The following is a 114286-nucleotide window of genomic DNA, read 5'->3' as shown; positions in this document are numbered from 1 at the left end:
GTCCGACGCGCCCGCCCAGAGCCTCCCCGGCCGTAAGGAACGGAAGATCGTAGCTGAACCTGCCCACCACCGGCAGCAGGGGATCAAGCCGGGAGACCAGGCAGCCGCAGGCCTCCAGCGCCTCGGCCGCACGCAGGACCTGGGCGGGAAACGGCTGCTGCGACGTGATCTGCAGCAGCAGCCCCGAGGCGTTCCGGTCCCGGGCGATCCTGGCCCCGCAGGCCCCGGCCTGCTCGCAGAGGACGTCCGGCGAGACGCCCCGCGGGCAGAGGGCGAACAGTTCCCAGAACGCGCCGTTCACGCTGACGGGATGCCCGTCCATCTCCAGGATGCAAAACATGCCGCCGCCCGTGGACACGGTCAGGAACTCGCGCTCCAGCCCCCCGGCCCCCGCGACCACAATACGCGCGGTGTTGGGGTGCGGGTGGGCGTTGTCCTCCACGTGGAAGGCGTATTCCAGCCCGCGCCTGCGGGCCTCGTCCAGGGCGCGGTCCAGCATCCCGTTCTCCGGCCCGAAGCCCATGAGCCCGCCGACGAAACCCTTGTCCGAGCCCTGGCCGCGATAGGTTCCGGGGTAGGACCCGTCCTTCTTGAAGTAGATGTCCGCCCGGGCGACGCCGCCTCCCAGCAGGCCGTGAACGGCCTTGCCGATGCGCGCCGGGCCCGCCGTGTGGGAGCTCGACGGCCCGGTCATGACCGGGCCGAGAACGTCGTTGAAGATGCTGGCCGGTTCCGTGTTCGCTGTATCAGCCATGTTCGGACCTCGCGGCGGGGCCCCGTCCCGGATCGGGAAGGGGCCCCGGTGATGATTGTTTCAGCAGCCCTGGCCCATGCGCTCGCCGTAGGCCCGGGCCAGCCCGCCCATGGAGGTCTCGCGGTACAGGCTCGGCAGGTCGTGCCCGGTGCGCATCATGACCGCCACGACCTCGTCGAAGGGGATGCGGTGGGTGCCGTCGGAGAGGATGGCCATCTGCGCGCGAGACAGCGCGCGGGTGGCGGCGCAGGCGTTGCGTTCGATGCAGGGGATCTGCACCAGCCCGTCCACCGGGTCGCAGGTCAGGCCGAGGTGGTGTTCGAGGCCCATCTCGGCGGCGTATTCGATCTGGCGCACGGACCCGCCCATGGCCTGGGTGGCGGCGGCCGAGGCCATGGCGCAGGCGGAGCCCACCTCGCCCTGGCAGCCCACCTCCGCGCCGGAAATGGAGCCATTGTGCTTGATGACGTTGCCGAACAGCCCGGCCGTGGCCAGGGCGTGCAGGATCTCGGCCTCGGTCACGCCCTGGGCCTCGCGCAGGTAGTAGAGCACGGCCGGTACCACGCCGCAGGAGCCGCAGGTGGGCGCCGTGACCACCACGCCGCCGCCCGCGTTCTCCTCGGACACGGCCAGGGCGTAGGCCGTGACGCGGCCGGTCTGCTGCATGTCCGCGCCGCTGAGCCTAGTCTTCTTGAAATAGCTCCAGGCCTGGCGCTTGAGGCCGATGCTGCCCTCAAGCACCCCCTGGGCTTCCAGGCCGCGCCGCACCGACGCCTCCATGGCCGCCCAGACCTCGCGCAGGTAGTCCCAGATCCCCGGGCCCTCGCAGCGCTCCACATATTCCCAGTAGGTCACGCCCCGCCGCTCGCACATCTCCATGATCCCGGCCATGTCCGGCAGGTCGTAGACCTGGAGCGGGGCCGCGGCCTCATGGCCCTCGCAGCGGATGGCCCCGCCGCCCACGGAATAGACCCGCGCCGCGTCCACGGTCCGCCCGGCGGCGTCCAGGGCCTCGAAGGCCATGCCGTTGGGATGGCCGGGCAGCTCCTCGCCGGACTTCCAGAGGATGGTGGTCCGCTCCGCGCCCAGGACCGAGGCGATGGCCCGGTCCGTGAAGTGCCCCTTGCCCGTGGCGGCCAGCGACCCGTACAGGGTCACGCGGAAGGCCGCGCAATCCGCGTTGCGGGCCAGGAAGTCCTCGGCCGCCCGCTTGGGCCCCATGGTGTGGGACGAGGACGGCCCCAGGCCGATGCGGTACAGTTCCCTGATGCTTTCCATCTTGCACCCCGCCTATTTCATGAGCAGGTTGACGAGCCCGAGGGATATCTCGGGCACATAGGTGGTCAGGAACAACGTGGGCAGCCACGCGAAGAGGATCAGGTACATGGTGGGCTTGAGCATCTCGTTGACCTGCGCGCCGGAGATGCGGCCGGACAGGTAGAGCAGCGGGGCCGTGGGCGGGGTGACGTTGCCCATGCCCAGGTTGACGCCCATGATGGCGGCGAAATGGATGGGGTCCACGTTCAGCTGGGTCACCAGGGGCAGCAGGATGGGGGTGCCCAGCAGGATGCCGGACACGTCGTCCATGAGCATGCCCATGATGACCAGGAAGATGTTGATCATCAGCATGATGACCATCTTGTTGTCGGAGATGGTGGTCAGCACGCCCATGATCTGCTCGGGCAGGTTCTCCATGATGTACAGACGCGACAGGATCATCACCGCGAACATCATGGCCATGATCACGCCGGTGGTGGTGGCGGACTCGATGAGCGTCTCCATGAGATTGCGCATCTTCAGGCCCCGGTAGACGAACATGGCCACGGGGATGGCGTAGAGCACGGCCACGGCGGCGGCCTCGGTGGGGGTCATGATGCCGCCGTAGATGCCGCCGAGGATGATCACCGGCATCATCAGCGCCGGGGAGGCCTTGGCGGACTTGACCGTGAACAGCTTGGCCGTGGTGGCCAGGTCCTCGGCGGGGCGCACCTCGATGTCCTTGTTGTTGCGCAGGAGCACGAGGTTCACCGCGCTGAGCAGCACGGTGACGATGACGCCGGGCACGAAGGCCGCCAGGAAACAGGCCAGCACCGACTGGTTGCCCATCCAGGCGTAGAGGATCATGAGCATGGACGGCGGGATGAGGATGCCCAGCACCCCCGCGTTGGCCAGGAGCGCGGCCACGTGCCCCACGGGATACCCGGCCTTCTTGAGCTTGGGCATCATGATGGAGCCGATGCAGGACACGGTGGCGGAGGACGAGCCGGACACGGCCCCGAAAATGGCGCAGGTGACCACGGTGACGATGCCCAGGCCGCCGCGCACGCGGCCCGCGATGGTGTCCACCACGTCCACCAGCCGGTCGCCGATGCCGCCCTTGTCCATGACCCCGCCGGCCATGATGAACAGCGGAATGGTCAGCAGCACGATGGAGTTCATCTTGGCGAAGCCGTAGGGCAGCAGGAAGCCGGGGTCGTAGTTGCCGGAAAAGATGAGAAAGGAGGCCGAGCTGAAGAACGCGAAGGGGATGGGCACCCCGATGAACAGCGTCAGCACGAGAAGGATGATGGCGATGGTGATGGTCATGGTGAATGTCCTCTGATTCGCCGGCCTATTCGCCCGCGCGGGAAAGCTTGAGATGGGCGGCCAGGTCCTGGCCCAGGTAGACCACGTGATACAGCGACATGAGCACGAACCCGAGGCCGATGGCCGTGTGCGGGATGAGCATGGGCAGCCGGAACACCGGGGACTTGGGCATCATCATGAAGCCCCAGGCCACGAACTGGCAGGCCCAGCAGGTGACCAGCAGGCAGATGGCCACGGTGGCCACGTCCTTGACCAGGCCGACGACGCGCCCCCACTTGGGGTTGGTGATGTAGCAGCTCAGGATGTCGGCCGAGATCTGGCTCTTCTCCCGGCTGCCCTGGGCGGCGCCCATGAAATAGAGCCAGAAGGCCAGCATCTGGATGAGCTCCTCGGACCCGTAGAAATCTGACCCGAACACGTAGCGCAGGACCACCGTGAAGCAGATCATGGACACGATCAGCACGCTGGTGACGGCCATGACAGTCTTCTGGAACCTTCCGAGCAAGGCCCACACCGGACCCCGCGAACCAAGGACGACAGGTCGCATGACAAGACCCCCTGTTGGAGAATTCGACGAACGGGGAAAGCGGCGGCGCAAGGAGCAAGGCCCGGGCGACCGGCCCCTTGCGCCGCCTGCGAGTGAAGCGGTTAGTAGGAGGCCTTGATTCCGCTGAGCAGTTCCGGAGTCAGGTTCTTCTCCAGGCGGGGCCAGGCGTGGTCGCGCACGTACTTGGCGCAGTCCTCGAGCTGCTGGGTGGTCAGCATGGTGACCTTGATGCCCGCTTCCTCAAGCTTCTTGCGGTACATCTGGTCCTCGCTCTCGGCCATCAGGAAGGACTGCTGGCCCTCGTCCACGAAGGCGGCTTCGACCGCCTTGCGGTCGGCCTCGGGGATGGACATGAACTTCTTCTTGTTCATGACGTACTGGGTGGACTCGAAGTTCACGTTGTACTGGTAGTAGTATTTGATCACGTCGCGGAACCCGAGGTAGTTCAGGTTCGGCGGCCCGCCGATCCAGCCCTTGACCACGCCGGTCTGCAGGGCGGAATAGGTGTCGGCGTAAGGCAGGGAGGAGGTGCGGAAGCCCAGCTCCTCGGCTCCGAACTTGAACACGTCCAGGCCGGGCACGCGGATCATGACGCCCTTCTCGGTGCCGGGCTTGGCCACGCTCTCCAGGGGCACGACGGAACCGGCGCCGATGAAGCCCTCGCCGAAGTAGGAGAAGAACTTCACGCCCAGCTTGTCGTGCATCTTGTCCATTTCCTTGGGCAGAAAGGCGTCGGAGGCGAAGACCTCGCGGATCTGGTCGTAGTCGCGGGCGATGTAGGGCAAAAAGCCCGCGCCCAGGCGGGAATCGAACTGGTCGGGCACGGTGATGTGCGCGGCGTCGATGGAGCCCCGGATGACCTCCTCGTAGATCTGGGAGGCGTCGCCCAGCTGGTTGGCCGGGTAGATCTTGATGGTCACGCGGCCCTGAGTCTCCTTCTCGATGCGGGCCTTGACGCGCTCGGCGGCCTTGTGGGCCATGTGCTCGATGGGATGCTGGGTGGCCAGCTTGATGACGATGGCCTCGGTCTTGGCCTTGGAGCCGCTGTCCTCGTTACATGCGCTCAGCGCGAACAACGCGCACACAGTCAGGATGCAGACGAAAATTTTCTTCATGGTCGTGTCACTCTCTCGGGATGATTACGCAAATTGATCCCCGGAAGTTCGGGGCGCCATCGCCGCACAGGCGTTACCCTGTTGCGCCCCCATAACCAAGTTCGATGCCAACGAATAAAAATTTAATTATTTCAAAGCTCTGACGTGAAATCTGGCCGTGTTCGCGCCCCCCGGACGAGGCGCGAAACCGGGCCCCATGTTCACAAAAGCGGGACGCCCGGTCCCGCAAACCGGGACGGCGTCCCGGAATCGCGCACGGAACGCGGAACGGGGACCGGGGAACGGGAGGGGACGGCCTATCTGACGTTGCGGTCCTTCATCAGGACGTACAGGCGGGTGCGGGAAAGGCCGGACAGACGGCAGGCTTCCTTGATGCTGCCCCGGGCCTGCTCCATGAGCCTGCGCAGATAGCGGGTCTCCATGTGCTCCAGACACTCGGCGCGGAACTCCTTGTACCCGGGCACGCCGCCGGCCAGCAGGCCGTCGCAGAAATCCCCGCGCGCGGCCGGGGCCTCCCCGCCGGACGCCGCGCCGCCCACGCTGCGCCGCACGGCCTTGGCGCGGATGTCCACGGGCAGGTGCTCGGGATACAGGACCTCCTCGTCCATGGCGCGCATGATGATGCGCTCCAGGGTCTGCACCAGCTCCCGGATGTTGCCCGGCCAGTCGTAGTTGGTCAGGGCGCTGGAAAAGGCCTCGGACATCCGCTTGGGCGGCCTGCCGTACTTGCCGCACAGCCGGTCCAGATGGAAGCGGCTGAGCACGGGGATGTCCTCCAGGCGCTCGCGCAGGGGCGGCATGTGGATGGCGCAGGACTTGATGCGGTAGTAGAGGTCGCTGCGGAACAGACCCTGGGCGCACATCTCGCGCAGGTCCCGATTGGTGGCGGCGATCAGCCTGAAATCACTGGCAAGCTCCCTGGTGCTGCCCACGGGGCGGAACTGCTTCTCCTGCAACACGCGCAGGAAGGTGGCCTGGATGGACACGGACAGCTCGCCCACCTCGTCCAGGAACAGCGTGCCCCCGTCCGCCTGACCCACCAGGCCGGTGCGCGTGGCCCCGGCCCCGGTGAAGGCCCCCTTGACGTGGCCGAACAGCTCGCCCTCGGCCAGGCTCTCGGACAGGGAGGCGCAGTCCAGGACCACGAAGCTCTGGTCCGCCCGGGCGCTGTTCTCGTGGATCGTGCGGGCGACGACCTCCTTGCCCGTGCCGGTCTCGCCGGTGATGAGCACGCCCGCGTCGCCCGACGCGGCCACGGACACGTGCTCCAGCACGGCCTGGACGGCCTGGCTCTCGCCCACCAGCCTGTCGCGCTTGATGGCCACCAGCGCGGGCTGGCGGCCCTTCTCGCGGAACCGCAGCGCCCGGTCCATGGAGAACATGATCTGCTTGAGGGTGCTGGTCTTCTCGATGTAGTCCCAGGCGCCGTTCTGGATGGCCAGTTCGGCGCCGTCGGGATCGCCCAGGCCGGTGATGATGATCACGTCCGGGCGCGAGGCGGCCCGGCGGATTTCGGGCAGGGCGTCGATGCCGCTGCCGTCGGGCAGGCAGACGTCCAGGAAGACCAGGTCGATGTCGGACGCACCCAGCCGGGCCAGGCCCTGGGCCAGGGTCCCGGCGGTGGCCACCGCATGGCCAGCGTCCTCGGCAAGCTGCGAAATGATGGTGCTGATATCCGGGTCGTCGTCCAGGATGAGTATGCTCGCCATGCTCCGCTCCCGTTGCGTTCCACATCCCCCGTAGATGCGCCGCCCTTATGGCTTCTTTTGCGCTAATTGTCGAGTCTTGGGGCTTGGGTTACGGATTATTTAATATAAGCCCCGCAAAGTTCATCATTTGGAATCATAGTTGCAAATATCGGCCCCGCACCCTATAGAGGCGTTCCATGCACCGCCAGGAGGCCACAGCATGCGATTCATCCTCGGCAGGAAGGCCGGACGGCCGCTCATCATTCTCGGACTCGCCGCGCTCCTCGCGGCGCTGGCCTGGGCCTATTGCGCGCGCGGCCCCCAGGGCCAGCTGCCCCTGACCCGGGAGGAGCGCCTCTGGCTGGCCGTGCACCCGGTCATCCGCCTTGGCGCCACCCCGTCCACCCGGCCCCTGGAATTCTTCGGGGAAAAGGCCCGCTACATGGGCATGGTGGCCGACTACATGGCCCTCCTGGAACAGCGCCTGGACGTGCACTTCAAGGTCGTGGAGACCACCAACCTGAACAAGCTGCTCAAGATGGCCGAAGACCGGGAGGTGGACGCCATCGCCTCGTTCCGGGCCAATCCGGCGGCCATGGACAACATGCTGTTCACCAAGCCCTACCTGGAGATACCCACCGTCATCCTGGTGAACAAGAGCATGAAGAAATACCTGCGCCTGGAGGAGATGTCCGACATGGACCTGGCCCTGCCCAAGGACTATGCGGTCATCGACTACGTGCGCAAGTACTACCCGAAGATACACATCCAGCCCGTGTACAACTACCTGGCCGCCCTGCTGCACGTGTCCTTCGACGAGATCGACGCGACGATCATCTCCCTGCCCCAGGCCAGCTACTTCATCGAGGAAAAGGGAATCACCAACCTCCGCGTCTCCGGGCACACGGACTACAAGATCTACAGCCGGATCGCCACGCGCTCGGACTGGCCCACGCTGAACAGCATCCTGCAAAAGGGGATCGACTCGATAACGCATCAGGAACACAGGCAGATTTACAGACGCTGGGTCACCCTGGACCAGCATTACATCTCGTTTCTGCTGCACAACAAGCAGTTCTGGGGATATCTGGGCGGCGTCATACTCGTCGTGTCCCTGTTCATCGTCTCCATCATCTACTGGAACCGCACCCTGCACCGCCGCGTCAACGAGCGCACCCGGGAGCTCAAGCAGGAGCTGGAACACCGCATGCGCCTGCTCACGGCCATCGAGCAGGCCCACGACGGCATCTTCATCCTCGATACCCGGGGCCTGGTGGAATACATCAACCCCGCCTTCGCCAGGATGTCCGGCTACACCCTGGAGGAGCTCAAGGGCGGGCACATCGAGATCGTGCGCAGCGACGAGCAGGGCCCGGAATTCTTCCGGAACATCTGGAAGGTGCTGGGCCGGGGCGAACTCTGGAAGGGCCAGACCACCTATCGCCGCAAGGACGGCGGCCTGTACGAGGTGGACCAGAGCATCTCCCCGATCCACAATTCGGCGGGAGAGCTCACCGGATACGTTGAGGTGGCCCGCGACATCACCGAGCGGCTGCAGATGGAAAGGCAGCTGCGCCAGAGCCAGAAGCTGGAGGAGCTGGGCACGCTGGCCGGGGGCATCGCCCACGACTTCAACAACATCCTGGCCGCCATCCAGGGCTACGCCGAACTGTCCCTGCCCGCCGTGGAGCCGGGAACCCGCGCCCACGCCAACCTCACGCACATCCACAACGTGGCCGCCCGGGCCAAGGAGATGGTCTACCAGATCCTGGTCTTCTCCCGGAGGCGGGAGCCGAAGAAGAGCCTCATCCGCCTGGCGCCGCTGCTGCGGGAGGTGGTGGATTTCCTGCGCACGTCCCTGCCCTCGACCATCGATATCCGCCTGGACATGGACGCGGCCGACGCCTCGGTCATGGGCGACCCCGGCCAGGTGCACCAGGTCGTCACCAACCTGGGCACCAACGCGGCCTACGCCATGCAGGACAACGGCGGCCTGCTGAGCATCTCCCTGAGCCGCGTCCCGGCCAGGGACTGCGATGTGCCCCCCAGCGCCGAGGGGCCGCTGTCCGGCGACGTCCTGCGGCTGCGCGTGGCCGACACCGGCCAAGGCATTCCCGACGACGTGATCGGCCGCATCTACGACCCCTTCTTCACCACCAAGCCCCAGGGCAAGGGCACGGGCATGGGGCTGTCCATGGTGCACGGGATCGTGGGCAGCATGGGCGGGCAGATCACCGTGGACAGCAAGCCCGGCCAGGGCACCACCTTCGACATATACCTGCCGGAAGCGGAGGGCGCGGCCGACGAGGCCGACGAGGAACAGGGGGAGATCGTCACGGGCCGGGGCCGCATCCTGTTCGTGGACGACGAGGAGGACGTGGTCAACGTGGGCGAGCAGATGCTCACGGACCTGGGCTACACCGTCACGGGCGTGCCCGACGCCCTGGCCGCCCTGGACGTCTTCCGCCGCTCGCCCCGGGATTTCGACCTGATCATCACGGACCAGACCATGCCCCACCTCACGGGCCACAGGCTGGCCAAGGCGGCGCACGCCGTGCGGCCCGACCTGCCCATCATCCTGTGCAGCGGATTCTCCTCCGCCCTGCGGGACATCCGCACGGGCGACCACGGCATCCGCGCCATCCTGACGAAGCCCTTCAGCATGGCGGAGCTTTCCGTGAGCGTCGCCGAAGCCCTGCGCCCGCGCGCCGGGGATACGGCCTAGGAATCCGCCGGGCCGGCGGGAAAGCCCAGGGCCGCCAGGACCTCGTCCAGGCGCGCGGCGTACTGCTCCACGTGCAGGGCGAGATGGGCGTAGTAGTCCTCCACCAGGAAATCCAGAGTCTTGCGGCCCTCGGGCGTGAGCCAGGCGTTGCCGCCCGCCTCTGCGGGGGTGCGCTCGGCCAGGTGCAGCAGGAGCGCGTTGTAGCCCGTCCACAGGGCCGCTAGGTCGGCGAAGGCGCAGGAGTCGTATTCCTGGGCCGCCACCCACGGCTCGGCCGCGTACCCGGGAAAGCCCTCCAGGTCCCCCAGGCGCAGGCGCGCGAAACGCTGGTGGTTGTTGCCGGCGGAGTCGATGAGATGGCCCACGATCTCGGCCAGGGTCCAAGCGTCCGGGCCGAGGCGCACGTGGGCCGCCTCGCGCGGCGTGCGGTCCATCAGGCCCTGGAAACGCCGGATCACGGCCACGGCCTCGGCTTTGTCGAACATGTCCCGCTCCTTGCGTGTGAATGCGTTCGAATGAACGTCCAAGGAGGCAAGCATAGGCGGGGGGAAGGCCGACCGCAAGCCGCCGACCGACCCAAGGCCCTGCTCCCCCGGGATCAGAACGCGCAGCCCAGCGTGACCCCGAGGCTGTAGGCCCTGGAATGATAGGCCCCCAGATGCGTGATGTCGCTGGAGACGGAGTTTCCCAGGGTGGGATCCCGCGTGCTGGCCAGGATCCGGGGCACGTAGGACAGGTAGCGCATCCCGCCCCGCAGCCCCACGGTCCAGCGCCCCCAACCGCGCGACACGTCGGCGGCGAGCTCCAGGCCCGTGGCGCTGGCCGTGCCGTTGATGGACCGGCTGTCGAACCGGGTGCTGTTCGCCACGTCCATCGTCCCGACATAGCCCGAGCGCACGTTGTACCTGGCCACGGAGCCCGTGAGCCCGAAGCGGCAGCCGCTCCAATCAGCCTGGAGCCTGGCGCCGGCCAGAAGGCCCGTGTACACCGCGTCCAGGTCCTCCTGGAGGTTTATGATGGTCAGCGACCGCCAGTCCACGTCGTACTCCTGGCTGATGCGCATGATCTCGCCGCCCACGAAGGGGCTCAGGGTGACGCCGGAGCCCAGGTCCAGCGCGTACCCGGCCACCAGCCGCCCGGCGCTCTCGCCGAAGCGGACCTGGGTGCTCGCGGAGACCGTGACAGTCGAGGCGAAATAGGTGGGCAGGTTGCCCGAGGGAAAACTGATGCCCACGGCATCGGCGCCGTAGGCCGCATAGTTGAAGTACCGCTGGGAATGGCCCTGGTCCTCGAAGGTCCTGCCCGTGAGTTCGAAGTACAGCGGCGTGGCCGCCTTCCAGCCCAGGGTCAGGCTGCCGAGCATGCCCACGGCGTTGTCGTCGTAGGCGGACAGGCGATTTATGGCCGTGTACGAAGGGGCCATGTTGCGGGTGGCGATGGGCTGGTAGCTCGGCATGTCCAGAATGTAGACGGACGCGCCGCCGTCCACATAGAGTCCTGGCTTGGCGTCTTCCCGGGCGGAGACAATGGAGGCGGAGACGAGGAAAATAACGAAACAGGCAATGAACATACGACAACAGCACCGCATATGCCCTCCGGCCGCAATTGCGATCCTTTCATCGTCCCGGCGGCATGCCGGGACGGTATTCAGAAAGCTATTTACCACAAATCTATATCCCGCCACAATACCCTCTCGCCACTGCGAGAGAACAAAAAACGCCCGGCCGAGGTCCTCGGCCGGGCGTTTGTCCGGAACGATTTGGGCATCGCCGACTGAGGCCGGCATGTCGTGGTTCAGGCTTCGTCCTCGTCGGCCGCGGGCGAGTCGTATTCCTCCGGGGTGCAGGAATAGGTCAGGGGCTCGAAGGACTTGGTCTGGGACAAATAGCTGAGCAGCTGGCCCGTCTCCATGTCGAAGTACCAGCCGTGGAGGTCGAGGTCGCCGTCCTTCACCCGGCTGGCGATCCAGGGGAAGGTCATGAGGTTCTCCAGGGAGGCGATGATCCCGGCCATCTCGCAGGCCGTGCAGGAATGCTTGTCCGCCCAGCCGAAATGCGCCAGGACCTCGTCGCGCACCCCGCCCATCACCGAGAGCCACTTGTCGATGAAGTCCGTGTCCTCGGTGCTGCGGTGCATGAGGGCGTCGATGCCCCCGCAGCCGCTGTGGCCGAGGACGATGATGTTGGAGACCTTCAGGGACTTCACCGCGTATTCGATGGCCGAGGACACGCCGTGGAAGCCCGAGTCGGTCTCAAAGGGCGGCACGATGTTGGCCACGTTGCGGATGACGAAGATTTCCCCGGGCCCGCACTGCATGATCAGGGACGGGTCCGTGCGCGAGTCGCTGCAGGCCACGACCATGGTCCTGGGATGCTGCCCCTGGCGCAGGACGTTGAAGGGCGAGTCGTCGCAGCAAAAATAGGTGTCGCGAAAATTCGCGAACCCGGAAATGAACTTGCGGATATCATGCATTGGTTGCCTCCGTTGCGCCGCAGGGGGACCGGAGGCCTGTGCCCGAGGTTCTTGGAAGCGGCGGATGAGGTTGCCCCTGCCGGGGGTGGGCCCGCAGCGCCGGGACGCCGGGCCTGCGGCGCGCTCCCGCACGGGGAATAACGCCGCACAAGGGAATCCTTCTAATGCGCTCTGATTTGGTTGTCCAGTAAATCACAAATCACCACCCCCCGCCGAAGCCCGGAATTCCGCGGGCAACGGGGGGGGCGTCGGAGGCGCAGCATGGAGCACCGCGGCCGAACGATGCAAACATCACAAAACTGTCACACACATTTTTCCTGTCCCAGGCGAGGCCCCGCGATGTCCCGCGTCCAAGCCGCCGCACGCAAAAGCCCCGGGCGCTGACGCGTCCGGGGCTTGAAAACAGGGGATTCGCAGCTGATGCGCCGTTCCCTCGTCGGCGTGGTCATGAAGCGGGACCGGGGCCTAGAGGGCGAAGGGGGTCAGGCTTTCGAAGCCGTATTCCGTGACCACGAGGGTCTGCTCGAACTGGGCGGAAAGGGAGCCGTCCTCGGTGACGGCGGTCCAGTCGTCATCCAGGACCCGCCCCTTGTGGCCGCCGAGGTTGATCATGGGCTCCACCGTGAAGGTCATGCCCGGCACCAGGGGGACGTTGCCCAGGCGGGACCGGTAATGCGGGACGTTGGGGGCCTCGTGGAACCCCAGGCCCACGCCGTGGCCCATGTAGTTGCGCACCACCGAGCAGCCCTGGCCCTCGGCGTAATCCTGGATGGCTCCGGCCACGTCGTTGATGATGTTCCCTGGGCGCACCTGCTCCAGGCCCAGGCGCAGGCATTCCCGGGCCACATCCACGATCTTCCTGGCGTCGGGCGACGGCTGGCCCACGAAGAAGGTCTGGTTGCAGTCCGCGTAGTACCCGTCGAGGATGGTGGTGATGTCCACGTTGACGATGTCCCCGTCCTTGAGTTCCTCGGGCCCGGGGATGCCGTGGCAGATGACCTCGTTGGGGGACACGCACACGCTCTTGGGGAAGCCGTTGTAGTGCAGGGGAGCGGGACGCGCCCCGCGGCCCACGGTGAAATCGTGGACCACCCGGTCGATCTCCTCGGTGCGCACGCCCGGGCGGATGAGCCCCTTGACCTCCTCGAAGGTCTCCATGACCAGCGCGCCGCAGCGGCGCATGCCGGCCACCTGTTCCGGGGTCTTGAGCCGGACCTTGTAGCGCTTGAGCATGGTTTCCGGCAGGTTGAACTCCTGGGCCCCGGCCGTTCCCATGCAGCATTTCTTGAACTTCTTGCCGCTGCCGCAGGGGCAGGGGTCGTTGCGTCCGATCTTGGTCTTCATGAAGCCTCTCCCTATGATTCGCGGCCGTCCGCCGCAGGGAGGCGATGCTGGCAAAAAGACGGGGGAATGGCAACAGGCTGGGCCCCGAAACATGGCCCTTCCGGCCCAGGTCAGCATCCCGGGCTGTCAAGCCGCCCGGGCGGCCCCATGGACATGGCGCCTCACGCTTCCGGCGCAGCGCCGGATTCCGCGCCCCCCGTCTCCCCATCGGCGGGGGTATCCTCTTCCGGGGCCGCCACCTGGACGTCGGACTGGTCCTCCCCTTCGCCGGTGTCCACATGCACCTGCATCGTGTCGAGGAGGAAGGCGCCCGCCCAGCTGGTGAGCACGCGGTCGTCGCCCGCCCCCGTGCTGATGTTCACCTGGGCGTCTTCGGAGAGGGTCGTTCCCAGCCAACTGCTCACGAAGGTGTCGTCGCCGTCGCCCGTATCGATGTTCATCCGGGAGTTACCGCTTAGGCCGACCCCGAAAACGGAGAGGGACACGTAGTCGTCGCCGTCCCCGGTGCTCAGGTTCAGGCGCGAGTTCCCGCTGGAGGCTCCACCGGCCCACCACGCGGAAACCGAATCACGCCCGCCGCCCGTGGCGATCTCCAGGCGCGCGTTGCCCCTGTTGGCCACGCCCATGAAGGAGGTCTCCACCATGTCCGCTCCCGCGCCCGTGGACACGGCGATGCTGGAGTTGCCACTGTTGCCCGCCCCCAGATACGTCGACATGATCCTGTCGTCGCCGGCGCCGGTATCGATCTCCAGCCGTGAATTCCCCTTGTTGCGCACTCCCATGACGGAGGCCTGCAACGTGTCGTTTCCCGCGCCCATGGACACGATGACGCTGGCGTTGTCTCCCATGCCCATTCCCAACCTGTGCGCCTTGATCCTGTCGTCCCCGTCGCCGGTATCGATAATCAGGCTCGCATTTGCGCCCATGCCGCTCCCGAGGCTCCAGGCCTCGATGACGTCGTCGCCGCCGCCGGTATTGATGACGCCGTGGTCGAGATGCCCGACCACAACCCGGTCGTCCCCCGCGCCGGTATCGATGTTCACGGACCCGCCCCCGGAGAGGAGGACGACCGTATCGTCGCCGTCTCCGCTGTCGATCACGCAATTGGGATTCCTGGAAATGATGATGTCGTCGCCCGAGACGTCGCTGTCCGGGGTGAAGGAGCCCATGCGCAGCTCGCCGTCTTCATCCTCGCTCAGGATGGCGTCGCCGGTGATGCGGTAGCGCCGGACTTCCTCCTCCCCGGGTTCCGTCACCGAAAGGACGTACCACGTATCCATGGTCCCGTCGTCCTCGGTGAACGAGGCCGAGCTGATGTTGATCCGCCGCCCCGATTTGGTGACGATGTCGGCCACGGTGTACCCGGACTCGAACTCCATGTCGTCCTCGATGAGCACGGGCTCCGTCTCGGGGGGCAAGGTCGCCAGGAACTCGTCCACGGCATCGGGGGGCCCGATCTCCGCCCCGGCGTCCACCGCATCCCGCAGGACCGTCCCGAAATCTCCCGCCTCCCGGTTCCGCTCCGCATTTCCACCGGTCCGCGCCACACGCTCCTGGGCCTCGCGGCTCATTTCGACAGCAACACTCATGGGGCCTCCCTGGGGGAAAATCTTTCCGCATATCATGCGCCAACCCGCTGAAAGCAAAAAGCATTCCCTCAACAAGGAGAATGCGCCCACAACGGACACTCCCCATCGGGAGGCCGTCGAAGCACCACGCGGCCGGGGAGTCCGAAGCCCGTGCCGCCGGTTCCCCGGCCCTTCCGCACTGCCTTGCGGCGGGGAAACTCCATATCCCCGGAAAATTCGGAGTGGGAAGCACGCGACGCGTCTGCGCACGGAAGAGCGGAAAGAAAGACGCGGGCGGCCCGAGCCGATCCCGCCCGCCGTCAATCGCCGCTTCGGAGGGAACAAACGAAAAAACCCCGGACGCGCGAGCGTCCGGGGTTGTGATGAGAAAGCCCTCTTGGGCTGTGGTTGGCGTGGCGGAGCCGAAGGGACTCGAACCCTCGGCCTCCGGCGTGACAGGCCGGCGTTATAACCAACTTAACTACGGCTCCGCATATATACACGTGGCGGGATCGAACATGCGCGCCTGTGATCAGCGCCAGAGGTTCGGCGGGGCTGAGGCCGCTTCGGCCTCGGGCTCCCCCTGGAAGCCCACACCCCAGTCGGGTCACAGAGGACCCCAAACTTCCCGCACTCCAGTTTGGGGCGATAAAAGGGCCTGGAAAACCAGGCCCCTGTGATTTCAAGTGGCGGAGCCGACGAGACTCGAACTCGCGGCCTCCGGCGTGACAGGCCGGCGTTATAACCAGCTTAACTACGGCTCCGCACTTATCCCGGTTAGTCTGTGGTGGGCGGAACAGGGCTCGAACCTGCGACCCTCGGCTTGTAAGGCCGATGCTCTCCCAGCTGAGCTATCCGCCCGCCTCCCACAGTCGGGAGAACAGCTTTTATCTGTCCGGCCCCGACTTGTCAACGATTTTCGGCCTTATGGAGCAAATACTCGGCATCCTGGAAAACGCCCCGTATTCACTGCACAAAAAGCCCCCCCGAACCCCTCGAAAAAAGGCTTCGGGGAGGCGTCTGCGCGGTCCTACTTCACGTGGCACTGCCCGCAGGCCAGAGGGCCCTTGCCCTCGGTCTCGTGGCAGCCCTTGCACTGCTTGTGGTAGGCGGTCATCAGCCCGGGCTGCGAACCCTGGGCCTTCAGGGTGTGGCACTCGGCGCAGGCAGTGCCCGCGGAGTCCTCGCCTTCCGCCAGTTTGCCGTCGGTGTACACGTGGTGGCATGCGGCGCAATCTTCCAGCCCGGCCTTCTCGTTGTGCTCGTCGTGCTTGAACACGGCGGCGGCACGGGAATGCGCGGCGAAGGCGTCGCTCTTGATTTCCGTCATTTCGTCCTGGGACTGGGCTGCGGCCATGAAGAGCATGGTCAGGAGCCCGGCCAGGACGAGGGTGATGATGGTCTTCGCTTTCATGTCCCTTCTCCCTTTCAGGTTCCTATTCTTCCGTCGCCCCGGGCTTTTCCATAAGCTCGTAGATGAGATCGCCCAGGAACTTCAACTCCATCTCCAGCCCGTAGTGGTGGATGATGTCCTCCAGCCCGCCGTGACAGTTGTGGCAGGGGCTGATGATGGTGTTGATGCCCTTGTCCTTCATGCGCGCCAGCTGCTCGGCCTTGATCTTGTTGGAGAGCACGCGCTTGGTCTTCCACGGCGGCCCGCAGTTGATGACGCCGCCGCCCGCGTTGCAGCAGAAGTTGTGGACCTTGTTGGGGTCCATCTCCACCACGCCCTGGGTCAGGATGTTGGCCACATAGCGCCCGCACTCGTGCAGGCCGCGGCCGCGCACCGTGTTGCAGGGATCGTGGAAGGTGACCTTCTCCGGGAACTTCTCCTTGATCTTCAGCTTGCCCTCGCGGAACAGCTGGGCGAAGAACTCGATGGAGTGGACCATGGGCAGGGGCGGCATGGCCCAGCCCAGCCAACGGTTGCCCACGTCGTAGACGCTGCGGAAGGCGTGCCCGCACTCGCCCATGACGATGTACTTGCAGCGCAGCTTCTGCGCGGTCTCGTAGTGGTACTTCTTGACGCGGCCCATTGTCTCGAAGTCACCGGTGAACATGGCCATGTCCGAGTTGTCCCAGCCGGGCTCCGAGGGCATGGTCCAGTTCAAGCCGGCCTGGTCGAAGATCACGGCGGCCTGGTAGATGAGTTGGGTGCGGAACTTGGGCTCGGGCGCGATGACCGAGTACATGAAGTCCGCCCCTTCCTTGTCGATGGGGATGCGGATGGTCGGAATCTCGTCCCGGGCCTCGTCCTCCTGCCACTGCAGGGTGTCCGGCCACTCGTCGTCCTTGACCCACATCTGGTTCATGGTCGCGGCGTGGCTGTTCACGGTGTCCTGGATGTACTGCGGGGTGATGCCCAGCTTGTGGCAGATGCGCCGCACCTGGGACATCATGTAGCCGATGTCGATGCCGAACGGGCAGTACTGCTGGCAGCGGCGGCAGAGGTTGCACTCGGTCTGGGCGACGACCACGGCCTCGCGGCACTCCTCGGGGGTCAGCTTGCCGTCCTTGTCGAGCATGTTCCAGACGGTGCGCTTGACCTTGCCCACGGGCGAGAACTTGGGGTCCTTGTCGTTGGACAGGTAGTGGTGGCAGGCCTCGGAACACAGCCCGCAATGCACGCAGGTCTGCACGTAGGCCTTCAGCCGCGCGCCGCTCTCGGTCTTGAGGACCGAATTGATGGATTGCTGGATTTTCTCGGGCGTGAGCCGCTCCACCCCGTTGGCGATGCCCACGTCCTCGATCTTGTCGTAGTCGTATTTTCCGTCCGCCTTGTCCTGCACGGACTTGGCCGCGACCTTCTCCAGGAAGGTCTGCGCGGCCTCGGCGGCTTCGATGCGTTCAGCGTTTTCTGCCATTGTCGTCTCCTTGCGGAAGCGTTCGTGTAAAGTTCCCGGCCTACCAGTCCTCGACCATGCGCACGGCTCCGAACTCGGAGGCGGTGTAGCCGCGCGTGTACCAGAAGGTCAGCATGTGCGAGAGCTTGGTGAAGGGAATGGCGACCAGCATGATCTCACCCGTGAGCATGTGCAGGGTCGTCATGAGCAGATTGTCGCCCCAGCCGTGGAAGGCCATGATCCCGGTGAGGAACGGGGCCGCCACGATGGCCAGGATCACGAAATCCGAACCCGCGGTCACGAACTTGACCTGGGGCAGGGTGAACCGGCGCCAGGCGAAGTAGAGGCACCCCGCGAGGACGATCCAGGCCGCGCTGTCGGCCACCTGGTCGGACAGGGTCGGCCAGGACCAGCCCAGGACGCCCTCCTCGATGAGCACCACGTGGCCCAGGGTGAACAGGGGCACCAGCACGATGCCCAGGTGGAACAGGAAGGTCACCACGCTCATCACGGGCTGCTTCTGCGAGTTCACGCTCATGAACGGGATGAGCCAGTGCAGGTAGGAATTGAAGGCGTGCTTCCAGCTCCAGTACTTGAACACGAAGCCGTCCGTGCGCTTGGTTTCGGCCAGAAGGCTCCAGACCTTCCAGACGCTGCCGCCCACGAACAGCGCAAGGGCCACCCAAACCAGGGGGCCGCTGACGATATTGTAGAATGCGTGCATGGCTTCCCCCTGTTATTTGAATTCGCTGACAGGCACCACGCGGCGGTAGTACTTGCCACCCTCGACCATCTTCACCAGCACGAACCGGGAGTCCGGGCTGAAGACCGGGTCGAAGCAGGCGTCCGCATCGCTGCCGTATTCCTTGCCGTCCACGACCACGGTGTAGCGGCCGTTCTTCTCAACCTTGGCGGCCACGTGCTCGCCGTCGGCGCTGACCACCGGGGCCCAGGCCATGTCGTAGCGGCCCGGCCAGGCGCGGTTGTTGGCGAACACGAACCACTTGCCGTCGCTCTTGCCCAGGGCGGCCACGGTGGAGCCGTCCGGGGACAGGGCCAGGTCCGTGACCATTTCATTGAATTTGACGCCCCAGACCGCGTTGTCCACGGCCAGGGTCCACTCGCCCAGGCTCGTGGCCACGATGGCGGCCAGGGTGGAGCCGTCGGCCGAGAAGGCCGGATGCCAGCACTGGGCGAAGGTGCCCCAGAAGGGCTTGCCCGCCGCGGCCAGGCTCCACTTGCCGCCCCTGCGCACCGGGGCCACCACCTCGCCGCTGGCGGGGTTGAAGACCGGGGTCCACACGGACTGGAAAATGGCGTCCCAGGGCTTGCCGTCCACGGCCACGGTGTAGTCGTACTTGTTGACGCGCACGGCCGCGGCCACGCTGGCGGCGTTGGCCGAGAAGTTCAGACTGTAGACGTTGGTGAACTTGGCGTCCCAGGCCTCGCCGTCCACGGCCACGGAGTAGATGCCGGCCTCGTACTTGTCGATCTCGGCCTGGCCCAGCTCCTCCACCTGCACGCAGCCGGCGGAACGGGAGCCGCAGGGGCTCAGCTTGAAGCCCGTGCCGTTATCGAACAGGGTCTCCCAGAGCGTGCCGTCCACGGCAACCCCGTACTGCCCGTCCTGCTGCACGGCGCTGGCGATGTGCTTGCCGTCGGCGCTGAACATGGTGTGCCAGATGTAGCCGAAGCTCTCTTCCCAAGGCTCGCCGTCCACCACGAACTTCCATTCGCCCATGTCGGAGGCGCAGCCCGTGAACCGCCCGTCGGGGCCGAACTTCACGTTCCACAGCCGTTCGTAGGTCTCGTCCCAGGCCTCGCCGTTGATACAGCCCGTGAACTCGCCCTGCACGTTGACTACGGCGCCGATCTTCTCACCATCCGGGCTCGCGTGCAGATCCTCCACCCACTCGTACTTGTCACTGCACGCCCCGAGATCGGCGACGAGTTTCTCGCCCGGATCCCAGCACCACAAACCGACATCACCCATGGCCCCTCCTTCGACGACTAAGCGCCAAAATATTACGAGGTTTTACCGCCGCCACCCAAGACATGGAACGACCGGAATTCCGGATAACACACCGCCCCGGGAAACGAAAAACTCGTTCCCCGAATCTCAGGAAGGCGACTCCTTAGCGTTACCTATCCTGCTATGACAGAAGGATTTCCGAACTTCCATAGCAGCATGGATTCTTTACAGTCAACAAACATAATTACATACTTTGAAAGTATGATTTTCACATGAAAGAGGGCCATTTCCCCGCCCGCAGGGGGCAAAACCGCAATGACAATGTGAAACGGCGAACAAAATTGTGCGGCGAAGGGCCGCCCGGCAAGGCCCGGGAAGGCATCGGACGCCCGGAAGGCGGCCCCGAAAACCGGTCCCTCCGGGAGGGGAATACGCCCCGCCGCCCTTGCGCCGGGAACGGGGCGAACGGACATTTTCCCGCCCGGAGCGGGGCCTCAGGACGCGTAGCGCTCCACCAGCCGGGCGGCCAGGGGGCTGGCGCAGCGCATCTCCGGGTCCGGGTCCCTGTGCACGATGAGCCCCGGAGCCGTGCGCTGGGCAAAGGTCAGCCGCCCGCTGTCCAGGGGGAAGAGCCCCATCTCCACCCGGGCGTATTGGGGGATGTCCTCCGCCGCCAGGACGGGGGGCAACCGCCGCAGGGCGTCCATGGACACGTCGATGCGCGCGGCGTTGCCGTAGGCGGTCTCGCCGTAGGAAGTCTCGAAGGCCGCGCCCAGGCAGAACTTGAGCACCGTGGGAAAGCTGTCCTCGTAGGCCACGCGCATCACGGGCTCGCAGGCGAAATACCCGCCGGAGTCCTTGGCCCGGAGCACCTCGGCCGTGCCCTCCATCATGGAGGCCACGCAGCTGTCCACCCCGTCCACGGGCAGGGAGCAGCACTCGCCCGAAAACTCCAGCACGTTGTAGCACAGCTCCCGGTCCACCCGCGCCACCCGGGCCTGGCAGGTGATGTCGAAAAAGGTGATCCCGAAGCGCTTGCGGTATTCGCGCATCAGCTGGAAGAGCAGGTTGTACTCCCGGGTCTTGCTCTCGTACCCGAAGCCCCTGAGCATCTCCCCCATGCGCGCGTACCACTTGACCTCCTTCTGGTGCTTGCGCTTGGTCACGGGAATCTTGGTCAGGTCCCCCTCCAGGTTGTTCCGGGGCTCCACCCGCAGGGTTCCCCCGCAGCCCTTGCAGGGAACCTCGGCCCCCTGCGGCGGGATGGCCCCGGCCTTGACCTTGAATTTCTTGCGGCACTCCACGCACTGGATGTACATCCGTCCCCCCTTGAAAAACGGTTTTGCATTTCCCTGAAAAACACTACATAGTTTTGGCCTCAAGGCAACCGCCGCACAGCCCGGACCACCATGCACGCCCCCAAGCACAGCCCCACGAATCCGCAAGACGGCCCGCGCATCCTGTTTTTCAGCGGGGGCACGGCCCTCTCGGCCCTGTCCCGCAGGATCATCGGCCATACCCACAACACCGCGCACGTGATCACGCCCTTCGACTCCGGGGGCAGCTCCGCGATCCTGCGCCGGGCCTTTTCCATGGCCGCGCCCGGGGACCTGCGCAACCGGCTGATGGCCCTGGCGGACCGCAGCCAGACGGGCAACCCCGAAGTCTTCGCCCTGTTCGAGCACCGCCTGCCCAAACGCGCCGACCCCCGGGGCCTGGACGCGGAGCTGGCGGAAATGGCCTCGGGCGCGCACCCGCTGGTCAAGGCTGTGCCGAACCCGGCGCGCAAGGTCATCCGCGCGCACCTGGAAGCCTTCCTGCAGCAGATGCCCCCCAGCTTCGACCTGCGCGGCGCCAGCATCGGCAACCTGATCCTCACGGCGGCCTACCTGCTCTCCGGGCGCAGCTATTCCCGGGCCCTGGACTCCTTCAGCTCCCTGGCCCGGGTGCTGGGGCATGTGGCCCCGGTGTGCGAGGACGACCTGCACCTGGCCGCGGAGCTGGCCGACGGCGGCGTGGTCTGCGCCCAGCACAGGCTGACCGCCAAGGAAGGCCCGGCCCCGTCCTCGCCCATACAAAGGATATGGACCTGCCGGGGGCTGGACGACCCCACGCCCGCGCCCTGCGCCGCCAGCGCCCGGACCCTGGAGCTCGTTGCCGGGGCCGAGTTGATCTGCTTTCCCATGGGCAGCTTCTTCACCAGCATCATGGCCAACCTGCTGCCCTCGGGCGTGGGCCGGGCCGTGGCGGCCAACCCCTGCCCCAAGGTCTTCATCCCCAACCTGGGGCACGATCCCGAATGCCCGCACCTGGGCGTGGCCGGACGGCTGGAGATGATTCTCGGGGCGCTCGGCGCGGACCTGGAAGACGGCGCGCCCGCCCCGGTGGTGGACATGGTCCTGGCGGACGCGGAAGGCGGAAGCTACGGCGGGGGGCTCGACGCCGAAGAGCTGCGGGCCCTGGGCACGCGCCTCGTGTCCCGGCCCCTGGTGTCCGCGCGCAGCGCCCCGCTCCTGGACGCGGGCCTGCTCACGGGCGAACTCCTCGCCCTCTGCACAGGCTAGCCCTTCAGCCCCCTGGCCAGGGGCAGCCAGAACCGGAACACCGTGCCCCCGGGCCCGGTATCGAAGTCCAGCTCGCCGTCCAGATAGTCCCGGCCCAGCAGCCGCGCCGCGTACAGCCCCAGGCCCCGGCCCCGGCCCTTGGTGGAAAAGGAGCGCTTGCAGACCTGACGGCGCACGGCCTCGGGCATCTCCCCCTCGTTGTGCACCGAAAATTCCACCCCCCCGTCGCGCCGGGCGCAGGACACGGTGGCCGCGCCGCCCGGAGGCGCGGCTTCCAGGGCGTTGGCGATGAGCGCCCGCAACACCCGCCCGAGCAGCGTGGGGTCGGTGACCAGGGGCGCGTCCTCGCTGTCCGGGGCCAGCACCAGCCGCCTGTCCCGGGCCTCGGGCCGGTCCCGGAATTCGTCGCGCAGTCCCTGGAGGATCTCCAGGGACCCCACGTCCCGGTCGCGCACGGCCAGACGCCCGCGCTCGGCCGCGGCCAGGTCCTTGTGCTCCTGGACCAGGTCCAGGAGCCGGGCCGCGGACTTGTGCAGCAGGCCGCCCGCCTCCACGGGATCGGCCACCTCGCCCCGCTCCATGAGCTCGGAATACATGAACAGGCCCGAGGCGCTGTTCAGCACGTCGTGGAAAAAGACCCGCTCCAGGCTGTGGCGGCGCTTCTCGTGGCTGATGTCCAGAACCGTGACCTGCACGAAGTCATCGCCCCCCACGCACAGGGGCGCGGTGAAGACCTGCAGGTCCAGGGCCGTGTCCCCCACGTCCCCGGCGCGCACCATGCGGCATTCCTCGGCCCCCGGCACCCCGCGCAGGCTCTGCAGGATGGCCAGGGCCGCGCCGCAAAAGCGGCAGAACCTGGTGGTGCCGCAGCCGGAATCGCTCTCATGGGCGTGGACGCAGCCCAGGGCCTCCCCGGGCCTGCGGCCCAGGACCTCCTCGCTCCCGGAGCGCGCCTGGCGGCAGAAGGCCTCGTTGCAGAACACGATCTGGCGCTTGGTGTTCAGGATCATGAAGCCCACGGGCAGGCTCTCGATCAGGGCCGGCGGCGCCAGCTCCCCGACCAGCTCCATGTCCCGGGCCAGCTCCCGTTCCGTGGCCCGCTCGGCGGGCAAGAAATCCGTGGTCTGTTCCCGCTGCATGCTTCCCCCCCGCGCGCGGGACGGGCCCGCGCCGCTCTGTTGGGCGCGAACATAGCACACAACCGCCCCGGACGCGACACGGGGAACGCAAACGGGCCGGGAACGGCATCGCCCCCGGCCCGCAAGGAAATCCGCCGCCCCAAGGCGGCCCCGCGCCTATTTCGCCGCGCGTTCCCGGACGAGGGCCAGGGCCTTTTCCAGGAAGGACATGGGCATGGCCCCTTCCACGGGCGCGCCGTTCATCAGGTACACGGGCACCCCGTGGAAGCCGAAATCCTGGAACTCCTTCAAGTCCCCGCGCACGCGGTCCCGCACGGCCTCGCTGTCCGCTTCGGCCAGCAGCCGCCCCCGATCCACGCCGTCCACGGCTTCGGCGATGTCCTGGAGCTTCCGCCCGGGATCCGGGGCGTCCAGCACGGACTCCTGCTCCCCGAAGGCCTTGTCGTAGAAGGTCCAGGCCTTGTCCGCGCCCTGCAGGGCCAGGGCCTCGAAGAGCCGGGCCCCGAGCTCACCGGCCTCGGAGGTGGGCGCGTGCTTGACCACGTAGCGCACCTCGTTCGGGTGGTCGGCGACGAGCTGCCGCATGTCCCCGGAGCCCCGGGCGCAGAACCCGCACAGGAAGTGGGTGTAGGCCACCACGGTCACGGGCGCGTCGGCCCGGCCGCGCACCACGCGGCCGTCGTCCACCACCGGATTCAGGGGGGCGTCCAGGGCCGCGCGGAAATCCTCCTCGGCCTGGCGCGCCCTGCGCGTCCTGACACCCTGCTCGGCCACGCGCAACAGGGCCTCGGGATCCTGCTCCAGGGCCTGGAGCACGATCTCGGGGTTCCGCTCCACGGCCCGGCGCACGCGCTCCTCCCAGGTCTGGTCCGATATCCTCAGGGCGCAGCCCCCCAGCAGCGTTGCGGCCATGACCACGGCAGCGGCGGCGGCCTTCAGCCCGATGTGCATCGATCTCTCCTTGGTTCCGCGCCGGACGAATCCGGGCATTGGGCCCCTGGATACTCCAGGGCCCGCGCAGGGGCAACCCGCCTCAGATGACGCCGTGCAGGGGGCCGCCGGGCTCGCCCAGGGCGTCCACCCTGCGCTCCGCCTCGGGATCGTCCGTGAGCGACGGGGCGTGGTAGGTCTTCAGGCGCGCGTCGATCACCAGGGGGCCGGCGCAGCCCCAGTGCTTGCAGTGGGTGAAGGCCCCGGCCCCGTAGATGTCCGTGGCCGGGTCCGAACGGGTGAAGGCCACCCAGAGGAAATTGTTCCAGTCCCGGGCCGTGAATTCCGTGTCGTCCACGCAGACCACCAGGGGCAGGTTGTCCAGGCCCCCGGCCTTCTCCAGGGCGTTGGCCAGGCGCGTCATGAGGGGGTCGTGCTCGTCGCGGCCGCGCTTGTGGGCCGGGCCGCGCACCAGGAGCATCCCCGGGGCGAACAGGCGCGGGTCCCCGAACCCCGGGGGCAGGGGCAGGTCCCCGGGGAACCCCGTGCCCAGGGAGCGCCTCCTAGGCCCGCACGAGGCCCAGACCACCTTGGAGCCCTGGTTCAGGCTGATGCCCGAATAGTCGAGGGTGTCCATGGTGGTGCGGGTGATGAAATGCAGGTCCCGCGTAAAGTCCGCGCGCTCCAGCATGTGGGCCAGGAACGCGGGCACGTCGTGGGCCGTGAGCCGGGAGTCGTCCTCGCGCGCGGCCATGAGCACGTACTTGGACAGGGCCGTCTGGGTGCTGCCCAGGAGCGCCATGCCCCCGGTGATCAGTTCCTGGGGGGTGCGCTCCTCGGCGTAGGGCACGTAGCGCTCGCTGCCCACGGCCAGGAGCAGCGGATGCACCCCGGCCGCGTCCACGGCGTGGACCTCGTGGATGCCCGCGAACACCGTGGGCACCAGCTCGGCCGTGAGCTCGTGCACGAAGTCCCCGAACATGGTGTCCTCCTGGGGCGGACGGCCCACGGTGGTGAAGGGCCAGACCGCGTCGGCGCGGTGCAGGACCCTGTCCACCTTGAGCACGGGGAAATCGTGGACCAGGCTGTAGTAGCCCAAATGGTCGCCGAAAGGCCCCTCGGGCTTGCCCGCGCCCGGGAGAATATGGCCGCAGATGCAGAAATCCGCCTGGGCCAGGATGGGCAGCGCGCCGGACGCACGCACCATCTCCATACGGCGGCCGCCCAGGGCCCCGGCGAAGAACAGCTCGGGCATGCCCTCGGGCAGGGGCATCATGGCCGCCAGGGTCATGGCCGGGGGCCCGCCCACGAAGACGTTCACGGCCAGGCTCTCGCCCCGGGCGATGGCCTCGGCGTGGTGCACGCCCAGGCCCCTGTGGATCTGGTAGTGCAGGCCGACCTCGCCGTCGGGCTCGTATTCCCCGCCCGTGAGCTGCACCCGGTACATGCCCAGGTTGGAGGCCCCGTACCCGGGCTTCGCCGGGCTCTCGGAATAGACCTGGGGCAGGGTCGCGTAGGCCCCGCCGTCCATGGGCCAGGAGCGCAGGTGCGGCAGGTCCGCGATGCGGCACTCGGATTCCATCACCGGGCCGTGGCCCACGGTCCGGGGCAGGGCGTGCAACAGGGCCAGGGGCGCGCGCGCGTGCCGCCAGGGGCGCTTGAGCCCGGCCAGGGGATCGACCTTGAGGGAAAAAATGCTCTTCAGCGCGGGCAGGGTGTCGCGGAACAGCCAGCGCACCCGGTCCAGGGTTCCGAAGACGTTGGCCGCCATGGGGAAGCGGGTGCCGCGCACGTTCTCGAACAGCAGGGCCGGGCCTCCCGCCTGGAACACCCGGCGCTGCACCGCGCCGATCTCCAGGTCCGGGTCCATCTCCCTGCGGATGCGCACCAGCTCGCCCCGCTCTTCCAGGGCGCGCAGGCATTCGCCCATGTTCCGGTAGCCCATGACAGCCGCCTTTGCTAGAATGTCCAAAGACAAAAATCTGCCCCATCGCGGGGCGCATGGCAAGGGGGCGCGCCCCCCGGACACCCAACGCGGGAGTATCCCGAATGCTGAAACCCTTTCTCGCGGCCTGCCTGGCCGGATATCTGGTCTTCGCCGGGGCCGCCCTCATGGCCGCCTCGGGCGACGCGGCCAACGGCGAGCGCCTGGCCCACGGCTGCAAATGCCACAAAAACGAACTCAACGGACGGGCCGAGGCCGAACTTGTCAAAAGCCTGCAGGCCTACAAGTCCGGCGCGCGAACCCACGCCTTCATGACCAAGAAGGCCCGCAGCCTCTCGGACCAGGACATCCAGGACCTGGCCGCGTGGTTCGCCTCCCGATAGGCGCGAAACTCCGACGCCGGGCCGCAGCCGGACGCACGCTCCGGCCGGGCCCGGCGTTGCCATTTTGATCATATCTTTTACAAATTTTGCAGGTTTCTTGGCTATTTTTTAACGTTTTTGTATAATACAACCACCTGCCCATCAAATGATCCCGCCGACAGCCTATCTATTTCCCCTGCTATATAAGCATATTACATAAAAATTACCGTCAAAGCACCCCGCGCCGCCGCGCAGGCACCGGGTTTGCAAAAGCCCGGGCATGACCCGAAGCCTGAGCGCCCTGAAACTGCAAGCGCTTTCGGAAATAAGCGCCACCATCCACAAGGCCCTGGACCTGGAGCAAGCCCTGGAGGAGATGCTGCGCGTCCTGTCGCGGACCCTGCACATGGAGCGCGGCACCATCACCCTCCAGGACCCGGCCAACGGGAGCCTGGCCATCATGGCCGCCCACGGCCTGAGCCCCGAGGAACGCAGCCGCGGGGTCTACCACATGGACGAGGGCGTCACGGGCCGGATCTTCCGCACCATGCGCCCCCTGCACGTGCCCGATGTGGACGCCGACCCCCTGTTCCTGGACCGCACGGGAGCGCGCGGGACCAAGGCCGGGGAACGCATCTCCTACACCGGCGTGCCCATCGTCATGAACAACGAGCCCATCGGCGTGCTCTCCGTGGACCGCCTGTTCAGCGACGACGTCTCCGTGGAGGAGGACATCGAATTCCTCACGGTGCTGGCCACCCTGGTGGCCCAGTTCATCCGCCTGAACGAGGCCGTGCGCCAGCGCGAGGAGCGCCTCAAAAACGAAAACGCCGCCCTGCTCTACCAGGTTTCCAAGGAGGGCAAGGGCCCCTACATCGTGGGCAAGAGCCCGCCCATGGCCGAGGTGGAGCGCCAGGCCGCCAAGGTCGCCCCCACGCCCGCCACGGTTCTGCTCTTGGGCGAATCCGGCACGGGCAAGACCCTCATCGCGCGCATCATCCACGAGCTTTCGGACCGCCGCAGCGGCCCCTTCGTGAAGGTCAACTGCACCAGCCTCCAGGAATCCCAGCTGGAGAAGGAGATCTTCGGCCACGAGAACGGGTCCGAGGCCTCGGCCAGGCCCAGCCGCTTCGAGGAGGCGGCCGGGGGGACCATCTTCCTGGACGAGGTGGGCGAACTGCCCCCGGCCCTGCAGGCCAAGCTGTTGCGCGTGCTCCAGGACCGCAAGTTCGAGCGCCCGGGCAGCAACCGCACCATCAGTTCCGACGTGCGCATCATCGCGGCCACCAACCACGACCTGCGCGAGCTGGCGGATCAGGGCCGGTTCCGCCTGGACCTCTACTACCGGCTGAACGTCTTCCCCATCGCCCTGCCCCCCCTGCGCAACCGCAAGGAGGACGTGCAGGGCCTGCTCAACCATTTCCTGCACAACGCGTCCCGGGCCTACGGCCGGGACCTCTACTGCACGCCCCAGGCCCTGGACCTCCTGCACCAGCACGACTGGCCGGGCAACGTGCGCGAACTGGAGAACATGGTGGAGCGCCTGGCCATCATGTCCGAGGACGGCCGCATCGGCCAACGCCTCATCAAACTGGCCCTGGCCGCCGAGGCCGCCGTGTCCCGCAACCGCCGGGACGAGTCCCGCGCCGAGGAGGAGGCCGCCGGCCAGCACTCCCAGGGCAAGCCCACCCTCAGGGAAATGGAGCGCAACGAGATCCTCCTGGCCCTGTCCGAAAGCAACTGGATCAAGCGCCGCGCGGGCGAGGCCCTGGGCCTCACCGAGCGCCAGATCGGCTATCGGGTGCGCAAGTACGGCCTGGAGGAGCGGGTGCTCTCCGAACGCAGGCGCCTGCGCGAACGCCGCTGAAACCGGCGGTTCCACAACGCACGATCGCTACGTCGCTTCGTGAAAACCAAAACCTCGCGTATTGGAATACGCGTCGGTCTTGCTTTTCCCTTGCGCCTTGCGCTCGCACATTTGGGAACAGTCGGCCGGTCTTTTAAGCCTTCCGTGCAACAAGTATTTTATTCAAGAAATTCTGCGGCGGAACAGCCATCCGGCCACGGCCAGGGTGGTCAGGCCGATGACGGCCAGGGGCCACAACTGGTCCAGGAGCAGGCCCACGGACGCGCCCTCCAGGAAGACCCCGCGCACCAGGGTCAGGGCGTAGCGCAGGGGGTTGATGCGGGTCAGCCACTGCACGGGCTCGGCCATGTTGGCGATGGGCGTGGCGAAGCCCGAGAGGATCACCGAAGGCATGGCGAAGGTGAAGGTGCCCAGCAGCCCCTGCTGCAGGGTCACGGACAGGGACGAGATGAACAGCCCCACCCCCACGCAGGACAGCAGGAACAGGACCAGCCCCAGATAGAGGGTCGCCAGCTGGCCCCGGAACGGCACCTCGAACCAGAACACGCCGATGGCCAGGATCACGGCGGACTCCACCAGGCCGATGAGCATGCCCGGCGCGGCCTTGCCCACCAGGATGTCGAAGGGCCGGTAAGGGCTGACCAGCAACTGGTCGAAGGTGCCCTGCTCCCGCTCCCGGGCCACGGACAGGCTGGTCACCAGGAGCGTCACGAACAGGGTGACCATGACCACGATGCCCGGCACGAAGAACCAGCGCGAGAGCAGGTTGGGATTGTACAGGGCGCGGGTCGCCAGGGTGGCCCCGGGCGCGGGGCTGCCCCGCGCGGCCAGGACCCTGCGGTTGAAGTCCGAGGCCACCGAGGCCACGTAGTTCAGGGCCAGAGAGGAGCGGTTGGAGTTGCGCCCGTCCAGGATGACCTGGACCTCGGCCCCGGAGCCGTCGCCCAGGCGGCGCGAGAAGTCCGGCCCCAGATGCACCACCAGCGTCACCTGGCGCGAGTCGATGAGCTCGGTCATGCGCCGCGCGTCGCTCATTTCCTCCACCAGCTTGAAGCTCCTGGAACCCGAGAGCCCGGCCAGGAATTCGCGGGACTCGGCGCTGTTGTCCTCGTCGAACACGGCGTAGGGCACGTCCACCAGATCGAAGGTGGCGGCGTAGCCGAAGAGGATGGTCTGCAACAGCGGCGGGATGATGACCACCGTGCGGCTGCGCGGGTCCTTGAGCAGGGCCAGGAACTCCTTGCGCGCCAGGGCCAGTATGCGGAGGATGGTTTCCATGGCCCCTACTCCAGGCTCTTTCTGGTGCGCAGCCGCGCCACGCCCAGGAAAAACGCGGCCAGGGCGAACAGGGCCAGGGCGTTGGGCGCGATGACGCCCGCCGCGTCCCCGGCCAGGAAGATGGAGATGACCATGGCCGCGAAGTACTTGGCCGCCACGATCATGGACACGGCCTGGATGAAGCCCGGCGCGCTGTGCAGGTCGAAGATGAAGTCCGAGAGGAAGAACGCGGGCAAGAACGTGGCCAGGATGGCGATCTGCCCGGCCACGAACTGGTTCTTGGCCACCACGGAGATGAACAGGCCCATGCCCAGGGCCGTGATCAGGAACAGGGCCGTGACCCCGGCCAGGCAGAACAGGGAACCGCGCAGGGGCACCCCGAACAGGAACACGGCCATGAGCACCGTGAGGCAGAACCCGCCCATGCCCAGCACGAAATAGGGCGCCACCTTGCCCAGCAGGAGCTCCCAGATGCGCACGGGCGTGGCCAACAGCGCCTCCATGGTGCCGCGCTCCCATTCCCGGGCCATGACCAGGGCCGTCAAGAGGGAGCCGATGAGTGTCATGATCAGCACCATCAGCCCGGGCACCAGATAATTGCGGCTCTTGGACGCGGCGTTGAACCAGATGCGCGGGGCCACGGAGACCGGCGGGGGCGAGCCGCCCTCGCGCAGGCGCAGGGCCGCGCCCCAGTTGTCCAGGGCCGAGGCCACGTACCCGGCCACCTGGCGGGCGCGGTTGGCGTCCACCCCGTTGACCAGGACCTGGATCTCGCCCTCCCCGGCCTCGAACTTGCGCGCGAAGTCCGCGCGCAGGCGCACCACCCCGTCCACCACGCCCGAGCGCAGCAGGGTCTCGGCCTCGGCCATGGAGGCCACGCCCACGGGCCGCAGGTAGCGGGTGCCCGCCAGGCGGCCCGCGAAATCCGTGGCCCGCGCCGAGGGCCGCTCCACCACCAGGGCCAGGGACACGTCCTCGGCGTCCAGGCTCACGCCGTAGCCGAACAGGAACAGCAGCACCACGGGCATGACCAGGCCGATGAGGATGCTGCTGGGGTCGCGCACCATCTGCAGGGATTCCTTGCGCACCAGCCCGCGCAGGCGCAGGAGCGACGCCCCGAGGCCGGAAATCCGCCCGGGCTCAGGCATGGGCGGCCTCCCCGGCCTCGCGCTCCTCGCGACGCCGTTTGACCAGGGCGATGAAGGCCTCCTCCATGGTCTCGCCCCCGCCCGGGGCCATGGCCCGGATGGCCGCGGGCGTGTCCAGGGCCAGGATCTCCCCGGCCACCACGATGGCCATGCGGTCGCAGAACTCGGCCTCCTCCATGAAATGGGTGGTCACCACCACGGTCACGCCCCGGTCGGCCAGCCCGGTGATGCGCTTCCAGAAGGCGCGCCGCGCCAGGGGGTCCACCCCCGAGGTGGCCTCGTCCAGGAAGAGGATCTCCGGCTCGTGCATCAGGGCGCAGGCCATGGCCAGGCGCTGCTGGTAGCCGAAGGGCAGCGTGCCGCTGGCGGCCTGGGCCACGTCGGCCAGGCTCAGGCTGGACAGGGCCCAGTGGATGCGCTCGGCGCGGCGCGAACCGAACAGGCCGTAGGCCGAGGCGAAGAACTCCAGGTTCTCGCGCACGGTGAGCTGGCCGTACTGGGAAAACTTCTGGGCCACGTAGCCGATGCGACGCCGCGCCTTGGCCGCGGCCTTGCGCAGGTTCACCCCGGCCACCTTGAGGGTCCCGGACGTGGCGGGCAACAGGCCGCAGAGCATGCGGAAGGTGGTGGACTTGCCCGCGCCGTTGGGGCCGAGCAGCCCGAAAATCTCGCCCCGGCGCACGCAGAAGTCCACGTCCCGCACGGCCCAGAAGTCCCCGAAGCGCCGCGACAGGCCCCGGACCTCGATGACGGCCTCGCCCCCGGCGCAGGCCCCGCCGCCGCCGCCTTCGCCGCGATCCGCCGCCCCGTTCGGGCGCACGCCGCGCTCCAGGTCGCCCAGGTCCGCCTGGCCGCCCACGGCCCCGTGCAGCAGGGTCATGAACCCGTCCTCGAAATCCGGCTCCCTGGGCTCCACGCGGCCCAGCCCGTCCCCGTCCCAGGATTCCACGCCCTCGGCCAAGACCACGCGCACCCGGCCCGCCTGCAGGGTGGCGTCCAGCACCGCGTCGCTGTCCAGGGCCTTGGCCTGGGCCCTGCGCGGCAGGCCCGGCGGGACCACGAAGCGGGTCCGGCCCCCGGCCAGGGCCGTGATGCCCCGGGGCTCGTCCTCGGCCAGCACGCGGCCCTCGAACATCACGGCCACCCGGTCGCAATGCTCGGCCTCGGACAGGTAGGCCGTGCTGACCAGCACGGTCACGCCCCGCTCGCGCACCATGCGGAAGACGATCTTCCAGAGCTCCTGACGCGAGAGGGGGTCCACGCCCACGGTGGGCTCGTCCAGAAGCAGCAGCTCGGGCGTGCGCACCAGGGCGCAGGCCAGGCCGAGCTTCTGCTTCATGCCGCCGGACAGCCGCCCGGCCAGGCGCGAGGTGAACGGCGCCAGCCCGGTCATGCGCATCAGCGCGGGATAGGTTTGCTCGCGCTCGGCCCGGGTCAGGCCCTGGAGGTCCGCGTAGAGCTCCAGGTTCTCCATGACGCTCAGGTCGCCGTACAGGCCGAATCGCTGGGGCATGTAGCCCATGCGCGAGAGCATGGCCGCGTCCCCGGCGGCCGGGTCCGCGCCCAGCACGCGCATCTCGCCCGCATCCGGGCGCATGAGCCCGGCGGCCATGCGGATGAAAGTGGTCTTGCCCGCGCCGTCGGGCCCGAGCAGGCCGTAGACCATGCCCTGCTCCACGGCCAGGGATATCCCGTCCAGGGCGCGGACCTCGCGGGCCTTGGTGCGGAAGGTCTTGACCAGGCCCGAGGCCTCCAGGGCTCGGCTCACTGCGCGGCCCCCGGGTTGGCGGGAGCCGCCGCGGCGGGGCTGACCGTGGCCGGGCTGCCCAGGCGCAGGAGCCCCCCGGGGTCCTTGACCTGCACGCGCACCTCGTAGACCAGATAGGTGCGCAGCTCCGGGGTCTCCACGTTGCGCGGGGTGAACTCGGCCATGGGCGAGATGTAGCCCACCCAGCCCTGGAAGGCCCTGTCCGGGAAGGAGTCCACGCGCACCTCCATGGCCATGCCCGGCTTCACGCGGCCAAGGTCCGTCTCCGAGACATAGGCCCGCACCCACTTGGGATCCGTGAGCGCCAGGGTGCACACCGGGCGCGAGGCCGAGGCCATGTCCCCGGGCTCCAGCATGCGGCTCTGCACCACCCCCGCGGCCGGGGCGCGCAATTCGGCCTGGGCCAGGCGCTGGCGCAGGTAGTCCAGGTCCGCCTCCCGGGCGGCCACGGCGGCCCGGGCCTTGTCCACGTCCTCCTGGCGCGCGCCCTCGCGCAAGAGGTCCAGGTTCTCGCGGGCCAGGTTGAACCGCGCCTGGGCCACGTCGCGGGCGGCCAGGGCGTCGTCCACCTGCTCCTGGGCCACGAAGCCCCCGGCGAGCAGTTCCTTGCGCCGCTTGAGAATGCGCTGGGCGTTTTTCAGCTCCGCGCGGGCGGACTCCACCTGGGCCGCGGCCTGGGCTATCTCCTGGGGGCGGTTGCCCGTCGTGAGCCTGCGCAGGGCCGCCCGGTCCGCCTCCAGGGCGGCCTCGGCCTGGGCGATCTGCCGGTCCAGCAGGGAGGTGTCCTGGCGGGCCACGACCCGCCCGGCTTCCACCACGTCGCCCTCCTCCACGTCCACGGAGGCCAGGCGCTCGGTTTCCCTGAAGGCCAGGTCCACCTGGCGCAGGTCCACGTTGCCGTAGAGCGCCAGGGGCGACGGCCCCTCCCCGTTCCCCGCGAGGCCCCAGTACAGCCCAGCGGCCACGGCCGCGGCCACGGCCGCGATAAGTATCTTCTTCAGCATGCGATGCCGCCTTTTTCGGTTTAGCCCTTGAATACCACTGCAAGAATGCCATGTTAACCAGAAAACCCGCGTTTTTGCACCCCTCGGCGAGGCCTGCGCCGCGCCGGACGCCAGGAAACGCACGCCACTTTCAAAGTTTCTCCATTTGTTTCAAACACAGAACTGGCAAAATGCCGCCCCCCGCACGGACGCGAGGCCCCGCACCCCCCGCTCTTTACATCTGGTGACGACTCGTGGATTATACTGGTTATGCTCTGCGGGCGAAGACCCCACGGGGCCCGAGTGGACAATGGGGGATACCAGAGGATGAAGGCTTCGCTCGTCGCCTGCCATGAATGCGACCTGCTGCACAGGGTGCGCGCCCTGCCCGACGGAGGCGTGGCGCGCTGCACTCGTTGCGGGGCCGTGCTCTATCGCCGCCGCGACGGCAGCCTGGAGCAGGTCCTGGCCCTGACCCTGGCCGGGCTGGTGCTCTTCGCCGTGGCCAACTGGTTTCCCTTCCTCTCCATGCGCCTGGAGGCCAACCTCCAGGAGACCACCCTGCTCACGGGCATCCGCCAACTGGCGGCCCAGGGCATGGGCTGGCTGGCGGCCCTGGTGCTGGCCACGGGCGTGGCCGCGCCCCTGTTGCGGCTCGTGCTGCTGTTGTACGTGACCCTGCCCCTCTACCTGGGCAAGGTCCCGCCCCTGGGGGCCCGGGCCTTCCGTCTGGCCCTGATGCTCCAGCCCTGGGCCATGATGGAGGTCTTCCTCCTGGGCATCCTGGTGGCCATGGTCAAGCTCTCGTCCATGGCCGACATCCTCATCGGACCGGCCCTGTACGCCTTCGCCTTCCTGATCCTGGTGCTGGCGGGCATCACCTCCTCCCTGGACCAGAAGGACGTCTGGGACCGCATGGGGACGCCATGAACGCCGCCCAGGGACTCACGGCCGCCCGGGCCGGGCTCGTGGCCTGCCACAGCTGCGGCCTCCTGGTGCGCGACGCCCGCGGCGAGGACGTGGAGCAGAGCTGCCCGCGCTGCGGCGCGGCCCTGCACTCGCGCAAGCCCGACAGCCTGGCGCGCACCTGGGCCTTTCTGATCACCGCGGCCATCCTCTACGTGCCCGCCATGGCCATGCCCATCATGACCACGGCCACCATCCAGGGCATGCGCAAGGACACCATCCTCTCGGGCGTGGTCTACCTTCTGACCTCGGGCATGTGGCCCCTGGCGGCCATCGTGTTCTTCGCCAGCGTGGTGGTGCCCATCCTGAAGATTCTGACCATCGGCTATCTCCTCGTTTCCTTGAGGAAAGACGACAACCACCGGCGCGAACGCACCAAACTCTACCGCCTGACCGAGGCCGTGGGCCGCTGGTCCATGGTGGACGTATACGTGGTGACCATTCTCGTGGCCCTGGTGCAGCTCCGGGCCCTGGCCCTGATCTCCGCCGAGCCCGGGGCCGTATATTTCGGGGCCGTGGTGGTTCTGACCATGTTTGCGGCCATGAGCTTCGATCCCAGGCTGATCTGGGACGATGAAGTGGAGGACATCATCGCATGAACGAGACCCCGCCGCCCCCGGAGACCCGGGACGACGATTTCCGGGAATCCGTGGCCGAGCCCGTGCTGCGCCGCAAGCGGCTTTTTTCCATCGTCTGGCTGATCCCCCTGGTGGCGGCCCTGGCCGCGTCCTGGATGGCCTACGACGCCCTGCAGTCCGAGGGCCCGACCATCACCATCCGCTTCGACACGGCCGAGGGCCTGGTGCCGGGCAAGACCAAGATCAAGTTCAAGGACGTGGAAGTGGGCCAGGTGGAGAACATCGAATTCACCCAGGACCTCCTGCACGTGGTGGTCACGGCCAGGATGATCAAGGGCGTGGAGCGCTATCTGCGCTCCGAGACCCTGTTCTGGGTGGTGCGGGCGCGGGTCACGGCCAGCGAGGTCTCGGGCCTGAACACCCTGTTCTCCGGGGTCTACATCGGCATGCAGCCCTCCAAGAAGGGCAAGCTGCTGAGCGAGTTCCAGGGCCTGGCCGAGCCGCCCGTAGTCACGGACGAGCGCCAGGGCCGCCACTACATCCTGCGCACCGACGACCTGGGCTCCCTGGACGTGGGCGCGCCTGTGTATTTCCACCGCGTGAAGGTGGGCAAGGTGGTGGACTACGAGCTTCTGGACAACGACGACGTGGAGATCAAGATCTTCGTGCGCGCCCCGCACCACAAGCGCGTGCACGTGGGCACCAAGTTCTGGAACGCCTCGGGCCTGGACATGTCCCTGGACGCGCGCGGCGTCCGGGTTGAGGCCCAGTCCCTGGTGTCCATGATCCTGGGCGGCATCGCCTTCGACACGCCCGGGGCCGCGCAGTCCGTGGAGATGGCCCCGCCGGACACGGTCTTCCCCCTGTACGCCGACAGGGAGACCAGCTTCGACACCTCCTACGACTACAGGGAACGCTACCTCCTGCATTTCAAGGGCTCGGTGCGCGGGCTCAGCGTGGACGCGCCCGTGGAGTTCCGGGGCATGACCATCGGCAAGGTCCTGGACGTGCGCCTGCAGCTGGACGCCAAGCACAAGCGCATGCGCATCCCCGTGCTGGTGGAGATCGAGCCCGAGCGCTTCGAGGTCCTCGGCCTGGACAAGGACAAGGCCGGCGAGGGCCGCGAAAAGGTCGTGCCGCTCCTGGCGGACATGGGCCTGCGCGCGCAGCTCAGGACCGGCAACCTGCTCACGGGCCAGGCCTACGTGGACCTGGACCTGCACCCGGGCCTGCCCGGGGGCGGGCTCACGGACAAGGGCGGCCGGTTCAAGGAGCTGCCCACCATGCCCTCGCCCCTGGAAGGCATCTTCGACAAGGCCGCCAGCGTGATGACCAAGCTGGACGACCTGCCCATCCGGCGCATGGGCTCCGAGTTGCGCGACACCATGGCCGACATGCGCGGGGCCACCCAGGCCATCCGGCGCATCATGGACAGCGTGGACGAACATCACGTCCTGCCCAAGGCCGGGGCCATGATGGACCAGGCCCGCGACGCCCTGGCCGAGGTGGAGAGCGCCATGAACCCGAATTCCCCGGCGCGCGCGGACCTGGACAAGCTGCTGCGCGAGCTGACCGATGCGGCCCGCTCCCTGCGCATGCTGGTGGAATATCTCGAACGGCAGCCCGACGCGCTGCTCTTTGGAAAGGAAAAGCCATGACCCGCCCCCTTCCGACCACCGCCCTGCTGTGCGCGGCCCTGGCCGCGCTGCTGTGCCTGGCCTCGTGCCGGGGCGCGGCTCCGCAGATGAACTTCTACACCCTGCCCCCGGCCGAGGCCCTGCCCGCCGGGGCCCGGGCCGACGGGCCGTCCGTGGGCGTGGGGCCCCTGGTCATCCCCCGGACCATCGACCGCCCGCACATCGTGACCCGCGAGACGGACAACCGCCTGCGCCTGGCGGAATTCCAGCGCTGGGCCGGGCCCCTGGGGGACGAGGTCCTGGCCGCCCTGACCCGCACCCTGGCCGCGCGCCTGGGCAGCGAGGAGGTCCTGGCCTACCCCTGGAGCGAGTTCAAGGAGCCGGACTTCCGCGTGCCCGTGGAGATCCAGCGCCTGGACGGACGCCTCGGCGGCAAGGTGGTCCTGGAGGCCACCTGGGGCGTGGCCGCGCCCGGGGAACGCCAGGCCCGGGCAGTGCACGCCTTCCGCACGGCCGTGCCCACGGCGGACGCGGGCTACCCCGCCCTGGTGGACGCCCACGCCAAGGCCCTGGAAGAGCTGGGCGGGGTCATCGCGACGGAAATCCAAGGGATGCGCGGCAAATAGCCGCGTTCCATGACGCCATCAAAAAGGCCTGCGGCAAACGCCGCGGGCCTTTTTCATTCCAGAAATCGTGCACCGGACTTAGCGGAAGTCCACGCGCTGCACGCCGTCACCCGTATTGACCTCGGCCTCCACCCTGGGGGTGGTGCTGACGACCTTGCCGCGCCGGACCACGAACAGCCGCGCCGGGTGCAGGCGCAGGGCCTCGCGCTTGGACGCGGCCTGGAGCACCACGAGGTCCGCGTTGCATCCGGGCCTGAGGCCGTAGCCTTCGAGGTTCAGGGTCCGGGCCCCGCGCGTGGTCACGGCGTCGAAGAGCGTGTTCTGCTGGTCCACGCCGATCATGTGCAGGGCGTGGGCCGCCATGTGCGCCACCTCCAGCATGTCGTGGGTGCCCATGGGGTACCAGGGGTCCATGACGTCGTCGTGGCCCAGGGAGACGTTGATGCCCATGTCCAGCAGCTCGGGCACGCGCATCAGCCCGCGCCGCTTGGGATAGGTATCGTGGCGGCCCTGGATGCTCAGGTTCACCAGGGGGTTGCACACACAGTTCATCCGCGACTCGGCCATCAGGGGCATGAGCTTGGACACGTAGTAGTTGTCCATGGAATGCATGCTGGTCAGGTGCGAGGCCGCCACCCGGCCCTGCATACCCAGGCGTTGGGTCTGGTAGGTCAGTTCCTCGATGTGACGCGAATGCGGGTCGTCGGACTCGTCGCAGTGCATGTCCACCAACAGCCCGCGCTCTGCCGCGATCTCGCAGAGCAGGCGCACGGACTCGCGGCCGTCGGCCATGGTGCGCTCGAAATGCGGGATGCCGCCCACCACGTCCACGCCCTTGTCCAGGGCCCTCTCCAGCAACTCCACCCCGCCCGGCGTGCGCAGCACCCCGTCCTGGGGGAAGGCCACCAGCTGGATGTCCACGGTGTCGCGCATCTCCTCGCGCAGCTCCAGAAGCACGTCCACGGCCATGAGCGTGGGGTCCGTGGTGTCCACGTGGGTGCGGATGGCCAGGTTGCCCTTGGCCACGGACCAGGACAGGAGCTTCTTGGCGCGCTCCTTCACGGCCTCGGGGGTCAGGCTGGGCTTGAGTTCGCCCCAGATCTTGATGCCCTCCAGGAGCGTGCCCGACTGGTTCAGGCGCGGCAGGCCCATGGACAGGGTGGCGTCCATGTGGAAATGCGACTCCACGAAGGGCGGCGTGACCAGGCAGCCCGCCGCGTCGATGGTCCGGGCGGCGTCGCCCGCGATGGCCGGGGCCGTCTCCACGATCCTGCCGTCCCGGCAGGCGATGTCCACGGGGTCCCTGTGGCCGTCCACCACGGCGTTCTTCACGAGCAGATCGAGCATTGTATTCCCCCGGTTAGCGTTCGCCCTTGCGGAAGGGAATGAGCAGGGCCTTGGGGTACGCGGCCCTGCGGCACATGACGATGAGGGCGATAATGGAAAAAACGTAGGGCATCATCAAGTAGAATTGATAGGGGATGGCCATGCCCGACTGCTGCTGCACGCGCATCTGCACCGCGTCGAAGGCCGCGAAGAGCACGCAGCCGAGAAGCGCCTTGCCCGGCTTCCAGGAGGCGAAGACCACCAGGGCGATGCACACCCAGCCCCGGCCGTTGACCATGCCGATGTAGAAGGCGTCGAAGGCCGACATGGTCAAAAACGCCCCGCCCACGGCCATGAGCGCGGAACCCGCCACCACGGCCCCGGTGCGGATGGAGAACACGGACAGCCCCTGGGCCTCGGCGGCCATGGGGTTCTCGCCCACCATGCGCACGGCCAGCCCCAGGGGCGTGCGGAACAGCGCGTAGGCCACCACGATGACGGCGACGAGGGCCACGTAGGTCAGGGCCGACTGGTTGAAGAGCACGTCCCCGACCAGCGGGATGTCCGAAAGGTACGGCACGGCGAAGGTCTTGAAGGGGATGATCTTGGGCGGGGTGGTGGCCTTGGGCAGCAGCATGCGGAAGACGAAGGACGACAGCGCCGAGGCCAGCATGGTGATGCCCAGGCCCGTGACGTGCTGGGACAGGCCCAGATGCACGGTGAACAGGGCGTGCAGGAGCCCGAACAGCGCGCCCACGAAGGCCGCGAACAGCACCCCGGTCCAGAGGTCGCCGCCGAAGTAGACCCAGGTCCAGCCCGCCATGCTCCCGGCGGCCATGATGCCCTCGATGCCCAGGTTGAGCACCCCGGCCCGCTCGCAGAGCAGCTCGCCCAGGGTGCCGAAGATCAGCGGCGTGGCCATGCGGATGGTGGCCAGCCAGAAGCCCGTCTCCAAAAGGAAATGCAGGACGTCCACGGCTACCTCCACCTGATCCGGTAATGGGACAGGAGCATGGACACCAGCACGGCCAAGAGGCACACCGCCGTGGTCACGTCGGCGATGTAGTTGGAGATGTTGATGGCCCGGCTCATGGAGTCCGCGCCGATGTAGATGATGGCCACGAACACCGAGGCCGCGATGACCCCCAGGGGGTGCAGGGCCGCGAGCATGGCCACGACGATGCCCGAGTAGCCGAAGCCCGGGGACAGGTCGAGGGTCAGGTATTCCTTGACCCCGCACAGCTCCGAGACCCCGGCCATGGCCGCCAGCCCGCCGGAGATGAGCGCCGTGCGCACGGTCACCGCGTCCACGGGCATGCCCGCGAATCGGCTGGCCCGGGGGCTCGCGCCCACGGCGCGGATCTCGAAGCCCCAGGTGGTGGAGCGCATGAACCACCACGCGGCCACGGCGCAGGCCAGGGCCAGGACGAAGCCCAGGTGCAGCCGGGTCTTGGGCAGAAGCTGCGGCAGGAGCGCCGAGTCCACCACGGGCGCGGCCTGGGGCCAGCCCATGGCCATGGGGTCCTTCCAGGGCCCGAAGACCAGCCAGTTGACGAAGAGCAGCACGATGAAGTTGAGCAGCAGCGTGGTCACCACCTCGTCCACGTGCAGCTTGGTCTTGAGCAGCGTGGGGCCGAGGAGGAACAGCCCCCCGGCCACGGCCCCGGCCAGGAAGAGATAGGGGATCATCAGGTAGGTGGGCAACTCCAGCGGGCCCGTGCCCAGCCACGTGGCCGCCACCGCGCCGATGTACAGCTGCCCTTCCCCGCCGATGTTCCAGAGCTTGGCGCGGAAGGCCACGGCCGCGGCTAGGCCGGTGAAGATCAGCGGCGTGGCCCGGGTGAGGGTCTCGGTGAGGGCGAAGGTGCTGCCCAGGGAGCCCTTGATCATCAGGGCCCAGCCCTCAAGGGGCGAGGCCCCGGCCCAGACGAGCAGCGCCGAGCAGGTGAGCATGGCCGCGAAGACCGCGAGGACCGGGGCCAGGGCCCTCATGGCCAGGGAGACGTGTTCGCGGGCTTCGAGCCTCATGCCGCGCCTCCCATGCGGGCCTCGTCCGCGCTGGCGCGCGGGGCGGCGTGCCCGGACATGAGCAGGCCGATGTGCGCGCGGTCCACGTCCTTGGCGGCCACGGGGGCGGACAGGGAGCCCTGGTACATGACCTGGATGCGGTCGGCCACCTGAAACAGCTCGTCCAGGTCCTCGGAGATGAGGATCACGCCCGCGCCGTGCTCGGCCGCGTTCAGCAGGCGCTGGTGCACATCCGCCGCCGCGCCCACGTCCAGGCCCCAGGTGGGCTGGTTGACCACCAGGATCGACGGAGCGCCCGAGAGCACGCGGGCCAGGATGAGCTTCTGCATGTTGCCGCCGGACAGCTTGCGCACGGGCGTCTCGATGCCCGGGCAGCGCACGTCGAAGGCCTCCACCAGCTGCCTGGCGCGCGAGGCCAGGGCCTTGAAATTCAGTATCCCGCGCTTGGAGAAGCCGGGGAGCTTGTAGGTTTCGGTGGCCAGGTTCTCCATGACGGTCATGTCCGCCACCAGGCCGGTGCCGGTCCTGTCGTCGGGCACGCGGCCCACGCCGCGCGCCACCATGGCCGCCGGGGTGGGCCGCTGCAGCGGCTTGCCGCCGACGATCAGGCTCCCGGCCTCGGGAACCACGAGCCCGGAGAGCAGGTCCGCGAAGGCGGCCTGGCCGTTGCCCGAGACCCCGGCGATGCCCAGGATCTCGTGGGCCCTGAGGCTCAGGGAAAGATTGTCCAGCACCCCGCAGCCGCCCGCGACGCAGATGGACTCCAGGCGCAGGATCTCCTTGCCCGCCTGGGGCTCCTGGCGTTCGGCGCGCGGGATGTCGCAGCCCACCATGGCCCGGGCCAGCTCCTCGGCGCTGGTCTCGGCCGTGGCCGCCTCGAAGACCACCCGCCCCTGGCGCAGGACCACGCAGCGGTCCGACGCGGCCATGACCTCGCGCATCTTGTGGGTGATGAAGATCACGGACAGGCCCTCTCGCACCAGCTGGCGCAGGGTGGCGAAGAGGTGGTCGGCCTCCTGGGGCGTGAGCACCGAGGTGGGCTCGTCCAGGATCAGGATGCGCGCGTCGCGGTACAGGACCTTCAAAATCTCCACCCGCTGGCGCTGGCCCACGGACAGGTCCCGGACCATGGCCGAGGGATCGACCTCCAGGCCGAACTTCCGCATCAGCGCGTCCAGCCGCTCGCGGGCCGCGCGCTTGTCGTGCCTCAGCGCCGCGAGGGACTCGGTGCCCAGGATGACGTTCTCCAGCACGCTCATGTTCCCGGCCAGGGTGAAGTGCTGGTGGACCATGCCCACCCCGGCGTCCAGGGCCGCGCGCGGCGAGCCCGGGGGCAGCGTCCGGCCGCGCACTTCCACGCCGCCGGAGTCGGCCACGTAATGGCCGAAGAGGATGGACATCAGCGTGGTCTTGCCCGCGCCGTTCTCGCCGAGGAGCGCCAGCATCTCGCCCTCGTGCAGGGCCAGGGTCACGCTGTCGTTGGCCACAACGGAACCGAAGGACTTGGTGATTCCGTCGAGCTTGAGGATGGTGTCTGCCATGGTCTTCCGGAAAAGGGCCGCCCCCCCTGGAGGAGCGGCCCTGGCGTCTGCTTTAGAAGGTGGATTTGGGCTCGTTGTCGTCGATGGCGACGGTCAGGGAGCCGCCCTTGATGGCCGCGGCGGCCTCGGCCACCTTGGCCTTGGCGTCGGCCGGGATCTTGCCCTCGAACTCGTAGAACGGGGACAGGGACGCGCCGCCCTTGGCCATCATGGTCCACTCGCGGTAGTCCTCGGCCTTGAATTTCCCGGCCTTGACCAGGGAAATTGCGTGGTTCACGGCGGACTCCATGTGCCACAGGGCCGAGGCCACGACCACGTCCTTGCCGTTCTCTTCCTTGTTCATGTCGTTGACGTTGCCGAAGGCGATCAGGCCCTTCTCGCGGGCCGCGTCCACCACGCCCGCGCGCTCGGCGTAGAGCACGTCCACGCCGGCCTCCACCTGGGCGAAGGCGAATTCCTTGGCCTTCGGAGGATCATACCAGGAGCCGATGAAGGAGACCTTGAACTCCACCTTGGGGTTCACGGACTTGGCCCCGGCCATGAAGGCGTTGAACAGGCGGTTGCACTCGCCGATGGGATAGCCGCCGACCATGCCGATCTTGTTGGTCTTGGTCATCTTGCCCGCGATGATGCCCATCAGGTAGCAGGGCTCGTGGATGTAGTTGTCGAACACCGAGAGGTTGTCGCCCCGGGGCCCGAAGGTGTCGCCCATGAGATAGGCGACCTTGGGGTAGTCCTTGGCAACCTTGGTCACGTCGCGGGAGATGCCGAAGGCCTCGCCCACCACCAGGTCCACGCCCTTCTCGGAGTACTCGCGCAGCACGCGGACATAGTCGGTGTTGGAAACCTTCTCGGAGTACACGTACTCGATCTCGCCGGCGTCGGCGGCCTTCTGCAGGGCCTTGTGCAGGCAGGCGTCCCACTTCTGCTGGATGGGCTGGGTGTAGATGCCCGCCACCTTGATCTTGCCCGCGAAGGCGGGGGCGACGCACAGAACGGCCGCGAGGCACAGGGCCACGGCAATGGTCAAACGGTTTTTCATGCGATGCTCTCCTGGAGTAAAATGTATGGTCATGGTTCCGGCCGAACGCGCGGCGCGGGACAATCCACCCATTGTGCAACGGAAGTGCCAGTGCTGTTGCCTGGGAATATCATCTATAAAAACGCACAATTAGAACGAGAACAGGCTGGCAGCGAGGGCAGGCGCAGCGCATCTCCGCCGAGGGTTGTACATTTTTGCCACCACTTGGACAACATGCGGGGCCGCTATTTACATTTTTGTGCCATCCACAGACGAAGAGGTTGGTCCCGGGACGCGACGCGCGTGCGGACGCCCCGAGCGCGCCCAGGGCCCGGACGGCGCTCCACCCCGGGCCCGCAACGCCATACCAGGCATCGAACAACACATACGCGCACTGTACAGCGGGCTTCGTAAACGGCAACAAACCGTATTCATTCGGCATTGTCGGAGCAACGATTACAACACCGCCCCTCCTCCCCATGCATCAAGACACAAAATACGCCAAAACCGTTGCCGGAATATCCCAATTGGAATAGCAATTACGCTTGACCCTTATCCTCGCAACCCCACGTATGGAAGGAGGCGGCATGAAGAGCACCAGCAAAGCCAAGACGAAAACCATCGACAGCGCCCTGGCGACTCAGGTTCTCGACCAGTTGCCCACCACCGTCTTTGCCGTGGACAACGACATGGATGTCGTCTTCATGAACAGGGCCGGGCTGAACATCCTGGGCAAATCGCTGCAGGACGTCCTGGGCCAGCACTGCAAGGACGTCTTCAACTCCCAGCATTGCGGCAAAAGGGAATGCCGGATGCTGACGGCCATGAAGACCGGCGCGCCCTCGACCGCCAGGAACGAACTCTCCCTGAACGGGAAGACCATCCCCATCGAATACACCGCCGCGCCCCTCACGGACACCAAGGGCAAGGTCGTGGGCGGCGTGGAATACGTCATCGACATCACCCAGCGGGTGCAGGACGAACGCCGCCTGCGCGAGCAGAGCCGCACCATCCAGGAGATCTCGACCCCGGCCATCAGCCTCTGGGACGGCATCGTGGTGCTGCCGGTGCTCGGCGTGGTGGACTCCATGCGCGCCCAGCAGATGATGAACGCCATGCTGAACAAAATCCGCGAAACCTCGGCCAAGACCATCATCCTGGACATCCAGGGTGTGGCGGCCGTGGACACCGCCGTGGCCAGCCACCTCATAAAGATCACCAAGGCCACCAAACTCATGGGCTGCCGCTGCATCATTTCCGGCATCTCCCCGGCCGTGGCCGAATCCCTGGTGCAGCTGGGCATCGAGCTCGGCGACGTGGCCACCAACTCCAGCCTGCGCGACGCCCTGGGCGACGCCTTCGCCAACATGGAGTTGGAGGTCAAGAAACGGAAGAAATAGCCGGCGACGAAGGCCAGCCCACGATTCGCCAGCCCCAGCGCGCCCCCGGGAGGTGTCCCCATGCCTGACGTGACGAACAGCATCATGACGGGAATCCACATGGTGGACGGGGTGCTTGTGGTCCAGGCGCCCAACACCTTCGACGACGATTCGCTCACGGCGTTGCGCGCGTGCGTCCTGGAAAAGGCCCATGCCCTGGGGGCGCGGGGGGTCGTCCTGGACGTGTCCTCCCTGCGGGTGCTCGATTCCGTGAGCTTCGGCCTGCTGGCGGACACCGCCCGCACGCTGACCTTCCTGGGGGCCAGGACGATATTTTCCGGCTTCCAGCCCGGGGTGGTCGTCGCGCTCATCGAATTCAACGTGGACAGCCAGGACATCCACGTGGTGCCCGACGTGGCCGACGGGCTGGCCCTGCTGCGCCCCGAGCCGGAACCAGAAGACGAGGCCGACGAGCCCCCGGAGGACCTGGAGGAGCATCCCGACGAGCTGGCGGCCGAGGACGACGAGGACGAGCCCATGGAACAGGACGAGGAAGAGGAGGACGACGTGGAAGCCATCGACCCAGACACCGACGAAGCCGATGCCGCAGACGATGACGACGAGCAATGACAACGCCCCGCCGGAGGAGTTCGTCGCCCTGGTCGACCTCGCGGACGTGGGCACGGCCATAGCGGCGGCCCGGCGCACGGCCGAGCTGGCGGGGTTCGACGAGACGAACCAGTATCTCGTGGCCACGGCCGTGTCCGAGCTGGCCACCAACATCGTGCGCTACGCGGGAACGGGCGAGGTCCTGCTCCGCGTCGTGCAGGACGCGGACGCCAGGGGAATCGAGGTCGTGGCCCAGGACTCCGGGCCCGGAATCCCGGACATCGAGCTGGCCATGCGGGACAACTACAGCAGCGGCGGCAGCCTGGGCCTCGGCCTGCCGGGGGTGAAGCGGATAATGGACGAGTTCCGCGTGGACTCCTCCCCCGGCGCGGGAACCCGATGCACAGCGCGAAAATGGATAAAATAAGATGCCGAAAGTGGACCGCCACCTGATCAAGCGCGCCATGACCGGTCTGGACAACGAATGCGGCGACACGGGGCTGATCGCCGTGAACGGCGACACGTGCCTGGCCGCGCTGGTCGACGTCCTCGGGCACGGGCCCGAGGCGCACGAGGTGGCGCTGTTGGCCGAGGACTTCCTGGCCGGACACGCGGACCTGCCCCTGCCCGAGCTGATGCGCGGCCTGCACGCGCATCTCCAGGGCTCGCGCGGCTGCGTGGCCGCCCTCTGCCGCCTGGATACGGCCAGCGCGCGGATGCACTTCATCGGCATCGGCAACATCGTCTGCCGCATCTTCGGGACCGAGAACCGCCGCCTGCTCTCCCGGGACGGGATCGTGGGCTACATGGCCTCGCCCCCCAGGGAAACGGCGGTCCAGCTGTTCTTCAACGACGTCGTCCTCCTGCACACGGACGGCATCAGCGGGCATTTCCACCCCCACGAATGCCCGGGCCTGCTCACGGGTTCGGCGCGGGAAATCGCGGGGCGGGTCATGGAATCCTTCGGCAAGCAGGACGACGACGCGTCCTGCCTGGTCATGAGGTATGAGGCGTGACGATACTCGGGAGGCTGTCGGTCTACGATTGCGACTCGTTCTACGAGGTGCGTAAGAAGCTCCTCCACGCGGTGGCCCTGCTGGGGTTCGACAGCCTGCACGGCACGACCCTCGTGGCCGCGTTCTCGGAGCTCTGCCGGGTGGTCCGCGGCGAGGGGGAGGCCATACGCACGTATCTGGCCATCAAGACGCGCGACGCCCACCCGGCCCTGTGCATGGCCATCCGCTACCGGCACGTCGTTTCCCCCCCCCGGGCCGCCGCGCGGTTCTTCGACTCGTTCGCCGTCAAGAACACCCCCCTGGGCACGACGGTCATGGCCCGTCGGCGGCTGCCCAGCGTCGACTCCTATCCCAGGGGCGAGAGGCTCGACGCGCTGAATTCCATACTCGCCCGCCCGTCCCAGAACCAGCTCATCCAGAACATCCAAAACAAAAACGCCGAGCTGGCGGAAAGCGAGGCGCGCATAAAGACCGTGCTGGAGGGGGCGCCCGACCCGCTGATCATCGTCGACCACCACGGCAGGATCACCTACCTCAACGCGCAGGCGGAAAAGACCTTCGGGTATTCGCGCCGGGAGCTCCTGGGCATGCGGACCCGGCGGCTCGTGCCCGAGGAGATCAGGAACATCCACCCCGGCCACGTGCGCTCCTTTTTCCAGCGGCCCGTGGACGAGATGTTCGCCCAGCTGTCCGACGCGGAGGCCGTGGTCAAGGGCGGGGGGCGCATCTCCGTGGACATCAAGCTGAGCCCCATCCAGACCCCCGGCGGACTCCAGGTCATCGCCTCGGTGCGGGACGTGACCGCGCAGAAAAAGGCCCAGGAGGTCATCAAGAAGCTGTCCAAGGTCGTGGACCAGAGCCCCGTCATCGTCGTCATCACCAACCGGGAAGGGATCATCGAATACGTCAATCCCGCCTTCAGCAGCGTGACGGGCTACCTCCCCGAGGACGTGCTGGGGCACAACCCGAGGATGCTCCAGTCCGGCAAGACGCCCCCGGAGGTGTATGAAAACCTGTGGGCCACCATCCTCGACGGCCGCCCGTGGAAGGGCGTCTTCCACAACCGCAAGAAGAACGGGGAGGAATACTGGGAAAGCGCGTCCATCGCCCCCATCATCGACAAGGAAGGCGGGATCACCCACTTCGTGGCGGTGAAGGAGGACGTGACCGAGCGCATGCGCATGGAGGAAACCGTGCGCGAGAGCGAGGTCAAGTACCGGGAGCTGGTGGAGAACGCCAGCAGCATCATCCTCAAGATGGACTGCGAGGGGAACGTCACCTTCTTCAACGAATACGCGCAGGAGTTCTTCGGGTACGAGGAGGAGGAAATCCTGGGCCACAACATCGTGGGCACCATCGTCCCCCGGCTCGAAACCACCGGCCGCGACCTGGGCAGGCTCATCGCCAAGCTGACCCGAGACCCGGACCAGTTCCGGCAGATCGAAAACGAGAACATGTGCAAGGACGGCACCAGGGTCTGGGTCAGCTGGACGAACAGGGCCCTGGTGGACGAGGACACGGGCGATGTCCTGGGCCTGCTCTGCGTGGGCCTGGACATCACCGCCCAGATGCACGCCCAGCAGGAGCGGGACAAGGCTTCCAGGGCGCTGGACGAGAGGAACAAGGAGCTGGCGGAGTTGTCCAACAAGCTCTCCAAATACCTCTCCCCGCAGGTCTACGCGTCCATCTTCTCCGGGGACTGGGACGTGGAATTGAAGACCACGCGCAAGAAGCTGACCGTCTTCTTCAGCGACATCAAGGACTTCACCACGACAACGGACGACATGCAGCCCGAGGACCTGACGGAGCTGCTGAACAGCTATTTCACGGAAATGGCCCGCATCGCCCTGGAGCACGGGGCGACCATCGACAAGTTCATCGGCGACGCCATGCTCATGTTCTTCGGCGACCCCGAGACCAAGGGCGTGGAGGAGGACGCCAAGTGCTGCGTGCGCATGGCCATCGCCATGCAGAAACGCATGGTCGAGTTGTCCAACCAGTGGCGCAGCCTGGGCTACGAAAAGCCCTTCCGCATGCGCGTGGGCATCAACACGGGCTACTGCAACGTGGGCAACTTCGGCTCGGCGGACCGCATGGACTACACCATCATCGGCGGCGCGGTGAACCTCGCCGCGCGCCTGGAAGCCCTGGCCGACCCCGGCGGCATCCTCATGTCCTACGAGACCTACGCCCTGGTCAACGACATCGTGGAAGCCGAGGAACGCCCGCCCATCACGGCCAAGGGCATCCGCCGCAAGGTCCGCCCCTACGCCGTGGTCGCCGAATACGGCGACATCGACGAGGCCAGCCGCTTCATCTGCAGCCAGAGCGAGGGCCTGCGCATCCAGATGGACATGGACAAACTGGACAGCGCCCACCGCGCACAGGCCATCGACGCCTTGCAAAAGGCCATCGTCCGGTTATCTTCGTCACGGTAAGGCGCAAAGCGCCCTGGCTGGACAGGGTTGGGGTAAGGCTGGAGCAGGATCAAAAACCGACCGAGGGTAGCTATAGGGTAGCCACACAACAAAGGGCTTACGCCGAATATCGACGTAAGCCCTTGAAATTTCTGGTGCGCAATGCAGGATTCGAACCTGCGGCCTTTGGCTCCGGAGGCCAACGCTCTATCCAACTGAGCTAATTGCGCACAAAGGAGTGAATCTCTATGCCCTGGCGCGGGATATTGTCAAGGACAATCCCCGGCGCGGGCGGGGCGTTCCGCTCCCATATCGCGCCTTGCCAGGGCTCGATTCCCGATGATACCAATTCCCCCATGTCCGACGCAAGACGCATCATCCTCGCCGTGACCGGGGCCAGCGGCATGCCCTACGCCGCCACCCTGTGCGACGCCCTGGCCCGGACCCCGGGCGTGGAGCTGCACCTCATCGTGTCGCAGGCCGCGCGGCGGGTGCTGGCCCTGGAGGGCGGCGCCGAGGCCCTGGACGCGGCCCCGGCCCACGCTCGCCACGACGAGAACGACATCGGCGCGGGCCCGGCCAGCGGGTCCTTCGTGCACCACGGCATGGTGGTCTGCCCCTGCTCCATGGCCTCCCTGGCGGCCATCGCCTCGGGCCTGGGCACGAACCTCATCCACCGCGCCGCGGACGTGACCCTCAAGGAGCGGCGGCCCCTGGTGCTGGTGCCCCGGGAGACGCCGCTCTCGCGCATCCACCTGGAGAACATGCTGCGCGCCCACGACGCGGGCGCGACCATCGTCCCGGCCTGCCCGGGATTCTACAACGGCCCGCAGGCCGTGCAGGACATGGTGGACCACCTCTGCGCCCGCATCCTGGATCAGCTCGATATCCCCCACTCCCTGTCCAGGCGATGGGAGGGGTAGCAGATCACCCCGCCCCTTTCCGCCACCCAACGCGCCGCAAATCGTCACCAAAAACCCGTTTTCCCGCCCCCGGGAAACATGCTATCCAAGGCCTGAACGCACAGCGCTTTTCTTCGCCAGGCCCCGCGCCCGGTGAAGGGTCACTATACAAATTGGTTGTTAAGAACATTTTGGCAGGCCGTTCAAAAAGAGTGAGATGCAAGGCGCAAGGAAAATTCAAGACCGAAGCGTACTCCCCGCGCTTCCGCTACGCGAGGGTTTGAATTTTTCGCAGCAACGAAGCAGATCGCTGTTTTTCAACGGCCTGACAGGAGGACGACCATGCCCGACACGCTGACTTGGTACGGCCATTCCAATTTCCGCATCGACGCGGGCGGGGCCACCCTGCTCATCGACCCCTTTTTCGACGGCAGCCCCACCGCGCCCATGAGCGCCTCGGAAATCACGGCCTGCGACGCCGTGCTCGTGACCCACGACCACGCGGACCACGTGGGCGCGGCCGTGGACATCTGCCGACGCACGGGCGCGACCCTGGTGTCCATCGTGGGCACGGCGGGCAAGCTCCAGGAGGCGGGCGTCCCGGCGGAACAGGTCCTGGGCGGCGTGGGTATGAATATCGGCGGCACCGTGCAGGTGGCGGGCGTGGCCGTGACCATGACCCAGGCCTTCCACTCCTCGGACAGCGGCGCGCCCGTGGGCTACATCCTGAGCCTGCCCGGCGGCCGCACCATCTACCACGCCGGGGACACGGGCATCTTCGCGTCCATGGAACTCTTCGGCCAGCTCCATGACATCGACTACGCGCTCCTGCCCATCGGCGGCCATTTCACCATGGACACGCGCCAGGCCGCCGTGGCCTGCGCGCTGCTGGACTGCGCCAACGTCGTGCCCATGCACTGGGGCACCTTCCCGGTGCTGGAGCAGAACACCGAAGCCTTCGCCGAGGCCCTAGCGGAGTTCTCGCCGGAAACGGGCCTCTGCTGCCTGGAGATCGGCAAACCCTTCGCGCTGTAGAACGGATCGGGCGAGGAAGCGGCAGGCCGACGCGGCCCGCTAGGAGCGGGGCCCCAGGGACCCCAGGGCCTCGTAGAGCTTGCGCGCCTTCTTGGCCCCCACCCCGGGCAGGGCGCGCAGGTCTTCCTCCGAGGCCGCGCGCATGGCGTCCAGGGAGCCGAAGGCGTCCCACAGCAGCCGCGCCGTGGACGGCCCCACCCCCCCGAGGCTTTCCAGTTCCCCGGAAACGAGCGCCCGCTTGCGCGTGGCGCGCTGGCGGCCGATGACGTAGCGGTGGGCCTCGTCGCGCACGCGCTGCAAAAAGAGCATCTCCGGGCTGCCCGGGCGGATGTTCAGGGGATTGCTGCGGCCCGGCAGGAAGATGCGGTCCTCCAGGGCCCCGGCGCGGCGGTCCGGCCCGCGCCCCGGCTCGCCCTGGGCCTTGGCGATGCCAGCCAGGGGGCACGTCCCCTCCGCGTCGGCCCGGGCCCAGCCCTCGGCCACGGCCCCCACCTGGCCGCGCCCGCCGTCGATGAGCAGCAGATCCGGCCAGGGCTCGTCCGACGCGGCCCGGCGCGCGGCAAAGGCCGCCAGGGCCGCGTAGTCGTCCCCCGATCCCTCCAGCTCCGGGAAGGCGTAGGTGCGGTAAGCGTCCTTGAGCGGCGCGCCGTCCTCGAAGACCACCAGCCCCGCGCGCATGCCCCCGCCCCCCAGATGCGAGACGTCCACGCATTCCACGCGCCTGGGCGCGGCGGGCAGGCGCAGGGCCCGGGCCAGGCGCGCGGGGACGTCGTCCTCGGCGCCCTCGGGTTTGGCCTGGGCCGCGTTGACCCGGGCCATCTCGATGAGCCGCTTCTGCTCGGCCCCGTGGGGCGTGACCAGGCGCACTGGCCCGCCCCGGCGCTCGGCCAGGGCCTCGGCCAGGCTCTCGGAATCCTCCAGGGCCCAGGGCAGGAGCACCCGCTCGGGAATGAAGCGCGTCTTCCAATAGTATTGGGCCAGGAACCCGGCTACGGCCTCGGGCGCGTCCTGGATGCCCAGGCCCGGCCAGTGGAAGGTGCGCCCGTCCAGGAGCCGCCCCTGGCGCACGAACAGCAGGCCCAGGCCCAGCCCGTCCCCGGTCTCGGCCACGGCCAGGGTGTCCAGGTCCACGGCGCGGCCCAGGACCACGGCCTGGCGCTCCACGGTGCCCTCCACCGCGCGCATCTGGTCGCGCAGGGCCGCGGCGCGCTCGAATTCCAGGGCCTCGGACGCGGCCCCCATCTCCTCCGCGAGATGCGCCAGCACCTCGCCCACGTGCCCGGTCATGAACAGCTCCACCCGCCGCACCAGGGCCGCGTACTCCCCGGCCCCGGCCTTGCCCACGCACGGGGCCAGGCACTGCCCCAGATGGTGGTACAGGCAGGGCCGCACGCGGTTGCCGAAGGTCTTGTCCCCGCACTTGCGCAGGGGAAATGCCTTGCCCAGCACCTTCCAGGTGCGGCGCGCGGCCGTGGCCGAGGTGAAGGGCCCGTAATAGGCGCTGCCGTCGCGCACCACGCGGCGGGTCATGATCAGGCGCGGGAACTCGTGGGCCTTGGTCAGGCGGAACAGCACGTAGGACTTGTCGTCGCGCAGCACGATGTTGTAGCGCGGCCGGTGCTTCTTGATCAGGCTGGCCTCCAGGAGCAGGGCCTCCTTTTCCGTGGCTGTGGACAGGGTCTCCACGCGCTCCACCTTGGCTACCATGGCCCGGGTCTTGGGGCTCTGGCGCTCGGGTCCGCGGAAATAGGACGCCAGCCTGCGGGCCAGGTTCTTGGCCTTGCCCACATAGATGATGCGGCCCCGCGCGTCGTGCATCAGATACACGCCCGGGCCGCTTGAAAAATCCTTGGAATGGAATTCGTACATGCCGCCAACCTCGGCGGCGCGGAAGACCGCGACGCCTGCGCCTTTGAACCCTTTCCCGGGCCCCCTTGTCAAAGGGATTCTGCCGCCGCGCGGGCAGGACGCCGCAACGCGCGCCGCGCATCCGGCGCACGGCGTCCCCTCGGGAAAACGCCGGGCGCGGGGTCAAACGCCGTTTGTGTTGCAAAACTGCAATCTGCCCGGGTCAAAATTTCTGAAAACTGATATATAATTATTTTTCACGACAAGATGCAAAAAAACCTCTTGTGCGGTTCAAAAAATTATACTACCAAAAATTTCGAGATCGTCATGTGGCGATCTTGGCGTCAGGATTCTGAATCTGATCTCGAATTCTTAAAGCAAGGATGGATGACACAATGAAACGCCTTCTCATCTTGGCCGTGGCTGTCTGCGTCGTGTTCGGCGCCAGCCTGGCTAACGCCAAAGAGATGAAGTTCAAGGGCCAGTTCGACCAGCACCTCGAGTGGGCCAACAACGCCAACTTCTTCGGCCAGGGCGACGACGCCAACGACGGCGACCGCACCTCCGAGGACGACTTCAACGCCCGCCAGCGCGTGCGCATGTACTTCGAGTACGTGGACTCCGAGAACCTGCGCGGCGTCGTGGGCTTTGAGATTGACACCCGCTGGGGTGATGCCGCCGGCGGCGGCTCCCTGGGCACCGACGGCAAGGTCGTGGAAGTGAAGCACGCCTACGTGGACTACAAGGTCGGCGGCGTGAGCATCCGCTCCGGTCTGCAGTCCCTGGGCTTCCCCTCTGCCGCCATGGGCTCCCCCATCTGGAACAACGACGTGGCTGGCATCATCGCCAACTACAAGTTCAACGACATGGTTTCCGTGGTCGCCGGCTGGACCCGCCTCTGGGACACGAATGCCTCTGACGCCGGTTCCGCCGCCTCCAACGACGAGATCGACGCCTTCACCGTGATGGCCCCCATCACCGCCGAAGGCTGGTCCCTGACCCCGTACGTGGTCTACGCCACCGCCGGTAAGGACACCTACGATGCCGTTGCCGTCAACAAGAACAAGCCCATCAACTCCCTGCTCTCCGCCGACACCGCCCGTTGGGCCGACGACCTGGACATCTGGTGGGCTGGTGGTGCCTTCAAACTGGACATGTTCGACCCCTTCACCCTGGGTGTTGACCTGATCTACGGCTCCGTGGACGGTGACACCAATGAAGTCAACGACCGCGCCGGTTGGTTCTTCGCCACCGAGCTGGACTACAAGATGGACGTGGTCACCCCCGGCCTGCTGTTCTTCTACGGCACCGGTGACGACGACGATCCCAAAGACGGCTCCGAGGCCATGCCCACCCTGGCCGGCGGCGCCAACTCCGGCTTCGCCGCCACCAAGATCGGTTTCCACGGCGGCCACTGGGGCTCCACCTACGGTCAGCTGGTTTCCAACTACGGCAACTTCGGCATGTGGGGCATCGGCCTGACCCTGAAGAACTTCTCCCTGTGCGAGAACCTGAAGCAGACCTTCACCGTCCTGTACGGTAAGGGCACCAACGACGCCGACGGCATCAAGGGTCGCGTCGTGCCCGCCGGCTTCCTGTACGGCTTCTCCGACAAGGATTCCTTCTGGGATGTGGAACTCTACACCGACTACGCTCTGTACGAGAACCTGACCCTGTGGTCCGAGATGGCCTACATCAACGTGGACGCCGACGAGGACACCTGGAAGACCACCCTGGCCCGTGCCGACGAGACCTCGGCCTTCTCCAAGATCGCCGTGGGTATCCGCTACAACTTCTAAGTCCGACTCACCTGACGCCACTTCGGCCGGGGCCTTCGGGTCCCGGCCTTTTTTTGCGCCCCGCATATGGCATTCGGACTACGCACCTCTTTCCCTGCGCAGAAAACCGCCCCCTTCCAGCGCCCACCTCGAAAAAAAATTTCGCCCAGCCCCGTCCCCGCGCCCTTCGCCTGCCCGCCACAAACAAACCAAAACATACCAAACTGTTGAATACGCCGAACCGGACCATCAAAAGGCAAAATTTTTACCCGTCGGTTAAAAAATTTTGATTTCCAGTCAAAAATATGCCGCTTCCCCCTTGAAGTCCCGTCAATAAAGGGCTAAACGTCAGCGTAACTCGGTTCACCGAGTCGGCGTCAGGCAAGGGAACAGGTTCAGCAACCCTAAAGCAAGGATGGATGACATCATGAAACGCCTTTTCATCTTGGCCCTGGCTGTCTGTGTCGTTCTCGGCGCCAGCCTGGCCAACGCCAAAGAGATGAAGTTCTCCGGGCAGTTCGACCAGCACCTTGAATGGACCGACAACGCCAACTTCTTCGAGCAGGGCGACAACGCCAACGACGGCGACCGCGCCTCCGAGGACGACTTCAACGCCAGGCAGCGCGTACGCATGTACTTCGAGTACGTGGACAGCGAGACCCTGCGCGGCGTGGTCGGCTTCGAGATCGACACCCGCTGGGGTGAGGCCAACGGCGGCCAGCTCGGCACCGACGGCGTGGACGTGGAAGTCAAGCACGCCTATGTCGACTTCAATGTGGGTGAAGTGGCCGTCCGCTCCGGCCTGCAGGGCCTGGGCTTCCCGTCCGCGGCCATGGGCACCCCCATCTGGAACAACGACGTGGCCGGCATCGTGGCCAGCTACAAGATCAACGACATGTTCACCCTGGTGGGCGGATGGGCCCGGCTGCTCGACCTGAACGCGGCCGACGCCGGTTCCGCCAGCAGCAACGACGAAATCGACGCCTTCACCCTGATCATGCCCATCACCGGCGACGGCTGGTCCTTCACCCCGTACGTGATCTACGCGGCCGCGGGCAAGGACGCCGGAGCGCCGGTCAGCGCGGTCGAGTCCCTGCGCTCCCCCAACGCCATCGGCACCAGCGACAACCTGGACATCTGGTGGGCCGGCGGCGCCTTCAAGCTGGAGATGTTCGATCCCTTCGTGTTCGGCATGGATCTCATCTACGGCTCCGTGGACGGCGACAACGCCACCCAGAACGACCGCTCCGGCTGGTTCTTCGCCGCCGAGCTGGACTACAAGATGGACATGGTCACCCCCGGCCTGATGTTCTTCTACGGCACGGGTAACGACGACGACATCACCGATGGCTCCGAGGCCATGCCCACCCTGGCGGGCGGCGCCAACTCGGGCTTCGCCGCCACCAAGATCGGTTTCCACGGCGGCCACTGGGGCTCCACCTACGGCAACCTGATCAGCGACAACGGCAACTTCGGCATGTGGGGCATCGGCCTCACCCTGAAGGACTTCTCCTTCGCCGAGAACCTGAAGCAGACCCTGACCATCCTCTACGGCAAGGGCACCAACGATGCCGACGGCATCAAGAACACCGCGTGGACGGATCTTTCGTCCGGAGCCGCCTCCATCTACGGCTTCTCCGACAAGGATTCCTTCTGGGATGTGGAACTCTACACGGACTACGCCCTGTACGAGAACCTGACTCTGTGGTCCGAGATGGCCTACATCTCCGTGGACCTCGACGAGGACACCTGGCGCACCACCGTGGCCGCCGCCAACGAGGCCGAGGCCTTCTCCAAGATCGCCGTGGGCCTGCGCTACGTGTTCTAGACCGCTTCCAAAACCTGACGCCACCCCGGCCGGGGCCCTCGGGCCCCGGCCTTCTTTTCGACACGAATACACGGCCCACACCGGCACCGCCAGCGCGCACACCAACACCAACGGCAGGCACCGGAGCGGCCAATTATCTCAGAGTGAGACTTCTTTTGTGACACCGATCCATGGCTTGATATGCACTGAAATTGATACCCTTTTTCAAGACAGGGTAACAGCCCAGGCACGGCGCGTGTGTATAATTTTTTTTACCAAAGTCAAAATGCTGCCATATTCCGCTTGAAAGCCCGGGGGAAACACGCTAGCGTTCGCCCTGGATCGGGCCTTCCCGGTCCGGCGTTGGACGGTGAGTCGTGACAGAACCGTAAACAAAGGATGGATGACACCATGAAACGTTTTCTTGTTCTGGCCCTGGTCCTCAGCTTCGTGCTGGGCGCGACCATGGCCAACGCCAAGGAGATGAACTTCAAGGCCAATTTCGAGCAGTCCTTGGAGTGGCTGGACAACTCCAACTTCTTCGAGCAGGGCGATGACGCCAACGACGGCGACCGCAACTCCGAGGACGACTTCAACGCCAACCAGCGCGTGCGCATGTACTTCGAATACGTGGACAGCGAGACCCTGCGCGGCGTGGTCGGCTTCGAGATCGACACCCGCTGGGGCGAGGCCAACGGCGGCCAGCTCGGCACCGACGGCGTGGACGTGGAAGTCAAGCACGCCTATGTCGACTTCAATGTGGGCAACGTGGCCTTCCGCACCGGCCTGCAGCCCCTGGCCTTCCCCTCCGCCGTGGCCGGCAGCCCCATCTGGGATGACGACGTGGCCGGAATCGTGGCTTCCTACAAGTTCAACGACATGGTCTCCCTGACCGTGGGCTGGGCCCGGCTGCTCGACCTGAACGCGGCCGACGCCGGCAGCGCCAGCACCAACGACGAGATCGACGCCTTCACCGCGATCATGCCCATCACCGGCGACGGCTGGTCCCTGACCCCGTACGTGGTCTATGCGGCCATCGGCTCCGGCGGTTACAACGCCGCCGACCCGGTCAAGTCCCTGTACTCCGAGAACGCCACCGCCTGGGGCGACAACCTGGACGCCTGGTGGGGCGGCGGCGCCTTCACCCTGACCATGTTCGATCCCTTCGTGTTCTCGGCCGACCTGATCTACGGCTCCGTGGACGGCGACACCTCCGACCGGAACGACCGCGCCGGCTGGTTCTTCGCCGCCGAACTGGACTACAAGATGGACATGGTCACCCCCGGCCTGGTGTTCGTGTACGGCACCGGTAACGACGACGACACCACCGACGGTTCCGAGGCCATGCCCAACCTGTCCGGCGGCGGCGGCAACTTCTCCGGCTTCGGCCTGACCACCATGGGCTTCGACGGCAGCCACTGGACCACCACCTCCGGCGCCCTGCTGCCCGGCAACAACGGCAACTACGGCCTGTGGGCCCTGGGCCTGACCTTCAAGGACTTCTCCCTGCTGGAGAACCTGAGCCAGACCTTCACCGTGGTCTACGGCCAGGGCACCAACGATGCCGACGGCATCAAGGGCAAGACCATGGTCGACTCCACCGGCGCCGCTTCCATCTACGGTCTGTCCGACGAGGACTCCTTCTGGGAAGTGGAGCTGCTCTCCGAATACGCCCTGTACGAGAACCTCTCCCTGTGGTCCGAGCTGAACTACGTGAGCGTGGACCTGGACGAGGACACCTGGAAGAACACCGTGGCCTACGCGGACGAAGCCACGGCGTGCGCTCGCTTCTCCGTGGGGCTCAGCTACAACTTCTAGAGTTGGGCCTCACCGCCTGACGCCAAACGCCAGCCGGGGCCTTCGGGCCCCGGCATTTTTTTTGTTCCAGCCCGGCCGGCCCACCGGGCCCGGCTCGCCATTCGCCGCATCCCCGCCCGGCCCGGCTTGCGGCGATTCCCAACCCGCATCGCCATCCAAGGCCCTCCAGGCCACTCGACATTCGGCACGACCTCGCCTATGTTCGTTGGCCCGGGAATCGCCCGGCGTCCGCGCCACGCGGACGAAACAGCTTCAAGGAGAATACCCATGCCCTGCCCCGTGATGCCCTATGCGAGCCCCGAGGACTGGCCCGCCCTGGCCCTGCGCCTCGAAGCCCGCAAGGCACCTGGCGCGGACATGGACGCCAAAGTCCGGGAAATCCTGGACGACGTGCGCGCGCGCGGGGACGAGGCCCTGGCGGACTACGGCCGCCGCTTCGACTGCGAAGCCCTGGCCCCCGAAAATCTGCTCGTCACCGAGGAGGAGATCCAGGCCGCGGCCGACGAAATCCCGGCCGCGGACCGCGCCATCCTGGCCGAGGCGGCGGAGAACATCCGCGCCTTCCACGAGGGCCAGAAGGAAAATTCCTGGTGGACCACCCGGGCCGACGGCACCGTCCTCGGCCAGATGGTCACTCCCGTCGACCGCGTGGGCCTGTACGTGCCCGGCGGCCGGGGCGGCCAGACGCCGCTGATATCCAGCCTGCTCATGAACGCCATCCCCGCCCAGGTGGCCGGGGTCCGCGACATCCAGATCGTCTCCCCGCCCCGGGCCGACGGCAGCCTCAACCCGCACCTGTTGGCCACGGCCAGGCTGCTGGGCGTCCGCCGCATCGTGCGCGCGGGCAGCGCCTGGGCAGTCGCGGCCCTAGCCTACGGCACCCGGAGCGTGGACCCGGTGGACGTCATCGCCGGGCCGGGCAACATCTTCGTGACCACGGCCAAGCGCCTGCTCATGGGCCAGGTGGGCATCGACATGATCGCCGGACCCAGCGAGATCGCGGTGGTCGCCGACCAGAGCGCCGATCCGGCCTGGCTGGCCGCGGACATGCTCTCCCAGGCCGAGCACGACCCCCTGGCCTCGTCCATCCTGGCCGTGACCCACGAGCCCCTGGCCCGGGCCGTGGCCACCGAGCTCGAGGCCCAGCTCGCGGACCTGCCCCGCGCGGACGCCGCCCGCGCCTCGCTCGGGAATTTCGGGGCCATTCTGGTCTGCCCGGACCTGGACGCGGCCCTAGACTGCGTGAACCGCCTGGCCCCGGAGCACCTGGAGCTGGCCGTGGCCGATCCCTGGCCCCTTCTGGGCAGGATCCGTAACGCCGGCGCCATCTTCATGGGGCACACTGCGCCCGAACCCGTGGGCGACTATTTCGCCGGGCCCAACCACGTTCTGCCCACCATGGGCACGGCACGGTTCTCCTCGGCCTTGTCAGTACAGACATTTCTCAAAAAATCCAGCGTGGTGGCGACATCCGCTGGTTTCGTGGCCGCCAACGCGGACAAGATCGCGCGCCTGGCCCGCCTGGAGGGGCTCGAGGCCCACGCCCGCAGCGTGGAAATGCGTAAAACAAACAACTGAGGCAGAGGACGGCCCCCTGCAATTATCAGCCGGGCAATACTTTCAAACGCAACCGTTTTCCAGTATGAGACAAGCGAACACAGCCAAGGAGGCGCTTCAGTGCAGGTAGTCACCAAGACCGACATCAAGGAATATCCCCTGGTGTCCCGCGGCAAGGTCCGCGACATCTATGAAATCTCTCCCGAGAGCCTGCTCATCGTCACCACGGACCGCATGAGCGCCTTCGACGTGGTCATGAACGAGCCCATCCCGCACAAGGGAGTGGTCCTGAACCTGATCACCCTGTTCTGGATGCGCAAATTTGCGGGCATCGTGGAGAACCACCTCCTGGAGAGCGACGTGGCCCGCTTCCCCGAGCCCCTGGCCAAATACGCCGACCAGTTGGAGGGCCGGGCCGTCATCGTCAAAAAGGCCGCCCCCCTGCCCATCGAATGCATAGTGCGCGGCTACATCACCGGCTCGGGCTGGAAGGACTACCAGAAGACCGGCACCCTGTGCGGCTACGACCTGCCCGGGGACCTGGTGGAGTCCGCCCAGCTGCCCAGGACCCTGTTCACTCCCTCCACCAAGGCGGAGCTGGGCGAGCACGATGAGAACATCACCGTGGAACAGGCCATGGAACAGGGCGGCCGCGAACTGGTGGAACAGGCCAGCGAGATTTCCCTGGCCGTCTACAACGCGGGCCGGGAATACGCCGCAGGGCGCGGCATCATCATCGCCGACACCAAGTTCGAGTTCGGCGTGGTGGACGGCAAGCTGATCCTCATCGACGAGGTCCTGACCCCGGATTCCTCGCGCTTCTGGCCCCAGGAAGGCTACCAGCCCGGCCGCACCCAGCCCAGCTATGACAAGCAGTTCCTGCGCAACTGGCTGTCCACCCTGGACTGGGACAAGACGCCGCCGCCGCCCGCCCTGCCCCAGGAAATCGTCGACCAGACGCGCGCCAAGTATATCGAAGCCTACGAGTCCCTGACCGGAGAGGCTTTCCCGGCGTCCTAGGAACATCATAAAACCCGCCCCGCGCACGCGGGGCGGGACACCTTATCGGCCGGAGCGACACAGGCCGGCCCATTCATCCCGCCCGCCGCGCATTGCGTACGCAATAGCTGCAACCCGGCGGCGCCAAACGAGGAGCACCATGAAGCTGCCCGAATTCAAGTTCCCGGACATCAAGATGCCCGAACTGAAGATGCCGGAACTGAAAAAACCCGAATTCAAAATGCCCGAGCTGCACATCGGCGACCTGGTGGCCAAGGTGCCCGTGATCCAGGGCGGCATGGGCGTGGGCATCTCCCTGTCCGGCCTGGCCTCGGCCGTGGCCAACGAGGGCGGCATCGGCGTCATCGCCGCAGCCATGATCGGCTTCAAGGACAACCTGGCCGCCAAAAGCGCCGAGGTGCACATCAACGCCCTGGCCCGGGAGATCCGCGCGGCGCGGGAGAAGTCCGACGGCATCCTGGGCGTGAACATCATGGTCGCCCTGACCAACTTCGCGGACATGGTGCGCACCTCCATCCGCGAAAAGGCGGACATCATCTTCTCGGGGGCGGGCCTGCCCCTGGACCTGCCCGGCTACCTCACCGAGGGCGCCAAGACCAAGCTGGCCCCCATCGTCAGCTCGGGCCGGGCCGCCAGCATCATCACCCGCAAATGGCTGGCGAAATACGACTATCTGCCCGACGCCTTCGTGGTGGAGGGCCCCAAGGCGGGCGGCCACCTGGGCTTCAAGCCCGAGCAGATCGACGACCCGGAGTACCGCCTGGAAAAGCTGGTGGAGGACGTCATCGAGGCCGTGCGCCCCTTCGAGGAGGAGAAAGGCCGCAAGGTGCCGGTCATCGCCGCCGGCGGCGTGTACGACGGCTCGGACATCAAGCGCATGCTGGAGCTGGGCGCCTCGGGCGTGCAGATGGGCACCCGCTTCGTGGCCACCCACGAGTGCGATGCGGACGAGCGCTTCAAGCAGTCCTTCATCAACGCGGGCGAGGACGACGTGGAAATCATCAAGAGCCCCGTGGGCCTGCCCGGGCGCGCCGTGCGCAGCGCCTTCATGGAGGCCGTGAAGCAGGGCAAGCGCAAGCCCTTCAATTGCCCGTTCCACTGCATCAAGACCTGCGACCGCAAGAACAGCCCCTACTGCATCGCCTGCGCCCTGACCAACGCGGTCAAGGGCAAGCTGGAGAACGGCTTCGCCTTTGCCGGGGCCAACGTGCATCGGGTCAAGGAGATCGTGTCCGTGCACGATCTGGTCGCATCGCTGAAGCAGGAGTACACCAAGGCCTTCGCCTCCTAGACCGCCCATAAAGCGCGATCTGCTTCGTTACTGCGGAAAAGGCAAACCCTCGCGTATGGGGATACGCGTCGGTCTTGCCTTTTCCTTGCGCCTCGCATCTCACACTTTCAAGACGGTCTAGAATCCACAGAACACCCACGAGCCCCCCGCCAGGACAGCCCCGGCGGGGGCTTTTGCGTACGCCCCGCCCCGCTCCGGGCGTTGCATTTCGCTCCGGTCGCGGGTATCTCCGAGGGGTTCCGCATTCCCCACACGCAAACCCCACGGAGCCGCAGCCCATGCCCATTCCCTTCAACAACCTGAAGGCCCAGATCGCCCCCCAGAAAGACGCCCTGCGCGCGGCCTTCGAGCGCGTGCTCGACAGCGGCTGGTTCCTCATGGGCCCGGAGGCCGAGGCCTTCGAGCGCGAGTTCGCGGCCTTTGCGGGCGCGGATTTCTGCGTCTCCCTGAACAGCGGCACCGACGCCCTGGTCCTGGCCCTGCGCGCCCTGGGCTGCGAGGGCGGCGAGGTGGTCCTGCCAGCGCACACGGCCCTGCCCTGCTATCACGCGGTGCTGGCCGCGGGCTGCATCCCCGTGTTCGCGGAGGTGGACGAGGCCACGTTCTGCCTGTCCGTGGACAGCGCGGAGCGCATGACGGGACCGGACACGCGGGCCGTGATCGGCGTGCACCTCTACGGCCACCCCTGCGATGCGCCGGGCCTGGCCGCCCTGTGCCGCGAGCGCGGGATACCCTTCATCGAGGACTGCGCCCAAGCCCACGGCGCGCGCATCGGGGGCCTCATGGCGGGTTCCTTCGGGGACCTCGCGGCCTACAGTTTCTACCCCACCAAGAACCTCGGGGCCCTGGGCGACGGCGGGGCCGTGTGCGGCCCGGCGGGCCCGGCCGAGGAACGCCTGCGCCTGCTCAAGCAGTACGGCGAAGCCGGGCGCTACCATAGCGTGGCCCCGGGGGTGAACAGCCGCATGGACGAGATCCAGGCCGCGTTCCTGCGCGAACGCTTGAAGACCCTGGACGCGGCCACCGCCGAACGTCGCCGCCTGGCCGGGCTCTACGGCCGGGGCCTGGCGGGCCTGCCCGTGACCACGCCTTGCGAGGCGGAGGGGGGCGAGCACGTCTACCACCTGTACGTCATCCGCGCGCCCAAGCGCGACGAACTTGCCGCGTTCCTCAAGGAGCGGGGCATCGGCACGGCCGTGCACTATCCCGCGCCCGGGCATCTGCAGCCCGTCTTCGCCCAGGGAACCGCCCCCTGCCGGACCGACGAACTGTCCCTGTCCGAGCGCCTGGCCGGGGAGATCCTCAGCCTGCCCATGTACCCCGGCCTCACGGACGCGGAAGTGGCCGAGGTCTGCGAGGCAGTACGCGCATTCTACGCGGCCTGAGGCGGAAACCCGCGAGCATTCGCACCCCTTGACCTCGTGCGCCCGCGCCTTACCTTGTAGTCTGCGGCCGCATCCCGCGGCCCGGGAAACAAGGATCATCCAGGAGCGCGCATGAACGAAGTGCTGCAACTTCTCCTCATATTCGGAGTGTTCTTCCTGCTGACTCGGGTCATCCTGCCCAAGCTCGGCATCAAGGGCTGAGGCCCCGACCGGAGCTGCAGTTGGCAGCCCAAGGACCCCGCCGAGACACCGGACAAGGAAAAACCCACAACGGACAACGACCCCGACACCCGCTGACGACCATGGACCGAAGCGCCGGGGCGGCCCCTCCAAGGCCCGCCCCGGCGCTGTTTCGCCGCCCCCCATTTTTTGCCTTCCAAGGGGTTGCCAAGTGACGGACTTTCTGGTTAAGAAGTCTCTCCCTTGCGGAGAGGTGTCCGAGTCTGGCTTAAGGAGCACGCCTGGAAAGCGTGTACAGGGGAAACTCTGTCGGAGGTTCAAATCCTCTCCTCTCCGCCACAAGGCAATCAAGCCCCCGAGTTATCGGGGGCTTCTTTTTTGCCTGCCGCCCCCCTCCCCGCGCCGTATCCACGCGCGGAGCATCCAGCGACCCGATTATTTGATCCCCTCTTGTACTGGTCGTTCGATCCCGATACCATAGTCCTGCCTCCCTCTATCCAGCGTAACCGCAACCGATGCTCCGGGCACGCGCAGATCAGCCTCGCACCCGGAAGCGGCCGACGGCGAAACGCCAGGAAAATTCACCATGTGCAGGAAACAGAACGCCTCAACGGCTTCATGTCCCCAGGGCGCGCGCCCCGCACGGCCGCGCTGGTTGACGCCGGTTTGGCTGGCCGTGGCGCTGGCCCTTGTCTGCACCGTTTCGCCGGCCCCGGCGCACGCCCTCTACGCGGGCAAACGCGTACTGTGGGTGGAGTCCTACTCCCCAGGATACCCCTGGTCGGACGGCGTGGCCCGGGGCGTGGACATGGTCCTCAAGGGGACCGGGGTGGAGCTCAAGACCCTGCACATGGACACCAAAAACAACCCGGGCGCTGAATTCGGCCGCCAAGCCGGGGAACGGATCCATCTGGAATTCCTCGCCTTCAAGCCCGACATCGTGCTCGCCTCCGACGACAACGCGCAAAAGTACTTCGTCGTCCCCTACCTGCTAGGGACGAAAACACCCGTGGTCTTTTGCGGGGTCAACGTCGACGCCTCGCCATACGGATATCCCGCGGCGAACGTCACGGGCATGGTCGAGGTCGGCTTGATCGGCCAAGCCCTGAGGATGATGAGCGGCTACGCCAAGGGCAACCGCGTCGCCGTCATCGCCGAGGACTCGACCTCCGTGGCCACGAACACCGTCTTCTATCCCAGCGAGTTCCCGGACAGGGAATGGCGCTTCTTCCTCGCCAAGGATTTCAGCGAATACCAACGGATGTTCACGGCCGCCCAGAGCCAGGCGGACATGCTCATACTCGGCACCAACGCGGGCATCAAAGGATGGGACAACGACGCGGCAAGGCGCCTCACAACCGAAAGCACGCGGATACCGACTGCCAGCGTTCACTCGTTCCTGGCCGAATTCGCCGTGTTCACGTTTTCCAAGATACCCGAGGAGCAGGGGGCGTGGATGGCGTCGACCGCCCTGCGCATCCTTGACGGCGAATCCCCCGCGGACATCCCGCTGGCCGAAAACGAGCAGGCCGACCTCATCGTCAACCTGCGCCTGGCCAAGGCCGCGGACATCGTGCTGCCCCTCTCCGTGCTCAAGACGGCCACGGTCATCGGCCGGGAGCCCGCTCCATGAAGCTCAGCTATCGGGTCAACCTCGCCGGGTTGGGACTGGTCACGGCCATCGCCCTGGGCATGGGGCTGGCCGCCGTGCTGACCATCGACCGCCTGTCCCTGAACCTGAACCACCAGATCCTGGCCTCGGAACTGGCCATATCCACCGAGCACGTGTCCGAGGCGCGCGCCATCCTAAAGGAAAGCAACCTCCTGACCGTGCAGGCCTACGTGGACCGGGCCAAGACCGACCTCATGCGGATGTTCCGGGCCGAGGCAGGCGAACGCTTCGGCCGGCTGACCATCTTCTCGCCGCAGGGGGAGCCCGTGTTCCACGCCCGGAACCAGCCATCCACCGCCACGCTGCCCGAGGCCGAGGTCAAGGATCTCATGCGGCGCGGCGCGGGCGTCACGGAGTTGTTCTGGAACGGCAAACTGCGCATGGCCCACTTCCAGGGCCTGCCGGAATGGGGCTGGCTGCTCATGGTTTCGTTGCCGCTCCAGGAACTGGAAGAGACCCGGAACATGTTCATGGCCCAGGCCATGATCATTTTCGGGGTCCTTTCCCTGCTGGGCTGGGCACTGTTCGTGCGGCTTTCCCGGTCCGTGGTCATGCCGGTGCAGCGCCTGGCCCGGGCCTCGGCGGGCATCGCCAAGGGCGACTGGACGCTGATTCCTCCCCCGACGGACCGCGACGACGAGCTTGGCGAACTGGAAAGCAGTTTCAGGGACATGGCCGAAAACCTGCGCATGGCAGGGACGGAACTGGAGCACAGGGCCCAATCCCTGCACGAGACGAACGCCCGCCTCACGGCGGAAATCCGGGAACGGGGCAAGGCCGAGGCCGATCTCCAGAAAACCAGCGACGCCCTGGAAACCATCCTCGACTCCATGCCCTCCATGGTCATCGGCGTGGACGCCGAGTGCCGCGTGACCCACTGGAACCAAAACGCCGAGGACAGCACCGGGATTGCGCGGGGCCAGGCGCTGGGGCAGGCCCTGGATCAGGCTCTGCCGCGCCTGGCCGGGCACATGGAGACCGTGCGCGAGGCAATGCGCCAGGGCCTGCCCCAGCGCCTGGGCAAACAGCCCTTCGAACAGAACGGCCGCATCCTGTTCGAGGACGTCCTGGTCTTCCCCCTGCGCGGGAAATCCTCCCAGGGCGCGGTGATCCGCCTGGACGACGTGACCAAACGCGTGCGCATGGACGAACTCATGGTGCAGACGGAAAAAATGATGTCCGTGGGCGGGCTGGCCGCGGGCATGGCCCACGAGATTAACAACCCCCTGGGGGGCATCCTTCAGGGCGCCCAAAACATCAAGCGCAGGCTGCTGGAGGACATTCCGGGCAACGTCCAGGCCGCCGGGAACCTCGGCTGCCGCATGGACACCATCCGCGACTACATGCGCGAACGCGATATTCCCAAACTGCTGGACGGCATAGTCGATTCAGGGCGGCGCGCCGCAGACATCATCGCCAACATGCTGGACTTCAGCCGCAAAAGCGAATCCCAGCTCACGGCCAGCGACCTGAACGCCGTCTTGGACAACGCCCTGCAACTGGCCGCCAACGACTACGACCTGAAAAAGGAATACGATTTCAAGAAGATCAACATCGTCCGCTGTTACGGCGAGGCCCTGCCCAGGGTCCCCTGCTCGCCCACGGAGCTGGAGCAGGTCTTCCTGAACCTGTTGACCAACGCGGCCCACGCACTGGCCGAAAACAACACGGGGCAAAGCGAGCGATCCATCGTCCTGCGCACGCGAAGCGACCGGAAGGCCGTGATCGTGGAAATCGAGGACAACGGCCCGGGCATGGACGAGGAGACCCGCAAAAAGATATTCGAACCCTTCTTCACCACCAAGGAGCCGGGCACGGGCACGGGACTCGGGCTGTCCGTGTCCTACTTCATCATCACCCAGAACCACGGCGGGGACATATCGGTCCAATCCGCCCCCGGAGAGGGCGCGCGCTTCACCATCCGCCTGCCCCTGGAACGCCCCGGAAACCTCCAGTCCTGACGAGCGGCCGCCCACCGTTCCTTGACTTGCGCCGCGTGGCGGGCTACTGGCGTGCCGTACTGTGGGGCCGCAGCCATACAGACATCACGCACAAGCAAGTAATCAACGGTAAGGCGGGACCCCGATGACCAGAAGACACCCCTTGAAATCCCTGTTCATCACGCTGCTGCTCCTGGTCGTCACGGCGGCAGCAGCCGGTTCCGCATATATCTACGCCACCTACGGCGACGCCATCCGAGACTTCATCAAGCGCCAGGAAAAGGCCGCTCAATACCAGAGGATAGGATTCTTCGACCAGAAGGACCAACGGCTCATAGACTACATCCGCTCCCTGAACGTCCCCCGGCGGGATCTGCCCGCGTTCTGCAACAACCTGATCTTCGACAATTCCAACAAGGGTTACGTGGACGAATACAACCGCAAGGTCAAACGCATCATGGGCATGCTCGTGGAGCACATTGAGGACCCCGCCAAGCCCAAGCCCGAAACAAAATGCGATTCCCGTGCCCTGGTCCTGGGCGCCCTGCTCAAGGCCTTCGGCATAGAATCGCGAATCGTGCACGGCATGGGCTACGACAAGCCGGCCAACGAATTCATCGGGCACACGTTCCTGGAGGTCAAGGAGGCCGACGGCTGGGCCATCTACGACCCCTATTTCGGCACCAGCTACAAGCGCGACGCGCATGGCCCGGTGAGCCTCATGCGCGCCCTGCTCTGCGACGCCGAGGACCTCGTGCCCGTGTCCTCGCTGGGGGAAGGATGGGCCCCGATAGCCCAGCGCACCGATCCTGACCAGTTCAACCGTCTCTACAGCGTGGCGATCTACGACAACCGGGCGAACGGGGAAAAATCCACGGTCATCGTGAACACGGCCAAGGTCCGCCGCATGACGGGAGGCAAGGTGCAAGACGGCCTGGACAAGGCCTTGCGGGACTACATCACCCGTAAATGGTTCGACCCCGTAATCATCATGCTGTAGCGCGCCCTAGTCCGGCCAGTCCTCTTCGTCCTCGTCCAGGACCTCCGGGGCGTCCAGCACCTCGAAATCCTTGACCAGCAGGCGCAGCCGCCCCTGCTTCTTGGTCAGGGTGCCCCGGGCTTGGATGTATTCGTCCACATAGTCCAGCAGGGACGCGCCCGCGCCCGAATGCTCCACTTCCACGTCCCGACCGTCCTCGGTGATCAGCTCCAACGCGACGATCTCCCCCTCCTCGTCCCAGGAGCAGGGGGACACGAATCCCTCAATGGACATAAGCCCGCTACGCTTCTTCATGATCCTTCCTGTTTCGTTATGAATCCCGGCGCCGGCGAAACGTCATGCCGTCACACATCCCGGCCTCAGCCCGCGGCCTGGGGAACCGCCGTTGCAGTCCCCACCCCGGCCGGGGCGGAAGCCGCAGCCAATCGCCGCCAGCGCCAGCCCGTCACCGGGCGGTCCACCAACAGATACAGGCCCACGGCGGCCGCGAGCACCAGGGCCACGACGCCCACGGCGCCGAGCTCCGGCGCCGCATGCTCCAGCGCACCGAGGACCAAAAACTGCACCAGATAAAAGGGATAGGACAATTCGCCCAACCCCCTGTCCCAGGCCGCGTCCTTGAGCGCACCGAACACCAGGGGCATGCCCCCGGCGAAGGCCAGGGCCGCGAGGGGGAAGCGCCACGGGTCCGCCATGAAGCGGTAGCCGAAAACCAGGGCGCAGAGCGCGCCCAGGGCCGCCAGGCCCCAGCCCCGGGGCAGGGACGAGAGCGCCCCCCAGCGTCCCAGCCGCTGGGAGAGGACTCCCAGCAGGAACAGATGCAACTGCGCGGGGAACAGATGATGGGCCGTGTTGGCCCCGTCCGCGCCCCCCATGCCCAGGGCCGTATGCAGGGCCAGACTCGCCGCCCCCAACCCCAGGAGGGCCGGGGCGCGCAGGCGCACCAGGAATGGGGCCAGAAGATAGAACCACAGTTCCAGGGACACGGACCAGGCCTGGGGAACCAGGGACATCCAGAACCCCAGCACGGGGCACTCCTGGCACGGAGACCAGACCGGGGAGAATGATTCGCTGAAATCCAGGAGGAACAGCAGGTCCTGGCCCATCAGGGTCAGGTTTGACAGGGCGAGCCCCGCAAAGGCCAGGGGCGCAATGGCCCAGGCCCCCAGCACGTCGTCCCGGGACATGAAGGAATGCGCGTCCAAGGCGAGCACCAGCGCCAGGGACAGGGCCGCCACCACCAGATAGGCGGGCAACAGGCGCAGCAGCCGGTTGGAATAGAACAGCCACAGCCCGCCCCGCGCGTAGCGCTCCTCCAGGATCAGGGACATGTAGAAGCCCGAGACCACGAAGAACAGGCGCACGGACACCACGCCGGGCAACAGCTCACCGTCCATGAGCGGCGCATGGTGCGAAAGGACCGCGAAGGCCAAAAGCAAACGGATGATCCCCATGGACGAGCCCTTGCTGTACGTATGATTGACGTCAGCAAAGGCAAAATACGGGCCAGACGGAACATATTGGAATCACGAATGATCTATAAACGCGGGACGATCTGATCAGACCTCGAAGTTCCGCTTTTCCACGGCGCGGCTGCCATCGGCTCCCGCCGGGGCCGGGGCTACTTGAAGTCCTCCTTGCGCAGGCCGTGGCGGGTCATGAGCTTGTGCAGCTGGCGCGTGGTCACCCCCGCCTTTTCTGCCGAGCGGTTCACCCGCCCCTTGCACAGGGCCAGCACCTCCTTCAGATAATGGCGCTCGGCGTTCTCCTTGGCCCGCTCGCGAAACTCCGCCAGGGACTGGGACAGGTCCAGGGGCACGGGCGCCGCCCCGTTCCCGCGCTTGAACAGCTCCGTGGGAAAGCTCTCGGGCGTGAGCACGCGCGAGGTCTCCAGAATGAAGGCCCGCTCCATGAGGTTTTCCAGCTCGCGCACGTTGCCGGGCCAGTCATAGCGGGCGAAGGCGGCCAGCACCGTGGGATGGATATCGCAGATATCCTTGGAATTCAGGCGCGCCAGGCGCTTGAGGAAGGCCTCGGCCAGGAGCGGGATGTCCTCGGGCCGCTCCTTGAGGGACGGAATCTCGATGGGAAAGACGTTCAGGCGGTAATAGAGGTCCTGGCGGAACTCGCCCCGGGCGCACATCTCCTGCAGGTCGACGTTGGTGGCCGCGATGACGCGCGCGTTCATGGCGATGGCCGCGTCCCCGCCCACGCGCTGGAAGGTTTTCTCCTGTAAAACTTGCAGCAGCTTGATCTGGGCGGGAGGCGTGACCGTGGCCACCTCGTCCAAGAAGATGGTCCCGCCCGAGGCGATCTCGAAACGCCCGAGCTTGCGCTTGACCGCGCCGGTGAACGCGCCCTTCTCGTGGCCAAAGAGTTCGCTCTCGATAAGGGTGTCGGGGATGGCCCCGCAGTGCACGCTGACAAAGGGCCCGCTCTTGCGGTTGGACAGGGTGTGGATGAGCCTCGCCAGCACGCCCTTGCCCGTTCCGGTCTCGCCCGTGAGCAGCACGGTGGACACAGTGGGCGCGGCCAGGCGGGCCTTCTCGAAGACCGTGCGCATGACCCTGCTGCGCGTGCCCACCACCTCCAAGTCGTCGCCCACGCCCGAGGCGGAGCGGAAGTAGTCCACCTCGGTCTGCAGGCGCTGGGCCTCGCGCACGCTGTCCACGACGTAGCGCGCCTCCACCGGATCGATGGGCTTGGTCAGGTAGTTGTCGGCCCCGGCCTTGACCACGCGCACGGCGTCGCGCACGCGCTCCTGCTCCACCAGGATGACCACCACGATGTGCGGATTGTTGGACCACAGGCGCTGCAGCATGGCGCGGAAGTCGCCGCTTTCCGCCGTGTGGCCGCCCTCCAGAAAACGCAGGTCCACGAAGGCCAGGTCATACTGCCCCGCGTGCAGGGCGGCCTCCAGGGCCCGCCTGTCCCGCGCCGAGCGAAACCCGGCCCCGCCTCCGAAACATTTCGCCAGGGCCGAGACCTCGACCTCCTCCCGGGCGGCGACAAGTACGCGCTCCATGCCAGCCTCCTGACTGATGCGGGACAATCTACATCCTCGGGCCAGCACCAGGCAATACGCCTCGGGCAAAAAAAAAGAACTTTTTGTTCCGTACCGCACAGACAGGAACATTACATTCCTATTTATTACAACACCCCTATTTTACAGCTTTTATTCACACACCCCAGCCGTCCCTTTCCGTTGCCCCGCCCAGAAAGGCGCGCCCACGGCCGCTTCCCGGGCGAAGGCCTTGTCGGAACCGTAGGGGAATTCTCCAGAACGCTTAAACAAAAAAGCCAATAAAACAAGTATATTAAAATTTGGACCAAAGATTGCTTTTATGGCGAATGGAACCGCACGCAGACAGCGGACCGGAACCATCTCCAAAGGAGGGATGAGGCATGTCGGATCTGCAGACGGTAACGGGCATCATCCTGCCCAACGACTGGGACCTTCAGGGCAGGCTCACGGAAGTGGTCCTGTACGGGGCCGACGAATCGGAATTCGTGATCCACGGCGGCCAGGAAAAACAGCTGCTTAAGCTCTGCCACCACCGCGTGAGCTGCACGGGCACGCGGGCCATGGACAACCGCGGCCGCAGGGTCTTCGAGGTCCGGGGCTACACGGTGCTCGGCGACGAGCAGGATTGCGGCTACGACTCCGGGCCCGACGGTTTCTTCGGACCCGGCCCGGGCGTTCCGCGCATGTGGAGCAACTGACCTTGGAGAACGCGATGCGGCACGCACTCACCAGGCCCGCCACCCTGCGCGCCATTCTGGCCATTGCCCTGGCGGCTCTGCTGCTGGACGCCTCGGCCCTGTCCGCGCCCTGCGCGGACGAGGAATTCGTGGTCCGGGGATACGTGTTTCAGAGCGAACGCGGCCTGATGCTCGAGTCCGAGGCCAGCGAGATCTTCGGGCTCGCGGGCCTGGACATGGAACCGTATGTGGACGCGGTGGTCACCGTGGTGGGCACCATTGAAGAGAATGCGAACGGCGAGGACATCCTGCACGTCAGCCATGTCCTGCCCGACGATGAAACCAATTCCGGGGACACCATGCCCGGAGAAGACAAACCCGCCCTATAGGGCAAGGGAGACCAACGATGACGGAGCTGATGGCGGCGCCCGAGGCAGAAGAGCACGAGGAACAGCCTCCTTCCCGATCCATTTTCGGGGGAGGACCCATCAACCGTGCGGTGCAGGACTATCGGGACGCCTTTTTCCCGGGCCTGGCCGACAAGGACTGGAACGACTGGCGCTGGCAACTGCGCCACAGGCTGACCAACCTGCCCGCCTTCGCCGGGCTCGTGAAGCTGACCACCGGCGAGGTCAACGCCCCGGCCTGGGACGGCACGGGCATGCCCGCCGCCATGACGCCCTACTACGCCGCCCTGATCTGGAACGAGGCCCGTGAGGGCCGCTCGTCCCTCAGGCGCTGCATGGTCCCGCACATGGACGAGGCCTGCATCGCGCCCTACGAGACGTGCGACTCCCTGGGCGAGGAGCACGACAGCCCGGTGCCGGGCCTGGTGCACCGCTACCCGGACAGGGTGCTGTTCCTGGCCACCAACTTCTGCTCGTCCTATTGCCGCTACTGCACGCGCTCCCGGCGCGTGGGCAGGCCCGAGTCCAAGCGCCGCCTCACGGCCACCTGGGACAAGGCCGTGGACTACGTGCGCGAGCATCCCGAGGTGCGCGACGTGCTGGTCTCGGGCGGCGACCCGTTGACCATGTCCAACGCGGCCCTGGAGTACATCCTCTCGCGGCTCACGGCCATCCCCCACGTGGAGATGGTGCGCATCGGCACCAAGGCCCCCATGGTCCTGCCCCAGCGCATCACCCCGTCGCTGGTGCGCATGCTGCGCCGCTTCCGGCCCCTGTACGTGAGCATCCACTGCACCCACCCCTCGGAGCTGACCCCCGAAGCGGCCCTGGCGTGCAACAGGCTGGCCGACGCGGGCATCCCCCTGGGCAGCCAGACCGTGCTCCTCAACGGCGTGAACGACGACCGCGACACCCTCATGGCCCTGTTCCGGGGGCTGTTGACCATGCGCGTGCGCCCCTACTACCTGTACCACTGCGACCAGGTGGCCGGGACCTCGCATTTCCGCACCACCCTGGGCAAGGGCCTGGACATCATGCGCGGCATCCGGGGCTACACCACGGGCTACGCCCTGCCGCAATACGTGGTGGACCTGCCCGGGGGCGGGGGCAAGGTGCCCGTGTGCCCGGAATACTTCACCGGCCGCCAGGGCTCGACCCTGCTCTTCAAGAACTACGAAGGCCGGGAATTTGCCATCCACGACCCCGAGCCCATGGAGGCGAAATAATGCGCTTCGGCATCACCTTCGACCTGAAGGAGCACTGGAAGGCGCGCGGCTACGCCGACGCGGACATCGCCGAGTTCGACTGCCCGGAGACCGTGGAGGCCATCGACAAGGCGCTCTGCGCCCTGGGCCACGAGACCGAGCGCATCGGCGGGCTGCACGAGCTGACCTCGGCCCTGGCCGGGGGCGCGCGCTGGGACATGGTCTTCAACATCGCCGAGGGCATGCACGGGTTCGGGCGCGAGGCCGCCGTGCCCGCGCTGCTGGACGCCTGGCGCATCCCGTACACCTTTTCCGAGCCCTTGGCCCTGTGCCTGACCCTGCACAAGGCCATGGCCAAGCGCGTGGTGCGCGACGCGGGGGTGCGCACCCCGGACTTCGCCCTGGTGGAAAGCCCCGCTGACGTGGCCAAGGTTGACCTGGGCTGGCCCGTGTTCGCCAAGCCCGTGGCCGAAGGCACCAGCAAGGGCGTGGGCGGGGATTCCCTGGCCCGCACTCCCGAGGACCTGGAGCGGGTCTGCCTGAAGCTCTTGGCGGCCCACGACCAGCCCGTGCTGGTGGAAAGCTTCCTGCCCGGCCGCGAGTTCACGGTGGGCCTTCTCGGCAGCGGCCCCGAGGCCCGCAGCGCGGGCGTGATGGAGGTGCTGGTGGACGGCGAGGCCGACGGCGGCAACTACACCTACGCCAACAAGATCGACTACCTGCGCACCGTGCGCTACGAGCTGGCCACGGACGCCGAGGCCCGGGCGGCCGCCGACCTGGCCCTGTCCGCGTGGCGGGCCCTGGGCTGCCGCGACGGCGGCCGGGTGGACGTGCGCCTGGACGCCGAGGGGCGGCCCTCGTTCATCGAGGCCAACCCCCTGCCCGGGCTGCATCCCGTGCTTTCGGACCTGACCATCCTCTGCGGCCTGGCGGGCACGCCCCACGCCGAGCTCATCGCGGCCATCGTGCACTCGGCCTGCTCCCGGGTCCCGGCCCTGACGGCCGGCTGCGCGGCGTGAGGATCGCCCTGCTGCACGCCTCCCCGGCCCCCGGGGCCGGGGAGGACGACCAGGACATCCTGGCCCAGGCGGCGGCCGTGCGCGAGGCCCTGTTCGCCCTGGGGCACGACGTGCACACGGTGCGCTTCTCCCTGGATCTGGGCGGCGTGGCCGCGACCCTGAACGGGCTCAGGCCCGACGCGGCGTTCAACCTGGTGGAGGGCGCCGAGGGCAAGGGGCGGCACATCGCCCTGGCCCCGGCCCTGCTGGAGGATATCCCCCTGCCCTTCACCGGCGCGGGCAGCGACGCCATGGCCCTGTCCTCCAACAAGATATTCGCCAAGCACGTGCTGGCCTCGGCGGGCATCCCCACCCCGGCGGCCCGGGCCATGGACGGCCGCATCCTGCACGGCGGGGACGCCGGCGACGGCTGGATAGTGAAGTCCGTGTGGGAACACGCCTCCATCGGCCTGGAGCGGGACTGCGTGCTACGGGACGCGGACCACGGGGAACTGCTGCGGGCCATGGCCCGCCTGGCCCCGCGCATGGGCGGGCAGTGCCTGGCCGAGGCCTACGTGCACGGGCGCGAGGCAAGCGTCTCGCTCCTGGACGGCCCGGACGGGCCCACGCTTTTGCCGCCAGCGGAAATCCTTTTTCCGGACCAGCCGGAACACGAGCCGCGCGTGGTGGGCTGGCGCGCCAAATGGGACGATGATTCCGACGAGTCCAAGGGCACGCCCCGCCGCTTCGGCCTGGAACCGGACCTTGCGGAACGCCTGGGCCGCGCGGCCCTGGACTGCTGGCGGGCCTTCGGCCTCTCCGGCTACGCCCGGGTGGACTTCCGCGTGGATGAATCGGGCGCGGCGCAGGTCATCGACGTCAACGCCAACCCATGCCTGGCCCCGGACGCCGGATTCCAGGCCGCCCTGGACCGGGCCGGCGTGCCCTTCGCCTCGGCCGTGGAACGCATCCTGGGCGCGGCCCTGGACGCGAAAGGATACGCATCATGAAGGACACGGACATCCTCCTGCGCACCGAAGTCAGGGACGCCGACGCGGCCGTGGTGGAGGCCATGTCCCGCGCCACGGGCCTGTTCACCGAGGCCGAGGTGGACATCGCCGTGGAGTTGGTGGACGAGCACCTGGCGCACGGCCGTGAGAGCGGCTATTATTTCCTGTTCGCTGAAGACAGGAAGGGCTGCGCGGGATACGCCTGCTACGGCCCATCCGTGGACGAGCCCGGCTGGTTCGACCTGTACTGGATAGTGGTGGAGCCCGAGCGCCAGGGACGCGGCGTGGGCAGCCTGCTGCTCACCGAGGTGGAACGGCGCGTGGCCGGGGAACACGGCCTCGGGCTGGTGGCGGAGACGTCGGGGCAAGCCCTGTACCGCCCCACCAGGGGCTTCTACGAGGCCCGCGGCTTCCTGGCCCGGCGCAGGGTCAAGGACCACTACTCCCCGGGCGACGACATGGTGGTCTACCTCAAGCCCCTGCCCACCGAATCCGCCCCGGTTCAGCGCGGATCCTGAACCGTTTCCGCCGCCCCGTGGGGCTCCGCGATCCGTGATGCCAGGGAATGCCTGCGCGCGTAGGCGCACAGGTTCTGGAAGACCATGCCCACGGCGATGGCGAACACCGCCCCCCAGAGCCCGAACAGCGGGATGGCCACCAGGGACAGGACCAGGGCCACGGCCACGGAGCCGTAGATGATGTTCTGGAGGAAACGCCCGTCCCCGCGCATGGCCAGAAGCATGGGGTAGGTGCCCGTCAGACAGTAGGCCAGCACGCCGCAGGCCAAAAACCGCAACAGCCCGCTGCCCTGCACGAACTGCTCCCCGAACACGGACAACAGGAGCTCCGCGAACAGCAGGATGAACGCGAACAGGGGCACGCTGCCCAGGGCCAAGCTGAAATTGGACTGGGCCACCTCGCGCCTCAGGGCCTGCAGGTTGTTGGCGTGCAGGCTCTCGGCGTAGCGGGTGCGGGAGATGCTGTTCACCGCGGACAAGGCGAAGACCATCACCGAGGCCACCCGGTAGATCACCCCGAACAGCCCCACCTCGCTGGACGTCAGGAAAATCTCGATCATGAACACCAGGACCCAGTAGAGCACGATGTCCATGGACGAGACCAGGATCATGGGCAGGCCTTCCCGGACCAGGGACCGCCAAGCGTTGGCCGCGCGGTCGCGCGGGGAGCCATTCAGGAAGCGCAACACGGAAATGTGGCCCAAAACGACCATCAACGCGGTGGCGACAACGTAGAAGCACAGTATCGACCGCACATCCCCGGGCCGGAACAGGACCAAATACAGGCAGCTCAAGAGCGGAGCCCCTACAAAGCCAAGGGCATAGGACAGCGGCACGCGACGGATGCCGCGCAAAAATTCGGCCTGCAACAGAAGAACCGCGAGAAACGGCACCAAGGCCTGGACAAGTATCAGGTCCACAGCGCGGTTGGAGAGTTCGGTTCCCATACCCTCGAACACGCCTACCCCCGCCGCCACAGCCAGCCCGGCAATCAGGCTCGCGCCGGCCGCCACCCACAGGAACTTCCAGTACAGATCACGCAGGGCGCCAAAATCGCCTCGCAAGTGAAATCCGGCAGCCCGCCGGACAATGACGTTGTCCATGCCCAGACGCACGAACACGGTCTCGGCCAGGGCGAAGCTCAGGGCGAAGGTGAACTCCCCGGTGCCCGCGAGACCCGTCTGGCGGGCAACCATGATGTAGAAGAAAAGGCTAAAAATGGCCCCGGTCATGCGCAAGGCAAAAGCCACGGCGGAAACCCGGACAATGTCCCCGCCGTGCCTGTGCAGTCTCTGCAGCAACGCCTGAACCATCACGCCCTACCTGCGGTTGCCGGATCAGTTGCGACTCTTGCGCCCCAGCCGCCCTGGAGCAGGGGACAGAAGAGCGCGGTCCAGAAGATGGGATGCCGCAACAGGTTATGCAGCATGACCATGATGAGCATCCCGCCCCAGACGCACAGCCAGCGCTTTTGCGGCAGGCGCATGGTGGCCCTGGCGCTGAGCACGAACACCACCACCATGACGAGCACGCCTGCCATCCCTCCGGACAAGGCAAGATCCACGAACAGATTGTGAACCTCCATGCCCTCGAAGGGCTGATGCAGCCCGGAAAAGGCCCCGGGCCCGAAACCAAAGCCCAGGCTGTCCCCCAAGGCTCTCAGACCGTTGAGCAACAAAACGTGGCGAGCCGCGCCTAAGACTATGCCCTGCGTAGCCATGGCGTACGCCGCGGCAGCCCCGTAGCTGCAAATTGCGACGGCGACAAAAACGACAAACAGCCTGTTGGCTACAGCCCGTGTCCTGGGAGCCGGCACCAAGCCATACAAGGCGAAAAAGCATAACAGCGCCAGCACGAACAAGGCAAAGGAACGACTAAACATCAGCAGGCCAAACGCGAACATCAAAACCGTTGCAATCGCCAGAAGACAACTTTTTGTTCCACGACACCCATTGCTGCGAAAGTCTAGCGCCTGAGCAAAGCAAAGTGGGACAGCAAGCACAAGAGGAAGTATTGCCTGGTTGATATTGCTTGTCCATCCGAAAGCAGATTTCGATCCGGTCAGGAAGAAATGAAACGTAAAATGTTTTGAAAACCATATAGGTCCACACGAGATATATTCAGCAGCAACAAAAATTATATTGCCAACAAGCACGATGACGCCGCAGACAACAAGAACCCGCAGCATGGACTCCGAGTCCCAGCGCAAAGTGCTCAACCACAACGCGTAGAGTGCGCAAAAACCCAAGGCGGCCGCTTCGCGCATGGCCACGTGCGGCACGAAGACGCCCTGGGCACGCCCCCACAAGGCACCTGTTCCCAGGCAGAAGAACAACGCACCCCACAGGAGAAGCACGTTTCTGCCGCCCTGCACGCCCAGCGCTTGCGCCAATCTGCGCCGGATGGCCAGCATATACAGTCCCGAACTCATAAGCACCACAAGCAATAGTTCACCAGCGCCCAGAGGCAACCCCGGCAGGCGAAAGCGAGTGGCGGTGGTCAGAGCCAGGGCGCAACCAAGCACGCGTTGCCCCCAGGGCGAGAGGGCCAGGCCAGGACCGGCTTCGTCCGTAAAAAAAATAGTCTTCTCCTCCGATGACCACGCTTTTCCGGGAATCACGAGACAGCGGCTGGTCGCCTCGCGGACAAGGCGTCCCTAGCCGGACCAACGTGCAAGGCGGCTCTGCCTTCTTTACAAAAAGAAATCCTTTCTGAATCAGCCAACCCCAATATAAAGAAATGCCAGTCAGATCAAGCAACCGCCATCCGCCGTCTCCAACAGCCCTCTGGATGTACTAAAAGTCCCTCCCTTCCGTCCACGGAAATCCCGCCCTCAACCCCGGACGACGCCCCCCTGTCCTGCCGCTGGAACTATTCGGGTTGCTCCTGGCAAGTCGCCCGGAAATCATGTACGAAAACAGCGGCATCCATTTTTCAAAGCCCGTGCCGCAACCCGGAGGAGCGCATGCGCAAATTCGCCCTATTCCTCGCCGCCGTCCTTGTCCTGAGCACGGCGTGGCCCTCGTGGGCCGGGGACAAATGGGACCAGTTCCCCAACATCCCGACCCTGAACAAGGGCCATAAATGGCGCGTCGGCTATATGGAAGGCGGCCCCTTCCGCAACTACCCCCTGGTGCTCAAGTCCACCCTGGAGGGACTCGTGTCCCTGGGCTGGATGGAGCCCCTCGCGTTCCCCGAGGACCCGGACCCCGAGGACGCCTCGCGCCTCTGGGCCTGGCTGTCCACGAACGTGAAGAGCAAATACCTGGAGTTCCCGGCCGACGCCTTCTGGTCCTGCGACTGGGATTCAGTGAAATACTCAAAGGTGGGCGACGCGGCCATCGAACGCTTGGCCAGAAAACGCGACGTCGACCTGGTCCTGGCCATGGGCACCAAGGCCGGACAGATACTGGCCAACGACAGGCATTCGACGCCCACGGTGGTGCTCTCCTCCACGGATCCCCTGGGCGCGGGCATCGTCAAAAGCGTGGAGGACTCGGGCCTGGACCACGTGCACGCCCGCATGGATCCGGGGCGGCACAAGCGCCAGATCCGCCTATTCCATGACATGTTCGGCTTCAAGAGCCTGGGCCTCTCCTTTGAGAACACCACCGAGGGCCGCAGCTACGCCGCCGTGGAAGACGTGGAGGAAGTGGCCCGGGAGCGCGGATTCCGGGTGGTGCCCTGCTATTCCCCCAACGACGTGACGGACAACCGGATCGCCTACGACGGACTGGCCCGCTGCATGGACAAGCTGGCCCCGGTGGTGGACGCCGTGTACCTGACCATCCACACGGGCATGGCCGTGGAGAACGTGCCCAGGGTCATGGCCCCCCTGAACGCGCGCAAGATCCCGACCTTCTCCCAGGGCAGCACCGACGAGGTGGCCCACGGGGTGCTGATGTCCATCTCCCAGGCGGGCTTCCGCCACGTGGGGCGCTTCCACGCCATGACCATGGCCAAGATATTCAACGGGGCCAAGCCCCGCGAGCTGGAGCAGGTCTTCGAGGACCCCATGCGCATCGCCATCAACCTGGCCGAAGCCCAGGTCATCGGCTACGACCCGCCCATCGACATCCTCACGGCGGCGGACGTTATCTTCCAGGAGATCAAGACCACGGAAAAGGCGCCCGTGCAATGAAGCTGGTCCTGTGCGTGAAGCGCGACATCCTGGGCAACGTGGCCCTGAACCGCCTGGCCCCGGCGCTGGCCGCCCACGAGGTCACGGTGCTGCTCTCGGACAAGGTCATGCCCGAGGAGCGCGCCCCGGGCGTGCCCGCTGACCAGCTGTTCTTCGAGCGGGACCTGGCGGTGGACCACCTCTTCCCGGCCCTGGACGCGGCCCCCGGGCTTCCGGATGCCGAGCTGCTGACCTTCTCGGGCCTGGCCCGCCGCCACGGCATGCCCATGGACATCGTGCGCAACATCAACGCGCCCGAAACCGTAGACCGCCTGCGCGCCCTGGCCCCGGACCTGATGCTCTCCTGCCGCTTCGACCTGATCTTCCGCGAGGAAGCCATCCGCACCCCCCGCCTCGGCCTGTACAACCTGCACCCCGGGGCCCTGCCCGCCTACCGGGGCCTGTACGCCCCGTTCCGGGCCCTGGTGAACGGCGAGGAGCGCATGGGCTGCACCCTGCACGCCATCGACCCGGGCATCGACACGGGCCCGGTGGTGGACATCGCCTGGATCAAGGCCGACCCCGCCAAATCCGTACTCCGGCACTATCTGGAGCTCTACGTGGCCGGAGCGGACCTGTTCCTGGCCATGCTGCGCGACGTGGAGGCCGGAAAGCTGCCCAGCGCCACGCCCCAGGACCAGGACCGGGCGCGCTACTTCAAGTATCCCACGGATCAGGAATTCGAGGATTTCCGCCGCGGCGGAGGCAGACTCTACGACACGCTGGAGATCAGGGACGTCCTCTCGCGCTTCGGGAGCGCGGCCTCGGACTGAAGCAGGGCCCGGCCGCTGAGGAGCAGGGAATCGCGGGCGAAGCGCACCATGTAGCCGTCCCCGGACGGGGCCCCCTTGGGCCGCACGCGCAGGGCGTCCACCCGCCCGCGCGCCAGACGCCAGACGCTGGCCACGGCCATGGCCCCGGTGCCGCAGGCCCCGGTCTCGCGGTTCACCCCGCGCTCGAAGCAGCGGTAGCGCACCCCGTCCTCGGGCCCGCCGTCCAGCACCAGATCCACGTTCACTCCCCTGGGGAACAGGTCCCGCCGCCGCGTGTTGAGATGCAGGCCGAGGGCGCACAGCCAGTCGCCCGCGGGCGCCTCGTCCGCGAAGACGACCAGGTGTGGCTCTCCCGTGAGCACCAGACGGCCGAGGATGCCCGGGGGCACGTCCTCCGCTCCCCGGCCCAGGTCGCCCACCATGTCCACACACCCCTGGGGGGCGCGCCCCTCGGCCGGGGTGTAGAGCCTGTCCGGCACGGGCAGGGCCAGCGAGTGCCGAAGCCAGGGCCCCCCTCCCTCGCGCACGCCGATCTCCACCGGCCAGGGGCTCCCCGAGGGGATTCCCGTGAGCACCCCGGCGGGCAGGGCCGCGCCGCGCAGGCGCAGCAGGGCCGCCGTGCAGAGCAGCCCGTTGCCGCAGGACAGGGACTCGGACCCGTCGGGCTCCAGGATGCGCACCAGGGCGTCCACGTCCGGGGCGGCCACGCCCGGAGCGTCGATGCCCGGAGCGGCCGCCAGGGCCTCCCCGCGCAGCAGCACGATGAGGGAATCCGCGCCGGTGCGCGCCAGGGACGAGCAGGCCAGATCCGCCAGGTCCGCGTCGCCGGGCACGGGCGCGGATTGCAGATCCAGGAAAAGCAGGCGGTTGCCGAACACCGACCACTCGCTGAGCATGGCCTCGCGATGCGTCACGTCCGCACCTTGCGCAGGGCCAGGGGCACGGCCAGGGACAGCAGCAGATAGGCACCGCCGAAGAGCGGCATGGCAACGTGGGCGTCGAAGGACGCCAACCAGCCGAAGAGCACCGGCCCCAGGACCTGGCCCACGCGGTAGGTGGAGGCCACCATGGCCGTGGCCCGGCCCTGGCCCAGCTCCCGGGACTCGCCGAGGCCCAGCACGTAGGCCCCGATGGCCGTCAGGGCGATGCTCGACGAGGCCCCCAGCAGGACCACCGCCCCCAGCACCGCGACCAGCCCGGACACGAAGCTGAAGAAGAAGAAGGACGCCGCGCCCAGGAGTCCGGCCGCCGCGACCCAGAGGCGCTTGTCCCGGCTGGCGTCGATGCGCCCGCCCGAGAACTGGGCCACGAGGATGATGGCCAGGCTGTTGAGCATGAACACGCGCCCGATGTCCGCCTGGGATACGCCGGCGGCGCTCAGGTACACGGGCGTGAAATAGTTGAGCAGGCCGATGATGGCCAGGGCCGCGGGGATGTTGGCCAGGATCACGGTGAAGAACACGTTGCGCGAGGCCAGGAACCGGCCGTAGCCCAGGCGCCGCCCGCCCCGCTCCTCCCCACGGGCCTCAGCCGCGTCCTCCCGGCCCCTGAGGGCCGTGGCGCAGTAGGCCAGGGCCACGCCCAGCACGGCCGCGCCGAACAGGAACACCGGGCCGTAGCCCACCTGCTGGGCGACCAGGGCCCCGGCGGCCACGCCGCACACGCTGCCCGCGTAGACCCCGGCCCAGAACAGGGAAAAGCCCCGGCCCCGGGAATCGTCGTCCGTATGCCCCACGATGAAGCCCTGCATGGCCATCAGGGCCAGGCCGTAACCCAGGCCCACCAGGGCCCGCGCCCCCAGGAACCAGAACGCCCCGGGCGCGGCCCAGGAGGCCGCGAATCCCGCGACGCAGACCGCGAGCCCCGTGAGCAGCGGCTGCCGCCAGCCCCGGCGGTCGATCCAGGAGCCGGACAGGAAGATCATCAGCCCGGCGCTGAACATCTCCACGGAAATGGGCAGGGCGATGACCAGCTCCTGGGGCAGGCCCAGGACGCTCCCGGCCAGCTCCTTCATGTGCAGGGGGATGAAGGACAGGGAGCTGTCGGCCCCGAACAGCAGCAGGAACCCGGCCGGGCGCACGGCCTGGTAGGCCGCCGACCGCAGGCCGCCGTTGGGCCCGCGCTGGAAGAAATCGAGGACCATGATGGCCAGCTCCACGGCGAAGAGCATGGCGATGACCAGGATGGTCAGGGAGTCCAGGGCCACATCCCTGATCTGGTCCGAAAATATCCCCGGCGGGACGAAGGTCACGATGGACCCGGCCATGGTCCCGCCCGGCCCCCGCAGGCCCACGCGCACCGGCATGCCCCGGACTCCGGCCCCGGGGGCGCGGGCCTCGTAGAGTTCGCGCCCCGCAGCGTCGGCCACGACCATGGCCGAGGCCTCGGGCACCACGCGCAGCAGTCCGGCCATGGCGTCCTCGATGCGCGGCAGCCGGTCCAGGTGCACCCCCAGGGAGAGCACGTACTCCAGGTCCTCGCGCAGCAGCGTGCTCACGGCCACGACCTTGCCGCGCACGATGCGCTCCAGCCCGGCCTTGTACTGCACGGCCGCGTACAGGGAATAGGCCACCTGGCAGACCACCACGGCCAGGAGCATGGCCCGCAACAGCCCCTTGCGCGGAAAGGCCATGCCGCCGCCGGAGGGGTCGAGCCGCGAAAGTTTCAGGAACACGGCCACGCGCCTGCGTTCCCGGGGCAGGACCAGGAACAGGGACAGCCAGAACAGCACGGCCGCGCCCAGGAACACCAGCCCGCCCACCAGGACCTCGTCCCGGGCCATGGCCCACAGGGTCCCGGACACGGCGTCCTTGCTGAAGGCGGCCAGCACGAAGCCCACGGGCCTCCCGGCCTCGTCCCGAAGCCGCAGGGGCACCACGCGCCGCCGCTCCTCGGCAAAGGGCGCGGGTTCCTGCGCGTCCACGGCCAGCCCGGCGGCCGCGCGCCCCACGCGGGCCGCATCCGTGGAATAGAGCACCCGCCCGGACGCGTCCGCGATCTCCACGCGCCACACGTGCCCCGCTTCCCGGCCGCGCCCCGCGGACTGGTGCCCCAACTGGTCCACGGCCCCGCGCAGGAGGTCGTCCATGCCCAGGAACTTGTCCAGCCGCTTGCCGTAGCGCACGCTGCGCTCGATGTTGGCCTTGAGGTCCGCGCCCACCACCCTCGCGCCGTCGGACAGGGAGTCCGTGAGCATCTTCTCCAGGGAGGCCAAGTGCAAAAGGAGGTTGAACCCGGCGGCCAGGACCAGGACGAACAGCGCCGCCAGCACCAAGCGTCCGCGCAGGGCGCCGGTGCCCGCGCGGGGGGCATGGGAAGGGCTGGTCATCGTCTCTTGCTCGGAAGTCATGCGCCTCCGGTCCCGGAAGCGCCTTCGGCGGCCCGGAGGCGCACGGCGAGCAAGGTGATGTCGTCGGACTGGGGAGCCTCGCCCGCATGCTCATGGGTGGCCCGCACGACGCCCTGGACCGCGTCCTTGGCCGGGGCGTGGCGGAGTTCCCGGGCCACGGCCAGCAGCCCGTCCTCGGTGAGCATGGTCTTGGAGACGTCCATGGCCTCGGTGATGCCGTCGGTGTACACCAGGAGCATGTCGCCCGGGGCCAGGCGCGCCTCGCGCCCCACGAAGGACATGCCGGGCATGGCCCCGACCATGGGCCCGCTGATCTCGCGCAGGAACTCGGGCTCGCCCTCGGCGGGCAGGACCAGGGGCGGATTGTGCCCGCCGCTGGCAAAGGCCAGATGCCCGGTGCGCACGTCGAGAAGCCCCACGAAGATGGTCACGAACATGGCGTTGGGGTTGTCCCGCGAGAGGTCGTCGTTGGCCCGCAGCAGGATTTCCTCCGGAGGCCTGCCCGCCAGGGCCTCGTTCTTGACCAGGGTCTTGGCGATGGTCATGAACAGGGCCGCGGGCACGCCCTTGTCCGACACGTCGCCGACCACGATGCACAGGGTGTCCTGGTCCACGAAAAAGAAGTCGTAGAGGTCGCCGCCCACCTCGCGCGCGGGCTCCAGCACGGCGTAGAGGTCCACCTCGTCGCGCTCGGGGAAGGGCGGGAAGATCTTGGGCAAAAGCCCCATCTGGATCTCGCGGGCCACGCCCAGTTCGCTCTCGATGCGGCTCTTCTCGGCCTCCGTGGCCATGAGGTCGATGATGCTCTTGCGCAGGGCCCCGTCCATGTACAGGAAGGCCTCGGCCAGGGCGCCCACCTCGTCGCGATGGCTCCTGGCCAGGACCTCCAGCTCCGACAGGTCCTCGGCCTCCCCGGTCCAGTCGCGCTCGGGCAGGTCCTTGACGTGTCCGGTGAGGCTGGCCAGGGGCCGCACGATGCGCCGGGTCAGGGCCACGGCCAGGAGCAGGCCCAGGCCCAGGGCCACGGCCATGACCCAGGACAGGTGCCCCATGAGCTTCACGGCCGGGGCGCGCAGTTCGGCCTTGGGCGCTGCCGCGGCCACGTACCAGTCCAGGGGCTTGAAATGCGCGACAAAGACCGCGGCCTTGGACTCCTCGCCGAAGTCGGCGACGGCCGGGCCCTGGTCCGGGTTATCCGTCTTGCGGGTGGCGGCCGTCATCATGGTCCGCAACAGCTCGCCCTGGTCCGCCCCGGGCAGGCCCAGCATGTCCCGCAGCCCGCGTTCGGGCGGCACGAGCATGGTCCCCTGGCCGTCGAACAGGAACACCGGCCCGGAGTCGGCCACCGTGATGCTGGGCATGGTTTCGCGCAGACCCTGGAGAATCCCTTCCTGGCGGCGGGCCACCTCGGCCACCATGCCCTCCAGGTTGTCGCACACGGCCAGCACCCAGTCCCAGCGCGGCACCAGGGAGAACCGCCCCAGGTAGCGCAGGGTCCGGCCGTCCGGCCCGGGCAGGGAAAACGTGGAGAAGCCGCCCCCGTAGCGCTTGGCCTCCTGGTGCATGGCCGGGGCCACCTCGCGGCCCTTGAAATCGTGCAGAACGCCCAGGAAGTTCCCATTGCCCCCCGCGCCGCTGACGGCCAGGAGCCGCCCGCCCCTGTCGTACACGAACACCAGCTTGTCGGGGGAATCCACGGCCCGGCCTATCCAGTCCAGCACCAGCGCCCGGGCCTCGCGCGGCGAACGGCCGCTGGAGAGGTGGTCGATGCCCGAGAGCAGGATGGCGCTCTCCTCCCGGAGCAGGCGCTTGCGGGAAGAAACCATGTCCACCTTCCAGCTCAAATAGCTCTTGAACTGGCCGTACAGGTTGACGTTCACCAGGCGCATGATGTTTTCCGCGCCCCGGAGCTCGGCGTCGAACACGGTGCGCTCGACGTTCCGCCCCGAAAAAGTCAGCACCGCCACGGCGACGAGGACCAGCGTGCCGCCGAACAGGACCAGGATCTTTTTGTACAAGGAAAAACGCAACGGGAACCTCGCGGATGCAAACTGTACGATGTTGCTCGACTTCTTGCCTTCTGGTAACAGGTTGTGTGCGTGCTATCAACTTGTCAAACAGCTCAACGCGCCCGGCCGTTCACCCCGGCGGGGCGACGGAGGGATCATGAAACTGAGCGTGGAAAACCAGCAGGGCGCACTGGTCGCCAAGGTCGGCGGCAGCATGGACACGACGTCCGCCCCCAAATTCCAGGAGGAACTGGAAGCCTGCATCGGCAAGGGGGAGAAGCGGTTCGTCATCGACGTGGGCGACCTTGAATACATCACCAGCGCGGGCCTGCGCAGCATCCTGGCCGTGGCCAAGAAGATCAAGGCCGAACAGGGCACGATCTGCTTCTGCAATCTGGACGGCATGGTCAAGGAGGTCTTCGAGATGTCCTTCTTCACCCAGATGTTCCCCATCCACGAGACCCTCGAACAGGCGCTGCAAGCGGAATCATGAACGCCTTGAGGCTGCCCGCCGCCCTGGAGAGCATCCCGGCCATGCGCGCCCTGGTCCGCGACGCTGTGCGCCAGATCGCGCCGGACGCGGACACGGGCATGCTGGAAATGGCCCTGGAGGAGCTCCTGGTCAACGTGGCGTCCTACGCCTATCCCGAGAGCCCGGGGGAGATGGAGGTCGCCTGCAGCGCCCAGGGCGACGGGCTGACCGTGGTCCTCTCGGACCAGGGAGCCCCCTACGACCCCAGGAACGCCCCGGAGCCCGACCTGGAGGCGGGCATCGAGGACAGGGCCATCGGCGGCCTGGGAGTATTTTTCGCAAAAAAGGTTTTTTCCTCCATGGACTACAAGCGCGAAGCCGAGAGCAACGTCCTGACACTGACCTACGCCATCCCGACCTAGCCCGGCCGCCCGCTACGCGGCAACACGCCATGCCTCCGCCGTTTCGCCCCGCACAGAGTGCGGGCGGTGATCCGTCACCTCAACCGGACACGGGACCATGAGCGACAAGGACATACAGGAGGCGTTCGCCCAACTGCTGGAGACCGTGGCCATGCGCATGGCCTCGGCCGCGGCGGCCCGGACGCGCGGCGACATTTCCGAGGAACAGTTCGCCGAACTGGTGCTCGCGACGGCCCAAAGCATCGCCCCCGGCGCGGAACTTCCCCTGCGTTCCGGGGAATTCACGTCCCCGGCCCGGGACGCCGCGCGGGAGCCCGAAGATTTCGAACCGCCCTGGGACACGGCACAGGACGCTGCCGCGCCCGCATCCGAGGCCATGCCCGAAATCCTGACCTGGGTCGCGGAGCAGGCCGCCCGAAGAGGAACGGCCGCGCCCGCCGCCCCGGAGCCCGCCCCCTCCCCCGAACCCGACGCAGCGGAGCCTTCCGCCGACGCGCCGCCCGTCGACGAGCCGCCTGCCGCGCCCCTGGCCGAGGCCTGGGAGGTCGAGCCCGAGCGTCCCGAGGCCTGGGAAACCGAATCCGCGCCCCCCGAAGCCCGGGAACCCGCGCCCATGCCGGACGAGCCGCCGCAGGACGAGGCCCCCCTCTGGGAATTGGAGGATTCCCTGGCCGACACGCGCAGCAGGGCCCCGGCCCCGGCTGCGGACATCTTTTCGCCCGCCCCCGGAGAGGAGCCCGCGCCCGTGCGGCTCCAGACGATGGAGGACGCGCCCCCCTCCCCGGCGGACGAGGTCGTGCCGTGGGATACGGACGAGGACGCGGTTGCCGAAGACGCGTGGACGCCCCGGACAGAGTTGGAGGACATGGGAATCAGTCCCGCGCAGGCTTTCCGGGAGGACGTACCCCAAGCTGAACCGTGGCCCGTGGATTCACCCGCGGCCGAGCCCCTTGAGGAACCGCAGGCCCCGCCGGAACCTGAGGAAATGCAGGAGACGGAACCCGGGCCGCTGCTGGCGGATCAGGAATGGGACGCAGAGGACCCCTTTGCGGGCCTGCCCCTGCCCCCCGGCGTACAATCCTGGACGGACAGGCCCGCCCCGGCCTTCGAGCCGCCGCCCGAGCCCGTGGAGGCCGCGGAGGAGGTCCCGGCCAAGGACGAGGGCCAACGCGCGGCGCCGGTCCTGGTGGACCAGGAATGGGAACCCGAGGACGACGACCCCTTCGAGAACCTGCCCCGGCCCTCCCCGGAACCGGCCTGGCCGGAACGGGAGGCGGCGCCCGTGGAGACGGCAGCCGAACCGGACCCCGGGGAGCCCTTGCTGCTGGCGCCGGAATGGTCCCGCGAGCACCAGCCCCCGGCCGAACCCGAGCCGAAGCCGGCGGCGCGCCCGCCCCGGCCCCAGGCCCGCGCATCGCGGGTCATCGTCAGCGGCTCCGCGCAATGGGAGCGGGACGATTCCCACGAGTTGGAAGACACGATGTTCCGGCTGGGCGTGGATGAGGATATGGCGGAGCGGGCCCTGGCCCCCCGGTGCGAGCTCAAATCCAGGGACCGGGACTTCATCGCCAGGGAGACCCGCCGCGCCCTGGAGGGCGGGAGCAAGATCAAGAGCCCCATGGCCGCGTTCCTGCTCTCGCTGCTCATGCCCGGCGCGGGCAGCGCCTACGCGGGGCGCGCCTCGGGGGTGCTGTTCGCCATTCCGGCCCTGGCCCTGGGCGTATTCCTGGCCCTCAAACAGCTCACGCCCATCCATGCGCTGATGGGATTCGTTCCCCTGTCCGTGATCTCCGCGTGCCTGGCCGGCCAGCAGGCCGCCGATGAGAACCGGCGCATCAGGCAACGCAACCAGGAAATCCCGCGCCAGGGGCAGCGGGAGACCACCCTGCGCTTCCCCACCTGACCTTCGGCGGGTCGTTCAGGCTACTTGGCGGCCTTGTCGTCGGGCTTGGAATAGCAGTAGGACTCGCACTGGCTGCGGCCCTCGTAGATGAGCAAGCGGCAGCCGTCCACCAGGTGCCTGCCGATCTGCTCCCGCTCGGTGCGGGCGCAGTGCTCCAGGCACTCGGCCCGGGACAGGGGCTCCATGGCCTCGCCGTAGAGAAAGGCGTCGCAGACCTCGTTGCGGTCCACGCAGTCGAGGTCCGGCCCGTCGTCGCCGCCGCCCATGGAGTAGGTCAGGCAGGAGTTCCTGGCATGGAACATCGTCTTGCCCTTCACGCATCCGGTAAGGGGCAGGGCCGTGAGCAGACACAAAACCACGCTGAGCCAGATCTTCATGGGAAATCTCCTTGGGGCGGTTGTGCGGCCCCGAAGCCAGGATAGCAGCCCGGCCCGCGAAATCCAGCAAAAATCACCGGCCCCGCCCGGGGCGGGCCGGGAATCCCCTTGACACGGGCGCGCGCACAAGGCACACAATCACCCCTTCGGGGAAACCGGGCGGCAGAGACTCCGCCAACCCCGCCAGGCCCGAAAGGGAGCAACGGTAACGGTTGTTTCTGGGTGCCCGGTTTCTCCAAAAGGCGCCGATCCGCTCGCGGGTCGGCGCTTTTCTTTGCTCTCCGTCCGCCCTGGTCCCTTGTCTTTCCTGCCCATTTCCCAAAAGAATATCTTGACGGACAATGGATACAATTCTACTAGAATTAGCACGCGTCGCTACATATTTCCATTTTTCAACACAAGGAGAGATCATGAACAAAAAACTCTTCGGTTGCTTCCTGTCGCTGGCCCTGTTCCTGATGCTCGGCGCCACCGCGTCGGCACATTTCGGCATGGCCATCCCCGCGGACTCGGCCGCCAGCATGGAAAAGAAAAGCACCCACGTGGACTTTTCCTTCTCCCACCCCTGCGCGGGCGTCGGCATGGAACTGGTCAAGCCCAAGCAGCTGGGCGTGTTCTTCGACGGCAAGGCCACGGACCTGCTGCCCAAGGCCGCCAAGACCAAGGTCATGGACCACACGGCCTGGACCGTGAACTACGCCTTCAAGCGCCCCGGCGTGTACACCTTCTTCATGGAGCCCGTGCCCTACTGGGAGCCCGCCGAGGACTGCTCCATCATCCACTACACCAAGGTCAGCGTACCCGCCTTCGGCGGCGACGAGGGCTGGGACGAGCCCGTGGGCCTGAAGACCGAGATCGTGCCCATGCTGCGGCCCTTCGGCAACTTCGCGGGCAACGCCTTCACGGGCTTGGTGCTCCTGGACGGCAAGCCCGTGCCCAACGCCGAGGTCGAAGTGGAGCTCTACAACCAGGGCCGTTTCGCCACGCCCACGGAGTACCACGAGACCCAGGTGGTCAAGGCCGACGGCAACGGCGTGTTCACCTTCGCCTGCCCGCAGCCCGGCTGGTGGGGCTTCGCCGCCCTGAACGAGGCGGACTTCACCCTCAAGGATCCCGCGGGCAAGGACAAACCCGTGGAGATCGGCGCCGTGTTCTGGACCTACATGAACGCCTGGAAATAACTTCGCACCCTTCCTCGGGGATCATCCCCGGGGCCTCCAGGGGCCGCGCAGCCATTTGCGCGGCCCTTCGCCTTTTTCCTTGCCAAGCACGCGTCCGGCATTAGATATATCCCCGCAGCACAAATTCCTTCGGAGAAATACCTTGAATTCCAACTCAGAGGCCCCGGCCTGCGCCGCCGGGCGCCCCCCCTACGGCATCTCGCAAGGCGTACTCTACGTGGCCATGGCCGCGGTCTTCTTCAGCCTGGGCAACGCGCTGGTCAAACTGGCGGGCAAGGGCCTGCCGTCCACGGAAATCGTCTTCGGGCGCAGCCTGTTCGGCGTCATCCTCTGCTGGTGGCTCATGCGCCGGGCCGGGGTCACCGGGCTGGGACGCAACAAGTTAGCCCTGAGCCTGCGCGGCCTGCTGGGCGCGGGCGGCCTGCTCTGCTCGTTCTACGCCTTCACCCACATGCCCATGGCCGATTCGGTGATGCTGTTCTACTGCAACCCGTTCTTCGCCGTGGTCTTCGCCTTCCTGTTCCTGGGCGAGCGCCTGGACAAGCGGGCCGCCGTGTGCATCCCGCTGTGCATCGTGGGCGTGTTGCTGGTCACCAGGCCCGCCTTCCTGTTCGGCGCGCAGGCCACGGACATCCCGGCCTTCGTGTACGCCGTGGGGCTGGCCTCCGCGGCCTTCGCCGGGGGCGCGTACGTCTGCGCCCACCATCTGGGCGGGCGCGACCACGCCCTGCACATCGTGCTCTACCTCTACCTGGCGTCCCTGCCCATCTCCTTCGCGGCCATGCTGCCCGTCTGGGTCACCCCGAACCTGGCGGAGTTGGCCATGCTCGCGGGCATCGGCGTGCTGACCCAGTTCGCCCAGCTGTGCATGACCAAGGGCCTGGAGCTGGAATCCGCGGGCACGGCCACCACCGCCGGGACCCTGCAGGTGGTCTTCTCCGTGTTCTGGGGCATGGTCATCTTCGGCGAGTTTCCGCCGTTCACGGCCTACGTGGGCGCGGGCCTGCTGATCCTGGGCAGCCTGATCCTCTCGGGCAGCATCCGCCTGCCCCGGCTGCACTCCCCGTCCTGCTGAAGCGCCGTTTTTCCGCCCTGGCCGGCCTTGCCATCGCGCCTGGCTTGCAGTAGAAATGCGTCCGTCCGATTGGGGTGTCCCGGCCAAGTGGCCGGGGCTGAGATGATACCCACTGAACCTGATTCAGTTCACACTGACGTAGGGAATTCGGGACCGGGCGGCACGGGAATCCGTTTTCCGGCCGCTGCCAGCCATCCGAACATGCGGCGCATGCCGCGACCCCCTGGGTTTCGTCCTCCATCTCCCCGTTTTCTTTCGGATTCCGGCCCACGCCGGAAGACTATCCTTACGGAGGAAACACCATGCAACTCGACGAACGCATCATCACCGACGCCATCCTCAGCGCCTACTTCGACAAGTTCCGGTCCAGCCTGGACCTGGACGTGGCCATCGTGGGCGGCGGGCCCTCGGGCCTCACCGCCTCGGCCAAGCTGGCCGAACGCGGCTACAACGTGGCCCTGTTCGAGCGCAAGCTGTCCATCGGCGGCGGCATGTGGGGCGGCGGCATGACCTTCAACTACGTGGTGGTGCAGAAGGAAAGCAAGCACCTGCTGGAAGAGGCCGACATCCCGGTCACGGAATTCAAGGACGGCTACTACACGGCCGACGCCGTGACCGCCACCACCTGCCTGGCCGCGCGGGCCTGCCGCGCCGGGGTCAAGGTCTTCAACTGCATGAGCGTGGAGGACGTCTGCATCCGCGAGGCGGACGGCAAGAAGCGCGTCACGGGCATCGTCATCAACTCCTCGCCCGTGGAGATCGCCGGGCTGCACGTGGACCCGCTGGTCCTGAACTGCAAATTCCTCGTGGAGGCCACCGGCCACCCCACCGAGGTCCTCAAGACCCTGGTGCGCAAGAACGACGTGACCCTGGACACCCCCACGGGCGGCATCGAGGGCGAGCAGTCCATGTGGGCCGAGGTGGCCGAGTCCACCACAGTCAACAATACCCGCGAGATCTTCCCGGGCATGTACGTGGCGGGAATGGCGGCCAACGCGGCCTTCGGCTCCTACCGCATGGGCCCCATCTTCGGCGGCATGCTGCTGTCCGGCGAGAAGGTCGCCCAGGTGCTCGCCGAGCGCCTGGCCTCCGGCAACTAGAACACGCGACGCGGCCCCCGCATGCATGGCGCATGCGGGGGCCGTTCAAATCTTCACCGGCCGCCGGTTCAGCGGCGCTTCTTCTCCGGCGGCGGGTCCGCCCCGTCCTCCCCGGGCCAGAGCAGGGACTCCGAGGTCTTGCGCGCGGATTCGGCCATGGCCCTGGCGCGCTGGGCCTCGTCCATGGAGAAGAGCACCAGCATCCGGGTCAGGAACAGCACCCCCTCGCCCAGGCCTCCGGCCACCGCGCCGCCCACGGCCGCGCCGACCATGGCCCAGGCGTGGGCCGCGCCCAGGCTCCCGGACACGCCCGACGCCACCAGCCCCAGGAACGCGCCGTAGCCCCCCAGAACCAGGCAGCCCTCGGAGTTCAGGGACAGCCCGGAACCCCGGCCGCGCAGTCCGCCCAGGACGAGCCTCAGGCTCATGCCCAGGCCGCCGCCCACCCAACAGCAGAGCATGGTGCCCACCAGCCCGGTCACGGGCAGGACGACCCAGTCCCCGCCACGGGCCTGGGCCGCGGCCAGGCCCGCCGCCACGCCCATGAAGCAGAGCCCCAGAAAGCCGCGCGCCCGGATATCCTCCAGGGCCCTGTGTTCACTCATGGACGGCGCCTCCCGAGGCCGCCGAAGGGCGTCGCCGCCCTGGGAACAGGCCCTTTTCCCAGGCCCCGGCCTTTTCTTCGCTCAGAACATATAGTATACAGAATGCACCTCCGCGTGCCGAATCACGCCCGCACCGCCTCCTCTGCACGGTACACGCTGGGGAACCGGAGGGAAAGATGCGTTTTCTGGTCGTGGAAGACGATAGCACCTGCCGCAAGCTGCTGCAGCTGTTCCTCGCGCCCTATGGGGAAGTGGACGAGGCCGAGGACGGCGCCTCGGGGGTGGACCGTTTCGCCGCCGCGCTCAAGACCGGCGCGCCCTACCACCTGGTCTGCATGGACATCATGCTGCCCGGGATGGACGGCCAGGAGGCCCTCAGGCGCATCCGGGCCCTGGAGACGGACCGGGATCCGAGGGCCAAGGCCAAGGTGGTCATGACCACGGCCCTGGACGACCCCGGGAACGTGGTCGAGGCCTACCACCGGGGCGGGGCGGACTCCTATCTGCCCAAGCCCATCGACCGCGACGTGTTCCTGGACGTGCTGCGCCACATCGGCCTGATCCACTGACCGCTCCCCTTGCTTCCCGATTTTCGACGCCCCGCGGGTTGCCCGCCGCGCGGGTTCCGGGTACATGTCGTCTTGACGGTCCCGCCCGTCCCGGGCGCGCGGCCAAGCCCTTGGAGCCCTTCATGCGCCTGACCCCCTTCGACGTGCTCATCGTCGGCATCCTGGTCTACTTCCTGGTGCGCACCGTCCTGCGCAGACGAGGAGGCGGAAACGACTCCCGCCGCCCGCCCCGCCCCCCGCGCACCCAGAACGGCGAGGACCCGCGCCGCGAAGCCGCACAGGCCTACGAGCGCGCCCAGCGCGCCTGGGACATGCTGCGCGACACGCCCCCGGACAAGGAAGCCCTGCGCCCGGGCAACGCGCCCTTTGACGAGGAGGAATTCCTGGCCGGGGCCAAGGCCATGTGCGCCCGCGTCCGCCAGTCCTGGGACTCCCGGGACCTGGACGACCTGGAACAGTTCTGCACCCCGGAGATGATGAACGATTTCAAGCGCCGGGCCAACGTGGAGACCCGCTCCCCGCGCAGCGAGCCCCTGCTCATCGAGGCCGGGCTGGTGGAACGCGCCGCGCGCCAGGACGAAACCGAGGAGGCCGCGGTGCTCTACCGGGTCATGGAAAAGGAGCCGGGCAGCGGGGAAACGAAAGAGACCAAGGAAATCTGGCGCTACGTGCGGCGCACGGACACGCCCGGGGATATGTGGAGGCTCAAGGAGATCGGCAAACCCCAATAGCAGACCGCCCCAAAACAGCGATCTGCTTCGTTGCTGCAAAAAATGCAAAACATCACGTACTGGGGTACGCTTCGGTCTCGCATTTTCCTTGCGCCTTGCATCTCACCATTTTGGAACGGTCTGCGGGAAAATACGTCTTTCAAGAATCAGCTAGCTGACGGGAATCAAATCCCTATACAAAGCCATGACCTCCCGGGACATGGCTTTGTGCGTGAAGGAGGCCAGGCGCTCGCGGCCGCCCTCGGCCAGGCGCGCGCGCAGGTCCGCGTCGCGCAGGAGCGCGCCCAGGTGCCCGGCCAGGGCCCCGGCGTCCCGGGAGCGGAAGGACAAGCCGTTTTTGCCGGGCTCCACCAGCTCCAGGTTTGAAGGCAGGTCCGAACAGACCACGGGCACGTTTGCGGCCCAGGCCTCCTTGATGGTCCCGCTGGAGCCCTCGCCGTCCACCGACGGCACGGCCAGGACGCTGATGCCGCCCAGGACCTCGGCGCTGTCGCGAAAGCCCGTGAAGGCCACGCGCCCGGCTAGGCCCAGGGAGCCAGCCGCCGCCTCCAGTTCGCTTCTGAGCGGGCCGTCGCCCACCACCAGCGCGCTCCACTGGCCGCCCTCGGCCGCCAGCCTGGCCAGGGCCTGCAAAAACACCACGTGCCCCTTCTGGGGCGTCATGGCCCCGATCACGGCCAGCACCGGGGGCTCGGGCCTCCTGGCCGCCGCGGCGGCCGCGTACAGGTCCGGGTCGATGCCGCTGTGGATCACGCGCAGGCGCTCGCGCGCCACCCCGTTCATGGCCAGGGTTTCGGCGATCTCGGCGCTCACGGCGGCCACGGCGTCGGCGACGCGGTACTTGGCCAGGGACAGGCCCTGCTTCACGGGATAGGACACGCGCCGCGAATGCACGAGTTTCGCGCCCGTAAGGCGCTTGAGCACGGCCCCCAGGGTGGCGCTGCGCGCGCAGTGGGTATGGATGATGTCGATGCCCTCGCGCCGCACCAGGGAGCGCAGGACCAGGATGGAACGCGGGTCCAGCGGGGAGCGCCCGGGCAGGGCCACGCCCGGCAGGCCTTCGGCCGCCGCGCGCTGCGCCAGGGGGCTGCCTTTCGGAGCGGCCACCAGGGTGGCGAAGCCCTCGGCCCCGTGCAGGGCCCGGGCCAGGTACAGCACCTGGCGCTGCCCCCCGCGCCATTCGCGCCCCAGGTCAAGCTGCAGTATGCGCATCCGCATTCCTCGGTTGATCGACAAAACAAAAAGGGGCCGGCGCGCGCCGGCCCCACTCATTCAAATGGCGATGCCGTTCTCTTCGATGTCCCGGCGCAGGAGCTCCCGCGCCCGGCGGCTGACCGGGCCGGGCCGGGCGTCGCCGATGGGCTTGCCCTGGTAGCGCACGATGGACAGGCAGTCGCTGGACGTGCCGAAGACCATCAGCTCCCGGGCGTCGAAAATCTCCTCCTCGCGGATCTTGCGGAAGAAGGACTTGGTCTCGCCGCCCAAAAGCTCCAGGGCGCGGTACATGGTGGTGCCCGCCAGGGCGTTGGTCAGCTCGGGCACGATGATCGTACCCGTCTTGTCCACCAGGCAGAGGTTCTCCACCGCGCCCTCGGCCAGGAACTCGTCGTCGTCGAAGCAGATGGGGAAGTCGTAGCCCTGCTCCACGGCCTCGCGCTTCATGAGCACGTTGGGCAGGTAGTTCACGGACTTGATGCGCGCGATCCAATCCTGCTTGGCCGGAATGGACGTGCGGAAGGCCGTGGCCCCCTTCTCGTACCAGGCGTCGTCGTGCCGGTGCAGGCGGTAGCAGATCACGTACAGGCTCGGAATGGGGCATTCGCGGGGGTCGATGCCGAAGCCCCCGGGGCCGCGCCCAAGGAGGATGCGCACCAGCCCGTCCTCGGCGTCGGTGGTTCCGGCCACCTCCAGCACGATCTCCCGCAGCCGCTCCCAGGTGCAGGGCGGCTCCAGGTGGATGGTCTGGGCGCTGCGGCGCATGCGGTTCAGGTGCGCGTCCAGCTGGTAGAGCTTGCGGCCCTCGAACTTCATGGTTTCGAAGACCCCGTCGCCGCGATGCACGATGTGGTCGTCCATGGGCAGCAGCATGAGCTGCGGGTCCGTGCACACGGCGCCCAGGCGATGCTCGTAGAACGCCAGCACGTCGTCGCGCCCGGGCCGCCGCACGGAAACCATCTTGCGCAGGTATTCCTCGGAATCCAGAACCGGTATCATCGTCGTCTCTCCCGCCTGGACAACCATTCTCCTAGGCTGTCCAGAAATGTGCGAGTGCAAGGCGCAAGGAACATGCAAGACCGAAGCGTATCCCAATACGTGAGGGTTTGCATGTTCCGCAGCAACGCAGCAATCGTGCGTTTATGGGCAGCCTAGGGAACTCTCAACAAATCCATCTCGACCAGCTTCTCGGCGATCTGCACGGCGTTCAGGGCCGCGCCCTTGCGGATGTTGTCCGAGACCACCCAGAGGTTCAGGCCGTTTTCGATGGTCTCGTCCTCGCGGATGCGGCCCACGAAGGTATCGTCCTCGCCCTGGGCGTCGATGGCCATGGGGTAGATGTTCTCCCTGGGGTTGTCCAGCACGCGCACGCCCGGGGCCTGGGACAGGAGCGCCCGGCAGTCCTTGGCCGTGAGCTTCTTCTCGGTCTCCACGTTCACGGACTCGCTGTGGCTGTAGAACACGGGCACGCGCACGGTGGTGGCGGTGACGCGGATGGAGTCGTCGCCCATGATCTTCTTGGTCTCGTTGACCATCTTCATCTCTTCCTTGGTGTAGTCGTTGTCCAGGAAGACGTCGATGTGCGGCAGGCAGTTGAAGGCGATGCGGTGCGGGTAGACCTTGGGCTCGATGTCGTCCACCTGGCCGCTGAAGAGCATACCGACCTGCTTGGCCAACTCGTCGACGGCCTTCTGCCCGGAGCCGGACACGGCCTGGTAGGTGGAGACCACCACGCGCTTGATCTTGGCGACGTCGTGGATGGGCTTCAGCGCGACCATCATCTGGATGGTGGAGCAGTTGGGGTTGGCGATGATGCCCTTGTGCCACTTGAGGTCGTCGGGGTTCACCTCGGGCACCACCAGGGGGCACTCGGGGTCCATGCGCCAGGCGCTGGAGTTGTCCACCACCACGCAGCCCGCGGCCGCGGCCTTGGGCGCGTACTTCTCGGAGGTGCCGCCGCCCGCGGAGAACAGGGCCAGATCCACGCCCTCGAAGCTGTCGTCGCCGAGCACTTCCACGGTCAACTCGCTGTTGCCGTAGGGCAGCTTCAGACCCTTGCTGCGCTCGCTGGCCAGGGCGATGACCTTGGCGGCCGGGAAATTTCGGGCTTCCAGGGTCTTGAGCATCTCCCGTCCCACCGCTCCGGTGGCGCCGCACACCGCGACGACGATTCCGTCCTTGCCCATGTTGCAACTCCTTGTATGCGCCGCTCTGGGGCGGCCTGAATGTGTTCGTTCGCGGCGGAGCCGCGCGTAAATTTCACCTTGCTTTCAGCCGGGCCTGCAATTCTTCGCAGGCGGTTCAAAAATGTGCGAGTGCAAGGCGCAAGGGAAATGCAAGTCCGACGCGTATCCCAATACGCGAGGGTTTGCATTTTCCGCAGCAACGCAGCAATCGTGCGTTTTTCAACCGCCTGCCAGCAGGTCGGGGCCCAGCGAATTCACCAGGTCCAGGCAGGCCTCGGCCCGGTTCAGGGTGTAGAGGTGCACGCCGGGCGCGCCGCCCTCCAAGAGGCCGCGCACCTGGTCCTTGGCCCAGGCCATGCCCACCTCGAAGGCGGCCTTGGCGCCGCCCTCGGCGTCGGCGCGCTCCAGGTCCAGGAGCAGCTTGCCCGGAATGCTGGCCCCGCAGAAGGACAGGATGCGCTTGGCCGACTGCAGGCTCATCACCGGCAGCACGCCGGGGATCACCGGCGTCTCCACGCCCATGGACGAGAGGCGCTCCAGGAAGTTCCAGTACAGCCGGTTGTCGAAGAAGAGCTGCGTGATGGTGCAGTCCGCGCCCTGGTCCAGCTTGTATTTCAGGAACTCGAAATCCTCGCGGAAGGTGGCGCATTCCGGATGCCCTTCGGGGTATCCGGCCACGGCCACGCCCATGTCCGGATAGTGGCGGCGGATGAAGGCCACCAGGTCCGAGGCGTGGCGGAAGTCGCCGCTGGCCTCGAAGACCGTCTGCCCCTGGGGCGGGTCGCCGCGCAGGGCCAGGACGTTGTCCACCCCGGCCTCTTCCAGGGCGTCCAGGAAGCCATGCAGCTTCTCGCGGGACGCGCCCACGCAGGTCAGGTGCGCCATGGGCGTGAGCCCCTGCTCGTTCCGCAGCCTGCGCACGATCTCCAGGGTGTTGGCCTGGGTGCCGCCGCCCGCGCCGTAGGTCACGGACACGAACAGCGGGTCCACGGCCTTGAGCCGGGCCACGGTCTCGAAGAATCCGGGCCAGTCCTCGGGGTCCTTGGGCGGAAAGAATTCCAGGGAAATGAACTTCCCGCTCCGCCGCATGAGGTCGCGGATGCGCACTCTACTCTCCTTCTGGGCCCGCCCCGTCCGCCAGGGCGGCCACTATTTCCGTATCAGCCTCGAGGAACGGGTATTCCCGCGCCTCGCGGGCGTTGATCCAGGCCAGTCCGTGCCCCTCGCGGGCGGTCTCGCGCCCCGCGAACTGGTGCACGTGGAAGAAAAACAACCGCACCCGGATGTGCCCGTAGTCATGGCGCTTCTCGCACCAAAAGGTCCAGGTGGTGGGCAGCAGCCCGAGCTCCTCGTGCAGCTCGCGGGCCAGGGCCTGTTCGCGGGTTTCGCCGGGCTCCACCTTGCCGCCGGGGAATTCCCAGAATCCGGCCTGGGGCTTGCCCTCGGGCCGCCGCACGGCCAGGAACCTGTTCCCGCGCCAGATCACGGCGGCCACAACATCTATCTCGGGGGTTTCCCGCTTGTCAGCCCGCACCAATTCCCCCGCAAATCGCCTGTCCATCTTCCGGTTCGTCAACGACCGGTTACGTTATGCGCGAAGCCCCCTGAAATCAAGCTCATACTGGGGGCGACGCGCAACGGGAGGTTGACAGCCCCCTGGGACATGGTCCAAAAACGTTCGGCATGAAGGCCGTCTGCACCCTCCTCCTGGCCCTGGCGTTCCTGCTCCAGGGCCAACAGCCCTCGGCCGCCGAGCCGGGGAAAGGGATGGATGCGCCCCTGGTCCTGGGCTGCCCGGCCACGGGCTGGCCGCCCTACCACATCCCCGACGCGCCCGACAGGCGGCCGGGAATCCTGCCGGACATCTTCCGCGAGGCGTGCGGGGCCCTGGGCCAGCCCGCGGAGCTTCGCCCCCTGCCGGAAGTGCGGGCCATGATCGGCCTGAACGAGGGCACCATCAACGTCTACACCAAGGCCAAGGAATGGGTGGCGGACCCCGGGCGTTTCCTGTGGTCCTCCACGGTGATGCGGTCCACGGACGTGCTCCTGTTCCGCGCCGGGGAGGAGTTCCCCTTCCGGGACGTGGCGGACCTGCGGGGCAAGTCCCTGGGCACCGTGCACGGCTTCCACTACCCCACCCTGGAGGCCCTGTTCGACTCGGGCGCGGCGGCGCGCGTGGATGCGCCCTCCACCCGCAAGCTGTTCCAGATGCTCCAGGCCGGGCGTTGCGACGCCGCCGTGATCAACGACCACGTGGCCCGCTGGATCATCAGCCGGGACCCGGACCTCGCGCCGGAGCAGTTCAGCCTCTCCAAGACCGCCGTGGACAGCGCGGACTACCGCTTCGTGTTCAGCTGGCACCGGACCTGGGGAGGATTCATCGAAGACCTGGACCGGGAAATCGCCCGCATGCGCGCCGACGGACGCATGGACGCCATCGAGGCCCGCTACCGCTAACGGGCCATTACCGGAAGAAGAAGGGATTCCGGGCCGCGGGCGCTAGTCCGCGCCCAGGGCCTCGCGCTTGGCCGTGAGGGCGGCGAGTTCCTTTTCCAGGGCCGCCATCTTTTCCATATGCTTCTCGGCGGCCTCGTTCAGTTCGCCGAAGCGCGTCATGAGCTTGGTGGAGCGCGGCACGTCGGCGTAGACGTCGGGGTCGGCCAGCTCGGCCTCCACGGAGGACTGCTCCGTGAGCAGCGTCTCCAGTTCGGCCTCCAGCTTGTCGTACTTGGCCTGCACGGGCTTGATCTGCTTGTACAGGGCGTTGCGGGCCTCGGCCTGGCGGCGCTTGGCCTCCTTGGCCTCGGCGCGGGACACGCGGCGCACGGCGTCGGCCTGGGCGCCCCCGCCCGCGCCCTGGTCCAGGAAGGCGCGCCGCGCGCGGTCGTAGCCCTCGAACCCGTCCTCGAAGACGGTGACGCCCTCGGGCTTCAGCCACCAGACCTCGCGGGCCACGTTGCTCATCAGGTGCCTGTCGTGGGCCACCATGAGGATGGTGCCCTCGTAGTCGCGCAGGGCCGTGATCAGGGCGTCGCGGCTCTCCAGGTCCAGGTGGTTGGTGGGCTCGTCCAGGATCAGGAAGTTGGCGCGCTTGAGGAACAGGGTGGCCAGGACAAGGCGGTTCTTCTCGCCGCCGGACAGCTCGCGCACCTTGCGTTCCCAGAAGCTCTCGGGCAGCAGGAACAGGCCCAGGACGCTGCGGAGCTCCTCCTCGGTGGTGCGCGGGTCGGACAGGCGGCGGATCTCCGCGAGCACCTGCTTGTCCAGGTCCAGCATGTCCGCCTGGTGCTGGCTGAAATAGCCCACGGACATCTTGGAGCCCAGCTCCACGGCCCCGCCGGACAGGGGCAGATCGCCCACCAGGGCTTTGAGCAGCGTGGTCTTGCCGCAGCCGTTGGGCCCGGCCAGGGCCACCTTCTGCCCGGCGTAGATGTTGAAGGACAGGGGGTCCCAGAGGCTCTTGCCCCCGGGGTAGGCGTAGGCCACGTCCACGGCCGAGAGCACGGTGCGGTTGCCGCGCGCGGGCTCGGGCCACTTGAAGGCCAGATCCTTGGACTTGGCCTCGGGGCGCACGCCCTCCAGCTCCTTTTCCAGCTTGGCCACCTGCTTCTTCATGCTGTTGGCCTGGCGGGCCTTGGTGGCCTTGAACTGGAACCGGCGCACGAAATCCATCTTCTTGGCGATGTCGTCCTGGACGCGCTGCTCCTCGCGACGGCGCTGGTCCTCGGCCTCGGCCATCCAGGCCCAGAAATCCGTGAAGCTGCCCTTGCGCACCACCGGGCGCACCCCGCCCAGGTACAGGACGTGGGTGGACACACGGTCCAGGAGCACGCGGTCGTGGGCCACGAACACCAGCGGCCCCTCGAAGGACATCAGGTATTCCTCAAGCCACTCCACGGCTTCCAGATCCAAGTGGTTGGTGGGCTCGTCGAGCATCAGCGCCCCGGCCCCCTCCACCAGGATGCGCGCCAGCTTGGCCCGCTCGCGCCAGCCGCCGGACAGCTCCTTCAACGGCTGGGAGAGCTGCTCCTCCTCGAAGCCCAGGCCCGTGAGCACGGCCTTGGCCTTGTGCTCGGGGTTGTAGCCGAAGACGTGCTCCAGGTGCGCCTGCTCCTGGGAGAGCTTGGTCAGGGAGGCCTGGTCCTTTGCGGCCGTGGCCGCCTCCCAGCGCTCCCAGAACTCGCTCCAGGACGGCAGGGCCTCCATGACCCAGGCCAGGGACGGGGTGGACAGGTCGGTCTGGGCCAGCTCCTGGCGCGAATAGCCCAACAGCGTATCCTTGGGGATCAGCACCTGCCCGGAGTCCGGGTCCTCCTCGCCGGCGAGGATGCGCAAGAGCGTGGACTTGCCGCAGCCGTTGGGGCCGATGACCGCCAGGCGCATGCCCGCCGTGACCTCCAGGGAGAAGGACTCGAACAGGTCGCGCCCGCCGAAGGACTTGGACAGGGACTGGATGGAGATGCGTGACATGGCCGTTCCTGAAAAAAAGGTACCCGAAAAACCGCGCGGTCTTTCGGGTACCCGATTTTGTGCCGAAGTCAAGTGGGGCTTACAGGGCGGCCTTGACCAACTCCCCCATCCTGACGCAGCCCACGGGCTTGCCGCCGGGCTCCATGATGTCGCCCGTGCGCCAGCCCTCGTCCAGGACCCGAGCCACGGCCGCCTCGATGGCGTCGGCCTCGGCGGCCAGATCGAAGCTGTGGCGCAGCATCATGGCCACGGAGAGGATGGTGGCCAGGGGGTTGGCCTTGTCCTGGCCCGCGATGTCCGGGGCCGAGCCGTGGATGGGCTCGTACAGGCCCGGGCCGTCCGCGCCCAGGCTGGCCGAGGGCAGCATGCCGATGGAACCGGTGATGCAGCCCGCCTCGTCCGAGAGGATGTCGCCGAACAGGTTGCCCGTGACCATGACGTCGAACTGGTGGGGCGCGCGCACCAGCTGCATGGCCGCGTTGTCCACGTACATGTGCGAGAGCTCCACGTCCGGATACTCGGCGTCGTGCACGCGGATGACCACCTCGCGCCAGAGGCGCGAGACATCCAGGACGTTGGCCTTGTCCACGCTGCACACGCGGCCCGAGCGCTTGCGCGCGGCCTCGAAGGCCACGCGCGCGATGCGCTCCACCTCATGCTCCGCGTAGACCATGGTGTTATAGGAGACCTTCTCCCCGCCGCGCTCCTCGGTGCCCCGGGGCTCGCCGAAGTAGATGCCGCCCGTGAGCTCGCGCACCACCATCACGTCCAGGCCGCGCTCCACGATGTCCGGGCGCAGGAAGCAGGCCTTCTCCAGCTGCGGGAAGAGCTTGGCCGGGCGCAGGTTGGCGAACAGGCCCATCTCCTTGCGGATGGCCAAGAGCCCCCGCTCGGGCCGGATGGCCGGGTCGATGGCGTCCCACTTGGGGCCGCCCACCGCGCCCAGCAGCACGGCGCCGGCGGCCTTGCAGAGGTCCACGGTCTCCTTGGGCAGGGGCTCGCCGAAGGCGTCGATGGCGCAGCCGCCGATGAGGCCCTGGGTCGCGTCCAGGGTGTGGCCGAATTTCTCGCAGACCGTTTCCAGCACGGCCTTGGCCTGGGTCATTATCTCGGGGCCTATCCCGTCGCCGGGCAGGAAGCACACTGTCAGATTCATTGTCGTATCCTTTTGGTCTTTTCCGTCAATTCGCCTGGGCCAGGCGGCTTTTTACGTATCCTACCAGGCCGCCCTTATCCAGGATGCCCTGCATGAACTCGGGCACGGGGTGGCAGGTCGCTTCCTCGCCGGTGGTCAGGTTGCGGATCAGCCCGCTGTCCGTGTCCACCTCGATCTGGTCGCCGTCGCCGAACTTCGCGTAGTCGTCGCCCACTTCCAGGAGGATGAGCCCCATGTTGAAGCCGTTGCGATAGAAGATGCGCGCGAAGCTGTGGGCCACGACCACGGGCATGCCCGCGCCCTTGATGGCGATGGGCGCGTGCTCGCGGGACGAGCCGCAGCCGAAGTTGGGGCCCGCGACCATGATGTCGCCCTGGCTCACGCGCTTGACCCAGCCCTCTTCCAGGCCTTCCATGCAGTTGGCGCCCAGTTCGACCTCGTCGAAGGTCACCAGGAACCGGGCCGGGATGATGGCGTCGGTATCGATGTTCTCGCCCACGCGGTGGGCCTTTCCGTTGTATTTCATGTCGATGTCTCCTGTATGCGTGGGGCTTCTAGAGGGCCGCCGGGTCGGTGATCACGCCGGTGACGGCGCTGGCCGCGGCCACGGCCGGGCTGGCCAGGTAGACCTCGGACTGCAGGCTGCCCATGCGGCCCTTGAAGTTGCGGTTGGTGGTGGAGATGGCGCGCTCGCCGCCCGCCAGAATGCCCATGTGCCCGCCCAGGCAGGGCCCGCAGGTGGGCGGGCCGACCACGGCCCCGGCGTCCATGAAGATCGCCATCAGCCCCTCATCCAGGCACTGCCTCCAGATGCCCGGGGTGGCGGGCAGGATGATCAGGCGCACCTTGGTGGAGGCCTTGCGGCCCTTGAGCACCTCGGCGGCGGCGCGCATGTCCTCGATGCGGCCGTTGGTGCAGGAGCCGATGACGGCCTGGTGCACCACCACGTCGTTCACCTCGGACACGGGGCGCACGTTCTCGGGCAGATGCGGACAGGCGATCTGCGGCTCCATGCCGGAGATGTCCATCCTCACCACGCGGTCGTAGGCCGCGCCGGGGTCAGCGGCGATGGCCTCGTCGCCCGTGCGCCCGGCCTTTTTCGCGTACTCCAGGGTCTTGGCGTCCGCCGCGAACAGGCCGCACTTGCCGCCCGCCTCGATGGCCATGTTGGCCATGGTCATGCGGCCCTCCACGGAGAGGTCCACCACGGCCGAGCCGCCGAACTCCAGGGCCTTGTACAGGGCCCCGGCCACGCCGATCTCGCCGATGAGGCGCAGCATGTAGTCCTTGGCGCCCACGTACTCGCGGGGCGAGCCCTCGATCTCCACGCGCACCGTGGGCGGCACCTTGAACCAGGTCTCGCCCAGGGCCATGCCTCCGGCGATGTCCGTGGAGCCCATGCCCGTGGCGAATGCCCCGATGCCGCCGTAGGTGCAGGTATGGCTGTCCGCGCCGATGACGATGTCGCCGGGGCCCACGATGCCCTTCTCGGGCAGCAGCGCGTGCTCCACGCCCACGTTGCCACCCTCGTAGTAGTGGGTGATGTTCTGCTCTTCGGCGAAGTCGCGCACCACCTTGACCTGTTCCGCGGAATCGATGTCCTTGTTGGGCACGAAGTGGTCGCAGACCAGGGCCACCTTGTCGCGGTTGAAGACCTTGTCCACGCCCATGGCGTTGAGCCCCCTGATGGCCAGGGGGCCGGTAATATCGTTGGCAAGAACCAGGGAAAGACGGCAGTTGACGATGCTTCCGGCGTCGCCCACCTCGGTGTCGCAGTGTCGTTGCAGGATTTTCTGGGCCAGGGTGTGGTTCATGCTTCTTCCTCTCTCTTTTTCTCCAACCGGTTCATGGCGTTCAAAAAGGCCTTGGCGCTGGCCACGATGATGTCCGAGTCCGAGCCCCGGCCCACGGCCGTGCAGGCTCCGTCGCGGACCTTCACCGTGACCTCGCCCTGGGCGTCGGTGCCGCCGGTGATGGCGTTGACCAGGAACTGCTCCAGGACGGGCCGCTCGCCCATTATCTCCAATATGGCGTTGAACAGGGCGTCGATGGGCCCCACTCCGAAGGTCGTCTGCTTGCGCTCCTCGCCGTCCACCTCCATGACCACGGCGGCGGTGGGCGGGATGTCCATGTTGCCGGACTGGATATGCAGATGCTTCAGGCGGTATTTGTCCGGAATTCGGAAAACCTCTTCCAGGACAATGGCGTCGATGTCCTCGTCATATATGTTTTTCTTGATGTCCGCCAGCTTCTTCACTGCGGCCGCAACCATATCCAGGTCCTTGTCCGAGAGGCGGTAGCCCATGTCCGCCACCTTGTCGCCGATGGCGTGGCGGCCGGAATGCTTGCCCAGCACCAGATCCGAGCCTTTGCGGCCCACGCTCTCGGGGGTCATGATCTCGTAGGTCTGGCGGTTCTTGAGCACGCCGTCCTGGTGGATGCCCGACTCGTGGGCGAAGGCGTTGTCCCCGGTGACCGCCTTGTTGGGCGGGATGGGTCGGCCGATGATGTGCGACAACAGCCGGTTGGCCGGGTACAGCAGCTCCGTGTTCACGCCCGTCTCGAAGGGATAATAGTTGGGGCGGGTGCGGATGTTCATGACAATCTCCTCCAGGGCGGCGTTGCCCGCGCGCTCGCCGATGCCCGACAGGGTCACCTCGGCCTGGCGCGCGCCTGCGCGCAGGGCGGCCATGGTGTTGGCCACGCCCAGGCCCAGGTCGTTGTGGCAATGCACGGAGAACACGGCCTTGCCCGCGTTAGGCACGTTGGCCAGGAGGTAGGAGATGAGGTCCGCGAACTCGCCGGGCTGGGCGTAGCCCACGGTGTCCGGGATGTTCACGGTGGTGGCCCCGCAGTCGATGACCCGCTCGCAGACCCGGGCCAGGAATTCGCGCTCGGAACGCGAGGCGTCCTCGGCGGAGAACTCCACGTTGGGGCACAGGGACACGGCGTGGCGCACGGCGGCCTCGGCCATGGCCAGGACGGCCTCGGGGGCCTTCTGCAGCTTGTGCTTCATGTGCAGGGGGCTGGTGGCGATGAAGGTATGGATGCGCGGGTGCTTGGCGTCCTTCACCGCGTTCCAGGCGCGGTCGATGTCCGCGGGCATGGCCCGGCAGAGGCCCGCCACCTGGGCGTTCTCCACGGCCTCGGCAATGGCCCGCACGGCCTGGAAGTCGCCCTCGCTGGCCGCAGGGAACCCGGCCTCGATGATATCCACGCCCAAAGTGTCCAACTGGCGCGCCAGGCGCACCTTCTCTCTCAGGTTCATGGTGCAGCCCGGGGACTGCTCGCCGTCACGCAGGGTGGTGTCGAAAATGTACACGCGATCCTTCATGGCGTTCTCCTTGTCTCGCTCCGCGCCTCGCGCGGAGTCGGGTTGGTTGCAAAGCGGATAATAGAATACGAAACGGCCCGGCCACGTTGTGAACACGCGCTGCCGGGCTTACCAAAGGGTCGGGGCCGGTCCTGCCCCACCCTGGTGTGGTGTGGGGAGGTTACGAGAGCTTCTGCGAAGCGCCTCGTAGCGCGTGGTGGCCGCGTAGGAGTAGGTAGTAGGTGTAAATGGGCCCGGAGAGCATGTAGCCCAAGAGAATCAGGAATCCGAGGACCCTGGGCTGGGAGGCGACCATGACGAAGAGCAGGATCACCGTAACCATGCTGGAGAAGGGATGGGCCTTGACGAAGCCGTATTCCTTGAAGGAGGCGTAACGCACCCGGCTGACCATCAGGAAGGAGCAGAGGTACGCCAGGCCCAGCAGGAACTTGGGCTCATGGGCGATGAGGGCGTCGGGAATGAACGGCGCGAACAGCACCAGCGAGGCCATGATGCAGGCCTGGGCCGGAATGGGCAGGCCCACGAAATGCTTCTTGGACGCGGTGGGCGCGGCCACGTTGAAGCGCGCCAGCCTGAGGGCCCCGCAGACCACGATGAGGAACGAGGCCATGAGCCCGAGGCGGCCGTACTCCGAGAGTTTCCAGAGATAGACCATCACCGCCGGGGTCACGCCGAAGGCCACCAGGTCCGCCAGGGAGTCGTACTGCACCCCGAAGTCGCTGGAGGTGTGCGTGAGGCGGGCGACCTTGCCGTCCAGCCCGTCGAACAGCGCGCTGACCAGGATGGCCAGGGCGCAGGATTCAAAGCGGCCCTCCACGGCCCACATGATGCCCAGAAAACCGGACAGCAGGCTCGCCGTGGTCAGCAGGTTGGGGAGGATGTACACCCCCTTGTGCAAAGGCCTGGACTTGGAATCAGACATTGTTCGTCGTGCGCTCCGCTTATGGTCTCCGGGCGAGGACCGTCTGCCCCGCGAAGACCTTGTCGCCAATTTTGACGTCTACCTCATAAGCATCGGGCAGGTAAAGGTCAAGTCTGGAGCCGAACTTGATGAGCCCGAAACGCTGGCCGCGCGCCAGTTCGTCGCCCTGCTCGGCCCAGCACACGATGCGCCTGGCGATGAGCCCGGCGATCTGGACCACGGTCAGCTCCTCGCCCTCGGGGGTGCGCACGGACAGGGCCAGGCGCTCGTTGTCCTCACTGGCCTTGTCCAGGGAGGCGTTCAGGAACTTGCCCGGGAAGTACTTGATTTCCTGGACCTCTCCGGCCACGGGGCAGCGGTTCACGTGCACGTTGAACACGTTCATGAACACGCAGACCACCTTACGCTCCTCCCCGCTGACGGGATCCTTGGCCGTGCCGATCTTGCAGACCTTGCCGTCGGCCGGGCTCACGGCCAGGCCGGGCTCCGCCGGGGTCACGCGCTCGGGATCGCGGAAGAAGTGCGCCACCAGGGCCGTGACCACGAACATCAGGGCCGAGCCCATGGCGCAGCCCAGGATGGCCAGCATCAGGGTCAGCAGAGCGCTCAGGGCGGTGAACGGCACGCCCTCCTTGGAGAAGCCGCAGGACGGACTTTTCATGTCGAGTGTCTCCCCCCGCTACAGCGGGCAGTAGTCGTTGAGTTCGCCGAGGAACGCCTCGCGGCCCACATAGTGGATGGCGCGCATGCCCCGGTCCAGGGCCCGGCGCACGTGCCCGGCGTGGTCGTCCACGAACAGGCAGCGCCCGGGGGCCAGCCCCAGGTCCCGGGCCATGTCCGTGAACACGGCCGGGTCCTTCTTGGTCCGGCCCGTGCGCCAGCTGTTCCAGACCAGGTCGAAGCGGGCGAAGACCCCAAACCGGGCGTCCAGCTCCTCCAGCCAGTTGGTCTGGTCGCTCAAAATCGCCACCTTGTACCCGGCGGCGGAAAGCTTGTCCACGAGATCGAACATCCAGGGCCTGGGCTTGAAGCGGTCCAGGAGCTCGGCGCGCAGCTCCGCGTCCGTGCCCGTGATGCCCGCGGCCGAACGCATGGCCGCCCAGAACGCGGCCTCGTCCGTGCGGCCCTCGGCGTAGCCGTCCTCGCGGATGATGGCGAAAGCCGCCTCGGTGACGGCCTCGGTGTCCAGCCCCCGGTCCCTGGCGATGGCCTCGAACCCGGCCACGAACCCTTCTTCCGCCAGGACTCCGCCGAAATCGAAGATCACGGCGTCCACCCGGCGCAGACCGGAATCCTTGATGTTTTCTTCCATGTCCGCACTGTAGCCCGCCCCGGCCGCACAGTCCAGGAGCGATTGGGCGGCTGGTCCTAAAACTAAATTTCAAACATTGTTTTTTTCTATTGACAGGGCCATGGCGGGGATTTATAGACCCCCCTTCCGTAGGCTGCTAATCAATAGCCTGCCACATTTGTTTCAAACATGGAGTTTCAAACAGTGCCCAAGAACCTGCGAACCCTCGCCACCTTTTTCCTGATCATGGCCGCGGCCGTCCTGGCCGCCGGCTGCTCGGACTCGGAAGTCAACGGCCAAACCAGCGCCGGGCGTCCCCCGGCCACGGTCACGGCTCAGACCATCGAGCCCCGGGACCTGCCTTTGGCTTACGAATACCCGGCCCAGGTCGACGGCTCCCGCGAGGTCGAGGTCCGCGCCCAGGTCGGCGGCATCCTCCTCAAGCGCACCTATGAGGAAGGCTCCTACGTGCGCGAGGGCGACGTGCTCTTCCGCATCGCCCCGGAAACCTACGACGCCAACCTGGTCAAGGCCCAGGGCGACCTGGAGCAGCTCAAGGCCCAGCTCGAACTGGCCCGCCTGGACAAGGAGCGCAAGGTCAAGCTGCACACCGAGGGCGTGGTCAGCACCCAGGAGCGCGACGACGCCGTGTCCGCCTACGAGGCGGCCAAGGCCGCCGTGAAAGCCGCCGAGGGTTCCCTGCGCCAGGCCAACATCAACCTCGGCTACACCGAGGTCACGGCCCCCATTTCCGGCATCACCAGCAAGGAGACCCGCTCCGAGGGCAGCCTCGTGACCGTGGGCACCGAGACCAGCCTGTTGACCACCATCACCTGCCTGGACCCGGTGTACGTGAACTTCTCCATACCCGGCACCGAGGTGCTCAAGATGCGCCGCATGGTCAAGGAAGGCCGCGTGACGGAAGACGAGGGCGGACTCACCGTGCGCCTCGAGCTCGCCGACGGCAGCCTCTACGAACAAGCGGGGCACATCAACTACATGGCCAAGCAGGAAGACCCGCAGACGGGCGCCGTGCGCGTTCGCGCCGAGGTTCCCAACCCCGACGGCCTGATCATGCCCGGCGGCTTCGTGCGCGCCATCGTGGGCGGCCGGACCCTCGCGGGCGCCCTGCTGGTGCCCCAGCGCGCGGTGCTCTTCTCGGCCAGGGCCGACATCGTCTACACCCTGGACGCCGAGAACACCGCCTCGCCCAGGCCCGTGAAGCTGGGCATTTCCGTGGGCGACGAATTCGAGGTCCTCGACGGTCTGAAGCCCGGGGAGCGCATCGTGGTGGACGGCACCATCAAGGTCACGCCCGGCGGCAAGGTCAATCCCGTGACCGCCGAGGCCAAGCCCGCAGCCCAAACCGCCGGGGGCGCCAAGTAATGATCCCCCGCTTTTTCATCAACAGGCCCATCTTCGCCACGGTCGTCTCGCTGCTGATCATGCTGGCGGGCGTCCTGGCCATGCAATCGCTGCCCATAGCGGAGTTCCCGGAGATCGTTCCGCCCCAGGTGAGCGTCAGCGCGGCCTATCCCGGGGCCAGCGCCGAGACCATCGCCCAGACCGTGGCCGCTCCCATCGAGCAGCAGATCAACGGCGTGGACAAGATGCTCTACATGCAGTCCACCAGCGGCAGCGACGGCTCCCTGCAGATCAGCGTGACCTTCGCCGTGGGCTCGGACCCGGACCAGAACACCATCAACGTCAACAACCGCGTGCAGGCCGCCCTGTCCTCCCTCCCCGCCGAGGTCCAGGCCCAGGGCGTCACCGTGCGCAAGCGCTCGTCGTCTATGCTCCAGGTGCTGAACATGGAGAACACCGACGGCCGCTACGACACCATCTACATCGCCAACTACGCCATGGTGAACGTGGTGGACGCCCTGAAGCGCCTGCCCGGCGTGGGCGACGCCATGGTCTTCGGCTCCCACGACTACTCCATGCGCATCTGGATCAAGCCCGACAAGCTGGCCCAGCTGGGCATGACCCCGGCCGACCTGGCCGCGGCCCTCAGGGAGCAGAACGCCCAGTTCGCGGCCGGCGCCATCGGGCGCGCGCCCCTGACGAACCCCGTGGAGTTGACCTATTCCGTGGTCACCCGGGGCCGCATGCTGGCCCCCGAGGAGTTCGGGAACATCATCCTGCGCGCCAATGCGGACGGCTCCTACCTGCGCCTCAAGGACGTGGCCCGCATCGAGCTGGGCGCCGAGGACTACAACGAGGAAGTGACCCACGCCGGAGCCCCCAGCGTGGGCATCGGCATCTACCTGGCCCCGGGCGCCAACGCCCTGGCCACCGCCGACCAGGTCAAGGCCACCATGGCCGAGCTCTCCAAGACCTTCCCCGACGGCATCAACTGGGGCACGACCTACGACGTCACCGACTTCGTGCGCATCTCCGTGGAGGAAGTCCGCGAAACCCTCGTCGAGGCCTTCATCCTGGTCTCGCTGATCATCTTCCTGTTCCTGCAGAACTGGCGGCCCACGGTCATCCCCCTGGTGGCGGTGCCCGTGTCCATCATCGGCACCTTCGCGGGCATGTACGCCCTGGGCTTCACCATCAACACGCTGACGCTCTTCGGCCTGGTGCTGGCCATCGGCATCGTGGTGGACGACGCCATCGTCGTCATCGAGAACGTGGAACGCGTCATGGACACCGAGGGCCTGCCGCCCAAGCAGGCCACCATCAAGGCCATGGAAGAGGTCTCCGGCGCCATCATCGCCATCGTGCTGGTGCTCTGCTCGGTGTTCGTGCCCGTGGCCTTCATGGGCGGCCTGGCCGGTGAGATGTACAAGCAGTTCGCCGTGACCATCGCCGTGTCCGTGGTCATCTCGGGCCTGGTGGCCTTGACCCTGACACCGGCCCTGTGCGCCATTCTCCTGAAGCCCGGCCACCGCCAGCCCGTGGCCCCGCTTCGCTGGTTCAACCGCTTCTTCGAGGCCGTGACCCACCGCTACAGCGCGGGGGTCCGCTTCCTGCTCAGGCGCGGGCTGGTGGCGCTGCTGCTGTTCGCCGTCTTGTGCGGAACGGCCTGGAAGATCTTCCAGACCGTGCCCACCAGCATGGTGCCCTCCGAGGACAAGGGCTACGTGGTGGGCCTGGTGATCCTGCCCCCGGGCGCGTCCCTGTCGCGCACGGAAGCGGTGCTCACCAAGCTGGACAAGATGATCCGCTCCCTGCCCGAGGTGGACACGGACATCGCCATCGAGGGCCTGAACCTGTTGTCCTTCTCGGCCCAGACCAACTACGGCACCATGTTCATCAAGCTGAAGCCCTGGGACGAGCGCAAGGGCCCGGGCCAGGACGCCGAGGGCGTGGTCAGGAAGATCATGGGCCTGGGCGCGCAGCTCCCCGAGGGCGTGGTCCTGTCCTTCAACCTGCCGCCCATCAACGGCATGGACTCCACGGGCGGCTTCACCGGCTACCTGCAGGACCGCACCGGCGGCACGTCCCAGGACATGGCGGCCATGACCTCCAAGCTCATCGCCGCGGCCTCCAAGCGGCCCGAGCTGGGCAGGCTGAACTCCACCTTCATGGTCAACTCGCCGACCCTTAAGGTGACCCTGGACCGTGAGCGGGCCAAGGCCCTGGACGTGCCCGTGGACCAGGTGTTCTCCACCATGCAGGCCACCTTCGGCACCCTCTACGTCAACGACTTCAACAAATGGGGCCGCACCTACCAGGTGCGCATCCAGGCCGAGGGCGACTACCGCGACAGCCCCGACGACCTGAGCCAGGTCTACGTGCGCTCCAGCACGGGCCGGATGCTGCCCTTGACGGCCCTGGTTTCCGTGGAGCGCACCGTCTCCCCCGACGTCATGGAGCGCTACAACGTGTTCCCGGCGTCGCGCATCATGGGCGCGGCCGCCCCGGGCTACAGCTCGGGCCAGGCCCTGCAGGCCATGGAGGAGACGGCCAAGGAGGTCCTTCCCGCCGGCTACACCCTGTCCTGGACCGGATCGGCCTACCAGGAGCGCGCCACGGGCGGATCGTCCACATCGGTGTTCATCCTGGGCCTGTTGATGGTCTTCCTGATCCTGGCGGCCCAGTATGAGAAATGGAGCCTGCCCCTGGCGGTCATCATGGTGGTGCCCTTCGCCCTGTTCGGAGCCATCGGAGCCAACTGGCTGCGCGGCCTGTCCAACGACGTGTACTTCCAGATCGCCCTGGTGACCCTGATCGGCCTGTCCGCCAAGAACGCCATCCTCATCGTGGAGTTCGCGGTGCAGAAGCACGCCCAGGGCCTGACCGTGCACGAGGCGGCCGCCGAAGCGGCCCACCTGCGCTTTAGGCCCATCGTGATGACGTCGTTGGCCTTCATGCTCGGCTGCCTGCCCCTGGCCATTTCCAGCGGCGCGGGCGCGGCCAGCCGGCACTCCATCGGCACGGGCATCATCGGCGGCATGCTGGCGGCGACCTTCATCGCCACCTTCTTCATACCCGCCTTCTACAAGGGCATCATCCTGATCACCGAGCGCATCCGCCGCCCGGCCAAGAACGAAGAAGAAAAAGACTAGACCGCTCGGCGGCGTCCCCCGGCCCCGCGCGGGCCCGGGGACGCCGCCTTTTCATAATCGGCAACAAGGATACGTTCCATGGATACATGCGATAAAATCAATCCACAGTGCAAGGATCTGGCCGAGGCCATCCAGAACACGGCCAAGGAACTGCGCGGGAGCATCGACCAAGCCTTCAAACCCTACGGCATGAGCCGTTCGCGCTGGCTGGCCCTGGCCATCCTGCACAACGAGGGCCAGGGCCTGCCCCAGAAGGAGCTGGCCGCGCGCATGGGCGTGGAAGGCGCCACCCTGGTGCGCATGCTGGACGGGATGGAAAAGGACGGCTGGGTCCGCCGCCGGGTCTCCCCGGAGGACCGGCGCGTCAACCTGGTGGAGATCCAGGACAAGGCCCTGAGCTTCATGACCACCTTCGAGGAAACCATGCGCAACTTCAGCCAGGAAATCTTCGGCGGCATCCCCGAAGCCGAACTCCGGCTCTGTACGCGGTTCCTCAACGGCCTACGCTCGCGCCTGCGCGACTGGACGCCCGAGGCCGAAGTCTGAGCAGACCGCCCAAAAACAGCAATCTGCTTCGTTGCTGCGAAAAATTCAAACCCTCGCGTACGGGGAGTACGCTTCGGTCTTGAATTTT

97 protein-coding genes, 5 tRNA genes, 1 other RNA gene and 1 riboswitch (1 of these 104 cut by a window edge) are annotated in these 114286 nt (G+C 67.2%); of the genes, 47 read left to right on the top strand and 56 right to left on the bottom strand.

The window, feature by feature from the left end:
• The 6 genes from ACYYG1_RS10370 to ACYYG1_RS10345 form a co-directional block, all read right to left on the bottom strand.
• A protein-coding gene (locus ACYYG1_RS10370; RefSeq protein WP_461210233.1) for an L-serine ammonia-lyase, iron-sulfur-dependent, subunit alpha crosses the window boundary here: on the bottom strand, positions 1 to 754 show its beginning. 827 nt of this gene lie to the left of the window's left edge; 754 of the gene's 1581 nt are visible here — the first part of the coding sequence; its start codon is at positions 752 to 754; its stop codon lies off the left edge, out of view.
• 60 nt (positions 755 to 814) lie between these two features.
• Positions 815 to 2032: an L-serine ammonia-lyase, iron-sulfur-dependent, subunit alpha gene (locus ACYYG1_RS10365; RefSeq protein ID WP_461210232.1), complete on the bottom strand. Its 1218-nt coding sequence runs from the start codon at positions 2030 to 2032 to the stop codon at positions 815 to 817.
• Positions 2033 to 2044: 12 nt separating this feature from the next.
• The gene (locus ACYYG1_RS10360) at positions 2045 to 3340 is read right to left on the bottom strand and encodes a TRAP transporter large permease (protein WP_461210231.1); all 1296 of its coding nucleotides are present in this window, start codon (positions 3338 to 3340) and stop codon (positions 2045 to 2047) included.
• Between the two features lie 25 nt (positions 3341 to 3365).
• Positions 3366 to 3818 (bottom strand): TRAP transporter small permease, encoded by a 453-nt coding sequence (locus ACYYG1_RS10355; protein ID WP_461210230.1) that lies wholly within the window; start codon positions 3816 to 3818, stop codon positions 3366 to 3368.
• A 170-nt stretch (positions 3819 to 3988) separates the two neighbouring features.
• A complete protein-coding gene (gene dctP, locus ACYYG1_RS10350; protein WP_461210229.1) occupies positions 3989 to 5002 on the bottom strand; it encodes a TRAP transporter substrate-binding protein DctP in 1014 nt (337 codons plus the stop codon).
• Between the two features lie 296 nt (positions 5003 to 5298).
• Positions 5299 to 6711, bottom strand: coding sequence for a sigma-54-dependent transcriptional regulator (locus ACYYG1_RS10345; protein WP_461210228.1), 1413 nt, complete (start codon positions 6709 to 6711; stop codon positions 5299 to 5301).
• A 199-nt stretch (positions 6712 to 6910) separates the two neighbouring features.
• Between ACYYG1_RS10345 and ACYYG1_RS10340 the strand changes: the two genes are divergently transcribed.
• Positions 6911 to 9415 carry an ATP-binding protein gene (locus tag ACYYG1_RS10340; protein WP_461210227.1) on the top strand — a complete coding sequence of 835 codons (2505 nt, stop codon included), beginning with the start codon at positions 6911 to 6913 and terminating at the stop codon, positions 9413 to 9415.
• On the opposite strand, the gene ACYYG1_RS10335 is transcribed toward ACYYG1_RS10340, so the two are convergent.
• The 13 genes from ACYYG1_RS10335 to ACYYG1_RS10275 form a co-directional block, all read right to left on the bottom strand.
• Positions 9412 to 9900: a DinB family protein gene (locus ACYYG1_RS10335; RefSeq protein ID WP_461210226.1), complete on the bottom strand. Its 489-nt coding sequence runs from the start codon at positions 9898 to 9900 to the stop codon at positions 9412 to 9414. The two genes, ACYYG1_RS10340 and ACYYG1_RS10335, sit on opposite strands and share 4 nt — an antisense overlap.
• 113 nt (positions 9901 to 10013) lie before the next feature.
• Complete coding sequence (locus ACYYG1_RS10330) at positions 10014 to 10985, bottom strand: hypothetical protein (protein WP_461210225.1); 972 nt, start codon at positions 10983 to 10985, stop codon at positions 10014 to 10016.
• 224 nt (positions 10986 to 11209) lie between these two features.
• Positions 11210 to 11887 (bottom strand): carbonic anhydrase, encoded by a 678-nt coding sequence (locus ACYYG1_RS10325; protein WP_461210224.1) that lies wholly within the window; start codon positions 11885 to 11887, stop codon positions 11210 to 11212.
• A gap of 465 nt (positions 11888 to 12352) precedes the next feature.
• Positions 12353 to 13231 (bottom strand): type I methionyl aminopeptidase, encoded by an 879-nt coding sequence (gene map / locus ACYYG1_RS10320; protein WP_461210223.1) that lies wholly within the window; start codon positions 13229 to 13231, stop codon positions 12353 to 12355.
• A gap of 161 nt (positions 13232 to 13392) precedes the next feature.
• Positions 13393 to 14820: a hypothetical protein gene (locus ACYYG1_RS10315; RefSeq protein ID WP_461210222.1), complete on the bottom strand. Its 1428-nt coding sequence runs from the start codon at positions 14818 to 14820 to the stop codon at positions 13393 to 13395.
• Between the two features lie 393 nt (positions 14821 to 15213).
• A tRNA-Asp gene (locus ACYYG1_RS10310) sits at positions 15214 to 15290 on the bottom strand.
• A gap of 196 nt (positions 15291 to 15486) precedes the next feature.
• Positions 15487 to 15563, bottom strand: a tRNA-Asp gene (locus tag ACYYG1_RS10305).
• A 21-nt stretch (positions 15564 to 15584) separates the two neighbouring features.
• Positions 15585 to 15660 (bottom strand) — tRNA-Val (locus ACYYG1_RS10300).
• A gap of 169 nt (positions 15661 to 15829) precedes the next feature.
• Entirely contained in the window at positions 15830 to 16213 is a 384-nt protein-coding gene (tmcA, locus tag ACYYG1_RS10295; protein WP_461210221.1) for an acidic tetraheme cytochrome c3 TmcA, read from the bottom strand.
• Positions 16214 to 16235: 22 nt separating this feature from the next.
• The gene (gene tmcB / locus ACYYG1_RS10290) at positions 16236 to 17663 is read right to left on the bottom strand and encodes an electron transfer complex ferredoxin TmcB (protein ID WP_461210220.1); all 1428 of its coding nucleotides are present in this window, start codon (positions 17661 to 17663) and stop codon (positions 16236 to 16238) included.
• Positions 17664 to 17703: 40 nt separating this feature from the next.
• Positions 17704 to 18366: a TmcC family electron transfer complex membrane anchor subunit gene (tmcC, locus tag ACYYG1_RS10285; RefSeq protein WP_461210219.1), complete on the bottom strand. Its 663-nt coding sequence runs from the start codon at positions 18364 to 18366 to the stop codon at positions 17704 to 17706.
• Between the two features lie 12 nt (positions 18367 to 18378).
• The gene (gene tmcD, locus ACYYG1_RS10280; RefSeq protein WP_461210218.1) at positions 18379 to 19635 is read right to left on the bottom strand and encodes an electron transfer complex subunit TmcD; all 1257 of its coding nucleotides are present in this window, start codon (positions 19633 to 19635) and stop codon (positions 18379 to 18381) included.
• A gap of 473 nt (positions 19636 to 20108) precedes the next feature.
• Positions 20109 to 20933, bottom strand: a complete 825-nt coding sequence (locus ACYYG1_RS10275) for a zinc-ribbon domain-containing protein (protein WP_461210217.1) — start codon at positions 20931 to 20933, stop codon at positions 20109 to 20111.
• A 90-nt stretch (positions 20934 to 21023) separates the two neighbouring features.
• On the opposite strand from ACYYG1_RS10275, the gene ACYYG1_RS10270 reads away from it, so the two are divergent.
• Positions 21024 to 22178, top strand: a complete 1155-nt coding sequence (locus ACYYG1_RS10270; protein WP_461210216.1) for a GAK system CofD-like protein — start codon at positions 21024 to 21026, stop codon at positions 22176 to 22178.
• Here ACYYG1_RS10270 and ACYYG1_RS10265 read toward each other — a convergent pair.
• From ACYYG1_RS10265 to ACYYG1_RS10255, 3 genes are all read right to left on the bottom strand, one after another.
• Positions 22175 to 23317: a sensor histidine kinase gene (locus ACYYG1_RS10265; RefSeq protein ID WP_461210215.1), complete on the bottom strand. Its 1143-nt coding sequence runs from the start codon at positions 23315 to 23317 to the stop codon at positions 22175 to 22177. The genes ACYYG1_RS10270 and ACYYG1_RS10265 overlap by 4 nt on opposite strands.
• A gap of 156 nt (positions 23318 to 23473) precedes the next feature.
• Positions 23474 to 24268, bottom strand: coding sequence for a DsbA family protein (locus tag ACYYG1_RS10260; protein ID WP_461210214.1), 795 nt, complete (start codon positions 24266 to 24268; stop codon positions 23474 to 23476).
• 82 nt (positions 24269 to 24350) lie between these two features.
• Positions 24351 to 26192 carry a UbiD family decarboxylase gene (locus ACYYG1_RS10255; protein WP_461210213.1) on the bottom strand — a complete coding sequence of 614 codons (1842 nt, stop codon included), beginning with the start codon at positions 26190 to 26192 and terminating at the stop codon, positions 24351 to 24353.
• A gap of 104 nt (positions 26193 to 26296) precedes the next feature.
• Here ACYYG1_RS10255 and ACYYG1_RS10250 point away from each other — a divergent pair, with 104 nt between their 5' ends.
• Positions 26297 to 26575 carry a c-type cytochrome gene (locus ACYYG1_RS10250; protein WP_461210212.1) on the top strand — a complete coding sequence of 93 codons (279 nt, stop codon included), beginning with the start codon at positions 26297 to 26299 and terminating at the stop codon, positions 26573 to 26575.
• Between the two features lie 259 nt (positions 26576 to 26834).
• Complete coding sequence (locus tag ACYYG1_RS10245) at positions 26835 to 28421, top strand: sigma 54-interacting transcriptional regulator (RefSeq protein WP_461210211.1); 1587 nt, start codon at positions 26835 to 26837, stop codon at positions 28419 to 28421.
• 162 nt (positions 28422 to 28583) lie between these two features.
• Here ACYYG1_RS10245 and ACYYG1_RS10240 read toward each other — a convergent pair whose 3' ends face one another.
• Genes ACYYG1_RS10240 through ACYYG1_RS10225 form a run of 4 tightly spaced genes read right to left on the bottom strand, consistent with a single transcriptional unit; the run spans position 28584 to position 33619 of the window.
• Positions 28584 to 29699 carry an ABC transporter permease gene (locus ACYYG1_RS10240; protein ID WP_461210210.1) on the bottom strand — a complete coding sequence of 372 codons (1116 nt, stop codon included), beginning with the start codon at positions 29697 to 29699 and terminating at the stop codon, positions 28584 to 28586.
• A gap of 5 nt (positions 29700 to 29704) precedes the next feature.
• Complete coding sequence (locus tag ACYYG1_RS10235; protein ID WP_461210209.1) at positions 29705 to 30847, bottom strand: ABC transporter permease; 1143 nt, start codon at positions 30845 to 30847, stop codon at positions 29705 to 29707.
• Positions 30840 to 32615, bottom strand: coding sequence for an ATP-binding cassette domain-containing protein (locus ACYYG1_RS10230; protein WP_461210208.1), 1776 nt, complete (start codon positions 32613 to 32615; stop codon positions 30840 to 30842). The genes ACYYG1_RS10235 and ACYYG1_RS10230 overlap by 8 nt, the downstream gene beginning before the upstream one ends.
• Positions 32612 to 33619, bottom strand: a complete 1008-nt coding sequence (locus ACYYG1_RS10225) for an HlyD family secretion protein (RefSeq protein ID WP_461210207.1) — start codon at positions 33617 to 33619, stop codon at positions 32612 to 32614. The genes ACYYG1_RS10230 and ACYYG1_RS10225 overlap by 4 nt, the downstream gene beginning before the upstream one ends.
• A gap of 306 nt (positions 33620 to 33925) precedes the next feature.
• Between ACYYG1_RS10225 and ACYYG1_RS10220 the strand changes: the two genes are divergently transcribed.
• Genes ACYYG1_RS10220 through ACYYG1_RS10205 form a run of 4 tightly spaced genes read left to right on the top strand, consistent with a single transcriptional unit; the run spans position 33926 to position 37405 of the window.
• Entirely contained in the window at positions 33926 to 34528 is a 603-nt protein-coding gene (locus ACYYG1_RS10220; RefSeq protein WP_461210206.1) for a paraquat-inducible protein A, read from the top strand.
• Positions 34525 to 35163: a paraquat-inducible protein A gene (locus tag ACYYG1_RS10215; protein ID WP_461210205.1), complete on the top strand. Its 639-nt coding sequence runs from the start codon at positions 34525 to 34527 to the stop codon at positions 35161 to 35163. Before ACYYG1_RS10220 ends, ACYYG1_RS10215 begins: the two co-directional genes overlap by 4 nt.
• Complete coding sequence (locus ACYYG1_RS10210) at positions 35160 to 36800, top strand: PqiB family protein (protein WP_461210204.1); 1641 nt, start codon at positions 35160 to 35162, stop codon at positions 36798 to 36800. Before ACYYG1_RS10215 ends, ACYYG1_RS10210 begins: the two co-directional genes overlap by 4 nt.
• Entirely contained in the window at positions 36797 to 37405 is a 609-nt protein-coding gene (locus ACYYG1_RS10205; protein ID WP_461210203.1) for a PqiC family protein, read from the top strand. Before ACYYG1_RS10210 ends, ACYYG1_RS10205 begins: the two co-directional genes overlap by 4 nt.
• Before the next feature lie 78 nt (positions 37406 to 37483).
• Here ACYYG1_RS10205 and ACYYG1_RS10200 read toward each other — a convergent pair whose 3' ends face one another.
• The 5 genes from ACYYG1_RS10200 to ACYYG1_RS10180 are packed head-to-tail and all read right to left on the bottom strand — an operon-like array spanning position 37484 to position 43342.
• Positions 37484 to 38752, bottom strand: a complete 1269-nt coding sequence (locus ACYYG1_RS10200) for an amidohydrolase family protein (RefSeq protein ID WP_461210202.1) — start codon at positions 38750 to 38752, stop codon at positions 37484 to 37486.
• Positions 38753 to 38765: 13 nt separating this feature from the next.
• Positions 38766 to 39707, bottom strand: coding sequence for an ABC transporter permease (locus ACYYG1_RS10195; RefSeq protein ID WP_461210201.1), 942 nt, complete (start codon positions 39705 to 39707; stop codon positions 38766 to 38768).
• 2 nt (positions 39708 to 39709) lie between these two features.
• Positions 39710 to 40759, bottom strand: coding sequence for an ABC transporter permease (locus ACYYG1_RS10190; RefSeq protein ID WP_461210200.1), 1050 nt, complete (start codon positions 40757 to 40759; stop codon positions 39710 to 39712).
• Positions 40756 to 42300, bottom strand: a complete 1545-nt coding sequence (locus ACYYG1_RS10185) for an ABC transporter ATP-binding protein (RefSeq protein ID WP_461210199.1) — start codon at positions 42298 to 42300, stop codon at positions 40756 to 40758. Before ACYYG1_RS10185 ends, ACYYG1_RS10190 begins: the two co-directional genes overlap by 4 nt.
• Positions 42301 to 42352: 52 nt before the next feature.
• Positions 42353 to 43342 (bottom strand): BMP family protein, encoded by a 990-nt coding sequence (locus ACYYG1_RS10180; RefSeq protein WP_461210198.1) that lies wholly within the window; start codon positions 43340 to 43342, stop codon positions 42353 to 42355.
• Positions 43343 to 43908: 566 nt separating this feature from the next.
• Here ACYYG1_RS10180 and ACYYG1_RS10175 point away from each other — a divergent pair.
• Genes ACYYG1_RS10175 through ACYYG1_RS10155 form a run of 5 tightly spaced genes read left to right on the top strand, consistent with a single transcriptional unit; the run spans position 43909 to position 48763 of the window.
• Entirely contained in the window at positions 43909 to 44721 is an 813-nt protein-coding gene (locus tag ACYYG1_RS10175; protein ID WP_461210197.1) for a PAS domain-containing protein, read from the top strand.
• 60 nt (positions 44722 to 44781) lie between these two features.
• Entirely contained in the window at positions 44782 to 45330 is a 549-nt protein-coding gene (locus ACYYG1_RS10170) for an STAS domain-containing protein (RefSeq protein WP_461210196.1), read from the top strand.
• On the top strand, positions 45314 to 45736 hold the full coding sequence (locus ACYYG1_RS10165) for an anti-sigma regulatory factor (RefSeq protein WP_461210195.1): 423 nt from the start codon (positions 45314 to 45316) through the stop codon (positions 45734 to 45736). The genes ACYYG1_RS10170 and ACYYG1_RS10165 overlap by 17 nt, the downstream gene beginning before the upstream one ends.
• A gap of 1 nt (position 45737) precedes the next feature.
• Entirely contained in the window at positions 45738 to 46325 is a 588-nt protein-coding gene (locus ACYYG1_RS10160; protein WP_461210194.1) for a SpoIIE family protein phosphatase, read from the top strand.
• Positions 46322 to 48763, top strand: coding sequence for a PAS domain S-box protein (locus ACYYG1_RS10155; protein ID WP_461210193.1), 2442 nt, complete (start codon positions 46322 to 46324; stop codon positions 48761 to 48763). The genes ACYYG1_RS10160 and ACYYG1_RS10155 overlap by 4 nt, the downstream gene beginning before the upstream one ends.
• A 132-nt stretch (positions 48764 to 48895) precedes the next feature.
• Here the strand turns inward: ACYYG1_RS10155 and ACYYG1_RS10150 are convergent.
• A tRNA-Arg gene (locus tag ACYYG1_RS10150) sits at positions 48896 to 48972 on the bottom strand.
• Positions 48973 to 49098: 126 nt separating this feature from the next.
• Between ACYYG1_RS10150 and ACYYG1_RS10145 the strand changes: the two genes are divergently transcribed.
• Together ACYYG1_RS10145 and ACYYG1_RS10140 are read left to right on the top strand one after the other, a co-directional pair.
• Positions 49099 to 49665, top strand: coding sequence for a UbiX family flavin prenyltransferase (locus ACYYG1_RS10145; protein ID WP_461210192.1), 567 nt, complete (start codon positions 49099 to 49101; stop codon positions 49663 to 49665).
• 321 nt (positions 49666 to 49986) lie between these two features.
• Positions 49987 to 50679 carry a metal-dependent hydrolase gene (locus ACYYG1_RS10140; protein ID WP_461210191.1) on the top strand — a complete coding sequence of 231 codons (693 nt, stop codon included), beginning with the start codon at positions 49987 to 49989 and terminating at the stop codon, positions 50677 to 50679.
• A gap of 39 nt (positions 50680 to 50718) precedes the next feature.
• On the opposite strand, the gene uvrC is transcribed toward ACYYG1_RS10140, so the two are convergent.
• Complete coding sequence (uvrC, locus tag ACYYG1_RS10135) at positions 50719 to 52548, bottom strand: excinuclease ABC subunit UvrC (RefSeq protein WP_461210190.1); 1830 nt, start codon at positions 52546 to 52548, stop codon at positions 50719 to 50721.
• Positions 52549 to 52922: 374 nt separating this feature from the next.
• Between uvrC and ACYYG1_RS10130 the strand changes: the two genes are divergently transcribed.
• The 11 genes from ACYYG1_RS10130 (at position 52923) to ACYYG1_RS10080 (ending at position 67975) form a co-directional block, all read left to right on the top strand.
• On the top strand, positions 52923 to 54326 hold the full coding sequence (locus ACYYG1_RS10130; protein WP_461210189.1) for an outer membrane homotrimeric porin: 1404 nt from the start codon (positions 52923 to 52925) through the stop codon (positions 54324 to 54326).
• Positions 54327 to 54732: 406 nt separating this feature from the next.
• The gene (locus ACYYG1_RS10125) at positions 54733 to 56133 is read left to right on the top strand and encodes an outer membrane homotrimeric porin (RefSeq protein WP_461210188.1); all 1401 of its coding nucleotides are present in this window, start codon (positions 54733 to 54735) and stop codon (positions 56131 to 56133) included.
• A 390-nt stretch (positions 56134 to 56523) separates the two neighbouring features.
• Positions 56524 to 57930, top strand: a complete 1407-nt coding sequence (locus tag ACYYG1_RS10120; RefSeq protein WP_461210187.1) for an outer membrane homotrimeric porin — start codon at positions 56524 to 56526, stop codon at positions 57928 to 57930.
• Between the two features lie 267 nt (positions 57931 to 58197).
• Positions 58198 to 59508, top strand: coding sequence for a histidinol dehydrogenase (gene hisD, locus ACYYG1_RS10115; protein WP_461210186.1), 1311 nt, complete (start codon positions 58198 to 58200; stop codon positions 59506 to 59508).
• A 99-nt stretch (positions 59509 to 59607) separates the two neighbouring features.
• Positions 59608 to 60507 (top strand): phosphoribosylaminoimidazolesuccinocarboxamide synthase, encoded by a 900-nt coding sequence (locus ACYYG1_RS10110; RefSeq protein ID WP_461210185.1) that lies wholly within the window; start codon positions 59608 to 59610, stop codon positions 60505 to 60507.
• Between the two features lie 220 nt (positions 60508 to 60727).
• On the top strand, positions 60728 to 61798 hold the full coding sequence (locus ACYYG1_RS10105) for an NAD(P)H-dependent flavin oxidoreductase (protein WP_461210236.1): 1071 nt from the start codon (positions 60728 to 60730) through the stop codon (positions 61796 to 61798).
• Positions 61799 to 62076: 278 nt separating this feature from the next.
• Positions 62077 to 63183 carry a DegT/DnrJ/EryC1/StrS family aminotransferase gene (locus tag ACYYG1_RS10100; RefSeq protein WP_461210184.1) on the top strand — a complete coding sequence of 369 codons (1107 nt, stop codon included), beginning with the start codon at positions 62077 to 62079 and terminating at the stop codon, positions 63181 to 63183.
• A 427-nt stretch (positions 63184 to 63610) separates the two neighbouring features.
• Positions 63611 to 63702 (top strand) — tRNA-Ser (locus tag ACYYG1_RS10095).
• 316 nt (positions 63703 to 64018) lie between these two features.
• Positions 64019 to 64996 (top strand): ABC transporter substrate-binding protein, encoded by a 978-nt coding sequence (locus ACYYG1_RS10090; RefSeq protein ID WP_461210183.1) that lies wholly within the window; start codon positions 64019 to 64021, stop codon positions 64994 to 64996.
• A complete protein-coding gene (locus ACYYG1_RS10085) occupies positions 64993 to 66996 on the top strand; it encodes an ATP-binding protein (RefSeq protein ID WP_461210182.1) in 2004 nt (667 codons plus the stop codon). Before ACYYG1_RS10090 ends, ACYYG1_RS10085 begins: the two co-directional genes overlap by 4 nt.
• 124 nt (positions 66997 to 67120) lie before the next feature.
• Complete coding sequence (locus ACYYG1_RS10080; protein WP_461210181.1) at positions 67121 to 67975, top strand: transglutaminase-like domain-containing protein; 855 nt, start codon at positions 67121 to 67123, stop codon at positions 67973 to 67975.
• Between the two features lie 6 nt (positions 67976 to 67981).
• Here ACYYG1_RS10080 and ACYYG1_RS10075 read toward each other — a convergent pair whose 3' ends face one another.
• From ACYYG1_RS10075 to ACYYG1_RS10065, 3 genes are all read right to left on the bottom strand, one after another.
• The gene (locus ACYYG1_RS10075; RefSeq protein WP_461210180.1) at positions 67982 to 68269 is read right to left on the bottom strand and encodes a hypothetical protein; all 288 of its coding nucleotides are present in this window, start codon (positions 68267 to 68269) and stop codon (positions 67982 to 67984) included.
• Between the two features lie 65 nt (positions 68270 to 68334).
• Complete coding sequence (locus ACYYG1_RS10070) at positions 68335 to 69429, bottom strand: acyltransferase family protein (protein WP_461210179.1); 1095 nt, start codon at positions 69427 to 69429, stop codon at positions 68335 to 68337.
• Positions 69430 to 69596: 167 nt separating this feature from the next.
• Positions 69597 to 71000, bottom strand: coding sequence for a sigma 54-interacting transcriptional regulator (locus tag ACYYG1_RS10065; protein WP_461210178.1), 1404 nt, complete (start codon positions 70998 to 71000; stop codon positions 69597 to 69599).
• Positions 71001 to 71380: 380 nt separating this feature from the next.
• Here ACYYG1_RS10065 and ACYYG1_RS10060 point away from each other — a divergent pair, with 380 nt between their 5' ends.
• Genes ACYYG1_RS10060 through ACYYG1_RS10035 form a run of 6 tightly spaced genes read left to right on the top strand, consistent with a single transcriptional unit; the run spans position 71381 to position 75815 of the window.
• A complete protein-coding gene (locus ACYYG1_RS10060) occupies positions 71381 to 71698 on the top strand; it encodes a hypothetical protein (protein ID WP_461210177.1) in 318 nt (105 codons plus the stop codon).
• A gap of 14 nt (positions 71699 to 71712) precedes the next feature.
• Entirely contained in the window at positions 71713 to 72066 is a 354-nt protein-coding gene (locus tag ACYYG1_RS10055) for a hypothetical protein (RefSeq protein ID WP_461210176.1), read from the top strand.
• A gap of 17 nt (positions 72067 to 72083) precedes the next feature.
• Positions 72084 to 73310: a KamA family radical SAM protein gene (locus tag ACYYG1_RS10050; protein WP_461210175.1), complete on the top strand. Its 1227-nt coding sequence runs from the start codon at positions 72084 to 72086 to the stop codon at positions 73308 to 73310.
• Complete coding sequence (locus ACYYG1_RS10045; RefSeq protein ID WP_461210174.1) at positions 73310 to 74308, top strand: D-alanine--D-alanine ligase family protein; 999 nt, start codon at positions 73310 to 73312, stop codon at positions 74306 to 74308. Before ACYYG1_RS10050 ends, ACYYG1_RS10045 begins: the two co-directional genes overlap by 1 nt.
• A complete protein-coding gene (locus ACYYG1_RS10040) occupies positions 74305 to 75297 on the top strand; it encodes a D-alanine--D-alanine ligase family protein (protein ID WP_461210173.1) in 993 nt (330 codons plus the stop codon). Before ACYYG1_RS10045 ends, ACYYG1_RS10040 begins: the two co-directional genes overlap by 4 nt.
• Positions 75294 to 75815: a GNAT family N-acetyltransferase gene (locus ACYYG1_RS10035; RefSeq protein ID WP_461210172.1), complete on the top strand. Its 522-nt coding sequence runs from the start codon at positions 75294 to 75296 to the stop codon at positions 75813 to 75815. The genes ACYYG1_RS10040 and ACYYG1_RS10035 overlap by 4 nt, the downstream gene beginning before the upstream one ends.
• Here ACYYG1_RS10035 and ACYYG1_RS10030 read toward each other — a convergent pair.
• Positions 75800 to 77065, bottom strand: a complete 1266-nt coding sequence (locus ACYYG1_RS10030) for an oligosaccharide flippase family protein (RefSeq protein ID WP_461210171.1) — start codon at positions 77063 to 77065, stop codon at positions 75800 to 75802. The genes ACYYG1_RS10035 and ACYYG1_RS10030 overlap by 16 nt on opposite strands.
• A gap of 62 nt (positions 77066 to 77127) precedes the next feature.
• Positions 77128 to 78228, bottom strand: a complete 1101-nt coding sequence (locus ACYYG1_RS10025; RefSeq protein ID WP_461210170.1) for a hypothetical protein — start codon at positions 78226 to 78228, stop codon at positions 77128 to 77130.
• A 552-nt stretch (positions 78229 to 78780) separates the two neighbouring features.
• Between ACYYG1_RS10025 and ACYYG1_RS10020 the strand changes: the two genes are divergently transcribed.
• Entirely contained in the window at positions 78781 to 79956 is a 1176-nt protein-coding gene (locus tag ACYYG1_RS10020) for an ABC transporter substrate-binding protein (protein WP_461210169.1), read from the top strand.
• Positions 79953 to 80768 carry a formyl transferase gene (locus ACYYG1_RS10015; RefSeq protein ID WP_461210168.1) on the top strand — a complete coding sequence of 272 codons (816 nt, stop codon included), beginning with the start codon at positions 79953 to 79955 and terminating at the stop codon, positions 80766 to 80768. The genes ACYYG1_RS10020 and ACYYG1_RS10015 overlap by 4 nt, the downstream gene beginning before the upstream one ends.
• Here ACYYG1_RS10015 and ACYYG1_RS10010 read toward each other — a convergent pair.
• From ACYYG1_RS10010 to ACYYG1_RS10000, 3 genes are read right to left on the bottom strand one after another with little or no spacing between them, the layout of a single operon-like run.
• Positions 80708 to 81682 (bottom strand): diaminopimelate epimerase, encoded by a 975-nt coding sequence (locus ACYYG1_RS10010; protein ID WP_461210167.1) that lies wholly within the window; start codon positions 81680 to 81682, stop codon positions 80708 to 80710. The two genes, ACYYG1_RS10015 and ACYYG1_RS10010, sit on opposite strands and share 61 nt — an antisense overlap.
• Positions 81679 to 84117, bottom strand: a complete 2439-nt coding sequence (locus ACYYG1_RS10005; protein WP_461210166.1) for an MFS transporter — start codon at positions 84115 to 84117, stop codon at positions 81679 to 81681. The genes ACYYG1_RS10010 and ACYYG1_RS10005 overlap by 4 nt, the downstream gene beginning before the upstream one ends.
• Positions 84114 to 86147, bottom strand: a complete 2034-nt coding sequence (locus ACYYG1_RS10000) for a SpoIIE family protein phosphatase (protein WP_461210165.1) — start codon at positions 86145 to 86147, stop codon at positions 84114 to 84116. Before ACYYG1_RS10000 ends, ACYYG1_RS10005 begins: the two co-directional genes overlap by 4 nt.
• Positions 86148 to 86283: 136 nt before the next feature.
• On the opposite strand from ACYYG1_RS10000, the gene ACYYG1_RS09995 reads away from it, so the two are divergent.
• From ACYYG1_RS09995 to ACYYG1_RS09985, 3 genes are all read left to right on the top strand, one after another.
• Positions 86284 to 86619: an STAS domain-containing protein gene (locus ACYYG1_RS09995; protein ID WP_461210164.1), complete on the top strand. Its 336-nt coding sequence runs from the start codon at positions 86284 to 86286 to the stop codon at positions 86617 to 86619.
• Entirely contained in the window at positions 86616 to 87020 is a 405-nt protein-coding gene (locus ACYYG1_RS09990) for an ATP-binding protein (RefSeq protein ID WP_461210163.1), read from the top strand. Before ACYYG1_RS09995 ends, ACYYG1_RS09990 begins: the two co-directional genes overlap by 4 nt.
• 97 nt (positions 87021 to 87117) lie before the next feature.
• Complete coding sequence (locus ACYYG1_RS09985) at positions 87118 to 88923, top strand: hypothetical protein (RefSeq protein ID WP_461210162.1); 1806 nt, start codon at positions 87118 to 87120, stop codon at positions 88921 to 88923.
• 20 nt (positions 88924 to 88943) lie between these two features.
• Here ACYYG1_RS09985 and ACYYG1_RS09980 read toward each other — a convergent pair whose 3' ends face one another.
• Positions 88944 to 89300, bottom strand: a complete 357-nt coding sequence (locus ACYYG1_RS09980) for a hypothetical protein (protein WP_461210161.1) — start codon at positions 89298 to 89300, stop codon at positions 88944 to 88946.
• 146 nt (positions 89301 to 89446) lie between these two features.
• On the opposite strand from ACYYG1_RS09980, the gene ffs reads away from it, so the two are divergent.
• The 4 genes from ffs to ACYYG1_RS09960 all read left to right on the top strand — a co-directional run bounded on the left by ffs (position 89447) and on the right by ACYYG1_RS09960 (position 92656).
• Positions 89447 to 89542, top strand: an RNA gene (gene ffs, locus ACYYG1_RS09975) — signal recognition particle sRNA small type.
• A 168-nt stretch (positions 89543 to 89710) separates the two neighbouring features.
• Positions 89711 to 90481, top strand: coding sequence for a DUF4198 domain-containing protein (locus tag ACYYG1_RS09970; RefSeq protein ID WP_461210160.1), 771 nt, complete (start codon positions 89711 to 89713; stop codon positions 90479 to 90481).
• 142 nt (positions 90482 to 90623) lie between these two features.
• A complete protein-coding gene (locus ACYYG1_RS09965; protein ID WP_461210159.1) occupies positions 90624 to 91556 on the top strand; it encodes a DMT family transporter in 933 nt (310 codons plus the stop codon).
• Between the two features lie 60 nt (positions 91557 to 91616).
• A riboswitch (TPP riboswitch) is annotated at positions 91617 to 91719 on the top strand.
• A 139-nt stretch (positions 91720 to 91858) separates the two neighbouring features.
• Positions 91859 to 92656 carry a sulfide-dependent adenosine diphosphate thiazole synthase gene (locus ACYYG1_RS09960; protein WP_461210158.1) on the top strand — a complete coding sequence of 266 codons (798 nt, stop codon included), beginning with the start codon at positions 91859 to 91861 and terminating at the stop codon, positions 92654 to 92656.
• Positions 92657 to 92724: 68 nt separating this feature from the next.
• On the opposite strand, the gene ACYYG1_RS09955 is transcribed toward ACYYG1_RS09960, so the two are convergent.
• The gene (locus ACYYG1_RS09955) at positions 92725 to 93261 is read right to left on the bottom strand and encodes a hypothetical protein (RefSeq protein ID WP_461210157.1); all 537 of its coding nucleotides are present in this window, start codon (positions 93259 to 93261) and stop codon (positions 92725 to 92727) included.
• 176 nt (positions 93262 to 93437) lie between these two features.
• On the opposite strand from ACYYG1_RS09955, the gene ACYYG1_RS09950 reads away from it, so the two are divergent.
• Both ACYYG1_RS09950 and ACYYG1_RS09945 read left to right on the top strand, forming a co-directional pair.
• Entirely contained in the window at positions 93438 to 93830 is a 393-nt protein-coding gene (locus ACYYG1_RS09950) for a response regulator (RefSeq protein WP_461210156.1), read from the top strand.
• Positions 93831 to 93952: 122 nt separating this feature from the next.
• Entirely contained in the window at positions 93953 to 94561 is a 609-nt protein-coding gene (locus ACYYG1_RS09945; protein WP_461210155.1) for a TIM44-like domain-containing protein, read from the top strand.
• Between the two features lie 150 nt (positions 94562 to 94711).
• Here ACYYG1_RS09945 and ACYYG1_RS09940 read toward each other — a convergent pair whose 3' ends face one another.
• The 5 genes from ACYYG1_RS09940 to ACYYG1_RS09920 all read right to left on the bottom strand — a co-directional run bounded on the left by ACYYG1_RS09940 (position 94712) and on the right by ACYYG1_RS09920 (position 99523).
• Positions 94712 to 95773 carry a glycosyltransferase gene (locus ACYYG1_RS09940; RefSeq protein ID WP_461210154.1) on the bottom strand — a complete coding sequence of 354 codons (1062 nt, stop codon included), beginning with the start codon at positions 95771 to 95773 and terminating at the stop codon, positions 94712 to 94714.
• Between the two features lie 60 nt (positions 95774 to 95833).
• Positions 95834 to 96775, bottom strand: coding sequence for an aminotransferase class IV (locus tag ACYYG1_RS09935; RefSeq protein WP_461210153.1), 942 nt, complete (start codon positions 96773 to 96775; stop codon positions 95834 to 95836).
• Between the two features lie 152 nt (positions 96776 to 96927).
• Complete coding sequence (locus ACYYG1_RS09930) at positions 96928 to 97962, bottom strand: aspartate-semialdehyde dehydrogenase (protein WP_461210152.1); 1035 nt, start codon at positions 97960 to 97962, stop codon at positions 96928 to 96930.
• 219 nt (positions 97963 to 98181) lie between these two features.
• Positions 98182 to 99069, bottom strand: a complete 888-nt coding sequence (metF, locus tag ACYYG1_RS09925) for a methylenetetrahydrofolate reductase [NAD(P)H] (RefSeq protein ID WP_461210151.1) — start codon at positions 99067 to 99069, stop codon at positions 98182 to 98184.
• Between the two features lies 1 nt (position 99070).
• Positions 99071 to 99523: a (deoxy)nucleoside triphosphate pyrophosphohydrolase gene (locus ACYYG1_RS09920; RefSeq protein WP_461210150.1), complete on the bottom strand. Its 453-nt coding sequence runs from the start codon at positions 99521 to 99523 to the stop codon at positions 99071 to 99073.
• Between the two features lie 122 nt (positions 99524 to 99645).
• On the opposite strand from ACYYG1_RS09920, the gene ACYYG1_RS09915 reads away from it, so the two are divergent.
• On the top strand, positions 99646 to 100419 hold the full coding sequence (locus ACYYG1_RS09915) for a substrate-binding periplasmic protein (protein WP_461210149.1): 774 nt from the start codon (positions 99646 to 99648) through the stop codon (positions 100417 to 100419).
• 42 nt (positions 100420 to 100461) lie between these two features.
• Here ACYYG1_RS09915 and abc-f read toward each other — a convergent pair whose 3' ends face one another.
• From abc-f to ACYYG1_RS09875, 8 genes are all read right to left on the bottom strand, one after another.
• Positions 100462 to 102432 carry a ribosomal protection-like ABC-F family protein gene (gene abc-f, locus ACYYG1_RS09910; protein WP_461210148.1) on the bottom strand — a complete coding sequence of 657 codons (1971 nt, stop codon included), beginning with the start codon at positions 102430 to 102432 and terminating at the stop codon, positions 100462 to 100464.
• A 79-nt stretch (positions 102433 to 102511) separates the two neighbouring features.
• A complete protein-coding gene (gene leuB / locus ACYYG1_RS09905; protein WP_461210147.1) occupies positions 102512 to 103588 on the bottom strand; it encodes a 3-isopropylmalate dehydrogenase in 1077 nt (358 codons plus the stop codon).
• A 25-nt stretch (positions 103589 to 103613) separates the two neighbouring features.
• Entirely contained in the window at positions 103614 to 104114 is a 501-nt protein-coding gene (locus ACYYG1_RS09900) for a 3-isopropylmalate dehydratase small subunit (RefSeq protein ID WP_461210146.1), read from the bottom strand.
• A gap of 28 nt (positions 104115 to 104142) precedes the next feature.
• Positions 104143 to 105402 carry a 3-isopropylmalate dehydratase large subunit gene (gene leuC, locus ACYYG1_RS09895; RefSeq protein ID WP_461210145.1) on the bottom strand — a complete coding sequence of 420 codons (1260 nt, stop codon included), beginning with the start codon at positions 105400 to 105402 and terminating at the stop codon, positions 104143 to 104145.
• Positions 105399 to 106922, bottom strand: coding sequence for a 2-isopropylmalate synthase (locus ACYYG1_RS09890; RefSeq protein WP_461210144.1), 1524 nt, complete (start codon positions 106920 to 106922; stop codon positions 105399 to 105401). Before ACYYG1_RS09890 ends, leuC begins: the two co-directional genes overlap by 4 nt.
• Positions 106923 to 107082: 160 nt before the next feature.
• The gene (gene pssA / locus ACYYG1_RS09885) at positions 107083 to 107844 is read right to left on the bottom strand and encodes a CDP-diacylglycerol--serine O-phosphatidyltransferase (protein ID WP_461210143.1); all 762 of its coding nucleotides are present in this window, start codon (positions 107842 to 107844) and stop codon (positions 107083 to 107085) included.
• Between the two features lie 19 nt (positions 107845 to 107863).
• Positions 107864 to 108505, bottom strand: a complete 642-nt coding sequence (locus ACYYG1_RS09880; RefSeq protein ID WP_461210142.1) for a phosphatidylserine decarboxylase family protein — start codon at positions 108503 to 108505, stop codon at positions 107864 to 107866.
• An 18-nt stretch (positions 108506 to 108523) separates the two neighbouring features.
• Complete coding sequence (locus tag ACYYG1_RS09875) at positions 108524 to 109156, bottom strand: HAD family hydrolase (RefSeq protein WP_461210141.1); 633 nt, start codon at positions 109154 to 109156, stop codon at positions 108524 to 108526.
• A gap of 183 nt (positions 109157 to 109339) precedes the next feature.
• Between ACYYG1_RS09875 and ACYYG1_RS09870 the strand changes: the two genes are divergently transcribed.
• The 3 genes from ACYYG1_RS09870 (at position 109340) to ACYYG1_RS09860 (ending at position 114198) form a co-directional block, all read left to right on the top strand.
• On the top strand, positions 109340 to 110521 hold the full coding sequence (locus ACYYG1_RS09870) for an efflux RND transporter periplasmic adaptor subunit (protein WP_461210140.1): 1182 nt from the start codon (positions 109340 to 109342) through the stop codon (positions 110519 to 110521).
• Positions 110521 to 113652: an efflux RND transporter permease subunit gene (locus ACYYG1_RS09865; RefSeq protein WP_461210139.1), complete on the top strand. Its 3132-nt coding sequence runs from the start codon at positions 110521 to 110523 to the stop codon at positions 113650 to 113652. Before ACYYG1_RS09870 ends, ACYYG1_RS09865 begins: the two co-directional genes overlap by 1 nt.
• Positions 113653 to 113730: 78 nt before the next feature.
• Positions 113731 to 114198 carry a MarR family winged helix-turn-helix transcriptional regulator gene (locus ACYYG1_RS09860; RefSeq protein ID WP_461210138.1) on the top strand — a complete coding sequence of 156 codons (468 nt, stop codon included), beginning with the start codon at positions 113731 to 113733 and terminating at the stop codon, positions 114196 to 114198.
• The last annotated feature ends 88 nt before the right edge of the window (positions 114199 to 114286 follow it).

Source organism: Desulfocurvus sp. DL1XJH-121 (assembly GCF_054819825.1).
This window is presented reverse-complemented; position numbering and strand designations above follow the sequence as displayed.

Bases quoted from the DNA above. Each gene is read 5' to 3' on its own strand.
- ACYYG1_RS10080 (WP_461210181.1), top strand. From the start codon at position 67,121: ATGACCAGAAGACACCCCTTGAAATCCCTGTTCATCACGCTGCTGCTC.
- ACYYG1_RS10020 (WP_461210169.1), top strand. From the start codon at position 78,781: ATGCGCAAATTCGCCCTATTCCTCGCCGCCGTCCTTGTCCTGAGCACG.
- ACYYG1_RS10060 (WP_461210177.1), top strand. From the start codon at position 71,381: ATGTCGGATCTGCAGACGGTAACGGGCATCATCCTGCCCAACGACTGG.
- ACYYG1_RS09915 (WP_461210149.1), top strand. From the start codon at position 99,646: ATGAAGGCCGTCTGCACCCTCCTCCTGGCCCTGGCGTTCCTGCTCCAG.
- tmcB (WP_461210220.1), bottom strand. From the start codon at position 17,663: ATGGCAGAAAACGCTGAACGCATCGAAGCCGCCGAGGCCGCGCAGACC.
- leuB (WP_461210147.1), bottom strand. From the start codon at position 103,588: ATGAATCTGACAGTGTGCTTCCTGCCCGGCGACGGGATAGGCCCCGAG.
- ACYYG1_RS10065 (WP_461210178.1), bottom strand. From the start codon at position 71,000: ATGGAGCGCGTACTTGTCGCCGCCCGGGAGGAGGTCGAGGTCTCGGCC.
- ACYYG1_RS10245 (WP_461210211.1), top strand. From the start codon at position 26,835: ATGACCCGAAGCCTGAGCGCCCTGAAACTGCAAGCGCTTTCGGAAATA.
- ACYYG1_RS10235 (WP_461210209.1), bottom strand. From the start codon at position 30,847: ATGCCTGAGCCCGGGCGGATTTCCGGCCTCGGGGCGTCGCTCCTGCGC.
- ACYYG1_RS10265 (WP_461210215.1), bottom strand. From the start codon at position 23,317: ATGCAGCGGGAACAGACCACGGATTTCTTGCCCGCCGAGCGGGCCACG.
- ACYYG1_RS10075 (WP_461210180.1), bottom strand. From the start codon at position 68,269: ATGAAGAAGCGTAGCGGGCTTATGTCCATTGAGGGATTCGTGTCCCCC.
- ACYYG1_RS09920 (WP_461210150.1), bottom strand. From the start codon at position 99,523: ATGGACAGGCGATTTGCGGGGGAATTGGTGCGGGCTGACAAGCGGGAA.
- ACYYG1_RS10240 (WP_461210210.1), bottom strand. From the start codon at position 29,699: ATGGAAACCATCCTCCGCATACTGGCCCTGGCGCGCAAGGAGTTCCTG.
- ACYYG1_RS10340 (WP_461210227.1), top strand. From the start codon at position 6,911: ATGCGATTCATCCTCGGCAGGAAGGCCGGACGGCCGCTCATCATTCTC.
- uvrC (WP_461210190.1), bottom strand. From the start codon at position 52,548: ATGTACGAATTCCATTCCAAGGATTTTTCAAGCGGCCCGGGCGTGTAT.
- ACYYG1_RS10275 (WP_461210217.1), bottom strand. From the start codon at position 20,933: ATGTACATCCAGTGCGTGGAGTGCCGCAAGAAATTCAAGGTCAAGGCC.
- ACYYG1_RS09890 (WP_461210144.1), bottom strand. From the start codon at position 106,922: ATGAAGGATCGCGTGTACATTTTCGACACCACCCTGCGTGACGGCGAG.
- ACYYG1_RS10270 (WP_461210216.1), top strand. From the start codon at position 21,024: ATGCACGCCCCCAAGCACAGCCCCACGAATCCGCAAGACGGCCCGCGC.
- ACYYG1_RS10015 (WP_461210168.1), top strand. From the start codon at position 79,953: ATGAAGCTGGTCCTGTGCGTGAAGCGCGACATCCTGGGCAACGTGGCC.
- ACYYG1_RS10140 (WP_461210191.1), top strand. From the start codon at position 49,987: ATGCCCGACACGCTGACTTGGTACGGCCATTCCAATTTCCGCATCGAC.
- ACYYG1_RS10175 (WP_461210197.1), top strand. From the start codon at position 43,909: ATGAAGAGCACCAGCAAAGCCAAGACGAAAACCATCGACAGCGCCCTG.
- ACYYG1_RS09935 (WP_461210153.1), bottom strand. From the start codon at position 96,775: ATGATACCGGTTCTGGATTCCGAGGAATACCTGCGCAAGATGGTTTCC.
- ACYYG1_RS10225 (WP_461210207.1), bottom strand. From the start codon at position 33,619: ATGCTGAAGAAGATACTTATCGCGGCCGTGGCCGCGGCCGTGGCCGCT.
- ACYYG1_RS10250 (WP_461210212.1), top strand. From the start codon at position 26,297: ATGCTGAAACCCTTTCTCGCGGCCTGCCTGGCCGGATATCTGGTCTTC.
- leuC (WP_461210145.1), bottom strand. From the start codon at position 105,402: ATGAACCACACCCTGGCCCAGAAAATCCTGCAACGACACTGCGACACC.
- ACYYG1_RS10220 (WP_461210206.1), top strand. From the start codon at position 33,926: ATGAAGGCTTCGCTCGTCGCCTGCCATGAATGCGACCTGCTGCACAGG.
- ACYYG1_RS10160 (WP_461210194.1), top strand. From the start codon at position 45,738: ATGCCGAAAGTGGACCGCCACCTGATCAAGCGCGCCATGACCGGTCTG.
- ACYYG1_RS09930 (WP_461210152.1), bottom strand. From the start codon at position 97,962: ATGGGCAAGGACGGAATCGTCGTCGCGGTGTGCGGCGCCACCGGAGCG.
- ACYYG1_RS10360 (WP_461210231.1), bottom strand. From the start codon at position 3,340: ATGACCATCACCATCGCCATCATCCTTCTCGTGCTGACGCTGTTCATC.
- ACYYG1_RS10190 (WP_461210200.1), bottom strand. From the start codon at position 40,759: ATGAGGCTCGAAGCCCGCGAACACGTCTCCCTGGCCATGAGGGCCCTG.
- ACYYG1_RS10070 (WP_461210179.1), bottom strand. From the start codon at position 69,429: ATGGGGATCATCCGTTTGCTTTTGGCCTTCGCGGTCCTTTCGCACCAT.
- ACYYG1_RS10210 (WP_461210204.1), top strand. From the start codon at position 35,160: ATGAACGAGACCCCGCCGCCCCCGGAGACCCGGGACGACGATTTCCGG.
- ACYYG1_RS09980 (WP_461210161.1), bottom strand. From the start codon at position 89,300: ATGAAGATCTGGCTCAGCGTGGTTTTGTGTCTGCTCACGGCCCTGCCC.
- ACYYG1_RS10325 (WP_461210224.1), bottom strand. From the start codon at position 11,887: ATGCATGATATCCGCAAGTTCATTTCCGGGTTCGCGAATTTTCGCGAC.
- ACYYG1_RS09985 (WP_461210162.1), top strand. From the start codon at position 87,118: ATGAGCGACAAGGACATACAGGAGGCGTTCGCCCAACTGCTGGAGACC.
- tmcD (WP_461210218.1), bottom strand. From the start codon at position 19,635: ATGGGTGATGTCGGTTTGTGGTGCTGGGATCCGGGCGAGAAACTCGTC.
- ACYYG1_RS10045 (WP_461210174.1), top strand. From the start codon at position 73,310: ATGCGCTTCGGCATCACCTTCGACCTGAAGGAGCACTGGAAGGCGCGC.
- ACYYG1_RS10130 (WP_461210189.1), top strand. From the start codon at position 52,923: ATGAAACGCCTTCTCATCTTGGCCGTGGCTGTCTGCGTCGTGTTCGGC.
- ACYYG1_RS09900 (WP_461210146.1), bottom strand. From the start codon at position 104,114: ATGAAATACAACGGAAAGGCCCACCGCGTGGGCGAGAACATCGATACC.
- ACYYG1_RS10120 (WP_461210187.1), top strand. From the start codon at position 56,524: ATGAAACGTTTTCTTGTTCTGGCCCTGGTCCTCAGCTTCGTGCTGGGC.
- tmcC (WP_461210219.1), bottom strand. From the start codon at position 18,366: ATGCACGCATTCTACAATATCGTCAGCGGCCCCCTGGTTTGGGTGGCC.
- tmcA (WP_461210221.1), bottom strand. From the start codon at position 16,213: ATGAAAGCGAAGACCATCATCACCCTCGTCCTGGCCGGGCTCCTGACC.
- pssA (WP_461210143.1), bottom strand. From the start codon at position 107,844: ATGTCTGATTCCAAGTCCAGGCCTTTGCACAAGGGGGTGTACATCCTC.
- ACYYG1_RS09875 (WP_461210141.1), bottom strand. From the start codon at position 109,156: ATGGAAGAAAACATCAAGGATTCCGGTCTGCGCCGGGTGGACGCCGTG.
- hisD (WP_461210186.1), top strand. From the start codon at position 58,198: ATGCCCTGCCCCGTGATGCCCTATGCGAGCCCCGAGGACTGGCCCGCC.
- ACYYG1_RS09860 (WP_461210138.1), top strand. From the start codon at position 113,731: ATGGATACATGCGATAAAATCAATCCACAGTGCAAGGATCTGGCCGAG.
- ACYYG1_RS10100 (WP_461210184.1), top strand. From the start codon at position 62,077: ATGCCCATTCCCTTCAACAACCTGAAGGCCCAGATCGCCCCCCAGAAA.
- ACYYG1_RS10085 (WP_461210182.1), top strand. From the start codon at position 64,993: ATGAAGCTCAGCTATCGGGTCAACCTCGCCGGGTTGGGACTGGTCACG.
- ACYYG1_RS10145 (WP_461210192.1), top strand. From the start codon at position 49,099: ATGTCCGACGCAAGACGCATCATCCTCGCCGTGACCGGGGCCAGCGGC.
- ACYYG1_RS10355 (WP_461210230.1), bottom strand. From the start codon at position 3,818: ATGGCCGTCACCAGCGTGCTGATCGTGTCCATGATCTGCTTCACGGTG.
- ACYYG1_RS10035 (WP_461210172.1), top strand. From the start codon at position 75,294: ATGAAGGACACGGACATCCTCCTGCGCACCGAAGTCAGGGACGCCGAC.
- abc-f (WP_461210148.1), bottom strand. From the start codon at position 102,432: ATGTCACGCATCTCCATCCAGTCCCTGTCCAAGTCCTTCGGCGGGCGC.
- ACYYG1_RS10170 (WP_461210196.1), top strand. From the start codon at position 44,782: ATGCCTGACGTGACGAACAGCATCATGACGGGAATCCACATGGTGGAC.
- ACYYG1_RS10345 (WP_461210228.1), bottom strand. From the start codon at position 6,711: ATGGCGAGCATACTCATCCTGGACGACGACCCGGATATCAGCACCATC.
- ACYYG1_RS10330 (WP_461210225.1), bottom strand. From the start codon at position 10,985: ATGTTCATTGCCTGTTTCGTTATTTTCCTCGTCTCCGCCTCCATTGTC.
- ACYYG1_RS10315 (WP_461210222.1), bottom strand. From the start codon at position 14,820: ATGAGTGTTGCTGTCGAAATGAGCCGCGAGGCCCAGGAGCGTGTGGCG.
- dctP (WP_461210229.1), bottom strand. From the start codon at position 5,002: ATGAAGAAAATTTTCGTCTGCATCCTGACTGTGTGCGCGTTGTTCGCG.
- map (WP_461210223.1), bottom strand. From the start codon at position 13,231: ATGAAGACCAAGATCGGACGCAACGACCCCTGCCCCTGCGGCAGCGGC.
- ACYYG1_RS10185 (WP_461210199.1), bottom strand. From the start codon at position 42,300: ATGGCAGACACCATCCTCAAGCTCGACGGAATCACCAAGTCCTTCGGT.
- ACYYG1_RS09955 (WP_461210157.1), bottom strand. From the start codon at position 93,261: ATGAGTGAACACAGGGCCCTGGAGGATATCCGGGCGCGCGGCTTTCTG.
- ACYYG1_RS10165 (WP_461210195.1), top strand. From the start codon at position 45,314: ATGACGACGAGCAATGACAACGCCCCGCCGGAGGAGTTCGTCGCCCTG.
- ACYYG1_RS09950 (WP_461210156.1), top strand. From the start codon at position 93,438: ATGCGTTTTCTGGTCGTGGAAGACGATAGCACCTGCCGCAAGCTGCTG.
- ACYYG1_RS10105 (WP_461210236.1), top strand. From the start codon at position 60,728: ATGCCCGAGCTGCACATCGGCGACCTGGTGGCCAAGGTGCCCGTGATC.
- ACYYG1_RS10180 (WP_461210198.1), bottom strand. From the start codon at position 43,342: ATGAAAAACCGTTTGACCATTGCCGTGGCCCTGTGCCTCGCGGCCGTT.
- ACYYG1_RS09940 (WP_461210154.1), bottom strand. From the start codon at position 95,773: ATGCGCATACTGCAGCTTGACCTGGGGCGCGAATGGCGCGGGGGGCAG.
- ACYYG1_RS09970 (WP_461210160.1), top strand. From the start codon at position 89,711: ATGAACAAAAAACTCTTCGGTTGCTTCCTGTCGCTGGCCCTGTTCCTG.
- ACYYG1_RS10055 (WP_461210176.1), top strand. From the start codon at position 71,713: ATGCGGCACGCACTCACCAGGCCCGCCACCCTGCGCGCCATTCTGGCC.
- ACYYG1_RS10260 (WP_461210214.1), bottom strand. From the start codon at position 24,268: ATGCACATCGGGCTGAAGGCCGCCGCCGCTGCCGTGGTCATGGCCGCA.
- ACYYG1_RS10025 (WP_461210170.1), bottom strand. From the start codon at position 78,228: ATGCTGGCCATCCGGCGCAGATTGGCGCAAGCGCTGGGCGTGCAGGGC.
- ACYYG1_RS09995 (WP_461210164.1), top strand. From the start codon at position 86,284: ATGAAACTGAGCGTGGAAAACCAGCAGGGCGCACTGGTCGCCAAGGTC.
- ACYYG1_RS10365 (WP_461210232.1), bottom strand. From the start codon at position 2,032: ATGGAAAGCATCAGGGAACTGTACCGCATCGGCCTGGGGCCGTCCTCG.
- ACYYG1_RS10050 (WP_461210175.1), top strand. From the start codon at position 72,084: ATGACGGAGCTGATGGCGGCGCCCGAGGCAGAAGAGCACGAGGAACAG.
- ACYYG1_RS09960 (WP_461210158.1), top strand. From the start codon at position 91,859: ATGCAACTCGACGAACGCATCATCACCGACGCCATCCTCAGCGCCTAC.
- ACYYG1_RS10205 (WP_461210203.1), top strand. From the start codon at position 36,797: ATGACCCGCCCCCTTCCGACCACCGCCCTGCTGTGCGCGGCCCTGGCC.
- ACYYG1_RS09880 (WP_461210142.1), bottom strand. From the start codon at position 108,505: ATGAAAAGTCCGTCCTGCGGCTTCTCCAAGGAGGGCGTGCCGTTCACC.
- ACYYG1_RS10200 (WP_461210202.1), bottom strand. From the start codon at position 38,752: ATGCTCGATCTGCTCGTGAAGAACGCCGTGGTGGACGGCCACAGGGAC.
- ACYYG1_RS09990 (WP_461210163.1), top strand. From the start codon at position 86,616: ATGAACGCCTTGAGGCTGCCCGCCGCCCTGGAGAGCATCCCGGCCATG.
- ACYYG1_RS10005 (WP_461210166.1), bottom strand. From the start codon at position 84,117: ATGACTTCCGAGCAAGAGACGATGACCAGCCCTTCCCATGCCCCCCGC.
- ACYYG1_RS10255 (WP_461210213.1), bottom strand. From the start codon at position 26,192: ATGGGCTACCGGAACATGGGCGAATGCCTGCGCGCCCTGGAAGAGCGG.
- ACYYG1_RS10335 (WP_461210226.1), bottom strand. From the start codon at position 9,900: ATGTTCGACAAAGCCGAGGCCGTGGCCGTGATCCGGCGTTTCCAGGGC.
- ACYYG1_RS09865 (WP_461210139.1), top strand. From the start codon at position 110,521: ATGATCCCCCGCTTTTTCATCAACAGGCCCATCTTCGCCACGGTCGTC.
- ACYYG1_RS10215 (WP_461210205.1), top strand. From the start codon at position 34,525: ATGAACGCCGCCCAGGGACTCACGGCCGCCCGGGCCGGGCTCGTGGCC.
- ACYYG1_RS09945 (WP_461210155.1), top strand. From the start codon at position 93,953: ATGCGCCTGACCCCCTTCGACGTGCTCATCGTCGGCATCCTGGTCTAC.
- ACYYG1_RS10125 (WP_461210188.1), top strand. From the start codon at position 54,733: ATGAAACGCCTTTTCATCTTGGCCCTGGCTGTCTGTGTCGTTCTCGGC.